This window comes from Streptomyces sp. enrichment culture (genome assembly GCF_964272855.1).
In the GTDB taxonomy this organism is placed as follows: Bacteria; Actinomycetota; Actinomycetes; order Streptomycetales; family Streptomycetaceae; genus Streptomyces.
In genome coordinates this window covers 3032531-3145461 of record NZ_OZ186847.1, presented here as the reverse complement: position 1 = coordinate 3145461, position 112931 = coordinate 3032531, and the positions used below count along the sequence as shown (strand labels likewise).

General features: G+C 71.8%; 103 protein-coding genes and 2 tRNA genes (2 of these 105 running past the window's edge). 67 read left to right on the top strand and 38 right to left on the bottom strand.

The annotated features are described in order from the left end of the window. From ACSU6L_RS13230 to ACSU6L_RS13205, 6 genes are all read left to right on the top strand, one after another. On the top strand, nt 1-1742 hold the 3' portion of the coding sequence (locus ACSU6L_RS13230; protein WP_437056600.1) for an ABC transporter substrate-binding protein. The gene continues 76 nt to the left of window position 1, outside the view; only the last 1742 of its 1818 coding nucleotides appear in the window; its start codon lies beyond the left edge, outside the window; the stop codon is at nt 1740-1742. A 95-nt stretch (nt 1743-1837) separates the two neighbouring features. Beyond that, the gene (locus tag ACSU6L_RS13225) at nt 1838-2818 is read left to right on the top strand and encodes an ABC transporter permease (RefSeq protein WP_437056598.1); all 981 of its coding nucleotides are present in this window, start codon (nt 1838-1840) and stop codon (nt 2816-2818) included. A 10-nt stretch (nt 2819-2828) separates the two neighbouring features. Further along, nucleotides 2829-3890, top strand: a complete 1062-nt coding sequence (locus ACSU6L_RS13220; protein ID WP_437056596.1) for an ABC transporter ATP-binding protein — start codon at nt 2829-2831, stop codon at nt 3888-3890. Between the two features lie 12 nt (nt 3891-3902). Beyond that, nucleotides 3903-5027, top strand: a complete 1125-nt coding sequence (locus tag ACSU6L_RS13215) for an ABC transporter ATP-binding protein (protein ID WP_437056594.1) — start codon at nt 3903-3905, stop codon at nt 5025-5027. Between the two features lie 12 nt (nt 5028-5039). Beyond that, nucleotides 5040-5444 carry a VOC family protein gene (locus ACSU6L_RS13210; protein ID WP_437056592.1) on the top strand — a complete coding sequence of 135 codons (405 nt, stop codon included), beginning with the start codon at nt 5040-5042 and terminating at the stop codon, nt 5442-5444. Nucleotides 5445-5481: 37 nt separating this feature from the next. Further along, nucleotides 5482-5985 (top strand): DinB family protein, encoded by a 504-nt coding sequence (locus tag ACSU6L_RS13205; RefSeq protein WP_437056590.1) that lies wholly within the window; start codon nt 5482-5484, stop codon nt 5983-5985. A gap of 134 nt (nt 5986-6119) precedes the next feature. On the opposite strand, the gene ACSU6L_RS13200 is transcribed toward ACSU6L_RS13205, so the two are convergent. The 5 genes from ACSU6L_RS13200 to ACSU6L_RS13180 form a co-directional block, all read right to left on the bottom strand. Beyond that, nucleotides 6120-7169: an ABC transporter ATP-binding protein gene (locus tag ACSU6L_RS13200; RefSeq protein WP_437056588.1), complete on the bottom strand. Its 1050-nt coding sequence runs from the start codon at nt 7167-7169 to the stop codon at nt 6120-6122. A 26-nt stretch (nt 7170-7195) separates the two neighbouring features. Then, entirely contained in the window at nt 7196-8230 is a 1035-nt protein-coding gene (locus ACSU6L_RS13195) for an ABC transporter ATP-binding protein (protein ID WP_437056586.1), read from the bottom strand. A gap of 49 nt (nt 8231-8279) precedes the next feature. After that, the gene (locus tag ACSU6L_RS13190; RefSeq protein ID WP_437056584.1) at nt 8280-9260 is read right to left on the bottom strand and encodes an ABC transporter permease; all 981 of its coding nucleotides are present in this window, start codon (nt 9258-9260) and stop codon (nt 8280-8282) included. Between the two features lie 101 nt (nt 9261-9361). Next, on the bottom strand, nt 9362-11122 hold the full coding sequence (locus ACSU6L_RS13185; protein ID WP_437056582.1) for an ABC transporter substrate-binding protein: 1761 nt from the start codon (nt 11120-11122) through the stop codon (nt 9362-9364). An 82-nt stretch (nt 11123-11204) separates the two neighbouring features. Further along, on the bottom strand, nt 11205-12194 hold the full coding sequence (locus tag ACSU6L_RS13180; RefSeq protein WP_437056580.1) for an ABC transporter permease: 990 nt from the start codon (nt 12192-12194) through the stop codon (nt 11205-11207). 493 nt (nt 12195-12687) lie between these two features. Here ACSU6L_RS13180 and ACSU6L_RS13175 point away from each other — a divergent pair, with 493 nt between their 5' ends. Genes ACSU6L_RS13175 through ACSU6L_RS13155 form a run of 5 tightly spaced genes read left to right on the top strand, consistent with a single transcriptional unit; the run spans nt 12688 to nt 18274 of the window. After that, nucleotides 12688-14313 (top strand): peptide ABC transporter substrate-binding protein, encoded by a 1626-nt coding sequence (locus tag ACSU6L_RS13175; protein ID WP_437056578.1) that lies wholly within the window; start codon nt 12688-12690, stop codon nt 14311-14313. Between the two features lie 9 nt (nt 14314-14322). After that, on the top strand, nt 14323-15246 hold the full coding sequence (locus ACSU6L_RS13170; RefSeq protein ID WP_437056576.1) for an ABC transporter permease: 924 nt from the start codon (nt 14323-14325) through the stop codon (nt 15244-15246). Further along, the gene (locus tag ACSU6L_RS13165; RefSeq protein ID WP_437056575.1) at nt 15239-16252 is read left to right on the top strand and encodes an ABC transporter permease; all 1014 of its coding nucleotides are present in this window, start codon (nt 15239-15241) and stop codon (nt 16250-16252) included. The genes ACSU6L_RS13170 and ACSU6L_RS13165 overlap by 8 nt, the downstream gene beginning before the upstream one ends. An 8-nt stretch (nt 16253-16260) precedes the next feature. Further along, nucleotides 16261-17244: an ABC transporter ATP-binding protein gene (locus ACSU6L_RS13160; RefSeq protein WP_073940202.1), complete on the top strand. Its 984-nt coding sequence runs from the start codon at nt 16261-16263 to the stop codon at nt 17242-17244. Next, complete coding sequence (locus ACSU6L_RS13155; RefSeq protein WP_365507394.1) at nt 17237-18274, top strand: ABC transporter ATP-binding protein; 1038 nt, start codon at nt 17237-17239, stop codon at nt 18272-18274. Before ACSU6L_RS13160 ends, ACSU6L_RS13155 begins: the two co-directional genes overlap by 8 nt. 119 nt (nt 18275-18393) lie before the next feature. Here ACSU6L_RS13155 and ACSU6L_RS13150 read toward each other — a convergent pair whose 3' ends face one another. After that, a complete protein-coding gene (locus ACSU6L_RS13150; RefSeq protein ID WP_437056572.1) occupies nt 18394-20514 on the bottom strand; it encodes a prolyl oligopeptidase family serine peptidase in 2121 nt (706 codons plus the stop codon). A 176-nt stretch (nt 20515-20690) separates the two neighbouring features. Here ACSU6L_RS13150 and ACSU6L_RS13145 point away from each other — a divergent pair, with 176 nt between their 5' ends. The 4 genes from ACSU6L_RS13145 (at nt 20691) to ACSU6L_RS13130 (ending at nt 24534) form a co-directional block, all read left to right on the top strand. Further along, entirely contained in the window at nt 20691-20885 is a 195-nt protein-coding gene (locus ACSU6L_RS13145) for a hypothetical protein (protein ID WP_073940199.1), read from the top strand. Nucleotides 20886-20915: 30 nt separating this feature from the next. Next, a complete protein-coding gene (mshB, locus tag ACSU6L_RS13140; RefSeq protein ID WP_437056569.1) occupies nt 20916-21782 on the top strand; it encodes an N-acetyl-1-D-myo-inositol-2-amino-2-deoxy-alpha-D-glucopyranoside deacetylase in 867 nt (288 codons plus the stop codon). Next, a complete protein-coding gene (locus ACSU6L_RS13135; RefSeq protein WP_437056567.1) occupies nt 21779-22189 on the top strand; it encodes a DUF6113 family protein in 411 nt (136 codons plus the stop codon). Before mshB ends, ACSU6L_RS13135 begins: the two co-directional genes overlap by 4 nt. 209 nt (nt 22190-22398) lie before the next feature. Continuing rightward, entirely contained in the window at nt 22399-24534 is a 2136-nt protein-coding gene (locus tag ACSU6L_RS13130) for a hypothetical protein (RefSeq protein WP_437056565.1), read from the top strand. A gap of 71 nt (nt 24535-24605) precedes the next feature. Here ACSU6L_RS13130 and ACSU6L_RS13125 read toward each other — a convergent pair whose 3' ends face one another. Both ACSU6L_RS13125 and ACSU6L_RS13120 read right to left on the bottom strand, forming a co-directional pair. Continuing rightward, entirely contained in the window at nt 24606-25457 is an 852-nt protein-coding gene (locus tag ACSU6L_RS13125; RefSeq protein WP_437064869.1) for a transglutaminase-like domain-containing protein, read from the bottom strand. Between the two features lie 18 nt (nt 25458-25475). Further along, complete coding sequence (locus tag ACSU6L_RS13120) at nt 25476-26549, bottom strand: GNAT family N-acetyltransferase (RefSeq protein WP_437056563.1); 1074 nt, start codon at nt 26547-26549, stop codon at nt 25476-25478. Nucleotides 26550-26689: 140 nt separating this feature from the next. Between ACSU6L_RS13120 and fdxA the strand changes: the two genes are divergently transcribed. Both fdxA and ACSU6L_RS13110 read left to right on the top strand, forming a co-directional pair. Then, nucleotides 26690-27010, top strand: a complete 321-nt coding sequence (fdxA, locus tag ACSU6L_RS13115) for a ferredoxin (RefSeq protein WP_073940193.1) — start codon at nt 26690-26692, stop codon at nt 27008-27010. A gap of 121 nt (nt 27011-27131) precedes the next feature. Continuing rightward, nucleotides 27132-28229 carry a bifunctional succinyldiaminopimelate transaminase/glutamate-prephenate aminotransferase gene (locus ACSU6L_RS13110; RefSeq protein WP_437056561.1) on the top strand — a complete coding sequence of 366 codons (1098 nt, stop codon included), beginning with the start codon at nt 27132-27134 and terminating at the stop codon, nt 28227-28229. 239 nt (nt 28230-28468) lie between these two features. Here the strand turns inward: ACSU6L_RS13110 and ACSU6L_RS13105 are convergent, their stop codons facing one another. Further along, nucleotides 28469-28891, bottom strand: a complete 423-nt coding sequence (locus ACSU6L_RS13105; RefSeq protein WP_437056559.1) for an ATP-binding protein — start codon at nt 28889-28891, stop codon at nt 28469-28471. A gap of 280 nt (nt 28892-29171) precedes the next feature. Next, nucleotides 29172-30140, bottom strand: coding sequence for a heavy metal transporter (locus tag ACSU6L_RS13100; RefSeq protein WP_437056558.1), 969 nt, complete (start codon nt 30138-30140; stop codon nt 29172-29174). Between the two features lie 98 nt (nt 30141-30238). On the opposite strand from ACSU6L_RS13100, the gene dapE reads away from it, so the two are divergent. Together dapE and ACSU6L_RS13090 are read left to right on the top strand one after the other, a co-directional pair. Further along, nucleotides 30239-31318, top strand: coding sequence for a succinyl-diaminopimelate desuccinylase (dapE, locus tag ACSU6L_RS13095; protein ID WP_437056556.1), 1080 nt, complete (start codon nt 30239-30241; stop codon nt 31316-31318). A gap of 119 nt (nt 31319-31437) precedes the next feature. Further along, nucleotides 31438-32196 (top strand): TIGR00730 family Rossman fold protein, encoded by a 759-nt coding sequence (locus ACSU6L_RS13090; RefSeq protein ID WP_437056554.1) that lies wholly within the window; start codon nt 31438-31440, stop codon nt 32194-32196. 28 nt (nt 32197-32224) lie between these two features. Here ACSU6L_RS13090 and folP read toward each other — a convergent pair whose 3' ends face one another. After that, a complete protein-coding gene (gene folP, locus ACSU6L_RS13085) occupies nt 32225-33085 on the bottom strand; it encodes a dihydropteroate synthase (RefSeq protein ID WP_437056552.1) in 861 nt (286 codons plus the stop codon). 170 nt (nt 33086-33255) lie between these two features. Here folP and ACSU6L_RS13080 point away from each other — a divergent pair, with 170 nt between their 5' ends. Further along, the gene (locus tag ACSU6L_RS13080; RefSeq protein WP_437064867.1) at nt 33256-33606 is read left to right on the top strand and encodes a DivIVA domain-containing protein; all 351 of its coding nucleotides are present in this window, start codon (nt 33256-33258) and stop codon (nt 33604-33606) included. After that, a complete protein-coding gene (locus ACSU6L_RS13075) occupies nt 33603-34190 on the top strand; it encodes a DNA-3-methyladenine glycosylase I (protein WP_437056550.1) in 588 nt (195 codons plus the stop codon). The genes ACSU6L_RS13080 and ACSU6L_RS13075 overlap by 4 nt, the downstream gene beginning before the upstream one ends. Before the next feature lie 9 nt (nt 34191-34199). On the opposite strand, the gene ACSU6L_RS13070 is transcribed toward ACSU6L_RS13075, so the two are convergent. Further along, the gene (locus tag ACSU6L_RS13070) at nt 34200-35003 is read right to left on the bottom strand and encodes an enoyl-CoA hydratase/isomerase family protein (protein ID WP_437056548.1); all 804 of its coding nucleotides are present in this window, start codon (nt 35001-35003) and stop codon (nt 34200-34202) included. Between the two features lie 344 nt (nt 35004-35347). Here ACSU6L_RS13070 and ACSU6L_RS13065 point away from each other — a divergent pair, with 344 nt between their 5' ends. Then, nucleotides 35348-35515 carry a DUF3117 domain-containing protein gene (locus ACSU6L_RS13065; RefSeq protein ID WP_003966491.1) on the top strand — a complete coding sequence of 56 codons (168 nt, stop codon included), beginning with the start codon at nt 35348-35350 and terminating at the stop codon, nt 35513-35515. A 150-nt stretch (nt 35516-35665) separates the two neighbouring features. Here the strand turns inward: ACSU6L_RS13065 and ACSU6L_RS13060 are convergent, their stop codons facing one another. Further along, nucleotides 35666-36364, bottom strand: coding sequence for an O-methyltransferase (locus tag ACSU6L_RS13060; RefSeq protein WP_437064865.1), 699 nt, complete (start codon nt 36362-36364; stop codon nt 35666-35668). 163 nt (nt 36365-36527) lie between these two features. Here ACSU6L_RS13060 and sigE point away from each other — a divergent pair, with 163 nt between their 5' ends. The 5 genes from sigE (at nt 36528) to ACSU6L_RS13035 (ending at nt 42384) form a co-directional block, all read left to right on the top strand. Further along, entirely contained in the window at nt 36528-37301 is a 774-nt protein-coding gene (gene sigE / locus ACSU6L_RS13055; protein WP_241842615.1) for an RNA polymerase sigma factor SigE, read from the top strand. A 71-nt stretch (nt 37302-37372) separates the two neighbouring features. Beyond that, on the top strand, nt 37373-38275 hold the full coding sequence (locus ACSU6L_RS13050; RefSeq protein ID WP_437064864.1) for a zf-HC2 domain-containing protein: 903 nt from the start codon (nt 37373-37375) through the stop codon (nt 38273-38275). A gap of 918 nt (nt 38276-39193) precedes the next feature. Continuing rightward, nucleotides 39194-40882, top strand: coding sequence for a trypsin-like peptidase domain-containing protein (locus tag ACSU6L_RS13045; protein WP_437064862.1), 1689 nt, complete (start codon nt 39194-39196; stop codon nt 40880-40882). 187 nt (nt 40883-41069) lie between these two features. Further along, nucleotides 41070-41522 (top strand): sec-independent translocase, encoded by a 453-nt coding sequence (locus ACSU6L_RS13040; RefSeq protein ID WP_437056546.1) that lies wholly within the window; start codon nt 41070-41072, stop codon nt 41520-41522. 202 nt (nt 41523-41724) lie between these two features. Next, a complete protein-coding gene (locus ACSU6L_RS13035; protein ID WP_437056544.1) occupies nt 41725-42384 on the top strand; it encodes a hypothetical protein in 660 nt (219 codons plus the stop codon). A 74-nt stretch (nt 42385-42458) separates the two neighbouring features. Here ACSU6L_RS13035 and ACSU6L_RS13030 read toward each other — a convergent pair whose 3' ends face one another. From ACSU6L_RS13030 to ACSU6L_RS13020, 3 genes are read right to left on the bottom strand one after another with little or no spacing between them, the layout of a single operon-like run. After that, the gene (locus ACSU6L_RS13030; protein ID WP_437056542.1) at nt 42459-43592 is read right to left on the bottom strand and encodes an Mrp/NBP35 family ATP-binding protein; all 1134 of its coding nucleotides are present in this window, start codon (nt 43590-43592) and stop codon (nt 42459-42461) included. 43 nt (nt 43593-43635) lie between these two features. Continuing rightward, on the bottom strand, nt 43636-44253 hold the full coding sequence (locus ACSU6L_RS13025) for a DUF1003 domain-containing protein (protein ID WP_437056540.1): 618 nt from the start codon (nt 44251-44253) through the stop codon (nt 43636-43638). Continuing rightward, a complete protein-coding gene (locus ACSU6L_RS13020; RefSeq protein ID WP_437056538.1) occupies nt 44243-45526 on the bottom strand; it encodes a magnesium transporter MgtE N-terminal domain-containing protein in 1284 nt (427 codons plus the stop codon). Before ACSU6L_RS13020 ends, ACSU6L_RS13025 begins: the two co-directional genes overlap by 11 nt. Nucleotides 45527-45714: 188 nt before the next feature. Between ACSU6L_RS13020 and ACSU6L_RS13015 the strand changes: the two genes are divergently transcribed. Continuing rightward, nucleotides 45715-46455, top strand: coding sequence for a hypothetical protein (locus ACSU6L_RS13015; RefSeq protein WP_437056536.1), 741 nt, complete (start codon nt 45715-45717; stop codon nt 46453-46455). Between the two features lie 14 nt (nt 46456-46469). Here the strand turns inward: ACSU6L_RS13015 and ACSU6L_RS13010 are convergent, their stop codons facing one another. Both ACSU6L_RS13010 and ACSU6L_RS13005 read right to left on the bottom strand, forming a co-directional pair. Then, nucleotides 46470-46982 (bottom strand): hypothetical protein, encoded by a 513-nt coding sequence (locus tag ACSU6L_RS13010; protein WP_437056534.1) that lies wholly within the window; start codon nt 46980-46982, stop codon nt 46470-46472. A gap of 23 nt (nt 46983-47005) precedes the next feature. Then, on the bottom strand, nt 47006-48121 hold the full coding sequence (locus tag ACSU6L_RS13005) for a magnesium and cobalt transport protein CorA (protein WP_437056532.1): 1116 nt from the start codon (nt 48119-48121) through the stop codon (nt 47006-47008). Between the two features lie 495 nt (nt 48122-48616). Here ACSU6L_RS13005 and ACSU6L_RS13000 point away from each other — a divergent pair, with 495 nt between their 5' ends. Then, nucleotides 48617-49201, top strand: coding sequence for a suppressor of fused domain protein (locus ACSU6L_RS13000; protein ID WP_437056530.1), 585 nt, complete (start codon nt 48617-48619; stop codon nt 49199-49201). 30 nt (nt 49202-49231) lie between these two features. Here ACSU6L_RS13000 and ACSU6L_RS12995 read toward each other — a convergent pair whose 3' ends face one another. Further along, nucleotides 49232-50188 carry an MFS transporter gene (locus ACSU6L_RS12995; RefSeq protein WP_437056528.1) on the bottom strand — a complete coding sequence of 319 codons (957 nt, stop codon included), beginning with the start codon at nt 50186-50188 and terminating at the stop codon, nt 49232-49234. Nucleotides 50189-50367: 179 nt separating this feature from the next. On the opposite strand from ACSU6L_RS12995, the gene ACSU6L_RS12990 reads away from it, so the two are divergent. The 3 genes from ACSU6L_RS12990 (at nt 50368) to ACSU6L_RS12980 (ending at nt 52689) form a co-directional block, all read left to right on the top strand. Then, complete coding sequence (locus ACSU6L_RS12990) at nt 50368-51009, top strand: DUF6758 family protein (protein ID WP_437056526.1); 642 nt, start codon at nt 50368-50370, stop codon at nt 51007-51009. A gap of 137 nt (nt 51010-51146) precedes the next feature. Next, nucleotides 51147-52007: a PHP domain-containing protein gene (locus tag ACSU6L_RS12985; protein WP_437056524.1), complete on the top strand. Its 861-nt coding sequence runs from the start codon at nt 51147-51149 to the stop codon at nt 52005-52007. A 76-nt stretch (nt 52008-52083) separates the two neighbouring features. Then, nucleotides 52084-52689 carry a MarC family protein gene (locus tag ACSU6L_RS12980; RefSeq protein ID WP_437056522.1) on the top strand — a complete coding sequence of 202 codons (606 nt, stop codon included), beginning with the start codon at nt 52084-52086 and terminating at the stop codon, nt 52687-52689. A 66-nt stretch (nt 52690-52755) separates the two neighbouring features. On the opposite strand, the gene ACSU6L_RS12975 is transcribed toward ACSU6L_RS12980, so the two are convergent. Then, nucleotides 52756-52908, bottom strand: a complete 153-nt coding sequence (locus tag ACSU6L_RS12975) for a hypothetical protein (protein WP_107468578.1) — start codon at nt 52906-52908, stop codon at nt 52756-52758. Nucleotides 52909-53147: 239 nt separating this feature from the next. Between ACSU6L_RS12975 and ACSU6L_RS12970 the strand changes: the two genes are divergently transcribed. After that, the gene (locus ACSU6L_RS12970; RefSeq protein WP_437056520.1) at nt 53148-54044 is read left to right on the top strand and encodes an NYN domain-containing protein; all 897 of its coding nucleotides are present in this window, start codon (nt 53148-53150) and stop codon (nt 54042-54044) included. A 3-nt stretch (nt 54045-54047) separates the two neighbouring features. Here the strand turns inward: ACSU6L_RS12970 and ACSU6L_RS12965 are convergent, their stop codons facing one another. Next, nucleotides 54048-54926, bottom strand: coding sequence for an alpha/beta fold hydrolase (locus ACSU6L_RS12965; RefSeq protein ID WP_437056518.1), 879 nt, complete (start codon nt 54924-54926; stop codon nt 54048-54050). A gap of 154 nt (nt 54927-55080) precedes the next feature. Then, entirely contained in the window at nt 55081-57849 is a 2769-nt protein-coding gene (locus ACSU6L_RS12960) for a DEAD/DEAH box helicase (protein WP_437056516.1), read from the bottom strand. A 486-nt stretch (nt 57850-58335) separates the two neighbouring features. Here ACSU6L_RS12960 and ACSU6L_RS12955 point away from each other — a divergent pair, with 486 nt between their 5' ends. Continuing rightward, the gene (locus ACSU6L_RS12955; protein WP_073940739.1) at nt 58336-59088 is read left to right on the top strand and encodes a ferritin-like fold-containing protein; all 753 of its coding nucleotides are present in this window, start codon (nt 58336-58338) and stop codon (nt 59086-59088) included. Nucleotides 59089-59240: 152 nt separating this feature from the next. Here the strand turns inward: ACSU6L_RS12955 and ACSU6L_RS12950 are convergent, their stop codons facing one another. The 4 genes from ACSU6L_RS12950 to ACSU6L_RS12935 all read right to left on the bottom strand — a co-directional run bounded on the left by ACSU6L_RS12950 (nt 59241) and on the right by ACSU6L_RS12935 (nt 61194). After that, entirely contained in the window at nt 59241-59510 is a 270-nt protein-coding gene (locus tag ACSU6L_RS12950) for a hypothetical protein (RefSeq protein ID WP_437056513.1), read from the bottom strand. 216 nt (nt 59511-59726) lie between these two features. Then, on the bottom strand, nt 59727-59954 hold the full coding sequence (locus tag ACSU6L_RS12945; protein ID WP_073940165.1) for a DUF3107 domain-containing protein: 228 nt from the start codon (nt 59952-59954) through the stop codon (nt 59727-59729). A gap of 160 nt (nt 59955-60114) precedes the next feature. Further along, nucleotides 60115-60762 (bottom strand): TetR/AcrR family transcriptional regulator, encoded by a 648-nt coding sequence (locus tag ACSU6L_RS12940; RefSeq protein WP_437056511.1) that lies wholly within the window; start codon nt 60760-60762, stop codon nt 60115-60117. Between the two features lie 207 nt (nt 60763-60969). Next, entirely contained in the window at nt 60970-61194 is a 225-nt protein-coding gene (locus ACSU6L_RS12935; RefSeq protein WP_437056509.1) for a hypothetical protein, read from the bottom strand. 234 nt (nt 61195-61428) lie between these two features. Here ACSU6L_RS12935 and ACSU6L_RS12930 point away from each other — a divergent pair, with 234 nt between their 5' ends. The 8 genes from ACSU6L_RS12930 (at nt 61429) to moeZ (ending at nt 70328) form a co-directional block, all read left to right on the top strand. Continuing rightward, the gene (locus ACSU6L_RS12930) at nt 61429-62418 is read left to right on the top strand and encodes an alpha/beta fold hydrolase (protein ID WP_437056507.1); all 990 of its coding nucleotides are present in this window, start codon (nt 61429-61431) and stop codon (nt 62416-62418) included. A gap of 8 nt (nt 62419-62426) precedes the next feature. Continuing rightward, complete coding sequence (locus ACSU6L_RS12925) at nt 62427-63854, top strand: DUF3152 domain-containing protein (RefSeq protein ID WP_437056505.1); 1428 nt, start codon at nt 62427-62429, stop codon at nt 63852-63854. A gap of 187 nt (nt 63855-64041) precedes the next feature. Further along, a complete protein-coding gene (locus tag ACSU6L_RS12920) occupies nt 64042-65769 on the top strand; it encodes a DUF3492 domain-containing protein (protein ID WP_437056503.1) in 1728 nt (575 codons plus the stop codon). Continuing rightward, on the top strand, nt 65766-66983 hold the full coding sequence (locus ACSU6L_RS12915; RefSeq protein WP_437056501.1) for a hypothetical protein: 1218 nt from the start codon (nt 65766-65768) through the stop codon (nt 66981-66983). Before ACSU6L_RS12920 ends, ACSU6L_RS12915 begins: the two co-directional genes overlap by 4 nt. Before the next feature lie 119 nt (nt 66984-67102). Then, entirely contained in the window at nt 67103-67312 is a 210-nt protein-coding gene (locus ACSU6L_RS12910; RefSeq protein ID WP_437056499.1) for a hypothetical protein, read from the top strand. Further along, entirely contained in the window at nt 67309-68349 is a 1041-nt protein-coding gene (locus ACSU6L_RS12905; RefSeq protein ID WP_437056497.1) for an NAD-dependent epimerase/dehydratase family protein, read from the top strand. The genes ACSU6L_RS12910 and ACSU6L_RS12905 overlap by 4 nt, the downstream gene beginning before the upstream one ends. Next, the gene (locus ACSU6L_RS12900; RefSeq protein WP_437056495.1) at nt 68337-69086 is read left to right on the top strand and encodes a spherulation-specific family 4 protein; all 750 of its coding nucleotides are present in this window, start codon (nt 68337-68339) and stop codon (nt 69084-69086) included. The genes ACSU6L_RS12905 and ACSU6L_RS12900 overlap by 13 nt, the downstream gene beginning before the upstream one ends. Nucleotides 69087-69149: 63 nt before the next feature. Then, the gene (gene moeZ, locus ACSU6L_RS12895) at nt 69150-70328 is read left to right on the top strand and encodes an adenylyltransferase/sulfurtransferase MoeZ (protein WP_437056493.1); all 1179 of its coding nucleotides are present in this window, start codon (nt 69150-69152) and stop codon (nt 70326-70328) included. 154 nt (nt 70329-70482) lie between these two features. Here the strand turns inward: moeZ and ACSU6L_RS12890 are convergent, their stop codons facing one another. Continuing rightward, on the bottom strand, nt 70483-70809 hold the full coding sequence (locus ACSU6L_RS12890) for a hypothetical protein (protein ID WP_437056491.1): 327 nt from the start codon (nt 70807-70809) through the stop codon (nt 70483-70485). A 248-nt stretch (nt 70810-71057) separates the two neighbouring features. Here ACSU6L_RS12890 and ACSU6L_RS12885 point away from each other — a divergent pair, with 248 nt between their 5' ends. Next, nucleotides 71058-71336, top strand: coding sequence for a hypothetical protein (locus ACSU6L_RS12885; protein ID WP_437056489.1), 279 nt, complete (start codon nt 71058-71060; stop codon nt 71334-71336). Nucleotides 71337-71495: 159 nt separating this feature from the next. Further along, the gene (locus tag ACSU6L_RS12880; RefSeq protein WP_437056487.1) at nt 71496-71810 is read left to right on the top strand and encodes a hypothetical protein; all 315 of its coding nucleotides are present in this window, start codon (nt 71496-71498) and stop codon (nt 71808-71810) included. Nucleotides 71811-72077: 267 nt separating this feature from the next. On the opposite strand, the gene ACSU6L_RS12875 is transcribed toward ACSU6L_RS12880, so the two are convergent. From ACSU6L_RS12875 to ACSU6L_RS12860, 4 genes are all read right to left on the bottom strand, one after another. Then, nucleotides 72078-72299 carry a hypothetical protein gene (locus tag ACSU6L_RS12875; RefSeq protein ID WP_365507477.1) on the bottom strand — a complete coding sequence of 74 codons (222 nt, stop codon included), beginning with the start codon at nt 72297-72299 and terminating at the stop codon, nt 72078-72080. 159 nt (nt 72300-72458) lie between these two features. Beyond that, nucleotides 72459-73976 carry an alpha/beta hydrolase gene (locus ACSU6L_RS12870; RefSeq protein WP_437056485.1) on the bottom strand — a complete coding sequence of 506 codons (1518 nt, stop codon included), beginning with the start codon at nt 73974-73976 and terminating at the stop codon, nt 72459-72461. Between the two features lie 134 nt (nt 73977-74110). After that, nucleotides 74111-75652, bottom strand: coding sequence for an alpha/beta hydrolase (locus ACSU6L_RS12865; RefSeq protein WP_437056483.1), 1542 nt, complete (start codon nt 75650-75652; stop codon nt 74111-74113). A 344-nt stretch (nt 75653-75996) separates the two neighbouring features. Next, complete coding sequence (locus ACSU6L_RS12860; RefSeq protein WP_437056481.1) at nt 75997-78726, bottom strand: lysylphosphatidylglycerol synthase transmembrane domain-containing protein; 2730 nt, start codon at nt 78724-78726, stop codon at nt 75997-75999. Between the two features lie 185 nt (nt 78727-78911). Here ACSU6L_RS12860 and ACSU6L_RS12855 point away from each other — a divergent pair, with 185 nt between their 5' ends. From ACSU6L_RS12855 to nudC, 5 genes are all read left to right on the top strand, one after another. Continuing rightward, nucleotides 78912-79298, top strand: a complete 387-nt coding sequence (locus ACSU6L_RS12855; protein ID WP_437056479.1) for an MGMT family protein — start codon at nt 78912-78914, stop codon at nt 79296-79298. Between the two features lie 257 nt (nt 79299-79555). Then, on the top strand, nt 79556-83269 hold the full coding sequence (locus ACSU6L_RS12850; RefSeq protein WP_437056477.1) for a UvrD-helicase domain-containing protein: 3714 nt from the start codon (nt 79556-79558) through the stop codon (nt 83267-83269). 103 nt (nt 83270-83372) lie between these two features. Beyond that, the gene (locus ACSU6L_RS12845) at nt 83373-86966 is read left to right on the top strand and encodes a UvrD-helicase domain-containing protein (RefSeq protein WP_437056475.1); all 3594 of its coding nucleotides are present in this window, start codon (nt 83373-83375) and stop codon (nt 86964-86966) included. 10 nt (nt 86967-86976) lie between these two features. Then, on the top strand, nt 86977-88380 hold the full coding sequence (locus ACSU6L_RS12840) for a dipeptidase (RefSeq protein WP_437056473.1): 1404 nt from the start codon (nt 86977-86979) through the stop codon (nt 88378-88380). A 157-nt stretch (nt 88381-88537) separates the two neighbouring features. Next, nucleotides 88538-89482: an NAD(+) diphosphatase gene (gene nudC, locus ACSU6L_RS12835; RefSeq protein WP_437056472.1), complete on the top strand. Its 945-nt coding sequence runs from the start codon at nt 88538-88540 to the stop codon at nt 89480-89482. Nucleotides 89483-89580: 98 nt separating this feature from the next. Here nudC and ACSU6L_RS12830 read toward each other — a convergent pair whose 3' ends face one another. After that, a complete protein-coding gene (locus tag ACSU6L_RS12830; RefSeq protein WP_073940802.1) occupies nt 89581-89823 on the bottom strand; it encodes a mycoredoxin in 243 nt (80 codons plus the stop codon). A gap of 182 nt (nt 89824-90005) precedes the next feature. On the opposite strand from ACSU6L_RS12830, the gene ACSU6L_RS12825 reads away from it, so the two are divergent. The 5 genes from ACSU6L_RS12825 to ACSU6L_RS12805 all read left to right on the top strand — a co-directional run bounded on the left by ACSU6L_RS12825 (nt 90006) and on the right by ACSU6L_RS12805 (nt 93907). Beyond that, nucleotides 90006-92201, top strand: coding sequence for an ATP-dependent DNA helicase UvrD2 (locus tag ACSU6L_RS12825; RefSeq protein ID WP_437056469.1), 2196 nt, complete (start codon nt 90006-90008; stop codon nt 92199-92201). Nucleotides 92202-92366: 165 nt separating this feature from the next. Beyond that, a complete protein-coding gene (locus tag ACSU6L_RS12820; RefSeq protein WP_073940804.1) occupies nt 92367-92696 on the top strand; it encodes a hypothetical protein in 330 nt (109 codons plus the stop codon). A gap of 177 nt (nt 92697-92873) precedes the next feature. Next, nucleotides 92874-93242 (top strand): WhiB family transcriptional regulator, encoded by a 369-nt coding sequence (locus ACSU6L_RS12815; protein WP_020119791.1) that lies wholly within the window; start codon nt 92874-92876, stop codon nt 93240-93242. Further along, nucleotides 93239-93562: a hypothetical protein gene (locus ACSU6L_RS12810; RefSeq protein WP_437056467.1), complete on the top strand. Its 324-nt coding sequence runs from the start codon at nt 93239-93241 to the stop codon at nt 93560-93562. The genes ACSU6L_RS12815 and ACSU6L_RS12810 overlap by 4 nt, the downstream gene beginning before the upstream one ends. A 135-nt stretch (nt 93563-93697) precedes the next feature. Next, nucleotides 93698-93907 (top strand): hypothetical protein, encoded by a 210-nt coding sequence (locus tag ACSU6L_RS12805; protein ID WP_143204234.1) that lies wholly within the window; start codon nt 93698-93700, stop codon nt 93905-93907. Nucleotides 93908-93935: 28 nt separating this feature from the next. Here the strand turns inward: ACSU6L_RS12805 and ACSU6L_RS12800 are convergent, their stop codons facing one another. Further along, complete coding sequence (locus tag ACSU6L_RS12800; protein WP_365507510.1) at nt 93936-95300, bottom strand: ABC1 kinase family protein; 1365 nt, start codon at nt 95298-95300, stop codon at nt 93936-93938. Next, a complete protein-coding gene (locus tag ACSU6L_RS12795) occupies nt 95293-96507 on the bottom strand; it encodes a TOMM precursor leader peptide-binding protein (RefSeq protein ID WP_437056464.1) in 1215 nt (404 codons plus the stop codon). The genes ACSU6L_RS12800 and ACSU6L_RS12795 overlap by 8 nt, the downstream gene beginning before the upstream one ends. 256 nt (nt 96508-96763) lie before the next feature. Here ACSU6L_RS12795 and ACSU6L_RS12790 point away from each other — a divergent pair, with 256 nt between their 5' ends. The 4 genes from ACSU6L_RS12790 to ACSU6L_RS12775 all read left to right on the top strand — a co-directional run bounded on the left by ACSU6L_RS12790 (nt 96764) and on the right by ACSU6L_RS12775 (nt 100721). Beyond that, a complete protein-coding gene (locus ACSU6L_RS12790) occupies nt 96764-97360 on the top strand; it encodes a M48 metallopeptidase family protein (protein ID WP_073940808.1) in 597 nt (198 codons plus the stop codon). 135 nt (nt 97361-97495) lie between these two features. After that, nucleotides 97496-99253 (top strand): TerD family protein, encoded by a 1758-nt coding sequence (locus ACSU6L_RS12785; RefSeq protein WP_437056462.1) that lies wholly within the window; start codon nt 97496-97498, stop codon nt 99251-99253. A gap of 13 nt (nt 99254-99266) precedes the next feature. Beyond that, a complete protein-coding gene (locus tag ACSU6L_RS12780) occupies nt 99267-99947 on the top strand; it encodes an AIM24 family protein (protein WP_073940810.1) in 681 nt (226 codons plus the stop codon). 18 nt (nt 99948-99965) lie between these two features. Next, nucleotides 99966-100721 (top strand): AIM24 family protein, encoded by a 756-nt coding sequence (locus tag ACSU6L_RS12775; RefSeq protein WP_437056460.1) that lies wholly within the window; start codon nt 99966-99968, stop codon nt 100719-100721. 69 nt (nt 100722-100790) lie between these two features. On the opposite strand, the gene ACSU6L_RS12770 is transcribed toward ACSU6L_RS12775, so the two are convergent. Beyond that, entirely contained in the window at nt 100791-101312 is a 522-nt protein-coding gene (locus ACSU6L_RS12770; RefSeq protein ID WP_437056458.1) for an NUDIX hydrolase, read from the bottom strand. After that, nucleotides 101309-102754 (bottom strand): zinc-dependent metalloprotease, encoded by a 1446-nt coding sequence (locus tag ACSU6L_RS12765; protein WP_437056456.1) that lies wholly within the window; start codon nt 102752-102754, stop codon nt 101309-101311. The genes ACSU6L_RS12770 and ACSU6L_RS12765 overlap by 4 nt, the downstream gene beginning before the upstream one ends. Nucleotides 102755-102949: 195 nt before the next feature. Here ACSU6L_RS12765 and ACSU6L_RS12760 point away from each other — a divergent pair, with 195 nt between their 5' ends. The 4 genes from ACSU6L_RS12760 to ACSU6L_RS12745 all read left to right on the top strand — a co-directional run bounded on the left by ACSU6L_RS12760 (nt 102950) and on the right by ACSU6L_RS12745 (nt 106084). Continuing rightward, nucleotides 102950-104062, top strand: coding sequence for an SDR family oxidoreductase (locus tag ACSU6L_RS12760; RefSeq protein ID WP_437056454.1), 1113 nt, complete (start codon nt 102950-102952; stop codon nt 104060-104062). Nucleotides 104063-104187: 125 nt separating this feature from the next. Further along, on the top strand, nt 104188-104649 hold the full coding sequence (locus ACSU6L_RS12755) for a molybdenum cofactor biosynthesis protein MoaE (protein ID WP_437056452.1): 462 nt from the start codon (nt 104188-104190) through the stop codon (nt 104647-104649). A gap of 123 nt (nt 104650-104772) precedes the next feature. Continuing rightward, nucleotides 104773-104937, top strand: a complete 165-nt coding sequence (locus ACSU6L_RS12750) for a hypothetical protein (protein ID WP_437056450.1) — start codon at nt 104773-104775, stop codon at nt 104935-104937. 49 nt (nt 104938-104986) lie between these two features. Further along, a complete protein-coding gene (locus ACSU6L_RS12745) occupies nt 104987-106084 on the top strand; it encodes a YlbL family protein (protein WP_437056448.1) in 1098 nt (365 codons plus the stop codon). 87 nt (nt 106085-106171) lie between these two features. Here the strand turns inward: ACSU6L_RS12745 and ACSU6L_RS12740 are convergent, their stop codons facing one another. Continuing rightward, the gene (locus tag ACSU6L_RS12740; RefSeq protein WP_437056446.1) at nt 106172-106717 is read right to left on the bottom strand and encodes a PPA1309 family protein; all 546 of its coding nucleotides are present in this window, start codon (nt 106715-106717) and stop codon (nt 106172-106174) included. A 163-nt stretch (nt 106718-106880) separates the two neighbouring features. Here ACSU6L_RS12740 and ACSU6L_RS12735 point away from each other — a divergent pair, with 163 nt between their 5' ends. The 4 genes from ACSU6L_RS12735 to ACSU6L_RS12720 all read left to right on the top strand — a co-directional run bounded on the left by ACSU6L_RS12735 (nt 106881) and on the right by ACSU6L_RS12720 (nt 112143). Further along, nucleotides 106881-109826 carry a UPF0182 family membrane protein gene (locus tag ACSU6L_RS12735; protein WP_437064860.1) on the top strand — a complete coding sequence of 982 codons (2946 nt, stop codon included), beginning with the start codon at nt 106881-106883 and terminating at the stop codon, nt 109824-109826. 43 nt (nt 109827-109869) lie between these two features. Next, nucleotides 109870-109943 (top strand) — tRNA-Met (locus tag ACSU6L_RS12730). Nucleotides 109944-110148: 205 nt separating this feature from the next. Next, a complete protein-coding gene (locus ACSU6L_RS12725; RefSeq protein WP_437056444.1) occupies nt 110149-112008 on the top strand; it encodes a sel1 repeat family protein in 1860 nt (619 codons plus the stop codon). Between the two features lie 61 nt (nt 112009-112069). Then, a tRNA-Met gene (locus ACSU6L_RS12720) sits at nt 112070-112143 on the top strand. A 141-nt stretch (nt 112144-112284) separates the two neighbouring features. Here the strand turns inward: ACSU6L_RS12720 and ACSU6L_RS12715 are convergent. After that, nucleotides 112285-112701, bottom strand: a complete 417-nt coding sequence (locus ACSU6L_RS12715) for a Fur family transcriptional regulator (RefSeq protein WP_437056442.1) — start codon at nt 112699-112701, stop codon at nt 112285-112287. 155 nt (nt 112702-112856) lie between these two features. Between ACSU6L_RS12715 and ACSU6L_RS12710 the strand changes: the two genes are divergently transcribed. Continuing rightward, a protein-coding gene (locus ACSU6L_RS12710) for a catalase (protein WP_437056440.1) crosses the window boundary here: on the top strand, nt 112857-112931 show its beginning. 1380 nt of this gene lie beyond the right edge of the window; 75 of the gene's 1455 nt are visible here — the first part of the coding sequence; its start codon is at nt 112857-112859; its stop codon lies beyond the right edge, outside the window.

Below are 112931 nucleotides of genomic sequence, written 5' to 3'. Positions count from 1 at the left end.
GCGAGGGCGGCAGCAAGACCGGGAACAACGACAAGAACGACAAGGAGCAGCAGGAGAACGCCGCGCGGCAGCAGAGCTCCATCCCGTTCGGCGACGCGAAGGACTCCGAGGGCCCCGCGCCCGAGGTGCCGGGCGCCAAGAGCGGCGGCACCATCTCGGTGCTGGCCCGCGACAGCTACGCCCACCTCGACCCGGGCCAGATCTACGTCCAGGACGAGATGGCGGTCTCCCAGCTGATCCACCGCGGCCTGACCGGCTACAAGGCCACCAGCGACGACGGCAAGAAGCACGAGGTCGTCGGCGACCTCGCCACCGACCCAGGGACCACCACGGACGGCGGCAAGACCTGGAAGTACACGCTGAAGGACGGCATCAAGTGGGAGGACGGCTCCCCGATCACGTCCAAGGACGTCCGGCACAGCGTCGAGCGCCTGTTCGCGCCGTTCATCAACCAGGGCCCGCCGTACCTCCAGCAGTGGCTGGCCGACACCCCGGGCGCCGACTACCGCAAGCTGCTGCCGGACGGCCCCTATGAGGGCAAGCACCTCCCGGACAGCCTCCTGGAGACCCCGGACGACAAGACGATCGTCTTCAAGTTCAAGACGGCCCGCCCCGACCTGCCGTACGCCCTCGCCATGGCCGGCTACGCCGTCGTCTCCGAGAAGGGCGACACCAAGACCAAGTACGACAAGGCCCCGGTGGCGGCCGGACCGTACAAGATCCAGGAGTTCAAGTCCGGCAAGTCGATGACCCTGGTGCGCAACGAGAACTGGGACGCGAAGACGGACCCGGTGCGCCACCAGTACGTCGACCGGTTCGACATCACCTTCAACCACCAGTACGAGCAGTCCACCAAGGCGCTGCTCGCCGACAGCGGCAAGGACCAGACCGCCGTCAGCTTCAGCAACGCGGTCGACGCGGGCAACCTCTCCAAGGTCCTCAGCGACCCGAGCCTGAAGGACCGCACGGTCTCCGGCTACCAGCCGTACGTGGGCCAGATCAACATCAACCAGGCCCACCCGGAGCTGAAGGACATCAAGATCCGGCAGGCCATCGCCTACGCCCTGCCGGTCACGCCGTTCGTGCGCGCCTACGGCGGCACCGACGCGATGGAGCCCGCCGGCGGCATCCTCAGCCCGACCGTGGCCGGCTACGACGCCGCCTTCGACCCGTGGGGCAAGAAGAAGAAGCCCGCCGGTGACCCGGAGAAGGCGAAGAAGCTGCTGGAGGAGGCCGGCAAGGTCGGCATGAAGCTGACCTTCGGCTACATCAACACGCCCGAGGGCCAGCAGTACTCCACCGCCATGGCGGCGGGCCTGGAGAAGGCCGGCTTCGACGTGCAGCGCCAGGAGATCCCGGCCGAGACCTTCTACGACCAGGTCAGCCAGCTGGACAACAACTACGACATCTTCCACACCGCGTGGGGTGCCGACTGGCCGTCCGCCTCGACCGTGATCCCGCCGCTGTACGACGGCCGCGCGATCGCCGAGGGCGCGCAGAACTACTCGCAGATCAACGACCCGAAGATCAACAGCGAGATCGACCGGATCAGCAAGATCACCGACCCGGTCAAGGCCGCGGCCGAGTGGGGCAAGCTCAACGAGTACATCGTCAAGGACGTCGTCAACGTCGTCCCGACCGCGTACTACAAGCAGACCCAGATCGCAGGCTCCAAGATCGGCGGCCTCGTCTACGACGACGTCATCAGCGGCGTCGACCCGCGCCGTCTGTACGTCAAGTAACCCACGCCCTACCGGTACCCGGTGCCCCGGCCGCGAACGAGCGGCGGGGCGCCGGGTACCGCCCGGCCCGCTGACGTCTGAGAGCTGCCCCTGCCATGCTGCGCTTCCTCGTCCGCCGCGCCCTCGGCGCCGCCGTCATCCTCTTCCTGCTCAGCATCGTGACGTTCCTGATCTTCTTCGGGATGCCACGCGACCCGGCGCTGCTGATCTGCGGCAAGTCGTGCACGCCGGCCAACCTGGAGAACATCCGGCATGTGCTCGGGCTCGACAAGTCGATCCCCGAGCAGTACTGGCTGTTCCTGCACAACCTGGTCCTGGGCAGCAACGAATACATGCAAGGCCCCTGCCCCGCGCCCTGCTTCGGCTACTCCTTCCACACCGGTGAGGCCGTCTGGGAGACCCTCGTCGACCGGCTCCCCATCACCGTCTCGCTCACCATCGGCGGAGCCGTCTGCTTCCTGGTCTTCGGCCTCGGCACCGGCCTGCTCGCCGCCTGGCGGCGCGGCACCCTCATCGACAAGACGGCGACCGCCACCGCGATGGTCGTCAGCTCGATGCAGATCTACTTCCTCGGCCCGCTGGCGCTGGCGATCCTCGTCTACCAGACACAGCTGTTCGACAAACCGACGTACAACGAGTTCACCAAGGACCCCATCGGCTGGTTCGGCGGGCTGATCATCCCCTGGGTGATCCTGTCGACGATCTTCGCCGCGCAGTACACGCGTATGGCGCGCTCGGCGATGATCGAACAGCTCCAGGAGGACCATGTGCGCACCGCCCGCGCCAAGGGCATGTCCCGGCGGTACGTCTTCTTCCGCTACGCCTGGCGCGGCTCGCTGATCCCCATCGTCACCATCTTCGGCATCGACATGGGCTCCCTGCTCGGCGGTGCCATCATCACCGAGTACACCTTCGGCCTTCCGGGGCTCGGCCGGCTCGCGGTGGAGGCGGTCTCCTTCAGCGACCTGCCGCTGCTGCTCGGCGTGATGCTCTTCGCGGCCTCGATGATCCTGCTGTTCAACATCGTCGTCGACGCCGCCTACGCCTTCATCGACCCGCGCGTACGGCTGTCCTAGGAGCACTGTCGTGACCACTCTGACCAAGGAGGCCGGCGCGCCCGCCCCGGCCGGCGAGGGTGCCTTCCTCTCCGTGCGGGACCTGCACGTCAGCTTCAAGACCGAGGACGGCGTCGTCCGTGCCGTCGACGGCCTCTCCTTCGACCTGGAGCGCGGCCGGACCCTCGGCATCGTCGGCGAGTCGGGCTCCGGCAAGTCCGTCACCAACCTGACCATCCTCGGCCTGCACAACCCGATGTTCACCACCGTCGAGGGCGAGATCCTGCTCGACGGCAAGGAGCTGACCACCGCCCGCGAGTCCGAGCTGGAGAAGCTGCGCGGCAACAAGGCCGCCATGATCTTCCAGGACCCGCTCACCGCGCTCTCCCCGTACTACACGGTGGGCCGGCAGATAGCCGAGCCGTACCGCAAGCACACCGGCGCCTCCAAGAAGGACGCCTGGGAGCGGGCGGTGGAGATGCTGGGCAAGGTCGGCATCCCCAACCCGCAGCTGCGGGCGAAGGACTACCCGCACCAGTTCTCCGGCGGTATGCGGCAGCGCGCGATGATCGCGATGGCGCTGGTCTGCGACCCCGACCTGCTGATCGCCGACGAGCCGACCACGGCCCTGGACGTGACGGTCCAGGCACAGATCCTCGACCTGCTGAAGGACCTCCAGCAGGAGTTCGGCTCGGCGATCATCTTCATCACCCACGACCTCGGCGTCATCGCCGACATGGCCGACGACATCATGGTGATGTACGCGGGCGGCGCGGTGGAGCGCGGCAGCACGGCCGAGGTGCTGCGCGCACCGCAGCACCCGTACACCTGGGGTCTGCTGAACTCCATGCCCCGGCTGGACTCGGACGTGGCCACCCCGCTCGCGCCCATCCCCGGCAGCCCGCCCAGCCTGCTCACCCCGCCCTCGGGGTGCCGCTTCCATCCCCGCTGCACCTTCCAGGACCGGGTCGGCGGCGGCCGCTGCGTCAATGAGCGCCCGCTGCTGGCGCCGGACCGGGCCTCCGCCTGCCATCTCACGGCGGAGCAGAAGCGGACCATCTTCATCGAAGAGATCAAGCCCCGACTGGGCTAGGAGGACAACGGCATGAAAGAGGACCTCGTCCTCCCCGCCCCGCGCGAGGCCGCCGAGCCCGGCCCCGACGGGGACCCGCTGCTCGTGGTCAAGGGCCTGACCAAGCACTTCCCGGTGAAGGGCGGCTTCCCGGTCCGGCGTACCGTCGGCCAGGTCCAGGCGGTGGACGGCATCGACCTGACCGTGCACGTCGGGGAGAGCTTCGGCCTGGTGGGGGAGTCGGGCTGCGGCAAGTCGACGACGGGCCGCCTGATCACCCGGCTGATGGAGCCGACGGCGGGCACGATCTCGTACCGGGGCCGGGACATCACGCACGCCGGCCGCAAGCAGCTCGCCCCGATCCGGTCCGAGATCCAGATGATCTTCCAGGACCCGTACTCCTCGCTGAACCCGCGCCAGACGGTCGGCAAGATCATCGCCGGCCCGATGGAGATCAACGGGATCCAGCCGGAGGGGGGAAGGGAGAAGCGCGTACGGGAGCTGCTGGAGATCGTCGGTCTCAACCCCGAGCACTTCAACCGCTTCCCGCACGAGTTCTCCGGCGGCCAGCGGCAACGCATCGGCGTCGCCCGGGCGCTGGCCCTGGAGCCCAAGCTGATCGTGGCCGACGAGCCGGTCTCCGCGCTGGACGTCTCCATCCAGGCGCAGGTGGTGAACCTGCTCCAGAAGGTGCAGCGGGAACTCGGCATCGCCTTCCTGTTCATCGCCCACGACCTGGCCGTCGTACGGCACTTCTCACAGCGTGTCGCGGTCATGTACCTCGGCAAGGTGATCGAGGTCGGCGACCGCGAGTCCATCTACACCCGGCCCCGGCACCCCTACACCCACGCCCTGCTCTCGGCCGTGCCCGAGGTGAACGTGGCGGGCGCGGAGGCGGGGCCGCGCGAGCGCATCCGGCTCGCCGGTGACGTGCCGTCGCCCATCTCGCCGCCGTCCGGCTGCCGGTTCCGCACGCGCTGCTGGAAGGCGCAGGAGAAGTGCGCTACCGAGGAACCGCCCCTGGTCCGCATCTCCGGCAACCACGAGGGCCATCTGACGGCCTGCCACTTCCCGGAGGACCCGACGATCGAGGCGCGGGGCGAGGACATCGTGCTGGACCCGGCACTGGCGGCACTGGAGGAGGGCCAGGACGGCTGAGAGGATCGGCCCGTGCTGCATCACGTGGAACTGTGGGTGCCCGACCTGGGCCGGGCGGCCGGCTCGCTCGGCTGGCTGCTGGAACGGCTGGGCTGGGCGCCGTACCAGGACTGGCCGGTCGGGCGGAGCTGGCGGCTGGGGGAGACGTACGTCGTCGTCGAGCGGTCGCCGGCCCTGCGCGGCGACCGGCACGACCGGCTGCGGCCGGGCCTGAACCACCTTGCCTTCCATGTGCCCGGCGACCGGGCCGCGCTCGACGCGCTGGTGGAGGAGGCCTTCGCGCACGGCTGGACCCTGCTGTTCCCGGACCGCCACCCGTACGCGGGCGGGGCGGAGCACTGCGCGGCCTACCTGGAGAACGCGGACGGGTTCGAGGTGGAGCTGGTGGTGAAGCCGGCCGGGGCGCCCGCTAATTGACTCGACAGGCGAAGGCGCGCCCGTCATGCTCCCAGCGATGACACGCACCGACACGCCTCCCGCCTGGGACGAGCGCACCCAGCTGACCACCTTCCTCGACTACGCCCGTGACACCGCGCGTGCCAAGTGCGAGGGCGTCTCCGCCGAGAACGCCCGCCGGGCCCCGCTGCCCGGATCGCCGCTGATGACCCTGTCCGGGCTGATCAGCCACCTGCGCTGGGTGGAGTACTGGTGGTTCCAGGTGGTCTTCCTCGGCGAGGAGGACGAGGGTCCGTGGACCGAGGAGGACCCGGACCGGGAGATGCGCGTCGCGGTGGACATCCCGCTGCCGGACCTGCTGCGCGAGTACGCCGACCAGTGCGCCCGCTACCGGGACCTGGTCGCCGCCAACGACCTCGACACCCGGGCCAAGCGCACCATCCGCGACGGCCGCCACGTCGACCTGCGCTGGATCCTCCTGCACCTGACCGAGGAGACCGCCCGCCACAACGGCCACCTGGACATCATCCGCGAACTGGTCGACGGCACGACCGGCGTCTAGCGACACGTACAGCGAAGGCCCGCGCCTTGGGGAGGCGCGGGCCTTCTGCCCCGGGAAGCGGACGTTCGCGGGCTCGGGTCAATGGGCCGGTGAAGGTCCGTTCCGTGGTGGCGGCTGACGGAAAAGGGGTGTTGTCAGGCCGCCGCCTGGGGGTCCTTGGAGAGACGAGGGGCCGGAACGGTTCCCTCCGTCTCCGGGTGGTGGCAGGCGGTCAGGTGGCCCGGCTTGTTGCCCTCCACCTGCACCAGCGGCGGCGCCTCCGAAGCGCACTTCTCGGTCGCCTTCCAGCAGCGCGTGCGGAAACGGCAGCCCGACGGCGGGTTGATCGGAGACGGCACGTCACCGGTGAGGCGGATGCGCTCACGAGCCGGCCCGTCCTCGTCGACCGTGGCCTCCGGCACGGCGGACAGCAGCGCCCTGGTGTAGGGGTGCCGCGGGTTGCCGTACAGGTCGTCGCGGTCGGCGATCTCCACGATCTTACCGAGGTACATGACCGCGACGCGCTGTGAGAAATGCCGTACGACGGCCAGGTCGTGGGCGATGAAGACGAACGCGATGCCCATGTCCCGCTGGAGCTGCTGGAGCAGGTTGACCACCTGCGCCTGGATGGAGACGTCGAGCGCGGAGACCGGCTCGTCGGCCACGATCAGCTTGGGCTCCAGGGCGAGGGCGCGGGCCACGCCGATGCGCTGGCGCTGGCCGCCGGAGAACTCGTGCGGGAAGCGGTTGTAGTGCTCGGGGTTGAGACCGACGATCTCCAGCAGCTCGCGGACGCGCTTCTCACGGCCGCCGGCCGGGTCGATCCCGTTGATCTCCATCGGGCCGGAGATGATCTTGCCGACCGTCTGGCGCGGGTTCAGCGACGCGTACGGGTCCTGGAAGATCATCTGGATCTCGGAGCGGACCGGCGCCAGCTGCTTGCGGCCCGCGTGCGTGATGTCCTGGCCCCGGTACGAGATCGTGCCGGCCGTCGGCTCCATCAGGCGGGTGATCAGGCGGCCCGTCGTCGACTTGCCGCAGCCGGACTCGCCCACCAGGCCCAGGCTCTCGCCCTCGTGGACCTGGAAGTCCAGGCCGTCCACGGCCTGTACCGCGCCGATCTTCCGCTTGATGGGGAAGCCACCCATCACCGGGAAGTGCTTGGTCAGGCCCTTGACGTCCAGGAGGGGGTTCGTGTTGCTCATGATCGTGAAGTCCCGTCTCAGTTACGTCAGCGCCGGGTTCCGGCGAGGTCGGCGAGGAAGTCGGCGCGCTGCTCGGCCGTCAGGTGGCAGGCCGAGCCACGGCCGTCCACCACGTCGAGGACCGGCCGCTCGGTGGAGCACAGGCCGCCCGCGACCTTCTCCGCGAACGCGCACCGCGGGTGGAAACGGCACCCGGACGGCGGGTTGAGCAGCGACGGCGGCGAACCCGGGATCGGGTTCAGCGGCACGTCGACCGGGTGGTCCAGGCTCGGCATGGAGCCCAGCAGACCCCAGGTGTAGGGGTGCTGCGGGGTGCGCAGCACCTCCTTCTTGCTGCCGCGCTCCACGCACCGGCCGCCGTACATCACCAGCACGTCGTCCGCGATGTCCGCGATCACACCCAGGTCGTGGGTGATGAAGATGATCGAGGTGCCGAACTCCTGCTGGAGGTCCTTGAGCAGGTCCATGATCTGCGCCTGCACGGTCACGTCGAGCGCGGTCGTCGGCTCGTCCGCGATCAGCAGCTCCGGGTCGCAGACCAGCGCCATCGCGATCATCGCGCGCTGCCGCATACCGCCGGAGAACTGGTGCGGGTAGTCGTCCACGCGGATGTCCGGCTGCGGGATGCCGACCCGGCGCAGCATCTCCACCGCCCGTGCCCGGGACTCCTGCTTGGAGGCGCCGGTGTGCTTGCGGTAGGTCTCGGCGATCTGCCGGCCGACGGTGTGGTACGGCGACAGCGAGGCCAGGGCGTCCTGGAAGATCATCGCCATCTTGTTGCCGCGCAGCTTCTCCAGCTCCCGCTCACTGGCGGTCAGCAGCTCCTTGCCGTCGAGCAGGATCTCGCCGTCGAGGCTGGTGCGCTTGCGGTCGTGCAGGCCGAGGATCGCCAGGTTGGTGACGGACTTGCCGGAGCCCGACTCGCCCACGATGCCGAGCGTCTGTCCCTTCGCCAGGTCGAAGGAGAGACCGTCGACGGCCTTGACGATGCCGTCTTCGGTGGAGAAGTGGACCTTCAGGTCCCTGACGGACAGGAAGGGCTGCTGGTCGGTGCTCGTCACGGGGACGCTCCTGAGGGGGGTGATGCCGGGGTAGCTGGTGGGGACCGGGTCAGGCGAGCCGGATACGCGGGTCGATGAGGGCGTAGACGAGGTCCACGATGATGTTGGCCACGACGATCGCCGAGGCGGCGACGACCGTGACGCCGAGCAGCATGGGCAGGTCGCTGTCGGTGACCGCGCGCACGGCGCGGGTGCCGAGCCCCTGCAGGCTGAACGTCGACTCCGTGATGATGGCACCGCCGATCAGGGTGCCCATGTCGATGCCGAAGATCGTCACGATCGGGCCCATGGCCCCGCGCCAGGCGAACCGGAAGAAGACGTTGCGGCTCGACAGGCCCTTGGCCCGGGCCGTGCGCACGTAGTCCTCGTTCAGCTGCTCGACCAGCTGCGAGCGGGTCATACGCGTGTAGTTGGCGGTGAAGATGATGGACAGCACGATCCACGGCAGCAGCAGACCCGAGACCCAGGCGCCGGGGTCCTCGGTGAACGGCGTGTACGACGGCGGGTCCAGCACGCCGAGCTGCTGCACCAGCAGGAACATGGCGATGTAGCCGACGAAGTAGATCTGCAGCGAGGAGCCGAGCAGCGAGACGGAGCTGGCGGTCTTGTCCAGCCAGGTGCCCTGCTTCACCGCGGCGATCATGCCCGCGCCGATACCGATGATCAGGAAGAAGACGGCCGCGCCGATGGCCAGCGAGATGGTCGTCGGGAGGTCCTTCATGATCGTCTCGAAGACCGGCTCGGTGTTCGTGAACGAGTAGCCGAGGCAGGGCGCGTTGCAGTGCCCGTAACCGACGTAGTCACGGCCCACGAAGATGCCCTGGAGCCAGTGCCAGTACTGCACCGGCATGGGGTCGGCGATCCCCAGGTTCTGCCGCACCTGCTCCAGCAGCTCCGGGTCACAGACCTTGCCGCAGGCCATCCGGGCGGGATCGCGCGGGATGGCGTAGAAGAGGAAGAAGGTGACGGCGCTGATGATCAGCAGAATGACGAGTGCGCCGATCACTCGGCGGACCAGGAAACGCAGCATGGGTGTGGACTTTCCGGACGGGGCGCCGTCGCCGGGGTGTGGGGAGCGTGGACGGGGCCGGGGCGGCGGGCCGTTGTGCGGTCCGCCGCCCCGAGGGTGCGTCAGGCCTGGGCGAAGACCTTGGCGATCGAGACGCAGGTGTCACCGGGGTTGTACTGCACGCCACCGATCTTGGAACCGTGGAAGTAGTTCCGGATCGGGTTGTAGTCCGGGACGCAGGCGGCCAGCTCCATGATCTGGCGGTCGATGTCGCCCCAGGCCTTGTTGGCCTTCTCCGGGTCGGTCTCGATGGTCGCCGCGGCGATCGCCTTGTTGACGCTGGTGTTGTCGAGCTGCGCCCAGTTCACACCGCCGTCGGCGATCTGGCTGCCGTCCCAGCAGGGGTAGATGACCGCGTAACCGGCCGGCCAGTCCGGGCCCCAGCCGGCCGCGAACAGGTCGAACTCGTTGTCCAGCTGGCTGATCTCGCTGTAGAAGGTGGTCTTGTCGACCTGCTTGGTGACCACGCTGAAGCCCGCCTTCTCCAGGGCGTTCTTGATGGTGACGGCTTCCTTCACGGCCTTGTCGGACTGCTGGAAGGCGATGACCAGCTTCTGGCCCTCCTTGCCGGCCTCCTTCAGCAGTGCCTTGGCCTTCTCCGGGTCGCCCATCGGCTTGGTCTTCTTGCCGTACAGGTCGAAGTCGGCGTGGCCCGGGGTGAGCGGGGAGATGATCGTGGTCGCCGTCTCGGTGACCGCGGAGCCACCGCGCTGCTGCTTCAGCTGCTGCGCCGGCCACGCCCAGTTGATGGCCTGGCGGACCTTCTGGTCCTTGATCCGGGTCATGTTGATCGGGAAGTAGTAGCAGGTCGTGTCGACCTGGGTCAGCACCCGCTTCTTCAGCGTGGCGTCGCCCATGACCTTCTGGACACGCTCGGAGGCGACCTCGTTCAGCAGCGACATGGCGAACGCGTCGTTGCCCTTGTCGGCGATGTACCGGTCGGTGGAGGCCAGCGACTGGTAGCCGAACTGCATGACGATCTTGTCCGGGTAGCCGTTGCGGACCGGGTCCTTGTCGGCCTCCCAGTGCTCGTTGCGCACCAGGACGAGGGACTTGTCGATGTCCCGGCTCTCGATCTTGTACGGGCCGCAGGAGTACGGGCGCTTGTCGTACTTCTTCTTGGTGTCGTGCTTCTTCGGCACGATCGCGAAGCCGCGCATGGCCAGCATGTAGTTGAAGTCCGCGTGGCCTTCCTTCAGGCGGAAGGTGACGGTGTTGCCGTCGATCTCGATGGACTTCAGGTGCTTGCCCTCGTACGGGCCCTTGTACTTGTCGCCGCCCTCGAGCCAGTTCTGCGGGTAGCGGGGGCCCTCGGTGACGAAGTCGGCGAACAGGCGCTCGAAGGTGTGGCGGACGTCCTCGATGGTGACGTCCTCGCCGTCCTCCCACTTGACGCCGTCCTTCAGCGTGAAGGACCAGGTCTTGCCGCCGTCCTTCATGGTGCCCGGGTCGGTGGCGAGGTCGCCGACCAGGGTGGTGTTGCCCTTGGAGTCCATCCGGTAGCCGGTCAGACCGCGCAGGAACAGCACCGAGCCGGCGCCGGTGTACGAGGAGTAGATCTGGGCCGGGTCCAGGTGGTCGAAGTCGATCTGGTCCAGCGTGTAGATCGTGCCGCCCTTCTTCGCGCCGGGCATCTCCGGGGCCGGGCCCTGGGAGTCGGCCTTGGTGCCGACGGTGATGGTGGCGGCCTCGGCCTTGTCCATCGACGGGGCCTTGCTGGCGCTGTCGCCGCCCGCGTTGCCGCTGCTGCACGCACTCAGCATCGTGGTGGCTCCGGCGGCCACACCGGTGGCTATCAGGAAGTTTCTGCGCGAGAAGGACATGGCTTACCTGCCTAGGAGTGAATGGATGAGAGAGGTGCTGCTCGCCGGGCGGCGGTGACCGGGCTTGGGGTGGTGCGGGTGCTCAGCGCTTGGACTTGGGGTCCAGGGCGTCACGGACGGAGTCGCCGAGCAGGTTGAACGCGAGGACGAAGATGATCATCGACACGCCCGGGAAGATCATGAAGGTGATGTCGTCCGTGTAGAACGTGGCACCGCGCTGGATCATCACGCCCCAGTCGGGAGTGGGGTCGATGATGCCGACGCCGAGGAAGGCCAGGCCCGCCTCCGCGGTGACGAACGCGGGAAGCATCAGCGTGGACTGGATCAGGATCGGGGTCCACAGGTTGGGCAGCAGTTCCTTGAAGATGATCCGGGCCGGGGAGGCACCGGTCACCTTCGCGGCCTCCACGAACTCCCGCTCGCGAAGGGCCAGCACCTGGCCGCGCAGCAGCCGGGCGATGGAGGCCCAGCCGAAGGCCGTGAGAACCAGGATCAGGCAGGTCGCCCGCAGCGAGGTCGGGATCTCCTCGTCCGGTGCCACGAAGAGGCCGTAGACGACCGGCATGAAGGCGATGAAGAACAGGGTCGACGGGAACGACAGCAGGATGTCGATGATCCGGCCGATGATGAAGTCGGTCCGGCCTCCGAGGTAGCCGGCGGTGATGCCGACGATCACGCCGATCACCGTGACCAGCAGCGTGGTGGCGGTCGCGATCAGCAGCGAGGTGCGGATGCCGTAGATCAGGAAGGTGAAGACGTCCCGGCCCATCGAGGGCTCGACGCCGAACCAGAAGTCGCCGTCGATGCCGCCGTTGGCCTTGATGGGGAAGCCCGCGTCGTTGAGCAGACCGGGGATCTGCTGGCCGTACTGGTCGTACGGGTTCTTGCCGTAGAGGGCGGAGATCAGCGGCGCGCAGATCGCGATCAGGAAGAAGAAGATCACGATGCAGGCGGATATGACGCCCGTACGGTCCCGCTTGAAGCGGTTCCAGGCCAGGCGGCCGGGGGAGCGGCTCTCGTTGCCCTTAGGGGTGGAGGGCGCGGGCGACGTGTCGACGCTCTCGTCGGTCACCTCAAGCGGGGCAGCCGCGGATGGAGTTGGGGGGGGTCATGGTGCTCCTGGCCCAAGGGAGGGTCTGAGTGACTCCGCAGGGCGCTCCCCTACGGGCTACGCGGGACTTTTTCAACGCAATTCATTCAAGGTCAACAAATTCTGGTCCGAGTTGGGTTTCTCTTTACCTTCTTTGCTTCTCCTTGACTGTTCCGTAGCTACGCGGGTAGCACTTCCGTGATCAACCCGTGTCTTACATCGGGCCAACTACGTGAAACGGACTATGTGTTCGTTATGCGGATGGCTGGGTGTCGAAATGCGTACATGCCCGGGTTGTTTTCCAACGGTTCGGCATCGGATCCCGACGATCTGTTGCGCGACTTTTGAAGATCCACTTCAGCGTGCGGGCGGCCGGGGGACAAGATCACCCCAAAGGACCGAGTACATGTGCGGCATGCCCTGATTCAGCTGATATTTGCCGATAACGAACCGGCTCGGTCTGAGGAGGCACACCATGCGCGGAGCCACGCACGCCACATGGGCCGCATGCACGGCGGCTGCAGTCCTCGCGGCGACCGCCTGCGGAGGCGGCGGCGACGGCGGCGCCGGTGGCGCGGTGCTCAGCTCCTCGTGGGGGGACCCGCAGAACCCCCTGGAACCGGCCAACACCAACGAGGTACAGGGCGGCAAGGTCCTCGACATGATCTTCCGCGGGCTCAAGCGGTACGACCCGGAGACCGGTGAGGCGAAGGACATGCTCGCCGAGAAGATCGAGACCACCGACTCGCAGAACTTCACCATCACCGTCAAGGACGGCTGGACGTTCAGCAATGGCGAGAAAGTGACGGCGAAGTCCTTCGTCGACGCCTGGAACTACGGCGCCGACTTGAGGAACAATCAGCGCAACGCGTACTTCTTCGGCTATATCGAGGGCTACGACAAGGTCCACCCGGAGAACGGCGGCGAGCCGAGCGCCGACACCCTCTCCGGACTGAAGGTCACCGGCGACCGCACCTTCACCGTCAGGCTCACCCAGAAGTTCTCGACGTTCCCCGACACCCTCGGCTACAACGCCTACGCCCCGCTGCCCCGTGCCTTCTTCGACGACCACGACGCCTGGCTGGCCAAGCCGGTCGGAAACGGGCCCTACGCCGTGCAGTCGTACACCCGCGGCTCCCAGATGTCCCTGCGCAAGTGGGAGGAGTACCCCGGCGCGGACAAGGCGCAGAACGGCGGGGTCGACCTCAAGGTCTACACCGACAACAACACCGCCTACACCGACCTCATGGCCGGCAACCTCGACCTGGCCGACGACATCCCCGCCGCCCAGCTGCGCAACGTCCGCAGCGACCTCGGCGACCGCTACATCAGCACCCCCGCCGGCATCATCCAGACCCTCGCCTTCCCGTACTACGACTCCGAGTGGGGCAAGGACGGCATGGAGAAGGTCCGCAAGGGCCTGTCCATGGCCATCGACCGCAAGCAGATCACCGACACGATCTTCCAGAAGACCCGCACTCCCGCCACCGACTGGACCTCCCCGGTGCTCGGCGAGGACGGCGGCTTCCAGGAGGGACTGTGCGGCGACGGCTGCGACTACGACCCGGCCCAGGCCAAGAAGCTCATCGAGGAGGGCGGTGGGCTGCCCGGCGGCCAGCTCAAGATCACGTACAACGCGGACACCGGCTCCCACCGGGACTGGGTCGACGCGGTCTGCAACTCCATCAACAACGCACTCGACAACGACCGCGCCTGCGTCGCCAGCCCGGTCGGCACCTTCGCCGACTTCCGCAAGCAGATCACCGACCGGAAGATGGCCGGGCCGTTCCGGGCGGGCTGGCAGATGGACTACCCGCTGATCCAGAACTTCCTCCAGCCGCTGTACTACACCAACGCCTCCTCCAACGACGGCAAGTGGTCCAACGCCGAGTTCGACAAGCTCGTCGACGACGCCAACGCCGAGAGCGACACCGCTAAGGCCATCCAGAAGTTCCAGCAGGCCGAGAAGGTCGTCCGGGACGACATGGCCGCCATCCCGCTCTGGTACCAGAACGGCAGCGCCGGCTACTCGCAGCGGCTCTCCGACGTCAAGCTCAACCCGTTCAGCGTCCCGGTGTACGACCAGATCAAGGTCGGCTGAGGAGGCGCCATGGGACGCTACGTCGTCCGGCGGCTGCTCCAGATGATCCCGGTCTTCATCGGGGCCACGCTGCTGATCTTCCTGATGGTGAACGTGATGGGCGACCCCATCGCGGGCCTGTGCGGCGAACGGCAGTGCGACCCCGCGACGGCTGCCCGGCTCAGACACGAGTTCGGCCTCGACAAGCCGGTCTGGCAGCAATACCTGACCTACATGGGCAACGTCTTCACCGGTGACTTCGGCACCGCCTTCAACGGCCAGCCGGTCACCGAGCTGATGGCCTCCGCCTTCCCCGTCACCATCCGGCTCACCGTCGTGGCGATCCTCTTCGAGATCGTCATCGGCATCACCCTCGGCGTGATCACCGGCCTGCGCCGCGGCCACCCCGTCGACACCTCGGTCCTCCTGGTCACCCTCGTCGTCATCTCCGTCCCCACCTTCGTCACCGGCCTGCTGCTCCAGCTGCTGCTCGGCGTCGAGTGGGGCTGGATCAAACCCTCGGTGTCCCCGGAGGCCGCCTTCGGCGAACTGATCGTCCCCGGCCTCGTCCTCGCCTCGGTCTCCCTCGCCTACGTCACGCGGCTGACCCGCACCTCCATCGCCGAGAACAAACGCGCCGACTACGTCCGCACGGCGATCGCCAAGGGCCTGCCCCGGCACCGGGTCGTCACCCGGCACCTGCTGCGCAACTCCCTCATCCCGGTCGTCACGTTCATCGGCACCGACATCGGCGCGCTGATGGGCGGCGCGATCGTCACCGAGCGGATCTTCAACATCCACGGCGTCGGCTACCAGCTCTACCAGGGCATCCTCCGCCAGAACACCCAGACCGTGGTCGGCTTCGTGACCGTCCTGGTCCTCGTCTTCCTGGTCGCCAACCTCCTCGTCGACCTGCTGTACGCCGTACTCGACCCGAGGATCCGCTATGCCTGAGCAGCCGCCCTACGAACCCGAGCGCGCCATCGCCGGCACCGGCATGGGCGGGCAGATGGACCTCGCGGCGAGCGAGGCGGTGACCCTGGAGCAGCAACCGCCGGCCACCCCCGGCGGACCGGCGCCGGGCGGACCGGCGGACACCGGCCCGGCGGGCGGCAAGCCCCGCTCCCTGTGGTCCGACGCCTGGCACGACCTGCGCCGCAACCCCGTCTTCATCATCTCCGGGCTGGTGATCCTCTTCCTGGTCGTCATCTCCCTGTGGCCGTCCCTGATCGCCTCCGGCAACCCCCTCGAGTGCGACCTCGCCAAGGCCCAGCAGGGCTCCCAGCCCGGCCATCCCTTCGGCTTCAACGGCCAGGGCTGCGACGTCTACACCCGCACCGTCTACGGGGCCCGCACGTCCGTCGCGGTCGGCGTCTGCGCGACGCTCGGGGTGGCGGTCCTGGGCAGCGTGCTCGGCGGACTCGCCGGATTCTCCGGCGGCGCGTGGGACTCGGTCCTGTCCCGGACCACCGACATCTTCTTCGCCATCCCGGTCGTCCTGGGCGGCCTGGTCCTGCTGTCGGTGGTCACCAGCAACACCATCTGGCCGGTGATCGGCTTCATGGTGCTGCTCGGCTGGCCGCAGATCTCCCGGATCGCCCGAGGCTCCGTCATCACCGCCCGGCAGAACGACTACGTGCAGGCCGCCCGTGCCCTCGGTGCCTCCCGCACCCGCCAGCTGCTCCGGCACATCGCACCCAACGCCGTGGCCCCGGTCATCGTCGTCGCGACCATCGCGCTCGGCACCTACATCGCCCTGGAGGCCACCCTGTCCTACCTCGGCGTGGGCCTGAAGCCGCCCAGCGTCTCCTGGGGCATCGACATCTCCGCCGCCTCCCCGTACGTCCGCAACGCCCCGCACGCCCTGCTCTGGCCGTCCGGTGCGCTGGCGGTCACCGTGCTGGCGTTCATCATGCTCGGCGACGCGGTCCGCGACGCCCTCGACCCGAAGCTGAGGTGAGCCGGCACATGCTGCTGGAGGTACGCGACCTGCGCGTGGAGTTCCGGACCCGGGACGGTGTCGCCCGGGCCGTCAACGGCGTCACCTACGGCGTGGACGCGGGCGAGACGCTGGCCGTGCTCGGCGAGTCCGGCTCCGGCAAGTCGGTCACCGCCCAGGCGGTCATGGGCATCCTCGACATGCCGCCGGGGCGGATCACCGGCGGCGAGATCCTCTTCCAGGGCCGGGACCTGCTGAAGCTGAAGGAGGACGAGCGGCGCAGGGTGCGCGGCGCCGGCATGGCGATGATCTTCCAGGACGCGCTGTCCTCGCTGAACCCGGTGCTGTCCGTGGGAGACCAGCTCGGCGAGATGTTCGTCGTGCACCGGGGCATGTCGCGGAAGGACGCCCGGGCGAAGGCGGTCGAGCTGATGGACCGGGTGCGCATCCCGGGCGCGAAGGAGCGGGTGCGGCAGTACCCGCACCAGTTCTCCGGCGGCATGCGCCAGCGCATCATGATCGCCATGGCGATGGCCCTGGAACCGGCCCTGATCATCGCCGACGAGCCGACGACGGCCCTGGACGTGACGGTGCAGGCCCAGGTCATGGACCTGCTCGCCGAGCTGCGGCGCGAGTACGACATGGGGCTCGTCCTCATCACCCACGACCTCGGGGTGGTCGCGGACGTCGCGGACCGCATCGCCGTGATGTACGCGGGCAGGATCGTCGAGTCGGCCCCGGTCCACGACCTCTACAAGGCCCCCGCCCACCCCTACACGCGCGGCCTGCTGGACTCCATCCCGCGCCTGGACCGCAAGGGCCGGGAGCTGTACGCCATCAAGGGCCTGCCGCCCAGCCTGCTGGACATCCCCCCGGGCTGCGCCTTCCACCCGCGCTGCCCGATGGCCCGGGACGTGTGCCGCACCGACGCGCCCCCGCTGTACGAGGTGGACGAAGGGGGCGGCGAGCGGGGCAGCGCCTGCCACTTCTGGAGGGAGTGCCTGCATGGCTGAGCCGATCCTGGAGGTGCGCGGGCTGGTCAAGCACTACCCGCTGACCCGGGGCGTCCTCTTCAAGAAGCGGATCGGCGCGGTCAAGGCGGTCGACGGCGTCGACTTCACCCTGTACCGCGGCGAGACCCTCGGCATCGTCGGCGAGTCCGGCTGCGGCAAGTCCACGGTCGCGAGGATGCTGGTCAGCCTGGAGCGGCCGACCGCCGGTTCGATCCGGTACAAGGGCGAGGACGTCACCAAGCTCTCCGGCCGCGCCCTGAAGGCCGTACGCCGCAACATCCAGATGGTCTTCCAGGACCCGTACACCTCCCTCAACCCCCGGATGACGGTGGGCGACATCGTCGGCGAGCCCTTCGACATCCACCCCGAGGTCGCCCCCAAGGGGGACCGCCGCCGCAGGGTGCGGGAACTCCTGGACGTGGTCGGCCTGAACCCGGAGTACATCAACCGCTACCCCCACCAGTTCTCCGGCGGCCAGCGCCAGCGCATCGGCATCGCCCGGGGCCTGGCGCTGCGCCCGGAGATCATCGTCGCCGACGAACCCGTGTCGGCGCTGGACGTCTCGGTCCAGGCGCAGGTCGTCAACCTGATGGAGCGTCTGCAGGACGAGTTCGACCTGTCGTACGTCTTCATCGCCCACGACCTGTCGATCGTCCGGCACATCTCCGACCGGGTCGGGGTGATGTACCTGGGCCGGATCGTCGAGACCGGCCGCGACGCCGAGATCTACGACCACCCCACGCACCCCTACACCCAGGCCCTGCTCTCCGCCGTGCCCGTGCCCGACCCCGAGGCGCGGGAGCACCGCGAGCGGATCATCCTGCACGGTGACGTGCCGTCCCCCACCAACGTCCCCTCCGGCTGCCGCTTCCGCACCCGCTGCTGGAAGGCCCGCGAGCGCTGCGCGCTGGAGGTGCCGGCGCTGGCGGTCCCGGAGGCCTTCGAGCACGGCACCGGTCCCGCCGTCCACCCCAGTGCCTGCCACTTCGCGGAGCGCAAGCACGTGGTCCCGACCGAGCCGGCGGAGTAACACGGTGGCAACTCGCCCGACCCTGTTCCGATATACGGACGCGGCAGACTGAACTCCGTACGGCCGTGCGGGTGCCGTGAACGGGCCGGGGTGCGCGCCACCCCGGCCCGTTGCCCGTGCTACTCCGCCAGGCCCAGGGAGCGCTTGAGGAAGTCCACCTGGAGCAGGAGCAGGTTCTCGGCGACCTGCTCCTGCGGGGTCATGTGCGTGACCCCCGACAGCGGCAGCACCTCGTGCGGGCGGCCGGCGGCCAGCAGGGCGGAGGACAGCCGCAGGGCGTGGGCGAAGACCACGTTGTCGTCGGCCGTGCCGTGGACGATCATCAGCGGGCGGTGCGGCTCCGCGGGGGACGACAGGCCCTCGTCCGTCACCAGGGAGCTGCGGGCGTACGAGTCCGGGTGGGCGGCCGGGTCGCCGAGGTACCGCTCGGTGTAGTGCGTGTCGTAGAGGCGCCAGTCCGTCACGGGGGCGCCGGCGATGCCCGCGTGGAAGACGTCCGGGCGGCGCAGGACCGCGAGCCCGGCCAGCCAGCCGCCGTAGGACCAGCCACGAATGGCCACTCGGCGCAAATCCAGCGGGTGATTCCGCGCCAAATCCTGCAGCGCCTCGATCTGGTCGTCGAGGGAGACGGTGAAGTCGTGGTGGACGGCCTTCTCCCAGGCGGGGGAGCGGCCCGGCGTGCCCCGGCCGTCCGCGACGACCACGGCGAACCCCTGGTCGGCGAACCACTGCGAGGTCAGATGGGCGTTGTGCGCGGCCACGACGCGGGGGCCGTGGGGGCCGCCGTAGGGGTCCAGGAGAACCGGCAGGGGAGTGTCACCGTGGTAGTCCCGTGGCATAAGCACGGCGCACGGAATCCTTCGTGCGCCCCCCTCGGTGAGCGTCACGCGCGGGGACATACCGGGGTCCTCCGCGTACGACGGGATGATCGCCGCCTGCTTCCCCTCCCGCAGCACCCGTACCAGCGCCCCCGGCCGCTCCAGCGTCGCCGACACCAGGACGGTCACGTCTCCGGCGCGCACGGCCGAGTGCACACCGGGCTCCTCGGAGAGGCGCTCGACGCCCAGCTCGTTGACGCGGTAGACATGCACCTCCCCGGTCTCCGGCCGTTCCGCTTCCGCGCCCGCGGACGCCGACACGAGGACGTCGTGGGAGGTCACGTCGAGTACCGCACGGACGTGCAACTGGGCTCCGGTCAGCGGCCGTTCACCCACCGCGAGCACCCGCGCCCCGCCCTCGTCGGCGATCCGGACCAGCTGCCCGGCAGGGGACCAGCAGGGCACTCCAGGGAAAAGATCCAGCCAAATCGGATCTTCATCGGCATGCACCATCCGGGTCGCCCCGGTGTCCGGGTCCACGGCCAGGTAGAGCTGGCTCCGCTGGTCGCGCGCCTGCACCAGCAGAAGCGGCGCACCCGCCTCTGACCAGTGCACTCGCGCCAGATACGGGTAGCGGGCCCGGTCCCAGACGACCTCCGTGCGCGCTCCGTCGAGGTCGACGACGAAGAGCCGGACGTCCGCGTTCGCCGTCCCAGCTGCCGGATAAGGGACGTGTTGTGGGTCACGTTTCGGCTGCGCGGGATCGGAGATCCACCAGCGCTCCACGGGCGTGTCGTCCACCCGCGCCACCAGCAGTCGGTCCGACTCCGGCGCCCACCAGAAGCCGCGCGAGCGCCCCATCTCCTCGGCCGCGATGAACTCGGCCAGGCCGTAGGAAACGCCCTCCGATTCCGGTATCACGAGCGCCCGGTCGCCCTCGCCCTCGGCGCCGACGACCCGCAGCGCGCCCCGCCCGGCGTACGCGATCAGACGTCCGTCGGGGGAGGGTCGAGGGTCGATCACCGGCCCGGCGGCGGGCAGTTCACGCGCCGTGCCGGCCCGTAGCTCGGCCGCGAAAAGCCGCCCTGACAAGGCGAAAGACGCCAACTCGACCGCCGCGTCGGTGGCGTAGCCGACGATGCCGGCACCACCCTCACGGCTGCGTTCGCGGCGCGCCCGCTCCTCGGGCGAGAGGTCTTCCGCGGCGCCGCCCAGCAGGGCACCCGGGTCGGCGGCGACCCGCTCGGTGCCGTCCGCGAGGTCGAGCACCCACAGGGCGTTCGCCCGGTCCGTACCGGAACGCGAGCGCAGGAACACGACACGCGACGCGTCGGGCGCCACGGTGAACGAGCGCGGCGCGCCGAGCGTGAACCGCTGGGTCCGCGCGTGCCGTCGGGGGAAGGAGACAGGCTCGGTCGTCATGCCCTGACCATATTGGCCATGCGCCCCCTTGTGCGGCTGTGCGCCGACCGATGCGCGCGCACGGATAGTTATGATCACTAGCGCTGCGTGGGTATGAACCTGCTGGCTGCTGTATGGATTTACACGTTCCCCTGCTCTGTGCCCCTAATGTCCCCGGGTCTTGGAGGTGAGCCGCCGTGGCACTCTCGATTTCGGCGGTGGTGCTGCTGGCGATCATCGTCTTCCTGCTCATCAAGAAGTCAGGACTGAAGGCCGGGCATGCGGTGGTCTGCATGCTCCTGGGGTTCTACCTCGCCTCCTCGACGATCGCCCCGACGATCAGCGAGCTCACGACCAACATCGCCGGGATGATCGGCAGCATCAAGTTCTGACGCCCTTCTTGCGCCTTTAGGGTGGGCCCTATGACGGACCTGCCCTCTCGGCGTCTGCTGCTGGTGCACGCGCACCCGGACGACGAGTCGATCAACAACGGCGCCACCATGGCGCGGTACTCGGCCGAGGGTGCCCATGTGACCCTGGTCACCTGCACCCTCGGCGAGCGCGGCGAGGTCATCCCGCCCGCGCTCGCGCACCTGACCGGCGCCGCCCTCGGCGCGCAGCGGCTGCGCGAGCTGACCGCCGCCATGGCCGAGCTGGGCGTCACGGACTTCCGCCGGCTCGGCGGCGACGGCCGCTACGCGGACTCCGGGATGATGGGCATCCCCGACAACGACGACCCCGCCTGCTTCTGGCAGGCCGACGTCGACGAGGCCGCCGGACACCTCCTGGAGGTCATCCGGGAGGTGCGCCCCCAGGTCCTCGTCACCTACGACCCCCACGGCGGCTACGGCCACCCCGACCACATCCAGGCCCACCGCGTCGCCACGCGCGCCGTCGAGCTGGCCGCCGAGGCCGGCTGCGCGCCCGCCAAGGTGTACTGGAACCGGGTCCCGCGCACGGTCGGCGAGGCCGCCTTCGCCCGCCTTCGGGAGGCACTGCCGGGTCTGTCCTTCGCCGAGGCCGGGGTCCTGGAGGACGTCCCGGGCGTCGTCGACGACGAGCGCGTCACCACCGAGATCGACGGCGGTGACACCCACGCCGCCGCCAAGGCCGCCGCGATGGCCGCGCACGCCACCCAGGTCGAGGTGGACGGCGACTGGTTCGCCCTCTCCAACAAGCTGGCGCAGCCGGTGTTCCGCACCGAGTACTACGAGCTGGTACGCGGGGAACGGGCGGGCGCCCGCGAGACCGACCTGTTCGCCGGGGTCGATGCCGAGGAGGCGTCATGACGGACCGCGGCTCCCCGCTGGCCCAGCCCCTGACCCGCCCCTCCCTCGGACGGATCGCCGCCCACCTGGGCCTCTTCCTGCTCGGCGTGGTGGTCGGCGGCGCCGGAGCGCTGGTGCAGGGCGGCTGGTTCCCCGCCGGGCTGCTGCTCGGCCTCGCGGGCGCGGCCGGTCTGTTCCTGGGCGGAGCGCGGGCCACCGGCGGCCGGGCCGGGGCCGTGTCGCCCGCCGCGGGCTGGCTGGTCGCCGTCGTCCTGCTCACCGCCAGCCGCCCCGAGGGCGACTTCGTCTTCGCCGCGGGGATCGGCTCGTATCTCTTCCTGCTCGGCGGCATGGCGTTGGCTGTGATCTGCGCCACCCTTGGTGCGGGGCGGCAACCTTCGGGGTCTTCCGTCCGACTTGGCAAGTGACGTACCACTTCGCTGTCAAGCCGACGTGCGAGTCCCGTGTGGGTTTCCCCGGCGGTCATGGGATAAGCGCCGGAAGTGGCCAGTATGGTGGTGCGCGCCGCCGAGCCTCCCCCAAGCACTCGACTCCGCTCGGGCAGGGGGGACCCCCATCTCGCAGTGTGAGGTAGTAGGTCGGGAACGGGCGGCGGAGCCAACCGGGAGAACCTGCCTTGAGTCGTGAAACTGACAGTCCGTCCTCCGGGCCCAACGGGCGCGGCGGAGCCGCATACCCCTCGGGCACGCCGCCGTACGGTACCCCCACGGTTTCCGACGGCGGCGCGGACGGGGGCCGCTCGGCCGCACAGCCGGAGGAACGCAAGACCGAGACCACGCTGACGACCCGGATCCGGATCAACATCCCCGGATCGCGGCCGATTCCGCCGGTCGTCGTGCGCAAGCCCGTCGCGGACGCCGAGTCCGCCGCGGCCGACGACACCGAGGCCGAGGCTCCGGCGCCGAGCGCCGCCACGACCACGGGCACCGTCGAGCCTCCTGCCGAGCCCGCCCCGCAGGCCGAGGAGAAGACCAGCGACTGGTTCGCGCCCCGCAAGTCCGCCCCGGCCAAGGGCGGGCAGGGCGGCGGTGCCGCCAACGGTGCGAGCGCACCAGGCGGTTCGGGCGCGCCCGGCGCCGCCCCGGCCGGCGCCGCCCCGGCCGGCGGCGCGCGGCCGGCGGCCGGCTCCGGCCGCCCCGGCGGTGTCGTCGGCTCCGTGAACGTGCCCGGCGGCAATCGCCCCGGCGGCACCAACGGCTCCGGGCTGCCCGGCGCCACCGGCGGCCCCGTCGCGCCCGGCCACGGCGGCGGCACCGGCTCCTTCGACGTCACCGAGGCACTGGCGGCGGGCCCGCTGGGCAGCGGCTCGCGCACCGGCGAGACGCGCCGCGACGACCTGCCGTACTTCTCGGAGAACGCGCAGAACGGTCAGGGCTCGCGCAATGGTCATCCCTCACAAGGCGCCCAGAGCGGCCAGAACGGGCAGGCCGGTTACGCCGGTCCCCGCGGCGGCGGCCCCAGTGGCCCCACCAGCGGCCCGGTCACCGGTGACGGCCCCGTCGTCCCGCCCAGCGCCTTCACCGCCCCGAACCCGCTCGCCGGCGCCCCCGCCCCCGGCGGCGGCCTCAGCGACGACACCGCGATCCTCACCCCGCAGAAGCAGGTCCCCGAGCCCCCGGCCGGCGCCTCCTTCACCGCCCCGCACGACAACGTCTCCGGGCACACCGTCACCAGCGGCATCCCGGTCGTGCCGAGCCCCGACCACGACGCCGGGTTCCCGCCGGCCCGCTTGGGCGCGGCCCCGGCCGCGCCCAAGCCGCCGGCGCCCGCCGTGCCTGCCCAGCAGAGCGCCCCGGCCGCCGCGCCCCGCAAGAAGAAGGGCCGCAACAAGCTGGTGCTGCTCGGTGGCGGCGTGGTCGCCGTCGCCGGTGTCGCCTACGGCGCCGGCCTGCTGATGAACCACTCCGACGTGCCCAAGGGCACCACCGTGCTCGGCGTGGACATCGGCGGCGGCACCCGCGACGACGCCGTGAAGAAGCTCGACGAGGCCCTGAGCGACCGGGTCGACAACCCGGTGAAGCTGACTGTCGACGGCGACACGGTCACCCTCAAGCCGGACCAGGCGGGCCTGTCGTTCGACGCCCAGGCCACCGTCCGCGAGGCCGCGACCAGCGACTACAACCCGGTCTCCGTGATCGGCTCGCTCTTCGGCGAGCAGCGGGTCGTCGAACCGGTCATGCCGGTCGACGAGGAGAAGCTGCACTCCGCCCTGGAGGACGCGGCGGGCGGCGCCGGCAGCGCCACCGACGGCACGATCAAGTTCGTCTCCGGCAAGGCCGTGCCCGTCTACGGCAAGCCGGGCAAGGGCATCGACGTCGACAACGCCACCGACGCGGTCGCGAAGGCCTACCGGACCCAGGTGGAGACCGGCACCGGCGAGGCGGTCGCGCTGCCGACCACCACCAGGCAGCCGACCGTCTCCAATGCCGAGGTCGACCGGATGATGAAGGCGTTCGCGCAGCCCGCGATGTCCGGCAGGGTCACGGTCCAGACCGACCCGGCGCACGCCATCCCGTTCAGCCCGGAGAACTCCCTCTGGAAGTTCCTCCGCGTGAAGGCCGTCGACGGCAAGCTGGTCGAGAACCCGGACCTGAACGCCCTCGAGGAGCTCTACGGCAGCACCTTCGACGGCGTCCTCATCACCCGCGGCACCGGCCAGAAGACCGAGGTGACCCCCCAGGACGTCTACCAGGCCCTGCGCACGGTCCTGACGAGCAAGACGAACAGGACGGCGGTCATCAAGACCAGCTGACGCGCGAAGACAGAGCACAAGGGGCACCCCGCGAACGCGTGGTGCCCCTTGTCGCGCCGCACGGCGAACCGCTAGTTCAGCAGCGCCCGAGCGGCCCGGGCCTCCCCCAGAAGCCGTTCCCCGGCGGCCTCGTCCACCGCGGAGACGACTTCCGCGTACGCCTCCAACTCCTCGGCGCCCGCGGCGAACTCCCCGCGCTGCACCATCAGCCGGGCCCGCTCGTACCGCAACCGCGCCGGGTGCGACGGCAGCAGCAGCGACAGTTCCACGGCCCACAGGGCCACGTCCGACCGCTCCGGCCGCGCCGCGGCCCACGCCCGGACGTTGTTCAGGATCCGCAGGACCACCTCCGACGCCGCCGCGGGCTCCAGCAGCGCCGGATCGAGCGACGCCCCCGTCGCGCCGACGACGAGCAGCTCCGCGTCCATCCCGGTCAGCACCCGCCCCCCGTCGAACGGGTCCACCAGCACCCGCTCCCCGGCCGTGCCGAACCCGACGACGAAGTGGCCCGGCAGCGCCACCCCGTACACCGGCGCACCCGCCCGCCGCGCGACCTCCATCCACACCACGGACAGCAGGATCGGCAGTCCCCGGCGCCGCCGCAGCACCTCGTGCAGCAGCGACGACTCCAGCCGCCGGTAGTCCCCGGCGGTCCCGCGGAAGCCGAGCCGGTCGCCCAGCAGTTCCCGGGTCGCCTCGGCCCAGTCGCGGGCCCCGCCGGGCCGGAACGGCAGCAGCCCCGCCAGCCGGTCCAGCTCCATCTGCGCGCCGTCGATCCCCGCCTCGTCCAGCGCGGCGTCCCCGGACGCCGCGACCAGCAGGCACAGCAGGGCCAGATCGGGCCGCTCGGCCCGGGCCTCGTCGGCGAACCGCAGCCGCAGGTCGGCGGCCCGCTCGGGCGGCGGGGGGAACGGAGGAAGCAGCACGGCCCGCACCACCCCTCAGCCCCGCCCGGCGGCGGACGCGCCGTCCGCGACCGGCTCCCGGTAGTGGTGGTAGGCGTGGTGCGCGGCGAAACCCAGCCCGCCGTACAGCGCCCGCGCCTCCGCGTTGTCCGTCTCGACCTGGAGCCACGCCGCGGAGGCGCCCTCCTCCAGGGCCCTTCCGGCGAGCGCGGCCATCACTGCGGTGGCCAGCCCTCGGCGTCGTAGCGCCGGATCGACCTCCACGGCGGCGAACCCGGCCCACCGCCCGTCGACCACACACCGCCCGATCGCGGCGGGCGGCGCGCCCGCCTCCGCGCCGGGCACGGTCGCGAACCACACGGACGGGCCTCCCCCACGCTCGGCTTCGCTCGCGCGGGGGGACCCCGACCCCAGCACCCGCAGCGCCACCTCGCCGAGCCCCTTGCGCTGATAGCGGGCCAGCCACGCCTCGTCGGCCTCCCGCGACAGCAGCACCTCGGCGGTGACCTCCCGGTCCGCGACCGGAGCCAGGGAGGCGATCCACAGCTCGGCGGTCACCTCCCGCACCCAGCCGCGCTCCGTCAGCTCCGCGCACAGCAGCTCCTGCGTGCCCTCGGCGCCGGTGGCGGTCTGGACGTACGCGGGCAGGCCCCGGTCGCCGTACCAGCGCCGTACGGCGGTCAGGGCGTCGTCCAGGGGCATCCCGGGGTCGCCCAGCGGCAGCACGCAGTTGGCGCGCCGGGTGAACCCGGCGGCGGCCCGCAGCTCCCATTCACCCAGCCGCTCGCTCTCCACCGGACGCCACGCCCGCGCGGAGATCCGCGCCAGCTCCGGGTAGGAGGCGGCGGGGCCCCTGCGGCGGGCCGGGGCGGCGGGCACCACCTTGCCCGCGACCAGCGAGGATTCCGCGATACGGACGACTTCCCCGTCCCGCCGTGTGATCACGAGCACACCGTTGTCCCACGATGTGAGAACACCGACCGTGTCGGTGAATTTCTCCTCGGTGACCGCACTGGCGCTAGGGTGGCCAACGCGCCGTACGGAGACGCGTTTGCCCACGTCAGCAGCGGTGATACGGACCTCAAGGCGCCCTGCCGCAGAGATTTCCACAGGTCGGTTCACCCCTCCTGTTCGGATCTTGCCCAAGAACGGAGATACTAGGGGCGGGCATCGACGACGCCGCGCTCCCGCGCGCCAGGCGGCGGAGCCTGAGGAGGCCCGCCAGCGCCCTATCGAGGAGGAACGACAGCGTGACCTACGTCATCGCGCAGCCTTGTGTCGACGTCAAGGACAAGGCGTGCATCGAGGAGTGCCCGGTCGACTGCATCTACGAGGGCCAGCGGTCCTTGTACATCCACCCGGACGAATGCGTCGACTGCGGTGCCTGTGAGCCGGTCTGCCCGGTCGAGGCGATCTTCTACGAGGACGACGTGCCGGAGGAGTGGAAGGACTACTACAAGGCGAACGTCGAGTTCTTCGACGAGCTGGGTTCGCCCGGCGGTGCCAGCAAGCTCGGTCTGATCGAGCGCGACCACCCGTTCGTCGCCGGTCTGCCGCCGCAGGCCGAGTAACACCCGCGTCCGCCCCGGCGGACCGCAAGCAAGCGCCGCCTCGGTCCCGTACGGTCTGATCGCCCCGATCGCCGCACGGGACCGAGGCGTTTGCCCGACCGTTGAGAGTGAGCGAGAAACCGTGTCCGCAGTCTCCGACCTCCTGCCCACCTTTCCCTGGGACAAGCTCGCGCCCTACAAGAAGACGGCCGCCGCGCACCCCGACGGCATCGTCGACCTGTCCGTCGGCACGCCGGTCGACCCGGTGCCCGAGCTGATCCAGAAGGCGCTGGTCGACGCGGCCGACTCGCCGGGCTACCCGACGGTGTGGGGCACTGTGGAGCTGCGGGACGCGATCACCGGCTGGCTGGAGCGCCGGCTCGGCGCGCGCGGCGTCACCCACCACCACGTCCTGCCGATCGTCGGCTCCAAGGAACTGGTCGCCTGGCTGCCCACCCAGCTGGGCCTCGGCCCCGGCGACCGGGTCGCCTACCCGCGCCTGGCCTACCCGACGTACGAGGTCGGCGCCCGGCTGGCGCGCGCCGAGTACGAGGTGTACGACGACCCGACCGAACTGGACCCGGCGGGCCTGAAGCTGCTGTGGCTGAACTCGCCGTCCAACCCGACCGGCAAGGTCCTCTCCAAGGAGGAGCTGACCCGGATCGTGGCCTGGGCCCGCGAGCACGGCGTGCTGCTCTTCTCCGACGAGTGCTACATCGAGCTGGGCTGGGAGGCCGACCCGGTCTCGGTGCTGCACCCGGACGTCAACGGCGGCTCCCACGAGGGCATCGTCTCGGTGCACTCGCTGTCCAAGCGGTCCAACCTGGCGGGCTACCGCGCGGCCTTCCTGGCCGGTGACCCGGCCGTGCTGGGTCCGCTGCTGGAGATCCGCAAGCACGGCGGCATGATGACCTCCGCGCCCACCCAGGCGGCCGTCGTGGCGGCCCTGGGCGACGACGAGCACGTGCGCGTGCAGCGGGAGCGCTACGCGGCCCGCCGCACCGCCCTGCGCGAGGCGCTGCTCCGCCACGGCTTCCGCATCGAGCACAGCGAGGCCAGCCTCTACCTGTGGGCGACCCGGGACGAGTCCTGCTGGGACACCGTGGCGCACCTCGCCGAGCTGGGCGTCCTCGTCGCGCCGGGCGACTTCTACGGCCCGGCGGGGGACCGGTTCGTACGGGTGGCGCTGACCGCCTCGGACGAGCGGGTCGCGGCCGCGGTGGCACGGCTGGCGCGCTAGGGGGTGTCTCGCCGATCATGCCGGGCTCGCGGCGCCTGGCACCGTGCCTCGCCGCGTTGTCGTCGGTCCCCGATGCGCCGCATCGGCTCCCTCCTCCGCCTTGCGATGCACGGCACCAGACGCCGCTCCCTGATCCGGCCTGATCGACGAGACACCCCCTAGGGGACGTCTCGCCGATACGGCGAAGGGGTCCGGGGAACGCGTCCCCGGACCCCTTCGCCGTGCGTGCCGTACCGGCGTCAGCCGATGGGCAGGCCCTGCGTCGGCAGCCCGCCGCCCTTGGTGAGCGAGTCGCTGGGCAGGCCGCCCTTGGAGGCGGTCTTGGCGGTGTCGCCGACGATGTCCCCAGCGGAACCGGCCACGTCCCCGGCGGCCTTCTGCGCGGCCGGCGTGGCCTTCTTCGCGGCCTTGCCGGTGGTCTTGCCCGACTGCTTGACCGCCTTGCCGCCGGCCTCGCCCGCGAGCTCGGTGACGTTCTGGGCGGCGCCGTCGACGGTGTTGCCGACGCTCGCGCCGTCCAGGGCGGTCAGCCCGCCGAGGTTCGGCGTGGCCGGCAGCTCGGGAGCCGCGGAGGCGGCACCGGCCGCACCGACCACGGAGGCCGCTCCCGCAGCGGTGAGCAGCGCGGCACGGGCCATCCGGCGGGTCAGGGGGAGGGACATGATGCTCCTTCGACGGAGAAGAACGTGAACAGAACGTGCGCCGTGACTACCGCTCGACCCCCCGCCGAGGTTGCGCAGACCGAACGTAAAGAGTTGGCAATGCGTCGCATTATCGGATGTGGATAAATGCGGACAAAGAGTCTGCGGTCCGAAAGTCCGCCGAATCCTTACAGCTCTTTGTTCCCAAGGGTTTCCACGGACACCGGGGGGACCGGGCGAAAACCTGCGCACACCGTCGTGCGCGCACCTCCCGTATTAGCCCGTCCGGGTGATGGCCCGCCTACTGCGCGGTGACGATCCGGACCGCGTCGGCGCCCTCGCCGCTCTTCGCGTCGGACTCCGGCCCCGTGGTGCGCCACTCGCTCCCGGTGGTCCCGGCGACCCACTCCCGGCCCGCGTACGAGACCCGCTCGATGTGCAGCGCCGAGGCGTTGGCCACCGCCCAGTGGGCCAGCTGCCAGCCCCGCTCCCGGCCGTCACCGGCCCCGCGCTCCGGGGCCACCGGCACGGTCACGGTCCGCCCGCTGGTCCGCGCGGTCACCGTCGGAGTCGGCGTCGCCGGCGCCGTGGCGCCCACCTCCGCGCCGGTCTCCTCCATCGCGTCCCGGCCGAAGTCCCGCACCAGCGCCGAACGCACCGCGTCCGGCCCGCTGACCCGGGTGGCGTCCGGGCGCCCCTCACAGGTCAGGGTGGCCTCGGCGCGGCCGGTGAGGGCGGCGGCGAGCAGCGTGGCGTCCGGCTCGTGCTTGGCGTACGCCTGCGGGAAGCCGCTGCGCTGCACCCGCTGGGCGGCGACGGTGAGCGGCAGCCGGGTGTAGCCGGGCACCTCGACCAGGTGGTCGTAGAACATGCCCGCCGAGTAGATCGGGTCCATGATCTGCTTCTCGGTGCCCCAGCCCTGCGACGGCCGCTGCTGGAACAGGCCGAGCGAGTCGCGGTCGCCATGGTGGATGTTGCGCAGCGCCGACTCCTGGAGCGCGGTCGCCAGCGCGATCGTCACCGCCCGCTCGGGCAGCCCGCGCGCGGTGCCGACGGCGGTGATCGTCGCCGCGTTCACCGCCTGCTCGGGGGAGAACTCGTACGACGCCCCATCACCCTTGCCGGACACCACCTTGCAGCCCGGACCGCCCGCACCGCCGGTGACGTACTGCACCACGAGATAGCCGGCGACGGCGAGCAGGACGACGAAGGCCGCCCCGAAACGCAGGAGTCGGCCGCGACGCTTGGGAGAAGGGGACGGCTCTGGCACGCGTACAAGGTACTGGAGCCCGTGGGACAGGAGGTGCCCGGTGCGGCAGCGAGCCGCGGGCGCGACGGCCCCCGGGGCGGGAACGCTAGGGTCGGGGCATGGCCGATACCCCGCTTGACCTCACGCTGGACGCCGCGCGGCTGACCGCGCAGCTCGTCGACTTCCCCTCGGTGAGCGGCGGTGAGAAGCCGCTCGCGGACGCCATCGAGACCGCGCTGCGCGCCCTGCCGCACCTCACGGTCGACCGCTTCGGCAACAACGTCGTGGCGCGCACGGACCTGGGCCGACCGGAGCGCGTGATCCTCGCCGGGCACATCGACACCGTCCCGATCGCCGAGAACGTGCCGTCCCGGCTGGACGAGGACGGCGTGCTGTGGGGCTGCGGCACCTGCGACATGAAGTCCGGGGTGGCGGTGCAGCTGCGCATCGCCGCGACGGTCCCCGCGCCCAACCGCGACCTGACCTTCGTCTTCTACGACAACGAGGAGGTCGCCGCCGACCTCAACGGCCTCAAGCACGTCTCCGAGGCCCACCCCGAGTGGCTGGCGGGCGACTTCGCGGTGCTGCTGGAGCCGTCCGACGGCCAGGTCGAGGGCGGCTGCCAGGGCACCCTGCGGGTACTGCTGAAGACGTCCGGCGAGCGGGCCCACTCGGCGCGCGGCTGGATGGGCTCCAACGCCATCCACTCGGCCGCCCCGATCCTGCAGCGCCTGGCCTCCTACGAGCCCCGCTGGCCCGTCATCGACGGCCTGGAGTACCGGGAAGGCCTCAACGCGGTCTTCATCTCCGGCGGCGTGGCCGGCAACGTCATCCCCGACGAGTGCGTGGTGACCGTCAACTTCCGCTACGCGCCCGACCGCACCCCCGAGGAGGCGGTGGCCCACGTCCGCGAGGTGTTCGCGGACTGCGGAGTGACCGAGTTCGTGGTCGACGACCACAGCCCCGGCGCGCTGCCCGGCCTGTCCCACCCGGCCGCCGCCGCCTTCATCGAGGCGGTGGGCGGCACCCCGATGCCCAAGTACGGCTGGACGGACGTCTCCCGTTTCTCCGCGCTCGGCGTCCCGGCCGTGAACTACGGTCCCGGCAACCCGCACTTGGCGCACAAGCGGGACGAGCGGGTGGAGACCGCGAAGATCCTCGCGGCGGAGGAGCGGCTGGCGTCCTGGCTGACCGCCTGACCGCCTGGCAGCCGTGGTTCGCCCGCGGCGCTTTGTGGCGGACACGTCCACGTCCCCCCTCCGTAACCCGCGTAGATCTACGCTGAGACGGAAAGACGTGGCAACCGGAGGGAGCGCACATGGCTACCGGCAACCCTGAGGGCAAGAAGCAGCCGCCGGAGGAGCAGCGTCTCGGGCCGGTTCTGCGACGGCGGAGCCAGGTCACGGCGAGCACCACGGACCAGCGGCTGCTGGACGCGGGCGGACCTTCCGACTGGGTGCACACCGACCCCTGGCGGGTGCTGCGCATCCAGTCGGAGTTCATCGAGGGCTTCGGCACGCTCGCCGAACTCCCGCCCGCCATCAGCGTGTTCGGCTCGGCACGGACGCCGGTGGACTCGACTGAGTACGAGGCGGGGGTGCGGCTGGGCCGCGGCCTGGTGGAGGCCGGCTTCGCCGTCATCACCGGCGGCGGGCCCGGCGCGATGGAGGCCGCCAACAAGGGCGCCTGCGAGGCGGGCGGGATCTCGGTCGGCCTCGGCATCGAGCTGCCCTTCGAACAGGGCCTCAACCCCTACGTCGACATCGGGCTGAACTTCCGGTACTTCTTCGTCCGGAAGATGATGTTCGTGAAGTACGCCCAGGGGTTCGTGGTCCTGCCCGGCGGCCTCGGCACGCTCGACGAGCTCTTCGAGGCGCTCACCCTCGTCCAGACCCAGAAGGTCACCCAGTTCCCGATCGTCCTGTTCGGCACCGAGTACTGGGGCGGGCTGGTCGACTGGCTGGAGAACACGCTGATCGCCCAGGGGAAGGCCGCCGCGAAGGACCTCAGCCTCTTCCACCTCACGGACGACGTGGACGAGGCGGTCGCCCTGGTCTCGAAGGAGGCGGGCCGGTAACCCGCCCACGGTCGGCCCGCCCCGGTGGTCACGCCAGGCCGCGGCGGGCCACCGCCGGGGCACGGTGCCCGGCGATCGACGCGACCATGTCCAGCACCTGCCGGGTCTCCGCCACCTCGTGGACGCGGTACACCTGCGCGCCGAGCCAGGCGGACACCGCCGTCGTCGCCAGGGTGCCGATCAGCCGCTCCTTCACCGGGCGGTCCAGCGTCTCCCCGACGAAGTCCTTGTTGGACAGCGACACCAGCACCGGCCAGCCCGTCCCGGTCATCTCGCCGAGCCGCCGGGTCGCCTCCAGGCTGTGCCGGGTGTTCTTGCCGAAGTCGTGCCCGGGGTCGATGAGGATCGACTCCCGCGGGACGCCCAGCGCCGCCGCCCGCTCCGCCAGCCCCACGGTCACCCGCAGGATGTCGGCCATGACGTCGTCGTACGTCACCCGGTGCGGACGGGTCCGCGGCTGCGCACCGCCCGCGTGCGTGCACACCAGCCCCACGCCGTAGCGGGCGGCGACCTCCGCCAGCCGCGGGTCCACGCCGCCCCACGCGTCGTTGAGCAGATCCGCGCCCGCCTCGCAGACGGCCTCGCCGACCTCGGCCCGCCAGGTGTCCACGCTGATCACGACGTCCGGGAAGCGCCGCCGCACCTCGGCCACGAAGCCGACCGTGCGCCGCGCCTCCTCCTCGGCCGTCACCTCCTCACCGGGACCGGCCTTGACCCCGCCGATGTCGACGATCGCGGCTCCCTCGGCCACCGCCTGCTCCACGCGCGCCAGCGCGGGCTCGTCGCGGAACGTCGCCCCCTGGTCGTAGAAGGAGTCCGGGGTCCGGTTCACGATCGCCATGATCACCGGCTCGTGCGTGCCGAATTCACGCCTGCCCAGCCTGAGCATCCCCTGTGACCTCTCCTAGTGCGTCCCGCGTACGTCGGGCCTTTCGGCCGCCTGCGACCTTAACCGCCAGACTCGCATGGCACGATCGGACCCTGACACATTCGACTCGACGCATCGGGCGGGACTCGTCCGACTCGACCGATCCGACCGTGGGGACCACAGCGATGGTTATGTTCTTGTTCCTGGTCGTCGCGCTCGCCGTGGTGGTCGCCGCGGTGACCCTCGCCGTGGTGGGCGGCGGCGAGCAGGCGCCGCTGCCGGACGCGGCACCCGAGCGGCTCTACGACTCGCTGCCCACGGACCGGCCCGTCACCCGCGCCGACGTCGACGACCTCCGCTTCCCGCTCGCCGCGCGCGGCTACCGCATGGCGGACGTCGACGACGCCCTGACCCGCCTCGCCGCCGAGCTCGCCGAGCGCGACGCGCGGATCGCCGACCTGGAATCCGCCCTGACCGGCGCCCGGGCCGCCGCCGACGGCGTCTCCATGGAGAAGCGGCCCGAGGAGGACGGCGACCGATGACCGACGGCATGTCCCTGACCGGCCCGGACGGCGCCCGCCGCTGCCCCTGGGCGCTGTCCGCGCCCGACTACCTCGCCTACCACGACGAGGAGTGGGGCCGGCCCGTCCACGGCGACGACGCGCTCTTCGAACGCCTCTGCCTGGAGGCCTTCCAGTCCGGCCTGTCCTGGATCACCATCCTGCGCCGCCGCCCCGGCTTCCGCGCCGCCTTCGCCGGCTTCCGGATCGCCGAGGTGGCCGTCTTCACCGACGAGGACCGGGAGCGCCTGCTCGCCGACACCGGCATCATCCGCAACCGGGCCAAGGTCGACGCGACCCTCGCCAACGCGCGCGTGCTGGCCGGCTGGGACCCGGGCGAGCTGGACGAGCTGATCTGGTCCCACGCCCCGGACCCGGCCGGCCGGCCCGTCCCCAAGACGCCGGCCGACGTCCCGGCGGTCACCCCGGAGTCGACGGCCCTGTCCAAGGCCCTGAAGAAGCGGGGCCTGCGCTTCGTCGGCCCCACGACGGCGTACGCCCTGATGCAGGCGTGCGGCCTGGTCGACGACCACCTCGCCGACTGCACCGCACGCCGCGCCGGCTGACCGGGCCCACTACCGGCCCAGGTACTTCGGCTGCTCCTTGTTCACGAACGCCCGCACCGCGATCGCGTGGTCCTCGGAGGCGCCTGCCCGCGCCTGCAGCTCGTCCTCCTTCTCCAGCGCCTCCTCGAAGGAGTGGGTGAGCGCGTAGGCCACGGACTCCTTCAGCGACGCGTACGCCACCGTCGGCCCCGCGGCCAGCTCGCGTGCCACCTTCTCCGCCTCGGCGCGCAGCTCGGCGGTCGGCACCACCCGGTTGGCGATGCCCAGCTCGTAGGCCTCCTGCGCCTTGACGCTGCGCGGGAACAGCAGCAGGTCGGCGGCGCGGCCGGGTCCCACGACCCGCGGCAGGGTCCAGGAGATGCCGGAGTCCGCGGTGAGCGCGACGCCGGCGAAGGAGGTGTTGAAGGCCGCCGTGTCCGCGACCACCCGGTAGTCCGCGGCGAGCGCGAACCCGAACCCGGCGCCGGCCGCGACCCCGTTCACGCCCGCGACCACGGGCTTCGCCATGCCGACGAGCGCCCGCGCGATCGGGTTGTAGTGCTCCCGCACGGTGCTCATGGTCTGGCCCTCGCCCGCCTCCCGGTCGGCGGCCAGCAGCCCGATGTGCTCCTTGAGGTCCTGCCCCACGCAGAACGCCCGGTCCCCGGCGGCGGTCAGCAGCACCGCGCGGACGGCGTCGTCGGCCGCCGCGGACTGGACCGCGTCCCGGAGGGCGACCTTGGTCGCGATGTTCAGCGCGTTCATCGCCTCCGGGCGGTTCAGCGTGATCGTCGCGAGCCCGTCGCTCACCTCGTAGAGCACGGTGTCGGCCATGGCGTATCCCCTCCGGTACGGGTCCTGTGTCCGAAGGACAGCATGGCGGAGATCACCGGTCGCGCACGTGTGACCTGCGTCAAAGAAGCCAGGCGGGTTCCCGCTCGGCGGAACGGGCCGCGGGGGGCGCAGTATCGCAGCCACATCGCCGAATTGAGTGGTTTTGCTCGGGCGCGTTGCCCAAGCGATGCCTACCGATGTTGGTCATCGGGTCGAGAGATGCGGGATAATGGCTTGGAAGCAATGTGTTCGATGCCGGTGTCGCGTGTCTCTCACGGATCGCGCGTGCCCCCCAGTGGGCCGTCGGCTTTGACGATGAGCTGGTTTCAGGAAGGGGAACGAGCATGGCGGCCATGAAGCCGCGGACGGGCGACGGCCCGCTCGAGGTGACCAAGGAGGGGCGGGGCATCGTCATGCGCGTTCCGCTCGAAGGCGGCGGTCGGCTCGTCGTCGAGCTGACCCCGGACGAGGCCGACGCGCTCGGCGATGCCCTCAAGAAGGTCGTGGGCTGACGCGCGCAAGCGACCATACCCTTTCGGCCGCCCCGGTACCGCACACGGTGCCGGGGCGGCTGCGTGTGCGGCACCAGTCCGCGGCAGTGCCTGCGGCGATGTCCGCGGCGAGGCCTGTGGCACCCGTCTCGTACGGCGGTCGTACGCCGGCTACCGCTTGACCGCGCACAGCAGTCCGTCCCCCACCGGCAGCAGGGACGACACCAGCTCCTGGCTCTCCCGCACCGCGCGCAGCAGCTCGCGCAGCCGCACCACCTCCGTGGGCTGCGGCCCGGAGTCCAGGGTCCGGCCGTGCGCGAAGACGCCCTCGAACGCCACCAGCCCGCCGGGCCGCAGAAGGCGCAACGATTCAGCGAGGTAGTCCAGCACCTCGAGCCGGTCACCGTCGCAGAAGACGAGGTCGTAACCGGCGTCCGCGAGCCGGGGCAGCACCTCCAGCGCGCGCCCCGGGATGAACCTGGCCCGGTTGCTGGCGAACCCGCAGGCGCGGAACGCCTGCCGGGCGGACTGCTGGTGCTCCGGCTCCGGGTCGACGGTGGTCAGGACGCCGTCGGGGCGCATCCCGTGCAGCAGATGGATCCCGGAGACCCCGGTGCCGGTGCCGATCTCCGCGACCGCCTTGGCGTCCACCGACGCGGCCAGCAGCCGCAGCGCGGCGCCCGTGCTGGGCGACACCGGGCGCAGCCCTGCCTCACGGGCGCGTTCGCGGGCCCAGTGCAGCGCTTCGTCCTCGGCGACATAGGCGTCGGCGAACGCCCAGCTCGTCTGCCGGTTGCCGGTAATGACCCTCTCCTGTCCCCACGGTTGCCTCGGCGTGACTGTATCCGTTGGCGCCGGGAACCCGCAGATGGGACCGGGCGTTTAGAGGGGTGGAGGACGGAGCGGGGGGACACAGTTGGATCACGATGACGAGCGGGACGCCGAGCAAGTGCTGACGCAGCCGTATGAGCCGTATCAGCCCAGATCAAATTCTCGTAAAACCGCTTATCCGGAGCTAACGGACGAGGTGGCTATGGTAGGGGCTCCACTGGACACCACCAGAGCCGACAGGGGAGGTGCGGCCGCGCCTGTGGACCGGGGAGGAGTGCTCCGGCGCTTCCTCGGCTCGGCAGGCAGGCCGAAATCCGTGAACGACACCGCTGCTGACCACAGTCACGCCGCTGACATCGCCCAGACCGCGACCTTCTCCACCGACGCGGACGGGCAGGCGTGGACTCCGCCCACCTGGGAGGAGATCGTCAGCACGCACAGCGGACGCGTCTACCGCCTGGCCTACCGCCTCACCGGCAACCAGCACGACGCCGAGGACCTCACCCAGGAGGTCTTCGTCCGCGTCTTCCGCTCGCTGTCGACCTACACCCCCGGCACGTTCGAGGGCTGGCTGCACCGCATCACCACGAACCTGTTCCTGGACATGGTCCGCCGCAAGCAGCGCATCCGCTTCGACGCCCTCGGCGAGGACGCGGCCGAGCGCCTGCCCAGCCGCGAGCCGTCCCCGCAGCAGGTCCTCAACGACGCGCACTTCGACGCCGACGTCCAGCAGGCCCTCGACACCCTCGCGCCCGAGTTCCGCGCCGCCGTCGTCCTGTGCGACATCGAAGGACTGTCGTACGAGGAGATCGCCGCGACCCTCGGCGTGAAGCTAGGCACCGTCCGCTCCCGCATCCACCGCGGCCGCTCGCAGCTGCGCAAGGCACTCGCGCACCGCTCGCCGGAGGCGCGGGCCGAGCGCCGGTCCTTCCTCGCCCGTGTCCCCGCGCTGGGAGGAGGGGGCGCGTCCGCGTGAGTGGATCACGGCCGAAACCTGCGCAGGGACACCTCGCAGAGCAGCACCTGGGAGACCGACTCGCCGCCCTGGTGGACGGCGAGCTCGGTCATGACGCGCGCGAGCGCGTGCTGGCACACGTGGCGACCTGCCCGAAGTGCAAGGCGGAGGTGGACGCCCAGCGCCGCCTGAAGAACGTCTTCGCGGAAGTGGCCCCGCCGCCGCCCTCCGAGAGCTTCCTGGCCCGGCTCCAAGGGCTGCCCGCGGGCGGTGACCTCGACGGCGGCACCCCGTTCGGCGGGGGCGGCCCGGTCGGCGGCCTCTCCGGGCGGCCCGGCGCGGGAGGCGTCTTCGGGGTGAGGCGCGGCGGTGAGCGCTTCGAGTTCGACTACGTCCCCGCCGGACCGCACTCCTCGTCCGTCCTGCCGGGGACCGGGCGCGGCTTCCGCATCCACGAAGTCGGCCGGCCCGACGCCGAGCGCGGCTCACGCGGGCGGCGGTTCGCCTTCGTCGCCGCCGGAGCGGTGTCGCTCGCCGCCATCGCGCTGGGCGGCGTCACCACCGGCGTCGCACCCGGCGACACCGAGGCGCGGAACGGCTCCGGCAGCAATGTGACACCCCTGCGCTCATCGGGCGCGGGCGCCACCTCGACGCCGGACGGCCAGCGGCGCCGAGCTCCCGGCCCGCTGCTGGCGCAGGGCCAGGGCGGACGGCTGCTGGGCGAGACCCCGGCGGCACCCACTCAGGCGTCGGCCCCGCTGCTGCCCGGCGTCACGGGCCGGCAGCAGGGCTCCGGGCACGCGCTCACCGCTCCCATGGTGGCCGGTGCCGCGGCCATGTCCCCGCTGATACGCCCGCTCGGCGCGACCCCGCCGATCAGCCTGACCGCGTGGTCCATGGCACCCGAGGCGACCGCCCCCGGCCTGCTCGCCGCGTCCCCCACGCCCGACCCGAGCACCACCTCCGCGTCCGCCTCCCCGCGCACCCCCCGCTGACCGGCCTCTGCGGTTCGGCCCGCGAACCTGGTTGAATCCCGGGGAGGACCGCGCCCCGGCACGACCGGGCGCGGAGTCGACGAACCGCGGCCACCACCGACGAGCCGAGCCGCGGCCAGCTGTGGGGAGAGCATGAACGAGGGGAAGCCCACGCAGAGCCCTTCGGGTCGCACGGAGGACACGGTCACACCGCCGGGCCCGGCGGACACGACTGACGGCGACTTCGAACTGGAACGCCCGGCGGGAGCGCCGGGCGCCACTTCGGACGACGGCGACTTCGAACTGCGACGCCCGGAGGATCCGGCGCCGGCCGGCGCGCTGGAGGACGCCGCGAACCCGGCCGCCCCCGGTGGGCCCCGCACGGCAGGTACGGAAGCGGGCACGGGCACGCGTACGGTTTCCGCGCCGGGCACGGGAAAATCGGCGACTTTCGACGCGGTTGCGGTGACGCGGGCACCCTCTGGCGAGGAGGTGGCCCCTGACGCTGTCGCGGTGGCGCGGGTTGGCTCCGGTGAGGAGGTCACCCCTGACGCCGTCGTGGCGACGCGGGCGGGCTTCGGCGAGGCAGGCGGGGAGACGACCCGCTCCGCCGCCACCAGGCCCCTGCACGACCCCGACCCCTACGACACCCCGCCCTACGGCGAACCGGGCCCCTGGGCCCCGGCCCCGCCGGTACAGCATCCGGCGACGACCCCGGCCGGGGGCACCGCGATACCCGCCCCGTTTCCGCAGGCCCCCCAGCCATCACCGCTCACGCCTCCGGCCCCGGCCGGCCAGACCACCCCCGTCCCCGGCGCGACTCCGACACACGCCCTGCCGACCGCCCCGGTGCCGGGAGCCCCCGGGGGCCTTCTCCCCGCCCCAGAAGTCGCCCCCGCGCACGAGGCGCTGACGGCCCCGTCACCGGGTGCCCCGGGCATGCCCGGCCCTGGTGATTTCCTCCCCGCTCCCGGTGGCACGCCCGCGCACGAGGTGCCGACCACCCCGTCGCATGGCGACCCCGGCACACCCGCCCCCGGCGGCCTCCACCCGGCCCCAGCAAGCGACCTCGCGTACGAGCCGGCGGTAGCCCCCGGCCCGTCCGCTCCCGGCGGCCCCCTCCCCGCCCCAGGTGCCGTCACCGCGCCCGAGGCCCCGACGGCCCCGTCACCGGGTGCCCCGGGCACACCCGCTCCCGGCGGCCTCCACCCCGTCCCAGAGAGCGCCCCTGCCCACGGGCCGGCGGGAGCCCCCGGCACGCCAGCCCCCGGCAGCTTCCTTCCCCCCGAGGGCGCCGCCCCAGCGCCCGGGGTGTCGACCGCCCCGTCGCCGGGCGCCCCTGGCGCCACCCCCGCGCACACCGTGCCCGCACAGCCAATCGCAGGCGCGGACGGGGTCTCCGCGCCCGCGCCCGGGGAGCCCGCTTCCGCGCCCCCCGCCGACCCCTGGCACCGCTACGACCCCTGGGCCGCGGCGCTGCAGCAGAACGGTGCCGCGGTCCTCACCCAGCGGCAGCGGCGCAGGCAGGCCAAGCGGCTGCTGCTCGGCGCGGCGCTGGTGCTCGCGCTGGTGTCCGGCGGCATCGGCGGCGCCGTGGGGGCCTACCTGGAGCGCAACGGCGGCGTCGGGCAGGTCGAGTTGCCGCAGGCCGGCAGCGAGCCCACGGGCCGGGCCGCCGACAGCGTCGCCGGGATCGCGGCCCGCGCCCTGCCCAGCGTGGTCACCCTGCACGTCTCGGGCAGCGACGCGTCGGGCACCGGCACCGGCTTCGTGCTCGACGACCGCGGCCACATCCTCACCAACGACCACGTGGTGGAACCCGCCGGCGCGGACGGCGAGATAACCGTCACCTTCAACAGCGGCGTCACCGCCGAGGCCGAGGTCGTCGGCCAGGACAGCGGATACGACCTCGCCGTCGTCCGGGTGCGCGGCGTCAGCGGGCTGCGGCCGCTGCCCCTCGGCAACTCCGACAACGTGCAGGTCGGCGACCCGGTCGTGGCGATCGGCGCGCCCTTCGACCTGGCCGGCACGGTCACCTCCGGCATCATCTCGGCCAAGGAACGCCCCATCACGGCGGGCGGCGAGAAGGGCGACGGCAGCGACGTGTCGTACGTCGACGCGCTGCAGACCGACGCCCCCATCAACCCCGGCAACTCCGGCGGCCCCCTGCTCGACTCCCGGGCCCGGGTCATCGGCATCAACTCCGCGATCCGCTCCGCCGACGGCGGCGGTGACCCGGAAGGCGGCCAGTCCGGTTCCATCGGCCTCGGCTTCGCCATACCCATCAACCAGGGCAAGCGGGTCGCCGAGGAACTGATCAACACCGGCAAGGCGACCCACCCGGTGATCGGCGTCACCCTCGACATGAACTACACCGGTGACGGCGCCCGCGTCGGCACCAAGGGCAGTGACGGCGGCTCCGCGGTGACGCCGGGCGGCCCCGGCGACCGGGCCGGTGTCGAACCCGGTGACGTCATCACCGAGGTGGACGGCCAGCAGGTGCACTCCGGCGAGGAACTGATCGTCAAGACCCGCGCGCACCGCCCCGGCGACCGGCTCGACCTGACCGTCGTACGGGACGGGAAGGAGCGGACGATCTCCCTGGTGCTCGGGTCGTCGGGGGACTGACCGGTAACCGGCCGGGAAGTGACAGGAACCTCACAGAACGGACGCCCGGCCCCGCCCACAAGGGCAGCAACCGGAAAACCGCTCACATACACACACTCGGGGGTCACGGGACGGTACCGGTCGGACAGGATCGGCGGGTACCGTGGATCCGGCCCGGACCACGGGAGGACATCGCAAGGAGCTTCAGGTGTTCAATGACATAGGACCGCTCGAGCTGGTGACGATCATCGTGCTCGCGGTGCTCGTGTTCGGTCCGGACAAGCTCCCGAAGGTCATCCAGGACGTGACGCGCACGATCCGGAAGATCCGTGAGTTCTCGGAGAGCGCCAAGCAGGACATCCGGCAGGAACTGGGCCCGGAGTTCAAGGACTTCGAGTTCGAGGACCTCAACCCCAAGACGTTCATCCGCAAGCAGCTGGACAACGAGGAACTGGGGCTGAAGGAGCTGCGCAACGGCTTCGACCTGAAGAAGGAGATGGCCGAGGTCACGGACGCGGTTCACGGCCGCGACTCCGAGTCCTCGTCGTCCTCGTCCGCCGCATCCGCCACGTCCTCCTCGTCCTCCGGCGGCCGTGTCGACATGACCAAGAAGCCCGACGCCCCGGACCACCGCACGCCGTTCGACGCGGACGCCACCTGATCCTCGCGCGCGGCGCGTCGCGCGCCCCGCGCACGGCTTGAACCCGGCTCCCGGGCGACCCACGCGCCGGGCGCATTCCCGGCTGCCCCGAGCGGTGTGGATATGCTGCCGAGTTGTTGTGCGGACCGTACGCGATCAAGGGACGCCGCCCGAAGGGGGGCGGGCCGCCCGGTCCGACGAGAGCTAGGAGGCGTCCGGGCACATGGAGACGACGAGTCGGTCAGTCGCGCAGACGCCGGCCGCGGAGGGCGGACAACAGTTCCCCTCCGCCCGGCGTACGGTCGACGGCTACCTGCGGGCGTCCTTCCCGTGGTACGGCCTCGACGAGGCCTTCACGGGGCCGCGTTGGCTGATGCAGGTCGGCGCGGCGGCCGACGGAGCCGTGGAGCACGGTTCGATCGGTCATGGGGACGAGCCCTCGGTGCGGGGGGAGACGGAGGGGGAGGACCGGGAGCGGTTCGCGGTCGTGGTGACGGTCGCGGCGAACCCGGTGCGGCGCAGCGCGGACGGCACGGGCGTGCTGGAGGCCACCTCGGTGTCCTCGGCGGCCTGGCTGGCCGGTGTGGGGCTGCTGTCGTTCACCTGGCCCGGGCAGATGGACCACAGCCTGCGTGACGACTGGCTGGAGCAGCAGACCGAGACGGCGTGGGCCCTCGCCGACGACCTGGACGGCCCGGAGTGGTCGATGCTGTCCCTGCCGGTCGACGGCGTCCCCACGCAGTTCCACTACCGGGAGTCCGAGTTCGGCTGGGTGCTCGCGGGCTCCACGGAGCAGGGCGTCCACGTGGGCGCGTACGGGCGGGGGATGAGCGCGTACGGGCTCGGCTTCGCCGAGATCAAGGACATCTCGGCCTACGAGTAGGCCGACGAGCAGGGCCGGGCACGACGAAGGGGCGCCGCACGCCGCGGCGCCCCTTCGTGCGTGGAGCGTGAGCTCTAGAACTTGTTCTTCGGGGTGATCCCCAGGGACAGGCCCGAAAGGCCCCGCTGGCGTCCGCCGAGCTTCCCCGCGATCGCGCGCAGGGCCGCGCCCGCCGGGGACTCCGGGTCGGTCAGGACGACCGGCTTGCCCTCGTCGCCGCCCTCACGCAGGCGGACGTCGATCGGGATGGAGCCGAGGACCGGGACGTTCGTACCCGTCGTACGGGTCAGGCCGTCGGCGACGAGCTGGCCGCCGCCCGTGCCGAAGACGTCGACCATCTCGCCGCAGTGCGGGCAGGGCAGGCCGGACATGTTCTCGACGACGCCGACGATCTTCTGGTGGGTCTGGACCGCGATGGAGCCCGCCCGCTCGGCCACCTCGGCGGCGGCCTGCTGCGGGGTCGTCACGACCAGGATCTCGGCGTTCGGGATCAGCTGGGCGATGGAGATGGCGATGTCGCCGGTGCCGGGCGGCAGGTCGAGGAGCAGGACGTCGAGGTCGCCCCAGTACACGTCCGCCAGGAACTGCTGGAGGGCGCGGTGGAGCATCGGGCCGCGCCAGACGACGGGGGCGTTGCCCGGGGTGAACATGCCGATGGAGATGACCTTCACGCCGTTCGCCGACGGCGGCATGATCATGTTCTCGACCTGGGTGGGCCGCCCGTCGGCGCCCAGCATGCGCGGCACGGAGTGGCCGTAGATGTCGGCGTCGACGACACCGACCTTCAGGCCGTCCGCCGCCATCGCCGCCGCCAGGTTCACCGTCACCGACGACTTGCCGACGCCGCCCTTGCCGGAGGCGACCGCGTAGACACGGGTGAGGTTGCCGGGCTTGGCGAAGGGCACCTCGCGCTCGGTCTGGCCGCCGCGCAGGGCCGTCGCCAGCTCCTTGCGCTGCTCGTCGCTCATCACGTCCAGCGTGACGTCGACCCGGGTGACGCCCTCGACGCGGGAGACCGCCTCGGTCACCCGCTGGGTGATCGTGTCGCGCATGGGGCAGCCCGAGACCGTCAGGTACACGGTGACGGCGACCGTTCCGTCCGCGCCGACGTCCACCGACTTGACCATCCCGAGTTCGGTGATGGGTCGGTTGATCTCGGGGTCGTTCACCGTCGCCAGTGCTTCGCGCACCGCGTCTTCCGTAGCCATAAGGATGATGGTACGGCGCCGCACAGGGCCCCCGGGATGCCCGTCAGCGGTCGTCTACGTCACGTCCCGCCGACCGATCTGCCGGGAATACGTGGTGGCCGTCCTCCCGCCCGTGGTGGCCGTCGGTCCGTTCCTCCATCTCCTTCACCAGGTCCTGGAGCTCCGAGCGGATCCAGTCGCGGGTCGCGACCTCGCCGAGGCCGATCCGCAGGGCCGCGATCTCCCGGGTCAGGTACTCGGTGTCCGCGATGGACCGCTCGTTCTGCTTGCGGTCCTGTTCGAGGTTGACCCGGTCGCGGTCGTCCTGCCGGTTCTGCGCGAGCAGGATCAGCGGGGCGGCGTAGGAGGCCTGGAGCGAGAGCATCAGGGTCAGGAAGATGAACGGGTACTCGTCGAACCGCAGGTCGCGCGGCGCGGACACGTTCCAGAGCACCCACATGATGATGACGAAGGTCATCCAGACGATGAACCGGCCGGTGCCGAGGAAGCGCGCGATGCGCTCCGAGAGCCGCCCGAAGGCCTCCGGATCCCACTCGGGCAGGATGCGCGGGCGCGGCGGGCGCGGCAGGTCCAGCCGGGCGCGCGGGCGAGTGGTGGCGGTGGCCCCGGCGGGCGCGCGCTCGCGGGCCGTCTCCCGGGACGTCTCGCGCTCAGGAGCCATGGGCGCCCGCCCCCTCGTCCAGATGGAACTCGGTCTCCCGCCAGTCCTCGGGCAGCATGTGGTCCAGTACGTCGTCCACGGTGACCGCCCCCAGCAGCGACCCGGACTCGTCGACCACGGGCGCCGCGACCATGTCGTACGTCGCGAAGAACCCGGCGACGACGGGCAGCGCGGCGTCCGGCGCGAGCGGCTGGAGATCGTCGTCGACGAGCGAGCTGACCAGGGTGAACGGCGGGTCGCGCAGCAGCCGTTGGAAGTGCACCGTGCCCAGGTACTTGCCGGTCGGGGTCTCGTCGGGCGGCCGGCACACGTAGACCTGGGCGGCGAGGGCGGGGGAGAGGTCGCGGTTGCGGACCCGGGCCAGGGCGTCCGCGACCGTGGCGTCCGGGCGCAGCACGATCGGCTCGGTCGTCATCAGACCACCGGCCGTGTGCTCCTCGTACGACATCAGGCGGCGCATGTCGGCCGCGTCGGCGGGCTGCATCAGGCTCAGCAGCCGCTCCTGCTCCTCCTTCGGCAGCTCGGCGAGCAGGTCGGCCGCGTCGTCCGGGTCCATCGCCTCCAGGACGTCGGCCGCGCGCTCGCCCTTCAGTTTGCCGAGGATCTCGATCTGGTCGTCCTCCGGCAGCTCCTCCAGGACGTCGGCGAGCCGGTCGTCGTCGAGGGCCGCGGCGACCTCGGCGCGGCGCTTGGGGGAGAGGTGGTGCAGGACGTTCGCCAGGTCGGCGGGGCGCAGCTGCTCGAAGGTGGCGAGCAGGTTCTCGGCGCCCTGCCCGTGCTCCTCCAGGGAGAACCCGGTGACCGCCGACCATTCGACGGTGAGCGTCTCGCCCTTGGCCCGGCGGAAGGCCCCGCCCTTGCGCCCCTTCCGTACGAACACCCGGTCGATCTCCCAGTCCCGGCGGGCCGGGAGCTGCTGCACCGACAGATCCAGGACGGTGACCTCCTCACCGTCCTCGACGAGCGTGACGCGCCGGTCCAGCAGCTCGCCGAAGACGAGCCGTTCCGTGGGGCGCTGCTCGAAGCGGCGGACGTTGAGCACACCGGTGGTGATGACCTGGCCGGACTCGATGCCGGTGACCCGGGTCATGGGCAGGAAGATGCGTCGGCGGGTGGCGAGTTCGACGACCAGGCCCAGCAGCCGCGGTGGCCGCCGGGCGACCCGCAGCATCACGACGAGGTCCCGCACCCGGCCCACCTGGTCACCGGTGGGGTCGAAGACGGCGATGCCGGCCAGGTGCGAGACGAAGATCCGGGGGGCGCCCGCTGCCATGTTCCGCACCTCCGCTTCCGTCACGTCCGCTGTGTCCGGGTTGCCCGTTCGGGTGGGCTTCAGGCTAGCCCGTCCGGATCGGATACGCCCTGGTGAGCGGTCCGGACGATCTGGCTCCGCTCCCTCCTCCCGGCCCCGGTACTCTGCGGTACGCCGACCGGACCCTCGTCAGAAAGGCAGCCCCACCTGTGACTGCGATTCCCCCGGGCCGTACCCGCCGGGCCACGCTGGTGAGCGCGATCTGCGCGCTGGTGGTGACGGGCGTGGGGCTGACGGGATGCAGTAGCGAGGACCCGGACGCGGGCACCAACGGGGTGGGCAAGCTGACCCCCGAGAAGATCCAGGCGAAGACGCGCGCGGCCGCGGTGTCGGCCGGGGCGGTCCGGCTGTCCGGGACCGTGGTCGCCGGCGGCAGCACGTACAAGCTCGACATGCGGCTGAAGGACGACGGCGGCACCGGGTCCGTCACCGCGGAGGGCGCGGCGTTCGAGCTGCTGCGGATCGGTGAGCAGCTGTATCTCAAGGCGGACACCGCGTTCTGGGACCCCGAGGGCGGCGAGGGCGACGCGGCCGCCGGAAAGCTCGACGGCAAGTACGTCAAGGTGCCCGAGGGCGACCCCTCCTACAAGCGGTTCAGCGGCTTCACCGACAAGGACGTCCTCCTCGACAGCCTGCTCACCCTGCACGGCACGCTGAAGAACGACGGCCGCCACGAGCAGTCCGGCGTGCGCACCGTCCGCATCACCGGCGACCAGGGCTCCGGCGGCACCCTCGACGTCTCCCTGGAGGGCAAGCCGTACCCGCTGCGGCTGGTGCGCGGCGGCGACGCGGGCACGCTGACGTTCTCGGCCTGGGGTGAGGACTTCGCCCTGAACGAGCCGAAGAAGAGCGAGACGGTGGACTACGGGCAGCAGCTGCCGACGTCGTAGCGCCGGCCGCCGCCCTACTTGCGCTTGCGCCGCTTCATCAGCAGGCGGGGCAGCGCGGCGGGGATCGGCCGGCGGGTCGTGGCCGCGCTCGGCAGCGGGGCCTCGGCGAGGGAGCCCTCCGGCAGCGGCAGGACCGTCCCGGTCGGCTCCAGGCGCAGCACCCGGCACTCACGGCGCCAGCGCTCGGTCATCGCCTCGCCGTCGGGCGCGTTGAGCCGCTTGCCCTTCAGCTCGGCGACCGCCGCCTCCCACGCCTCGGAGTCCGGCGCCAGCTCCATGACCGTCGCGGTCCAGGCGACGACACGGCCGCCCTTGTCCTTGCTGCGCACGGTCACCTCGGCGGCGGCGCCGTCGGCCAGCCCCGGCAGCGACTGCTCGCCCGGTCCGTCGCCGACCACGCAGGCGGCACCCTCGTGCCAGGCGTGCCAGAGCGCGCGGACGGGCGCGCCGGGCCCCTGTACCCAGATGAGGCCGGACTTCTTCGTGGCCTCCTCGACGAGGGCCCGGTCGAGCAGCTCGGTTGTCATGGGACCAGCCTATCCAGGCCGGGTCACAGCCATCCGTTGCGCTTCAGGGTGCGGTGGATGCCGAGACAGATCATCGCGGTGATGCCGAGCACCATCGGGTAGCCGAACCTCCACCGCAGCTCGGGCATGTAGTCGAAGTTCATCCCGTACACACCGCAGACCATCGTCGGTACGGCGATGATGGCCGCCCACGAGGTGATCTTCCGCATGTCCTCGTTCTGCGCCACTGACGCCTGGGCGAGGTTGGCCTGGAGGATCGAGTTGAGCAGCTCGTCGAAGCCCATGACCTGCTCCTGCACCCGGGCCAGGTGGTCGGCGACGTCCCGGAAGTACTTCTGGATGTCCGGGTCGATCAGCCGCATCGGCCGCTCGCTCAGCAGCTGCAACGGCCGCACCAGTGGCGACACCGCGCGCTTGAACTCCAGCACCTCGCGCTTGAGTTGGTAGATCCGGCCGGCGTCGGTGCCGCGCGGGGTGCCCTTGCGGCCGGGCGAGAACACCTCGGTCTCGACCTCGTCGATGTCGTCCTGCACCGCGTCCGCGACGGCGATGTATCCGTCGACGACGTGGTCGGCGATGGCGTGCAGCACCGCCGACGGGCCCTTCGACAGCAGATCCGGGTCGTCCTGGAGCCGGTGCCGCAGCCCTCTCAGCGAGCCCTGGCCGCCGTGCCGGACGGTGATGAAGAAGTCCTGGCCGGTGAAGCACATCACCTCGCCGGTCTCGACGATCTGGCTGTTGGCGGTCAGCTCGTCGTGCTCGACGTAGTGGATGGTCTTGAAGACGGTGAAGAGGGAGTCGTCGTAGCGCTCCAGCTTGGGCCGCTGGTGGGCCTGGACGGCGTCCTCCACGGCCAGCGGGTGCAGCCCGAACTCGCGGGCGATGCCGGAGAATTCGGCCTCGGTCGGCTCGTGCAGCCCGATCCAGACGAAGCCTCCGTCGCGGCGCACCTGGCGCATCGCCTCGTGAGGGGTGAGCGGCCGGGGCGTCTGGACGCGGGCGCCGTCGCGGTAGACGGCGCAGTCGACGACGGCGGAGGCGGTCGCCGGGTCGCGGGTGGTGTCGTAGCCGCCGGTGTCCTTGCGCAGCGCGGGGCGGGACGGGCGGACGGCGGCGCGCAGGTCGCGAATCATCGACATGGGCAGGCTCCTTCGCAACGGGCAACGAAAGACCGCCGACGACGGGTGGAACTACCCGGAATGAGGACGTTTTTTCACTGCGGATGTTTGGCACGTCCACAAAGCGGGGAGCACCGCACCGTCGCGGTGGCGAGCTTCGCTACTGAGTCAGCTGCTGATGCAGGCCAGACAGAACAGACAGATCAGACAAGGCGAAACGAAGTGCTCTTCCGGACGAAGACGCGCACGCGAAAGGTGGCAGCCAGCTAGAGCCGGAGCTACATCAGTGGCCGGAAGGGCGGGTGGTACTGCACGGTCGACTTCGATCCATGACAGCCCCACCTCCTCCGGTCGGTCCCTGGTGAGGGACGAGCCCAACCCCTATAAGGGTTCCCGTGGCGTCGGGACTTGACGCACACGTTGCCGCGTGCTGCCCGACCACCGGCCAAGAGTATCAGCCGACTGAAGTGTCAAGGCGCTGCTTTGCCCGGTCCTGACGAGTTCTATGCTCGCCGCATGGTTGATGTTCTTCCTCTGGTCGAGGCCCGGTTGCGCACCGCGCTCGGTGAGCCGGACGCCCGCGCGGCGGTCACCTTCCTCGGCACGGACCGCATCGAGGTGCTGCGCTTCACCGAGGGGGACATCGTTCGCTACGCGACCCTCGGCATGTCGGCCCAGCCCATGACCGATCCCACCGCGGTACTCGCCGACCCGGTCAAGGGCCCCCGCGTCGAACTGGTGCTGTCGGTCCGTGCCGGGCTCGCCGACACCGACAAGGTGCTCCGCCCGCTGGCCGTGCTCGCCGCGTCCCCGCAGGTCGAGGGTGTGGTCGTGGCGCCGGGCGCGTCGCTGGACGTGGGTGAGCCGCTGTGGCCGGGCGCCCCGTTCACCTCGGTGCTGGTCGCCGAGCCCGGCGGCCTGGTCGAGGATCTGGAACTGGACGCGCCGATGGACCCCGTACGGTTCCTGCCGCTGCTGCCGATGACCCCGAACGAGGCCGCCTGGAAGCGCGTGCACGGCGCGCAGGCGCTCCAGGAGCGCTGGCTGAACCAGGGGACGGACCTGCGCGATCCGCTGCGCGCGTCCGTCCCGCTCGGGTGACGGATCTCACCAACCCCCGGTCCGGCCTGGTCAGTTGGCGAACGCCGACACCCCGTCCTCCCTGGTGTGCCGGGGCTGAAGCTCCTCGGCCTCGGTGACGAGGGCCTTGCGCCGTACGGCGACGACGACCGCGCCCGCCACCGCCGTGACCGCGGCGACCACGAACGGGATGTGGAGGTCGGTCCACTCCTCGATCTTCGGCGCGAGGTAGGGCGCGGCGGCCACCGCGAACCAGCGCACGAAGTTGTAGCCGGCGCTCGCCACCGGGCGCGGGGCGTCCGAGACACCGAGCGCCAGCTCGGTGTAGACGGTGTTGTTCACGCCGATGAAGGCGCCGGACAGGGTGGTGCAGACGACGGCGGTGGTGTGGTCGCCGTAGCCGAGGACGAGTACGTCGGCGGCGAGCAGTACGAGTGAGCCGCCGAGCACCTTCAGCGAGCCGAACCGCGCCTGCATGCGCGGGGCCACGATCACCGAGAAGACGGCGAGCAGCACGCCCCAGGCGAAGAACACGGCACCCGACTTGTACGGCGTCATGTCCAGCACGAAGGGGGTGAAGGCCAGCACGGTGAAGAACGTGTAGTTGTAGAAGAACGCCGAGACCGCAGCCGTGGCCAGACCGCCGTGGCCGAGCGCCCGGATCGGGTCGAGCAGCGAGGTCTTGCGGGCCGGCCTCGGCTGTTCCTTCAGGAACGCCGTGATGCACAGGAAGCCGACCGCCATCAGGGCCGCGGTGCCGAAGAACGGGTAGCGCCAGCCGGCGTCGCCGAGCAGGGCGCCCAGCAGCGGCCCGCAGGCCATGCCGAGGCCGAGCGCGGACTCGTGCAGCAGGATCGCCGCCGCGCTGCCGCCGGCCGCCGCGCCGACGATCACCGCGAGGGCCGTCGAGACGAAGCCCATGAAGACGACGACGGATGCGCCGGCCGTGGCCCACACGGCCTTCGGCTGGCGCAGGAGGCCACCCGCTCCCGCGTCGAAGGGGTCCAACGTCGCTCCAATCCGGACGGAGTCCGACGAGGAGATGGTTGGTGTATGCACGTAGTAAGTTAGGGCAGCTAATTATTGCAACCTACATCTAATTACTCCCGAGTAGGGGCACCGGCGATTCCGGCCGGACGGGTGATCGTCCTTGACGTGGCGCAGCAGGGGTAGGACCGTGGGGCCCTATGAGGGGCGAACCCAGTTGCCCGAAGTGCGGTGGCCGGGTCAGGGCGCCCGGACTCTTCTCCGACTCCTGGCAGTGCGATGTGCACGGGGCGGTGTATCCGCTGCAACCCGTGGTCCCGCCCAGCGTCGAGGCCCTCGCCGTCGCGGTGCGTCGCGCGCAGGTGCCGGTGTGGATGCCGTGGCCGCTGCCGATCGGCTGGCTCTACACGGGCGTGCTCTGCGCGGGTGACGACCGCAGCGGCGGCCGTGCCACGGCGCTGGCCTGCTCGGGGCCCAGCCCGCTCGGGGGCGTCGGTGAGCTGATCCTGGTGGCCGAGGAACTCGGCGTCGGCCTCGGCTCGCGCTACGCGGGCGTCGACGGGCCCGACCCCGGGCCGTACGTGAACGTCGAGAAACCGCCGCAGGCCAAGGTCCTCGCCGCCGGCCGGCCCACCCCGCTCTGGCATGTCTCCGGCACTCCGGACGACCGCGCGGTGTTCGCCGGGGAGGCGCTGGGGCTGTGGCTGTGGGCCGTGATCTGGCCCGAGCGGACGGGCGTGATGATGTACGACGAGCTGGTTCTCACGGACCTGCGCGACGCCGGGGCGGAGATGGAGCTGGTGCCCTGCGGGGCGCTGTCGCCCCGCCTGCTCTCGCCGTGACGTGGCCTGTTTCCGGCGTGACCGGCATCACTCGGCTGTAAAGGGCACTTCCGGGCTGCGGGTGTGACATGGGGGCACCGCGTCCCGCTATCCTTTGGGGTGTCCTTTCCGTCCCGTCACCGCCTGGAGTACGCGTCGTGCGCATAGACCTGCACAGCCACTCCACCGCGTCCGACGGCACGGACACCCCCGCCGAGCTGGTGCGCAACGCCGCCGCCGCGGGGCTGGACGTGGTCGCGCTGACCGACCACGACACGACCCGGGGGTACGCCGAGGCGATCGCCGCGCTGCCCGACGGGCTGACCCTCGTCACCGGCGCCGAGCTGTCCTGCCGGATCGACGGCATCAGCATGCACATGCTGGCCTACCTCTTCGACCCTGAGGAGCCCGACCTGCTCGCCGAGCGGGAGCTGGTGCGCGACGACCGGGTGCCGCGGGCCAAGGGCATGATCGACAAGCTGAACCAGCTGGGTGTGCCGGTCACCTGGGAGCAGGTCGCCCGGATCGCCGGGGACGGCTCCGTGGGCCGCCCGCACGTCGCCACCGCGCTGGTCGAGCTGGGCGTCGTACCGACCGTGGGCGACGCGTTCACCCAGGACTGGCTGGCCGACGGCGGCCGGGCCTTCGTCGAGAAGCACGAGACCGACCCCTTCGAGGCCATCCGCCTGGTCAAGGCCGCGGGCGGGGTCACCGTGTTCGCGCACCCCGGCGCCGCCAAGCGCGGCCGTACGGTGCCCGAGTCCGCGATCGCCGAGATGGCCGCCGCGGGCCTCGACGGCATCGAGGTCGACCACATGGACCACGACCCGGACACCCGGGCGCGGCTGCGCGGCCTCGCCAAGGAGCTGGGCCTGCTGGTGACCGGCTCCAGCGACTACCACGGCAGCCGGAAGACCTGTGTGCTCGGTGAGTACACGACCGACCCCGAGGTGTACGGGGAGATCACCCGGCGGGCGACCGGGGCGTTCCCGGTGCCGGGCACCGGCGGAGCCGTCTGAGGGCGCATCGCGCCGCCCGCTCCTCACGCACGCCCACTTCCTCTTTTCAGCTCAGCGCAAGGCCTGTAGTTCCCGCATGTTCGACATCGCCGTCTTCGGCTCCCTGTTCCTGACCCTTTTTGTCATCATGGATCCCCCTGGGATCACCCCGATCTTCCTCGCCCTGACCGCCGGCCGGCCCGCCAAGGTGCAGAAGCGGATGGCCTTCCAGGCCGTCTGCGTGGCCGGCGGAGTCATCGCCGTCTTCGGTCTCCTCGGCCACCAGATCCTCGACTACCTGCACGTGTCCGTGCCGGCGCTGATGATCGCCGGCGGTCTGCTGCTCCTGCTGATCGCGCTCGACCTGCTCACCGGCAAGACCGACGAGCCCAAGCAGACCAAGGACGTCAACGTCGCCCTCGTGCCCCTGGGCATGCCGCTGCTCGCCGGTCCCGGCGCGATCGTCTCCGTGATCCTCGCCGTGCAGAAGGCCGACAGCGTCGGCACGCAGGTGTCGGTGTGGTCGGCGATCCTCGCCATCCACGTGGTGCTGTGGCTGGTGATGCGGTACTCGCTGCTGATCATCCGCGTCATCAAGGACGGCGGTGTCGTCCTGGTGACCCGGCTCGCGGGCATGATGCTGTCCGCGATCGCCGTGCAGCAGATCATCAACGGCGTGACCCAGGTGATCCAGGGCGGCTGAGCGGCGCGCGCACGCAACAGAGCCCCGTACGGCAGTGGTGCCGTACGGGGCTCTCAAGCATGTGTGTTACGAGGCCGGGGTCTCGGCCGGGCGGATCCACAGGCGCTGGCCGATCGCGGCAGCCTGCTGAACGATCCGGTTGACGGAGGCGGCGTCCACGACGGTGGTGTCCACGGGCGTGCCGTCGATGTCGTCGAGTCGCAGAATCTCGAAGCGCATGGTGGCTTCTCCCTTCGTCTGGTCATCCTCCCTGAGGAGAACTACTGGTGGATGGCCCATGAGGCGACAGTGCCCCCTGTTCCATACGTATGCAACGCGGTGTCTGTTACAAACATTCCCTACGCTAAAGAAATTTTTCGAACAACTAATTACTGACGCGTAAGCAGTTGCTCGCGGATCATCCAGGACCGATCGGGACCGGTTGTGTTCGCAGCGTGACGAGAAGGACAATGGGCGTGATGAACGACGACCTCGCGGCCCTGTCCGCCCGCCTCGACCGCACGAACGAGCTGCTCCAGCGCATGCTCGCCGAGGTGGCGAAGACGCCCTCCACCCATGCGATCTTCGTCGACGCCGGGTACCTCTACGCCGCCGCGGGCCGACTCGTCGCCGGAACCGAGGACCGGCGCGCCTTCGACCTGGACGCCGAAGGACTCATCGACGCCCTGATCGACAGGGCCCGCACGATCTTCGCCGACAGCCGGCTGCTCCGCGTCTACTGGTACGACGGCGCCCGCCGCCGCATCCACACCGCCGAGCAGCAGACCATCGCCGAACTGCCCGACGTGAAGGTCCGGCTCGGCAACCTCAACGCCAACAACCAGCAGAAGGGCGTTGATTCCCTGATCCGGACCGACCTCGAATCCCTCGCCCGGCACCGCGCGATCAGCGACGCGGCCCTGCTCGGCGGCGACGAGGACCTGGTGTCGGCCGTCGAGGCGGCACAGGGGTACGGAGCCCGGGTGCACCTGTGGGGCATCGAGGCACCCGAGGGCCGCAACCAGGCCGAGCCGCTGCTCTGGGAGGTCGACAGCCAGCGCACCCTCGACCTGGAGTTCTTCAAGCCGTACGTCTCCCGCCGCACCGCCCCCGCCTACGACGCCACCGCCGCCACCCGCCCCACCAGGGAGGACGTCCGGTTCGTCGGCGCCCAGATCGCCGCGAAGTGGCTGGCCGCGCGAGGCCGCGAAGCCCTGGTCGAGCTGCTGCCCGGCCACCCCTACCTGCCCGGCTCGGTCGACCAGGACCTGCTAGTGGAGGCCGAGGGCATCCTCCAGTACTCCCTGCGCGGCCAGGCCGACCTGCGGCGGGCCCTGCGGGACGGGTTCTGGGAGCACGTGCAGACGCAGTACTGACCGCTAAGCCGGGCGGTGCCGGTCCCAGAAATCGGCCACCGCGCGGGCCGTCGGCAGCGGACGGTCCAGGTTGGGGGAGTGCTCGGCGCCCGTCACGACCGTGCGGTGCGCGTTCAGACGCCGGGCCATGTCGTCCAGCAGCGGCACCGGCCAGGTCCCGTCCCGGGTACCGGACAGCACATGGCACGGCAGCCGTACGGCGGCCAGCTCGCCGACCCGGTCCGGCTCGGTGCACAACTGGTGTCCCGTCGCCATGAGCTGCGCGGGCGAATGCCCCAGCCAGCGGCGGCGCAACTGCTCCGGGCCGCCCAGACCGCGAGCCGGCCCGCCCACGTCCTCCGGCGCGCCCATCGCCAGGATCGCCTCCCACACCTCGGCCATCGACATCACGGCCAGCGCGTCCCGCAGCAGCCGCACACGCTGCCGCTGGGCCACCGAGATCTCGGCCGGGCCCGAGGCGACGAGGGTGAGCGAGGCGAAGGCGGACCGATCGAGCAGAACGGCCGCGCGGGCGATCTGCCCGCCGAGGGAATGACCGAGGAGATGCACGGGAGCGCCCGCCGCGAGAGCGGCCGCCTGCGCCAGCACGTCCCGCGCCAACTCGCCCTGCGCGTAAGCCGATTCCTCGTCCACCGGCCCCTTCGACTCGAACTGGCCGCGCCCGTCCACGGCGATCGTCCGGTACCCGCGCACGGCCAGCGGCTCGTGCATCAGATGGAAGTCCTCCTTGCTCCCGGTGAACCCCGGCAGCAGCAGAGCGACCCCCCGCTGCTCGACACCGGAAGCCACGGGCACGTCCACGACGGCGAAGTCACCGCGGGCGGTACGGAGGGGGTAGGCGCGGGCGCCCGGGGGAGGGGCGAGGGCGGTGGGGGTGGTCACGGGGGGAGGGTAGCGGGGCGGGGTGTACGGGCGGGGGCGTCCGCGGGACGTTCCAGCCGTTCCGGCTGCACTGGCTGGCTGTACCGGCTGTTTCGCCCCGGGAACGCCGACGGCCCGGCCCACACGGGGTGGGCCGGGCCGTCGCACGGCGTGATCAGCTCTCCGCGGGCTCCGCGGCAACCGTGGCCTTGCGGGCACGGCGGACCTTCGGCGCCGCCTCGGTGCCCTCGGCCGTGGCCGCCGCCTTGCGGGTGCGGCGCGGCTTGGGCTCCGGCTCCTGCGCGGCCTGCGCCGGGATCTCGGCGACCTCCGTGGCCGTGCGTGCCGCGCTCGCCGCGGTCTTACGGGGGCGGCGGGTCTTCGGCTTGGCCTCGGCTTCCGGAGCGTCCGGGGTCTCCGTGGTGGCGGGGGCCTCGGACGGCTCGGCGGCCTTGCGGGTGCGACGGACCTTCGGCTTGGCCTCGGCGCCCTCGGCCGTGTCGACCGCGGTGGCTGCCGTGGTCTTGCGGGTGCGCTTGGGCTTGGCCTCGGCTTCCGGGGCCTCCATTGCGGGGGCCTCGGCGGGCTCGGCGGCCTTCCGCGTGCGGCGGGTCTTCGGCTTGGCCTCGGCGCCCTCCGCCGTGTCGACCGCTGCCTCGGCCGTGGCCGCCGCCTTGCGGGTGCGGCGCGGCTTGGGCTCCGGCTCCTGCGCGGCCTGGGCCGGGATCTCGGCGGCGGGCGCCTCGACCGGCTCGGCGGCCTTGCGGGTACGGCGGACCTTCGGCTTGGCCTCGGCTTCCGGGGTCTCCGTGGTCGCGGGGGCCTCGGCGGGCTCGGCGGCCTTCCGCGTGCGGCGGGTCTTCGGCTTGGCCTTGGTGCCTTCCGCCGTGTCGACTACGGCGGCTGCCGTGGTCTTGCGGGTGCGCTTGGGCTTCGCCTCGGCTTCCGGGGCTTCCGCCGTGGTGGGGGCCTCGGCGGGCTCGGCGGCCTTGCGGGTGCGGCGGGTCTTCGGCTTGGCCTCGGTGCCTTCCGCCGTGTCGACTACGGCGGCTGCCGTGGTCTTGCGGGTGCGCTTGGGCTTCGCCTCGGCTTCCGGGGCTTCCGGGGTCTCCGCAGCGGCAGGAGCTTCGACCGGCTCGGCCGTCTTCCGCGTGCGGCGGGTCTTCGGCTTCGCCTCGGCGCCTTCCGCCGTGTCGACCGCTGCCTCGGCCGTGGCCGCCGCCTTGCGGGTGCGGCGCGGCTTGGGCTCCTCCGTGGCCTCGGCGACGGGGGCCGCCTGCGGCTCCGGTGCCGACTCGGTGGCCGTCGGTTCCACGGTCGTAACGGCGTCGGCGGACCGGCGGGTGCGGCGGCGGCGCGGCTTCGCCGGGGCCTCGGGGGCCTCCGGAGCGTCGAGCTGGACCGTGGCCGGGCCCTCCGCCGTGGCCACAGGGGACTCCGCGGTCGTCGTCGCCTCGACCGGCGCGGCCGCGACAGCCTGCTCCGCCACGGCGCCACCGCGAGTGCGGCGACGGCGGCGCGGGGTGCGCGGTGCGGTGAGCGACTCGGCCGAGTCGGAACCGGCCGCCGGGGCCTCCGGCGCGGTCGTCGCGGACGGCGCCTGGGCGGCGGCCGGGTCGACGGGGGACCCACCGCGCGTACGACGGCGGCGGCGCGGCGTATGGGCCGTACGCTCGCGGTCGGCCGTACGGGACTCCTCGCGGCCGTCCTGGCGGCCGCCCCGGCCACCGCGGCCGCGGCCCGCACGGCCGCCCGGCTCGCCCAGGTCCTCCAGCTCCTCCGCGTCCAGTCCGGCGCGGGTGCGCTCCGAGCGCGGCAGGACACCCTTGGTGCCGGCCGGGATGCCGAGGTCCTCGAAGAGGTGCGGGGAGGTGGAGTAGGTCTCCACCGGGTCGTTGAAGTCCAGCTCCAGCGCCTTGTTGATCAGCTGCCAGCGCGGGATGTCGTCCCAGTCGACGAACGTGATCGCCGTACCCTTGGCGCCCGCGCGGCCGGTGCGGCCGACGCGGTGCAGGTACGTCTTCTCGTCCTCGGGCGACTGGTAGTTGATGACGTGGGTGACGCCCTCGACGTCGATGCCGCGCGCGGCGACGTCGGTGCAGACCAGCACGTCCACCTTGCCGTTGCGGAAGGCGCGCAGCGCCTGCTCGCGGGCGCCCTGGCCGAGGTCGCCGTGGACCGCGCCGGCCGCGAAGCCGCGGCGCTGGAGCTGCTCGGCGATGTCGGCGGCGGTGCGCTTGGTCCGGCAGAAGATCATCGCCAGGCCGCGGCCGTCGGCCTGCAGGATGCGGGCGATCATCTCCGGCTTGTCGAGGGAGTGCCCGCGGTAGACGAACTGCTTGATGTTCGCGACCGTGGCGCCCTCGTCGTCCGGCGTCGTGGCACGGATGTGCGTGGGCCGGTTCATGTACCGGCGGGCCAGGCCGATGACCGCGCCCGGCATGGTCGCCGAGAACAGCATGGTCTGCCGCTTGGCCGGGAGCATGTCGATGATCTTCTCGACGTCGGGCAGGAAGCCCAGGTCGAGCATCTCGTCGGCCTCGTCGAGGACGAGGGCCTTGACGTGGCTCAGGTCCAGCTTCTTCTGGCCCGCCAGGTCGAGCAGCCGGCCGGGGGTGCCGACGACCACGTCGACGCCCCTCTTCAGGGCCTCGACCTGGGGCTCGTAGGCCCGGCCGCCGTAGATCGCGGTGACGCGCACGTTGCGCACCTTGCCCGCGGTCAGCAGGTCGTTGGTGACCTGCGTGCACAGCTCGCGGGTGGGGACGACCACGAGCGCCTGCGGGGCGTCGGTGAGGGCCTCGGGCTTCGCGCGGCCCGCCTCCACGTCGGCGGGGACGGTGACGCGCTCCAGGAGCGGGAGGCCGAAGCCCAGCGTCTTGCCGGTGCCGGTCTTGGCCTGGCCGATGACATCCGTGCCAGCGAGGGCGACGGGGAGGGTCATCTCCTGGATGGGGAACGGGGTGACGATGCCGACGGCTTCCAGGGCCTCGGCGGTCTCGGGAAGGATCCCGAGCTCTCGGAACGTCGTAGTCAGGGTGCTGCCTCTTCTGTGTGGGCGGCGCGAGGCGAGCGCGGGGGTCGTGACAGACCGTGCCGGGGACGTCGGCTGCCTACGGGCGGGCCGTGGGGCACGGGACCGCGCCGACGCTCTAGCGCTCGAACCGCTGAGGGGTCCCTCCGATCGTCGTACGCACAGTGCCGTACGGTCAGGGAGGGCTGTCGGGTCGGAGCCGATCGGGCCACCGACCGGGCATCCTCATACGCGCGGCCTGTCGAGACACGTCGATATCAGCCGACGTATCAGCAGGCGCATTACCACCATACCCCGGATTCGCGCACATGCGATGGCCGATTCGGTCACGTAGTCGTCGTCACACTGGATGAGCAGGGACTTCCTCGGAGCGGCGAGCGGGCTATTGTGCGCTTCATGACCAGCTCTGACAAGCCTGCCAACGCCGCCGACACCTCCGAGAGCGCCGCCCCCACCGGCGTCGCCGCCCAGGACTGGGCGACGGCCTCCGCCGATCCGCAGTACCGGGCCGCGGTCGTGGACCTGCTGGGCGCCCTCGCGTACGGGGAGCTCGCGGCGTTCGAACGGCTCGCGGAGGACGCGAAGCTGGCGCCGACCCTGGAGGACAAGGCGGAGCTGGCGAAGATGGCGTCGGCCGAGTTCCACCACTTCGAGCGGCTGCGCGACCGGCTCACCGGGATCGGCGAGGAGCCCACCGCGGCCATGGAGCCCTTCGTCGCCGCGCTGGACGGCTTCCACAAGCAGACCGCGCCCTCGGACTGGCTGGAGGGCCTGGTCAAGGCCTATGTCGGCGACTCGATCGCCAGCGACTTCTACCGCGAGGTCGCGGCCCGGCTGGACTCGGACACCCGCGAGCTGGTGCTGGCCGTGCTCGACGACACCGGGCACGCCGGGTTCGCGGTGGAGAAGGTGCGCGCGGCGATCGACGCGGACCCGCGCGTGGGCGGGCGGCTCGCGCTGTGGGCGCGGCGGCTGATGGGTGAGGCGCTGTCGCAGTCGCAGCGGGTGGTCGCGGAGCGCGACGCGCTGTCGACGATGCTCGTCGGCGGCGTCGCGGACGGGTTCGACCTGGCCGAGGTCGGCCGGATGTTCTCGCGGATCACCGAGGCGCACACCAAGCGGATGGCGGCGCTGGGGCTGGCCGCCTGAACCGGCCGGGCGCCGTCCGAACCGGCGGGGCGTTGTCCGAACCGGCGGGGGCCGCCTGAGCAGCAGCGGCGGCGGGGTCTATTGGGGGTCGTCCCGGTCCTGCCGCCGTCGGCGGCGGGGAGTTGGGCGTCGTGGCCGGACCCGGCGGCGGCTCAGGCCGTCGCCGAGTGCCGGCGGAGTCTTCCCGCCGGGCGGAGCAGCAGCGAGAGCGAGGCGACCGAGACGACGACCGCGCCGAGCAGCACCAGCAGGAAGCCGGCGGCGTCCACCGCGGTGCGGATGAGGAAGGCGCCGAACAGCCCTCCGGCGACACCGGTCGACAGCACCAGGGGGCGGGCAGGCAGACGGTGCGGCAGCCGGACCGCGTACGTCCACGCCAGGACGAGGCCGAGGAGCGCGGAGCTGAAGGCTTCCAAGAACATGTAGGGGTCCTCCCACGTCGCCGTCCTGCCCTAACGGTCACAGCCCGTCATACCCCTGACCTGCGGAATGCAATCCTCCCCTGTGAAGGACTTGTGCGGTTTCCGTGCTTCGGGCGGCTGGTGCCGCGAGCGGCCCGTGCCCGCTGCCGCCGGGCATGCGTGAGGGCCCGCCGGGTGCGACACCCGACGGGCCCTCAGTTCTCGCTCGTGCGCCGCCTACAGCGCGCCGAAGCCCACCTTGCGCGGCGCCGGCTCGCCCAGCTCCACATAGGCGAGGCGGTCGGCCGGGACCAGGACCTTGCGGCCGTGCTCGTCCACGAGGCTCAGCAGCTGCGACTTGCCGGCCAGTGCCTCGGCCACCACGCGCTCGACCTCCTCGGCACTCTGACCGCTCTCCAGAACGATCTCGCGGGGCGCGTGCTGCACGCCGATCTTGACCTCCACGGCTATGTCCCTCCGAACGGTCAGTGTTGCGCGGGCGTCCGCGCCGTACCCAGCACACATTAGCCCGGTGAGGGGACGCGCACGCTCCGCGCGAGAACGCCGGTAGCGAACAGCGGACGGGAACAAAAACGCGCCCCCGCCCGCGCACCGGTCCGCCGCGTCAGTGCTGCGGCTGCTCCGTGCCGTGCAGCGGGAAGCCCGCGATGCCCCGCCAGGCCAGTGAGGCCAGCAGCTGCACCGCCTGGTCGCGCGGGACGCTGCGGTCGCTGTGCAGCCAGGAGCGGGCCACCACCTGGGCGAGGCCGCCGAGGCCGGAGGCGAGCAGCATCGACTCCGCGCGGGACAGACCGGTGTCCTCCGCGATGACGTCGCAGATCGCCTCCGCGCAGTCGTTGGTGACCTTGTCGACGCGCTCGCGCACGGCGGGCTCGTTCGTCAGGTCCGACTCGAAGACCAGGCGGAAGGCACCGCCGTCGTCCTCGACGTACGCGAAGTACGCGTCCATCGTCGCCCGTACGCGCTGCTTGTTGTCGGTGGTCGACGCCAGAGCGCTGCGCACGGACTGGATCAGGGACTCGCAGTGCTGGTCCAGCAGTGCGAGATAGAGGTCGAGCTTGCCCGGGAAGTGCTGGTAGAGCACCGGCTTGCTGACGCCGGCGCGCTCGGCGATGTCGTCCATCGCGGCCGCGTGGTAGCCCTGTGCCACGAAGACTTCCTGAGCGGCGCCCAGCAGCTGGTTCCGTCGGGCACGGCGCGGCAGGCGCGTACCCCGCGGGCGTGCCGCCTCTGTCTGCTCGATGGCTGTCACGCCGCCTCCCAAAATCGTCCACATGCGGTGTGCGCCGCGCCGCCATCGTACTTTTCGGTAACCGTGTCGTGCGCGGTGCGAGCGCAGAATTTCACGTACCGGACGGTGGCGATAGCCGCGCAAAAGGTTTCGATGAGATGCAGACCGGGCAAAAAATGTCCCCGTTCCTGGTCAGCGGTGCTCGCGTGGCTCCGGCGCGGAGCCGGATCACCGGTAGTCGTCCTCGTCGAGCCGGACCACGCGGGTCTGCTCGACGAGATCCGCCTCGTTGGCGCGGTCGGGGTCGAGGCCGGTCAGCGGGTCGTCGCGGTCCGGCTTGACGTCCGCGTGCTGCTCCGCCGCGTCGCCCTCGGGGGCCTCGACGTCGAACTCCCGGGCTTCCTCGCCTTCACCGTTCTCGAACGTCTCGGGGTCTGTGGGATCTACGGCCATGGTGGGCTCCCTTCCTACGAACGTCCCTGAGATAAGCAGGGGCCACACGCGGGTGCCCTCTGTACGAGCCTAGGAGACACCCGATCCGGACGCTATGCGATCCGCGTCCGGATCGTCACTCGGTGCGCATCGGCCGTCCCACTGCCGGAACGGCGCCGCTCTCTCGGAGTATTATCTGACCGCTGTGACGGCGAACACAGGAACTGCTACGTGATCACCTCGTAACATTGCCGCATGTCTTCGACCGAGCCAGCCTTCGTGCCGACTGCCAACGTGCTCCCGAAGGTCGCGCCCGTGCGGGTCGCGGAGGGCGAACGGCTCAGGTCGGTCCAGCTGCCGGGCATCACCCTCAAGGTGCGCTCCCGGCCGCCCGCGCGTGACGGACTCCCGCCCGCGCTCTACGTCCACGGCCTCGGCGGCTCCTCGCAGAACTGGTCCGCGCTGATGCCGCTGCTGGACGACGTCGTCGACAGCGAGGCCGTCGATCTGCCGGGCTTCGGCGACTCCCCGCCGCCGGACGACGGCGACTACTCCGTCACCGGGCACGCCCGCGCGGTCATCCGCTACCTCGACGCCGCCGGCCGCGGCCCCGTGCACCTCTTCGGCAACTCCCTCGGCGGTGCCATCACCACCCGGGTCGCCGCGGTGCGGCCCGACCTCGTCCGGTCGCTCACGCTCGTCTCCCCCGCGCTGCCGGAACTCCGGGTCCAGCGCACCGCCGTCCCCACGGCGCTGCTTGCGCTCCCCGGGGTGGCCGCACTGTTCACCCGCATCACCAGGGAATGGTCGGCCGAGCAGCGGGTCCGCGGCGTGATGGCGCTCTGCTACGGAGACCCCGGACGGGTCACGCCGGAAGGCTTCCGCAACGCGGTCGAGGAGATGGAGCGGCGGCTGAGACTGCCGTACTTCTGGGACGCGATGGCGCGCTCCGCGCGGGGCATCGTCAACGCCTACACCCTGGGCGGGCAGCACGGGCTGTGGCGCCAGGCCGAGCGGGTGCTCGCGCCGACCCTCCTCATCTACGGCGGCCGCGACCAGCTCGTCGGCTTCCGCATGGCCCAGCGGTCCGCCCGCGCCTTCCGCGACGCCCGGCTGATCACGCTGCCGGACGCCGGGCACGTGGCGATGATGGAGTACCCGGAGACGGTGGCGGCCGCCTTCCGCGACCTGCTGGCCGAGGAGGCCGCCGGCGACTCCGCCGCGTCCGTGAGCGCGGGGAGCTGAGACGCGACGTGGGACGCCACAGCCGCCGCGGTCCGGCACCGAAAGGTGAGAACACGGGCGCAAGCGGTACGGGAAGGCGACGGGCCGGGGGGTCCGCAGATACGGAGGGCTCACGGCGGGGGATTCCCGAGGGGGCGTCCGGGCGTGGGGGGCAGGGCTTCCCCGAGGGGACGCCTCCGCCCGGCACGCCCCGGTTCCCTGACGGCACCCCCGCGCATGGCATGCCCCGGTTGCCCGACGGCACTCCGGCGCCCGGCATGCCTCAGTTCCCCGACGGCACCCCCGCGCACGGCACGCCCCACGTTCGTGGCGGGCATCCCCAGCAGCGGGAACCCGGTGGTGGCTGGGGGGAGTTGCGGGGTCCCGCAGATGCGGCCGGGGCCGGGACGGGTACGGCGTCACGGCGTCCGGGGTCGCGGCGAGCGCGGCAGGCCGGCCCCCGGCAGGACTACCTGGACGCCTTCGACGCGGACGACGACGTCTTCACGCCCCTCACCCCGGCCGCCGACCCGTACGCCTCCGTCACCCGCTGGGACGCCGGCGCCCCCGAGCCCGAGCCCGAGGCCGGCGACGCCCCGCCGCCCGGTGAGCAGGGGCGCGGCGACGGCAAGCGCGACGGTGGCGGTGGCAAGGGACGGGCGTTCACCGGCATCGCGGCCGCCGCCGTGACCACCGTGCTGGCCGTGGTGGTCGCGGGCCAGGTCGCCGACGGGAGCGACAGCGGCGCCGTACGGCCGGAGGCGGCCGCCGACCAGGCGCGGGAGTCCCGCGACCCCGCCTCGCGCGGGGAGGGGCGGCCGACGCCGAGCGGTGCGCCGGCGCCGCCGGTGCAGCTGACGTACGCCCAGAAGATGGCGAAGACGTACCCGATGAACCCGTCGCTCGACGGTTCCGGGAAGTTCGAGGCGGTCGCCGGGATCGACAAGGCGCCGGGGACCGGGCAGAAGTACACCTACCGGGTGGACGTGGAGAAGGGGCTCGGGCTGGACGCCGAGCTGTTCGCGCGGGCCGTGCATCTGACCCTCAACGACGACCGCAGCTGGGCGCACAACGGCGCCCGTACCTTCGAGCGCATCCACTCCGGCGAGCCCGACTTCGTGATCACCCTGGCGAGCCCCGGGACGACCGCCGACTGGTGTGCCAAGTCCGGCCTGGACACCACGGTCGACAACGTCTCGTGCGACTCCGCGTCCACCGAGCGCGTGATGATCAACGCCTACCGCTGGGCGCAGGGCTCGACGACGTACGGCCAGGACGAGATACACGCCTACCGGCAGATGCTGATCAACCACGAGGTCGGCCACCGGCTCGGCTACTCGCACGTGACCTGCGACAAGAACGGCGACCTCGCTCCGGTGATGCAGCAGCAGACCAAGTTCCTGGAGTACGGCGGCATCCGCTGCAAGCCCAACCCCTGGGCGTATCCGCACAGCTGAGCACCGCGTGCCGGTCATCTCCTAGCGCGGCCGAACGCGGCCCGCACGGGAAAGTTACGACCGTTCACCCCTTTTGGTGGCGCGATGGACAACCGTCCGTCGCGCCACCGGCTTGTCCGCATACGTTCGTCCCGCTGCGAGCCGCCGGGTGACGGCGGCTCCCCACAGGGAGATCGGGGGTGCACTCGTGCGCATCGGACTGCTTACGGAGGGCGGCTACCCGTATGTGAGCGGTGACGCCAGGCTCTGGTGCGACCGGCTCGTGCGCGGGCTCGGGCAGCACGAGTTCGACGTCTACGCGCTCAGCCGCAGCGAGCGGCAGGAGGACGAGGGCTGGATCCCGCTTCCGCCGCAGGTCGGCAGGGTCCGTACGGCGCCGCTCTGGACCGCCGAGGACCACGGCGTCGGATACGGGAGGCGCGCGCGTCGGCGCTTCCAGGAGGTGTACGGCGACCTGGCCGCCTCGCTGTGCGCCGGTCCCGCGGACGTCGCGGGGCGCCCGGAGGAGGCTTCCGCCACTGAGGCGGACCGTTTCGCCAACGCGCTGTACGGGCTCGCCGAGCTGGCCCGCGAGGAGGGCGGGCTGGTCGGAGCACTCCGCTCCGAGAGCGCCGTGCGCGCACTGGAGCGCGCCTGTCGCGCGCCCGGCGCGTCACGGGCGGCGCGCGAGGCGGGCGTGCCGGATCTGCTCGGCGTCGCCGCACACCTCGAACGCGCCCTGCGCCCCCTCTCGCTCGACTGGTACGAGGACGACGGCCTCGGCTCGGTCGACCTCTGCCACGCGGCGTCCGGCGGCGCGGCCGCCCTGCCCGGGCTGCTCGCCCGGCACTTCCACGGCGTACCGCTGCTGGTCACCGAGTACGGCGTGCGGCTGCGGACGCACTACCTGGCCGCGCCGGAGTCCACCGGGTCCGCGCCCGCCGTCCGCGCGCTGGTCGCCGCCTTCCACGGCCGGCTCACCGCCGAGATCTACCGCCGCGCCGAACGCGTCACCTCCGGCAACGCGCACGCCCGGCGCTGGCAGGAACGCTGCGGCGCGGACCGGGCCAAGCTGCGCACCGTCCACCCCGGCATGGACGCCGCCCCCTTCGCGGAGGTGGGGGAGGCGCCGGAGAACGCCGACCCCGACACGCTGGTCTGGGTCGGCCGGATCGAACCGGCCAAGGACCTGGTCTCCCTGCTGCACGCCTTCGCCGAGGTCCGCAAGGAGGAGCCGACGACCCGTCTGCGGATCATCGGCGCGCCCGTCGGGCCGGAGGGCGCGGCCTACCTCGCCCACTGCGGGGCGCTCGCCGCCCAGCTCTTCCCCGACGAGGCGGAGGGACCGCACGCCGTCGGCGACAACCCGGTCTCCTTCGAGGAAATAGGCGGCCCCGAGACGCCGACGCCCGCCGAGGCGTACGCGTCCGGTGCCGTGACCGTGCTGTCCAGCGTCGTCGAGGGCTTCCCGATCAGCCTCGTCGAGGCCATGCTCTGCGCCCGGGCGACCGTGTCCACCGACGTCGGCGCGGTCGTCGAGGTCATCGGCGGCACCGGGCTCGTGGTGCCGCCGCGCAACCCGCGGGCGCTCGCGAAGGCGTGCGTGGCATTGCTGCGCGACCCCGAGCGCCGTGCGCGCCTGGGGGCCGCGGCGCGCGCCCGCGCACTCGAACTGTTCACCGCCGAGCAGAACGTCGCGGCGTTCCACGGCCTCTACCTCGAGATCGTCGCGCGGTGCCCGGTCCGGCGCGTCGTCCTCGACGGCGCCGGCGAACCGCTGCCGTTCGCCGTGCCCGCCGAGGCCCGCGTGGCGGGCCGCTGGACGACTCCCACGGGCGTGCCCGGCCTGTCCCCGGCGTCCGCTGTCTCTCCGGCGTCCGCTGTCTCCTCGGTGTCCGCGGTCTCCCCGGTGTCCGCTGTGAAGGGGATGCGATGAGCGATCTCGACCTGGAGCGCGCGCACTCCGTGGACGGGCCGTACCCCGTCGACGGTTGGTACCAGGCGGCGGACGGGCAGCCTTCGGACAAGCCGGCAGCCGCCGCTTCCCGCCGAGGCACGGCCGACCCCGTCAAGGCCCTGATGCACCGGCACCGCGAGCTGTGCGAGCGGGCCGTGGACCCGCTGGAGATCGCGGCCGGCCTGGAGGCGCACGGCATCACCGACCGGACCGCCGCCCGCTTCCGCCACCGGGATGTCTTCTCCCTCGCCGAGGAGATGTACGCCCGCGTCCCACGGATCGCCGACACGCCCGCGCCCCCGGCGCCGCCCGCGGCCTCCGGGGTGCGCGGGGACTGGGTCGTCCGCACCCTGCTGCCCGGCGTCGCCTGCGCGGCCACCCTCGCCGGACTGCGCCTCACCCACGGCCAGGCCCGCCTCGCCGTGGCCGCGCTGGGCCTCCTCGCCTCGGCCCTCGCCGTGCGCGTGGCCCTGACCCGCGGCCCGCTCGGCGCGCACCGCCCCGGACCGGCGTCCACGCCCCGCGCCGCCGCCGTACGCACCTGGACCTGGTGGCTCCTCGCCTACGCCGTCCTCGGGGACGGTCTGCTCACCGCCGCCGCCACCGGAGGCCCCGACGCCCTGCCGAGCGGCGCCCCCGACACCTCCTGGCCGGTCGACACCGCCGCCCTCGCGGCCCTCACCCTGTCCTGCGCCCCCGCCGCCTGGAGCGCCCACCTGTTCACCGCCGGCGCCCGCCGCAGACTGACGGCCAGCCGCGGCCTGGAGGAGTTCACCACCGCCGTACGACCGCTGCTGTTCGGCGCGTTCGTGCTGTACCTGGCCGCCCTCGCGGGCCTGCACACCCTCGCGGCCACGGTCCTGGACGAGCCCGCCGCCCATGCGCAGACCCTGACCCTGGGTGCCCTGCTGCTGCTCGCCCGCCTGCTCGCCGCACACGGTTTCACCCACGCCCCGGCGCTGGTCCTCGGCGCCGCCGCGGCGGCCGAGGCCACTGCGGCGGCCTGCCTGTTCGCCGCCCGCCTCCCGGGCTGCGGCCTCCTCTCCACGCCCGTGCAGACCCTCATGGACGCCTGGGGGCCCGGCAGCGTCCCGGCGCTGGTCTGCGGAGCCGGCGCGCTGACGCTGCTGATCCACGCGAACCGCACCCTCGTCCGCGCCTCGGCCCACGCCCGGAGGGACGCCCGATGCTGACCGCCGCCCCGCACCCGGCGCGGTCCGGCCGCGCCGCCACCCCGAACCATCCATCCGCCGCGGGCGGCCGGCCAGGCCGCCGCAGGCACCCGCACCACGCCCTCGAAGGAGAACACCAGATGACCACCTCCCGACCCGGAATCCCCGGAGCGCCCGGAGCCACCGGCGCGTTCGGTGTTCCGTCCGGAGCGAACGGAACCACCGGCGTGACGGGCGCCACCGGCGTGACGGGCGTCACCGGCGTGACCGCAGCGACCGGAGCCGCCAGCGCCAGTGCGTCCCGTGCCGTCCAGGTGATCGACGCGCGCACCCCGGGAGTCGCCCGATGAGGGTTCTGCTGATCGGAGCCAACGGATACCTCGGCCGCTTCGTCGCCGACCGGCTGCTCGCCGACCCGGCCGTCCAGCTCACCGCGCTCGGCCGCGGCGACGACGCCGACGTCCGCTTCGACCTCGCGTCCGGCAGCCCCGGCGCGCTCACCCGATTCCTCGACGCGGTCCACCCCGGCGTCGTCATCAACTGCGCCGGCGCCACCCGGGGCGGCGCCCGCGAACTCACCCGCCACAACACGGTCGCCGTCGCCACGGTCTGCGAGGCCCTGCGGCGCAGCGGCTGCGGCGCCCGGCTGGTGCAGATCGGCTGCTCCGCCGAGTACGGCCCCAGCCAGCCCGGCTCCTCCACCGCCGAGGACGCCGTCCCGCGCCCCGGCGGCCCGTACGGCGTCAGCAAGCTCGCCGCCACCGAACTCGTCCTCGGCTCCGGCCTGGACGCGGTCGTCCTGCGCGTCTTCTCCCCGGCCGGACCCGGCACCCCCGCCGGATCACCGCTCGGCCGCCTCGCCGAGGCGATGCGCCGGGCCATGCAGACCGGCGACGGCGAACTCAAGCTCGGCGGCCTCGGCGTCCAGCGGGACTTCGTCGACGTCCGTGACGTGGCCCGCGCGGTGCACGCCGCCTCGCTCTCCGCCGCCCAGGGCGTCATCAACATCGGCTCCGGCCGTGCCGTACGGCTGCGGGACGCCGCCGCGACGCTCGCCCGCGTGGCCGGTTACGGCGGCGCGCTGCACGAACTCGACGGCCCTCCCGGCCCGCTCCGCCCCGCCATCGGGCATCCGCGCCCCGAAGCCCTCGCCCACCACCGCGGCGAACCGCTCGCACACCACCGCGGCGAATCCCTCGGGCACCACCGCGGCGACTCCGACCACCCGCCGCACGCCGCCCCGGTCGCCTACCCGTACCCCGACGGCTGCGGCAGCTGGCAGCAGGCCGACGTCCGCACCGCCCGCGACCGGCTCGGCTGGCGGCCCCGGATCAACCTCGAGGAGTCCCTGGCCGACATCTGGATGGAGGCGGCATGCCGCATCTGACCAGCGCCGCGGCGACCACGTCGGGGACCGGCGTCCGCACCGGCCTGGGCGTCCCCGGCTACGCCCACCCGCTGCTGGCGCCGGCCGAGTGGGGCGAGTTGACCCGCCCCGGCACGCCCCTGGACTGGGTCGTCCTCGACGTCGCCGCCGGCCCCGGCACCCGCCCCGACCCGCACTGCCTCCAGGCGGCCACGCGGCTGCGCAACGCGGGCGTCCGCGTCCTCGGCCGCCTGGACGCCGTCCACGGCGCCCGCGACTTCGGCGAGACGATCTCCGACGCCCACCGCTACCTGGACTGGTACCAGGCCGACGGCTTCCTGCTGGACCGCTGCCCGACCGACCGCGTCTCGCTCCCCGAGATGCGCCGGACGGTCACCACGCTCCGGGCACTGCGTGACGATGCCCATGTCGTCCTCGGCCACGGCACCCACCCGCATCCCGACTACGCCGAGAACGCCGACCAGCTCGTGACCTTCTCCGGGCCCTGGAGCGACTACCGCTGGTCGCAGGCGGCGGCCTGGACCGCCGACTATCCGCCCGAGCGCTTCTGCCACTTCGTCCACGGCATCCCGGGCGGTCACCTGGACGAGGCGCTGCGCATCGCCCGCTGGCAGGGCGCGGCCACGATCTGGTTCACCGACCGCGCGGATCGCGGCGGACGAACCGACCCGTGGGAGACCATGCCCGGCTACTGGGACGAAATCGTCTCGCGGATCGGAACAGGTGTCTCGGAATGAAAAAGGCCATGGCAGTGTTACGGCAAGAACAACCGTACTGATTGACCGACCAACGGAGTCCCCGTGTCGCTGCCACCCCTGGTCGAGCCAGCATCTGAGCTCACCGTAGACGAGGTCCGCAGGTACTCCCGCCACCTGATCATCCCCGATGTCGGGATGGACGGGCAGAAGCGGCTGAAGAACGCGAAGGTGCTCTGTGTGGGCGCCGGCGGCCTGGGCTCGCCGGCCCTGATGTACCTGGCCGCGGCGGGCGTGGGCACGCTCGGCATCGTGGAGTTCGACGAGGTCGACGAGTCGAACCTGCAGCGCCAGATCATCCACAGCCAGTCCGACATCGGCCGCTCCAAGGCCGAGTCCGCGCGCGACTCCGTCCTCGGCATCAACCCGTACGTGAACGTGATCCTTCACGAGGAGCGGCTCGAGGCCGACAACGTGATGGACATCTTCAGCCAGTACGACCTGATCGTCGACGGCACGGACAACTTCGCCACGCGTTACCTGGTGAACGACGCCTGCGTGCTGCTGAACAAGCCGTACGTGTGGGGCTCGATCTACCGCTTCGACGGCCAGGCCTCGGTGTTCTGGTCCGAGCACGGCCCCTGCTACCGCTGCCTCTACCCGGAGCCCCCGCCCCCCGGCATGGTCCCCTCCTGCGCCGAGGGCGGCGTCCTGGGCGTGCTCTGCGCGTCCATCGGCTCCATCCAGGTCAACGAGGCCATCAAGCTCCTCGCCGGCATCGGCGAGCCGCTGGTCGGCCGACTGATGATCTACGACGCCCTGGAGATGCAGTACCGCCAGGTCAAGGTCCGCAAGGACCCCGACTGCGCGGTCTGCGGCGAGAACCCGACCGTCACCGAGCTCATCGACTACGAGGCCTTCTGCGGCGTCGTCTCCGAGGAGGCCCAGGCGGCGGCCGCCGACTCGACGATCACTCCCAAGCAGCTCAAGGAGTGGATCGACGACGGCGAGAACATTGACATCATCGATGTCCGCGAGATCAACGAGTACGAGATCGTCTCGATCCCCGGCGCCCGCCTGATCCCGAAGAACGAGTTCCTCATGGGCACCGCCCTGGAGAACCTGCCGCAGGACAAGAAGATCGTCCTGCACTGCAAGACGGGCGTCCGCAGTGCGGAAGTCCTCGCGGTCCTGAAGTCCGCCGGCTTCGCCGACGCCGTCCACGTCGGCGGCGGCGTCATCGGCTGGGTCAACCAGATCGAACCGCACAAGCCGGTCTACTGATCACCGGTCTCGCCGACCAGCGGGACTGACGAAGCCCACGGCTCTGACAAGCTCAGATGCCGTGGGCTTCTGTCGTTGTTGGTCGGCATCGGGTGACCTCGGACGGCCCAGGCTTTGCCGGACCGTGGACCGTATTCGTAGCTGTCTCGCGGGCTTATAGGTCAAGGCGGGACGCACTGTCGCCGCGCCTGACGACGACGTGTGCCGGCCGGAACGGCAGACCGCGCAGCGTCGGCTCCATGACCTTGAAGAGAGCGTCTCCATCCGGTCCGTAGGCGTAGAGGACGGCCTCGCCCGCGCCGAACTCGTTGCCGTCGAATTCCCCGACCCCGGCCTCATCGATCGCTGCTGCCATCACCTCCCCGGCGTCGTAGACCTGCTCTCGCTGGTCGGCGTCGCCGAAACCGTCAGTGGCAAGCCGGAAGTGCGCGATCACGGCGTGCTCGTCGTCCCCGCTGTCCGGGGCACTGGGTGTCTCCATGGCGGAGACATTCTCATGGGGCTCTGACACCGCCTGCCTCGGCCGGGGGCACCGGGAGCTGGTGGCACGACCTCTTCGCTCCCGAAGCAACTTGGGCGGGCGCCCGGCCTTGAACCGGTGCGCTTCTCACCCGCGGCGACAGTCCATGGGCGTTCGTGGTTGTCCGCCGTTGTGCGCGGGCGTTGTCACGCAGTTAGACACTCACGTTCCCCCACGGCGGTGTCGTAGGGCTCGGTTAAGTTGCCTGCATGATTAACAGGGATCCGCTTGTACCGGCACTCACCGGCCTGGTCGTCGACGTCATGTGGTGGTTGGACAGTTGCGGGGACGAGGAAGTGGATCCAGACTCCGCGGTGAAGATGATGGAGAACGTGGGCTGGGTGCTCCTGCAACTGCCCTCGGACCAACGCCAACGGCTCTTGCAGGTGCTCGCGGACCTGGCCGTGAGGGAGCAGGACCCTGCACGGCGCGAGTTACTGGAGTCGTTCCCCTTCGCGATCGGCATGGTCGAGGAGCACGAGGACTGAGGTGAGCTGGCTGCGACCTCAGTTCAGCCACTACTGATCACCGGTCCCGCCGACCAGCGGGACTGACGAAGCCCACGGCTCTGACAAGCTCAGATGCCGTGGGCTTCTGTCGTTGCCGGACGACGACGGGCCGGAATCCCAACAATGAGGGGGGAAGTCATGGCACTGGGCCGCAAGGGATCGCGGCGCATAGTCGTCGACGGCACGGTCTACCGCTGGCGGCTGCGCCGCAGGCCCACGTACAGCCAGGCTCTCTGCTGGTCGCCGTGCACTTACGCCGTGGAGCACGCGGATCGTCCCGGAACGACTCTCGTCGTCACCACCGACCAGCCTCACCCCGGCAATTGGCTCGGAGGCCCGGGCAGCCCGGTATTGCCCTCCGACGTGGCCGACGCCATCGCGTCCGCCCTGCGGCAGGGCTGGGTGCCCACGCGTACGGGCTCACCGTTTCAGCTCGACCGGTCCGCCGGCTGAGCAGCCCCTAGGCGGCCTTGGACCGCGCCGCGCGGGTGCCCGGAGCGGGTACCTGGGGCGCGTCTGCGTCCTCGGTGGAGAAGATCTCGTCTTCTCCGAAGTCCGGGGCGTGGAACGGGTTCGTCGCCGGAGGGGGCGACACTGCGGTGGAACGGCGGGGTTGCCCTTCCAGCGCGGAGAACAGCGACGTCGGGTCGATGAGAGGTCTGCCTTTCGTTGCAGGTCCCTGAGGGGACCTGGCGTGCCATGACCGGGCACGACGGTTTCCTACAGCTTGGTCATCTTGGCGTAGGGGCTCAAGATCCGCTTCTGCGCCGAGCCGAAATCCACGAGGGCCGCGATTCCGTCCTCGATGCCGACCACCCGGCCCAGGCCGTACACGTCATGCGTGACCTGGTCGCCCATGGCGAAGTGCTTGGGAGCCGGCGCGACCGGGGCCTTGAAGGGGCTGGTGGGCAGATGACGCTTTGGTGCCGGAGGCTTTGTCATAGCTCAGTATGAGCCCACGTGTGTCCCGCTTGCTGTGGCCATTGGCACAGATCCGGACGGCAGCGACCACGGCACGCCGCTGACCTGGTGTTTCGTGAGCCAGGGTGAGGCGAAACTCGCCATTGCCGGCCCGCCCGTGCGAGCCGGCAGCCGGCGGGGTCAGGAGCAGACCGTGCCGTCCTTCGGCGGCGTGCCGTCCAGCAGGTAGGTGTCCACCGCCGAGTCCACGCAGTCGCTGCCGCTGCCGTAGGCGCCGTGGCCCTCGCCGTTCCAGGTCAGGACGACGCCGACGTCCTTGCCCAGCTCGTCCGCCATCCTGCGGGCGCCTTCGACCGGGGTCGCCGGGTCGCCGGTGTTGCCGACGGTGAGGATCGGGGGCGCGCCGGGAGCGCTCACCTCCGGGGTGTCGTGCTGCCCGGCCACCGGCCAGTCGTGGCACCAGCCCGCCGTGTCCCAGCCGAGGAAGGCGCCGAAGACGGGCGAGATCTCCTCGAACTCGGGCAGGAGCGCCTTCGTCTGTGCGGGCGTCGGACGCTGCCGGTCGTCGAGGCACGATATGACGCGCTGGGAGTGGGTCGTCGTGCCGTAGTTCCCCGACGCGTCGCGCTCGTTGTACCCGTCGGCCAGTGCCAGCAGCTCGGAGCCGTCGCCTTCCTCGGCCGCCTCCAGGGCGCTGGTCAGGGCGGGCCAGCCGTCCTTGCTGTAGAGCGGCAGCACGATGCCGGTCACCGCGAGGGTCTGGGTGAGCTTGCGGTCGGGGGAGGAGGTGGGCAGCGGCTCGGCGTCGATCCGGTCCAGCAGGTCCGCTATCTTCCGGGTGCCCTCCGCGGGGTCCTGGCCCGTCGACTCCAGGTAGTCGTTCAGCGCGCGCTGGAAGCCCAGGGCCTGGTTCTTGGCGTGGCCCACGGTGTCGGCGCTCGGGTCGACGACCGCGTCCAGGATCATCCGCCCGACCTTCTCCGGGAAGAGGTGGGCGTAGACGCCGCCGAGTTCGGTGCCGTAGGAGATGCCGAAGTAGTGCATCTTCTCGTCGCCGAGGACCTGGCGCATCAGGTCCATGTCGCGGGCGGTGTCGGTGGTCGAGACGTGCGGCAGCAGCTTCCCGGCGGCCTCCTGGCAGCCCTTGCCGAAGTCGGCGGCGTCCTGGAAGTACGCCTTCTCCTCGGCCGCGGTGTCGGGGGTGGCGTCCACCTTCGCCTCGGCGGCCTGGATCTCCTCGTCGTCGCGGCAGCGCACGCCCTCGCTGGCGGCGACGCCCCGCGGGTCGAAGCTCACCAGGTCGTACCGCTCGTGCAGCGTGGAGACGGTGGATGCGTACGACGGCATCATCGAGACGCCGGAGCCGCCGGGCCCGCCGAAGTTGAACAGCAGCGAGCCGATGCGGTCGTCGCCGGTGGCCTCGGCCCGTATCAGCGCGACACCGATCGTCTCGCCCTCGGGCTTGTCCCAGTCCAGTGGCACCTTCAGCGTGGCGCACTGCCACTCGCCGCCAGGGGCCGACGCCTCGTCGGTGGCCTCACAGCGCCCCCAGTCGAGCTTCTGCGACGCCAGCGAGGAGTTCGAGGACGGAGAGCTGTCCCCGTTCTTCCCGGACTGCGCGTCGCCGGACGAGTCGCACCCCGACACCAGCAGCGCGGCGGTGGCGCCGAGCGCCGCCCACCGTACGAAACGAGCCATGGACGCATCCCCCCTCGTAGGCCTCCGCCGCTCGCCGGCGAATGGCTGTCAGGCCATGGTAGGCATAACCCGCCCAGCCCGCCGCAGGCTGTGGATAACGTCCTGACCTGCGGGTTCGGCGCGATCCTTCGGTGCTAGGAGCAGACCGTGCCGGCCGCCGGCACCTTCCCCTCCAGCAGATAGCCGTGCACCGCGTCCTGCACGCACCTGTTCTTGCTGTCGTACGCCCCGTGCCCCTGCCCCTTGTACGTCAGCTCCACACCGACGCCGGGGCCCAGCGCCCGCACCATCTTCCGGGTGCCCTCGTACGGCGTGGCCGGGTCGCCGGTGTTGCCCACGACGAGGATCGGCGCGGCGCCCGGCGCGCTCACGTCGGGGTGGTCGGCGGCGCCCGGCACCGCCCAGTCGGTGCAGCTGAGCATGCCCCAGGCGAGGTAGTCCCCGAAGACCGGCGAGGCCGCCCGGAACGCGGGCAGCTTCTCCTCCACGTAGGCGGGGCTGTACCGCGGCTTGTCGTCGGCGCAGTTGATGGAGACGTTGGCCGCGGCGAGATTGCTGTACTCGCCGTTGGGGCTGCGTCCGTTCATCGAGTCGGACAGCATCATCAGGATCTCCCCGTTCCCGTCGTACGCCTGCTCCAGGCCCTCGGTCAGGTACTCCCAGAAGTCCTGCGAGTACAGCGCCTGCGCGATGCCGCCGGTCGCGGCGGTCTGGGTCAGCCGGCGCGGGAAGATGCCCTCGATGGGCTTGCTGTCGAGGTCCTTGAGGAACGTGGCGATCCGCTTCTCGACGTCCTCGGCGGTGTCCCCGATCGGACAGGCCTCCTCCTTCGACACGCAGTCCTCCGCGAAGTTGCCGAGCGCGCGCTGGAAGCCCCGGGCCTGGCCGAGCGAGCCCTGCTCGGGGGTCTGCGTCGGGTCGACGACGGCGTCGAAGACGGCGCGGCCCACCTTCTTCGGGAACAGGTGGGCGTAGACGCCGCCGAGTTCGGTGCCGTAGGAGATGCCGAAGTAGTGCAGCTTCTCGTCGCCGAGCACCTGGCGCATCAGGTCCATGTCGCGGGCCGCGTCGGTGGTGAGCACGTGCGGCAGCATCGTCTTGGAGTTCTTCTCGCAGGCCGAGTTGAAGCCGCGGACGTTGTCCACCAGGTCGGTGCGCTCGGCGGCGTCGTCGGGGGTCGCGTCCTGCTGGAAGTAGGCGTCGAGCTGCTGGTCGTCCTCGCACAGCACGGGGTCGCTGCGGCCCACCCCGCGCGGGTCGAAGCTGACCAGGTCGTAGCGGGTGCGCAGGGTCGCGTAGTCGTTGCCGAAGGCGGGCAGCGTGGTGACGCCCGAGCCGCCGGGGCCGCCGAAGTTGAAGATCAGCGAGCCGATGCGGTCGTCGCCGGTGGCCCTGACCCGGATCAGCGCGAGCCCGATGGTGTCACCGTCCGGGTCGTCCCAGTCGCGGGGCGCCTTCATGGTGGCGCACTGCCACTCCCCGTTGCCCGGCAGCGGCGACGGGGCGTCACCGCCGCCCTCCGCCTGCGACGGCGCCGGGCACTCCTCCCAGGTCAGCTCCTGCCGCGTCAGGTCCTCGTCCTCGGCCTCGTCGTCGCCGCACCCCGCGAGCAGGGAGGTCAGCAGCAGGGCGGAGGCGGTCACGGCGGCGGCGCGCAGCAGGGCGGGGTTCGGCATGTCCCCATCCTGCGGCGGCACCCGGCGGGGCGCTCGGGCGCGGGCCCGTACGAGGTACGCGCGCGTGGGGACGCGGGGCGCGGCCGTACGCGTGCCGGCCGGGACCGGCCGGGGAAGCCTCGCCTGCCCGGTGGCGCCAGGGCCTAGGGGGTGTCTCGCCGATCATGCCGGGCTCGCGGCGCCTGGCACCGCGCCTCGCCGCGTTGTCGTCACTCGCCGATTCCCCCAAGCTCTCGGCTCCGCTCGAGCAGGGGGGACCCCCATCGCATCGACTCCCTCCTCCGCCTTGCGGTGCACGGCACCAGACGCCGCTCCCTGATCCGGCCCGATCGACGAGACACCCCCTAGAGGGCGCCCTTGCGGGTGAGGTGGTTGAAGGCCAGCCAGCCCGGCAGCACCGGCAGCCACAGCGTCAGCAGCCGGAACAGCAGGACGGCGGGGGCGGCGACCTCGCTGGGCAGCCCGACGGCGATCAGACCGACCGTGAGGGTCGCCTCGACCGCGCCCACACCGCCGGGCGTGGGCGCCGCGGAGCCGAGCGCGTTGCCCGCGAGGAACACGACGGCGACGCTGGCGATGCTGATCGAGGTGGTCTCGTCGCCGAACGCGCGGATCGACGCGTCCAGGCACATCACGAAGCAGGCGGTGAGCAGCAGCATGCCGCCGATGCCGGTGAGCAGCTTCTGCGGCCGCTGGAGCACGTCCAGCATGCGCGGCACGACTCCCGCGAAAAGCGACCTCACGCGCGTGACGACGAATTTCCGCAGGAACGGCACCGAGGTCACCACGAGCACCAGCACCGCCACCGTCAGCAGACCCGCGATGACGGTCCGGGACGGCGACAGCGACGGCGTCTTCTCGGTGCCGGTCAGATAGCCGAAGGACAGCAGCATCAGGATGTGGCAGCCGAGCCCGAACAACTGCGAGGCGCCGACACTGGCCACCGCGAGCCCGGGACGCACCCCGGAACGCTGCAGGAACCGCGTGTTGAGGGCGACACCGCCCACCGCGGCCGGCGCCACGATCTTCACGAACGACCCGGCGACCTGCGCCGCCACGGTCCGCGGGAAGGGCACCCGCTCCGGCACGAAGCCCAGCAGGCTCATCGCCGCGGCGACATAGCTCAGCGCCGAGAACAGCACCGCCGCCGCCACCCAGCCCCACTCGGCGTTGGCCACCAGCGGGCCGAACTCGATGTGGGTGAGCTGCGTGAGCAGGAAGTACGCGCCGATGGCACCGGCGATGAAACTGATCAGCGTGCGGGGCCGCACCCGCTCCAGGCGGACCGGCTCCACGGGCGCCTGCGGCCGGATCCGGAGCACCTCGTGCCGGATCTGGGTGAGCGGGTCCTCCTCGCGTGCCTCGTCCAGCGCCTCGTCCATGGCCCGCTTCTCGGCCCGCGCCTGCGCGCGTACGGCCTTCTTGCCGGGCTTCTCCAGGGCTACGACGGCCTCCTCGCCGCCGGCGGCCTCCGCGCGGGCCAGCTTGGCCTGCCGGGAAGCCTCCAGGACCGCCTCGCGCTCGCGCTCGGCCCGCTCCCGGGCCAGTCGGCGCAGGGTCGCGCGGGTGGTCCGGGTCAGGGCGATCGGCTGGAGCATCGGCAGACAGTCGGCGACCGCGTCGGGCCCCAGTACGTCCACAGCCGAGGCGACCGCGCGTTCGGCGCCCACGCGCAGGGCCAGCGTCGTCATCAGCTGGGCGATGTCCATGCGCAGCAGCACATCGCCGGCCGCGATCTCGCCGCCGCGCAGATCGGTGAGGATCACCGTGCCGGAACGATCCACCAGAATCGCGTCGCCCGCGAGCCTGCGGTGCGCGATCCGGCGCGACTGCAGCGCCCGCACCTGCTGCCAGGTGTGCTGCAGCAGTTCGTCGGTGATCTCCTCGTCCGCCAGCGAGTCCAGGGTGCGACCGCCGGTGTGCTCGTAGACGAGTATCACCGCGTCGGGGCCCAGCTCGGAGGTGGCGATCAGCTTGGGCGCGTTGGCGCCGGCCGCGATGGCGGCGTAGGCGAGCAGGGCCTCCTGCTCCAGGGCCTGGCGCAGTGACTGGAGGCTGCGGCGGGTGGCGATGCCGCGCAGGGTCAGATTGCGCCACACGCGGTAGAAGAAGCCCTGTGCCTGCTGTTCGCGGTCGACGACCGTGACATCGAGGGGCGGGCCGTCCTCCAGGGTGACGAAGTAGCGCCGACCGCGGTCGCCGCCGTCCGTCGTGTCCGCGGTCTCCTCGCGGGCCGCGCTCACCGGGCGGAACCCGACGGTCCGCAGGCCCGCCATCAGCGTGCGCCCGGTGGGGCGGACGTTGGGGGAGCCGACGGCGTACAGGGTGCCGTAGGCCACGGTCCAGCCGATCAGCACGGTCAGGATGATCGAGAACGGTGTGGTGTAACCGGTGACCAGCATCGAGAACGCGTCGAGGAGCAGCACGATCCACAGCACCGCACGCCAGCGCGGTCTGCGGGACATGCCGACGGCCGTCATGTACGCGATGACGGGCGCGAGATAGCCGTGGACCGGGTCGGTCAGGGCGTGGATGTCGCCGGGGGAGGGCTGGGTCAGGGCCTCCTGGATGGAGTCCGGGGCGGCCTTGGCGACCCACAGGTCGGTGGCGAGAGTCACACCGTGCGCGAGGACCGCCGCGAGCACGCCGTCGGCGATGCGCAGCCCGTCCCGTTTGATCAGCCGTTCGATCGCGAACGCGACCGGCACCAGCAGGATCGCGATGCTGGACGCCAGTCCCGCGATCTTGATGAGCAGGTCGGGGGCCTGGCCGGTGCCCTTGGTGATGTCCTGTTCGAGGCCCGAGGTGGTGCCGTGCGCGAACGCCGCGATGGCGAGCAGTACGGCGACGGCGAGCACGCCCACCAGGAGGCGCATCAGGTCGGACGGGCGGTGCACGCGAGCGGGGAGGAGCGGTTCGTCGCCCTCCACCTCGTCGGTGTGCGCCTCGGGGTCCGTGCGGCCGGGATCCGGCGGGGTGTTCGCCTGCGAATCCTCGCCCGGGCGCTCGTCCGGGCGCGACGAGGCATCAGAGGTGCTGTCCGCGTCCTCCGGGTGCACACCCTGCTGCTTCATCGTCTCTTCTTGATCTCGTATCACCAGTCACCGCCCGCACGATGGTGGCATGCTCCACCGACACACGGGGGCATCAGGGTGCAAACGCGGGTCGCACAGTCTGCCCGAAGCACCGCTCCAGGGCGAGGGTCACGCACTGTTGCGACTGCGTCACTTTGTCGGCGGCATGCGGCAGGATGGGGCGAATGAGCGAGGAGAGCCTTCCCGAGGACGCCCGCGCGGAGTACTCCGATGCCCTGCCGGAGTACGCCGAGCGGGTGCTCGACGTCACGGAGATGATCCCGCCCGGGCGCGTCATGACCTACGGCGATGTCGCCGAGTGGCTGGAGGAGGGCGGACCTCGCCAGGTCGGCCGCGTGATGGCGCTCTACGGGGGAGCGGTCCCCTGGTGGCGGGTCGTCCGCGCGGACGGACACCTGCTCCCGGGCCACGAGCTGGAGGCTCTGGCCCACTACCGCGCGGAGGGCACGCCCCTGAAGGGGGCGAGCCGGGCCGCGGAGGGCCACCTGCCGCGCGTCGACATGCGGCGCGCGCGGTGGGACGGCGGCGAACGCGCGAAGGGTCACACCTGACAGCTTCCGCCATCGGCGGCCCGCGCGGGGGACGCCTGATCCGTAGGGGGGAAACAGGGCACTTCCGTGACATGACGTACGTTCGAGGGGAAAGGGACGCACGGGTCCGCTGAGCCCCGAGGGAACAACCGGAGGCCCTGCTTCCGCCCCGGCCGTCGGCGTAGCGTCGGCTCCACGCGTCCCCCTCACCCCGCGGCCACCGCCGTCCCCGTACGGCGATCGGCATCCAAGCACACCCACCAGGACCGGCGAACCACGTGAGCTCCTCTTCCTCCACCAGGCGCCTGTCGCACCCCGCGGTGCGACAGGGGAACCGTGGCGCTTACCGGCTCGTCCGTACCCTTCCCGTCCGACCGGATCCCCCTCTCCTGGACGCCGGGCAGCGCGCCGTGGTTGACCACCGGTCCGGCCCGTTGCTGGTCCTTGCCGGTCCGGGCACCGGCAAGACCACCACGCTGGTGGAGTCCGTGGCCGCGCGGATCGCCCGCGGAGCGGACCCCGAACGCCTCCTGGTGCTCACCTTCAGCCGCAAGGCCGCCGTCGAACTGCGCGACCGCATGGCCCTGCGCATCGGCGCGGCCCGCGCACCCCGGGCGACCACCTTCCACTCGTTCAGCTACGCCCTGGTCCGCGCCCACCAGGACAGCGACCTGTTCGTCGAGCCGCTGCGGCTGCTGTCCGGCCCCGAGCAGGACGTCGCCGTCCGCGAGCTGCTCGCCGGCCAGCCGGACCTGGAGCGGCGCGGTCTCGCCCACGTGCGGTGGCCGGACGAACTGCGCGCCTGCCTGACCACCCGCGGCTTCGCCGACGAGGTCCGCGCGGTCCTCGCCCGCAGCCGGGAGCTGGGCCTCGACCCGGCCGCCCTGGACGCCTTCGCCCGGCGTATCGGCCGCCCCGACTGGCGGGCGGCCGCCGCCTTCCTCGCCGAGTACCTCGACGTCCTCGACCTGCAAGGAGTCATCGACTACGCCGAACTCGTCCACCGCGCGGTGCTGCTCGCCCGCCGCCCCGAGGTGGCCGGGCGGCTCGCCGCGCAGTACGACGCGGTGTTCGTGGACGAGTACCAGGACACCGACCCCGCGCAAGTACGGCTGCTCCACGCGCTCGCCGGCGGTGGCCGCACCCTCGTCGCCTTCGGCGACCCGGACCAGTCGATCTACACCTTCCGCGGCGCGGACGTGAACGGCATCCTCGACTTCCCGCACGCCTTCCCCCGCGCGGACGGCCGCCCGGCGCCGGTCGAGGTCCTGCGCACCTCCCGCCGCTCCGGGGCCGGCCTGCTGGCCGCCACCCGGCTGCTGACCCAGCGCATGCCGCTGACCCGCCTCCCCGCCGACAAGGTGCGCGCCCACCGCGAGCTCACCCCGGTGCGGGACGGCGGCCGCGTGGAGGTGTACACCTACCCGACGCCCGGCACCGAGCTGGACAACATCGCCGACATCCTGCGCCGGGCCCATCTGGAGGACGGCGTCCCCTGGAGCGACATGGCCGTCCTCGTACGCGCCGGCTCCCGCACCATCCCGGCGGTCCGCCGCGCCCTCACCTCGGCGGGCGTCCCGCTCGACGTCGACGGCGACGACCTCCCGCTCCGGCACGAGCCGGCGGTGGCGCCGCTGCTGACGGCACTGCGGGCGGTGGCCAGGGCGGAGGCCGGGGCCGCAGGGTGTGTTCCCGGGGAGGCCGGTCCGGGGGGCGGCGGTTCCGCAGCGGGTGTGGCCGAGCAGGCTGACGCGGGGGCCGGCGGTTCTGCTGTCGACGGGTCCGGGACGGCCGACCCGGGGGCCGGCGGTTCTGCTGCGGATGACCCCGAGCCCGTCGCCCCGGAGGCCGACGGTTCGGCAGCGGGCGTGCCCGAGGCGGCCGACGCGGAGGCTGGGGCCGTGGAGGGCCTTCCGGAGGAGAACGCCGGTCCGCGGGCCGATGGCTCCGCTGCCGGCGGCTCCGAGAAGGCCGCACCGACGGCCGAGTCCGCTGCCGACCAGTCCGAGACGCCCGCCCCGGAGGCCGAGTCCGCAGCTGGCCTGCCAGAGGAAGCCGATCCGGAAACCGGCTCCCGACGGACCGGGCCGGATGACGCGGAGGCCACGGAGGAGCCCTGCTGGCTGGACACCGAGACCGCCCTCACCCTCCTCGCCTCGCCCCTCGCCGGCATGGACGCCGCCGACCTGCGTCGCCTGGGCCGCGCGCTGCGCGACGAGGAGCGCGCCGCCGGCAACCCCGTACCGCCGCCCTCGGACCAACTGCTGACGCGGGCGCTCGCCGAACCCGAGCGCCTGGTGGCGCACGACCCGGCGTACGCGCGCGGAGCCCAGCGTCTCGGCGCGCTGCTGCGCACGGCGCGCGAGCGCCTCGCGGGCGGCGGCACGGCCGAGGAGGCCCTGTGGGACCTCTGGGTCGGCACGCCCTGGCCCGGCCGCCTGGAGCGGGCCGCCCGGCGCGGCGGCGCCGCCGGCCGCAACGCCGACCGCGACCTGGACGCCGTCTGCGCGCTGTTCGCGACAGCGGCCCGCGCGGAGGAGCGCACCGGCGGACGGGGCGCCCTGAACTTCCTGGAGCAGATCGAGGCGGAGGACATCGCCGCCGACACCCTCACGCGGCGCGCCCTGCGCCCCGACGCCGTGCGCCTGATGACCGCGCACCGCGCCAAGGGCCTGGAATGGCGGCTGGTCGTCGTGGCCGGTGTCCAGGAGGGCCTGTGGCCGGACCTGCGCCGCCGCGGTTCCCTGCTGGAGGCCGACCGCATCGGCCGCGACGGGCTCGCCGAACCGCTCACCCCGGGCGCGCTGCTCGCCGAGGAACGTCGCCTGTTCTACGTCGCCGCCACGCGCGCGCGGGAACGGCTCGTCGTCACCGCGGTGAAGGCCCCGGCGGACGACGGCGACCAGCCGTCCCGGTTCCTGACCGAACTCGGCGTCGAGCCCCGGGACGTCACCGGCCGACCGCGCCGCCCGCTCTCGGTCGCCGCGCTGGTCGCGGAGCTGCGTGCCACGACCGTCGACCCGCGCGTGTCGGACACCCTGCGGGAGGCCGCCGCCCGCCGGCTGGCCCGGCTCGCGGCGCTCACCGACGAGGACGGCCGCCCCTTGGTGCCGTCCGCGCACCCGTACCGCTGGTGGGGCATGTTCGACCCGACCGAGAGCAAGGTGCCGCTGCGCCACCGGGACCAGCCCGTCGTGCTGTCCGGCAGCGCCCTCGACCAGCTCGCCAACACCTGCGCCCTGCAGTGGTTCCTCGGCCGCGAGGTGAAGGCGGACGCCCCGGCCACCGCCGCCCAGGGCTTCGGCAACGTGGTGCACGTCCTCGCCGACGAGGTCGCCTCCGGGCGCACCCCGGCCGACCTCGACGTCCTCATGGAACGCCTCGACTCCGTGTGGGACGCGCTCGCGTTCGACGCGCCGTGGAAGTCGGCACAGGAGAAGCAGCACGCGCGCGTGGCGCTCGAACGCTTCCTTGAGTGGCACGTCATGGACCGCACCGGGCGCACTCCGGTGGCCAGCGAGCACGACTTCGACGTCACCCTGGAGGCGGGCGACTACGAGGTCCGCATCCGCGGCCAGATGGACCGCGTGGAGGCGGATGGCGAGGGCCGCGCCTACGTCGTCGACTTCAAGACGGGCAAGCAGGCGCCCAGCTCCGCCGAGGTGGCCCGTCACCCCCAGCTCGCCGTCTACCAGCTCGCCGTCACCGAGGGCGCCGTCGACGACGTCTTCGACGGGGTGCGTCCCGAGCCGGGCGGCGCCGAACTCGTCCAGCTGCGGCAGGGCGCCGCCAAACGGGACGGCGGGGAGAGCCTGCCGAAGGTGCAGGCCCAGGAGCCCCTGGAGGGGGAGTGGGTCGGCGAGCTGCTCGCCACGGCCGCCGGCAAGGTGCTCGACGAGCGGTTCGCCCCGACCACCGGCCAGCACTGCACGCACTGCGCGTTCCGGGCGTCGTGCAGCGCCCGGCCCGAAGGCCGCCACGTGGTCGAGTGAACCAGGTGTGACGAGCCGCACCACCTGGGCTGACCTGCGTTTCTTCCGGCCCGCTGGGGTGATCCGGCCTCGACTGTCAGTGCCCGCCGCTAGCCTCTCTGAGGTGCCCGCACGTATCACCGACCCCGAGCAGCTCAAGGAGCTTATCGGCATCCCGTTCACCCCGGAGCAGACGGCCTGCATCATCGCGCCGCCCGCCCCGCAGGTGATCGTGGCCGGAGCCGGCTCCGGCAAGACCACGGTGATGGCGGCCCGCGTGGTGTGGCTGGTCGGCACCGGCCGGGTCGCGCCCGAACAGGTGCTCGGCCTCACCTTCACCAACAAGGCCGCCGGCGAACTCGCCGAGCGCGTGCGCACGGCGCTGGTCAAGGCCGGTGTCACCGACCCCGACACCATCGACCCGGACAACCCGCCCGGCGAACCGGTGATCTCCACGTACCACGCCTTCGCGGGCCGCCTGCTGACCGACCACGGCCTGCGCATCGGCCTCGAACCGACCTCCCGCCTCCTCGCCGACGCCACCCGCTACCAGCTGGCCGCGCGGGTGCTGGGCGAAGCCCCGGGGCCCTACCCGGCGCTGACCCGCTCCTTCGCCGACCTGGTCAGCGACCTCCTCACCCTCGACTCGGAACTCGCCGAGCACCTGGTGCGGCCCGAGGACCTGCGCTCGTGGGACGCCGGGCTGCTGCACACCCTCGAGGGCGTCAAACTCACCAACGCCGACCTGCGCAAGGTCCCCGAGACCGCCGCCGCCCGCCGCGAACTCGCCGAGCTGGTGCTGCGCTACCGGGCGGTGAAACGCGAGCGGGACCTGCTCGACTTCGGCGACCAGATCGCCCTCGCCGCCCGCCTCGGCCGGCTGCCCGAAGTGGGCCGCCTCCTGCGCGACGAGTTCCGCGTGGTGCTCCTCGACGAGTACCAGGACACCTCGGTCGCCCAGCGCGTCCTCCTCGCCGGCCTGTTCGGCGGCGGCACCGGCCACCCGGTGACCGCCGTCGGCGACCCCTGCCAGGCGATCTACGGCTGGCGCGGCGCCTCCGTCGCCAACCTCGACGACTTCCCCGAGCACTTCGCGCACGCCGACGGCCGCCCCGCCACCCGCCAGGCGCTCAGCGAGAACCGCCGCAGCGGCGGCCGCCTCCTCGACCTCGCCAACGGCCTCGCCGAGCCCCTGCGCGCCATGCACGCGGGCGTGGAGGCACTGCGCCCGGCCCCCGGCGCCGAACGCGACGGCATCGTCCGCTGCGCCCTGCTGCGCACCCACGCCGAGGAGATCGACTGGATCGCCGACTCCATCGCCCACCTGGTGAACACCGGGAAGGCACCCGGCGAGATCGCGATCCTGTGCCGTACGGCGACCGACTTCGCCGAGATCCAGGGCGCGCTCGTCGCCCGGGACGTGCCCGTGGAGGTGGTCGGTCTCTCCGGGCTGCTGCACCTCCCCGAGGTCGCCGACCTGGTCGCCGTCTGCGAGGTCCTCCAGGACCCGGGCGCCAACGCCTCCCTGGTCCGGCTGCTCACCGGCCCCCGCTGGCGCATCGGCCCGCGCGACCTCGCCCTGCTCGGGCGGCGCGCCCGGCTGCTCGTCGCCCACGCGCGCGTGGACGCCGACGACGACCCCGACCGGCGGCTCGCCGAGGCCGTGGAGGGCGTCGACCCCGCCGAGGTGATCTCGCTCGCGGATGCCCTCGACACCTTCCTGGAGACGCCGCTGCAGGGCGGCGGGGACGACGACGGGCTGCCGTTCTCGCCGGACGCGCGCGTGCGCTTCGCCCGCCTCGCCGCCGAGCTGCGTGACCTGCGGCGCTCCCTGGCCGACCCGCTCATGGACGTACTGCACCGGGTGCTCGCCGTCACCGGCCTGGAGGTGGAGCTGTCGGCGTCCCCGCACGCCCTGGCCGCCCGCCGCCGCGAGACCCTGTCCAACTTCCTGGACGTCGCCGCGTCCTTCGCCGCCAACGAGAACGAGGCCACGCTCCTCGCCTTCCTCGGCTTCCTGCGCACCGCCGCCCAGTACGAGAAGGGCCTCGACAACGCCCTGCCCGGCGGCGAGAACACCGTCAAGGTCCTCACCGCGCACAAGTCCAAGGGCCTGGAGTGGGACGTCGTCGCCGTCCCCGGCCTGGTCACCGGCACCTTCCCCAGCGCCCAGGGCCGCGAGAAGTGGACCGCCCAGGCCAAGGTGCTGCCGCACGAGCTGCGCGGCGACGCCGACACCCTGCCCGACGTCGAGGCCTGGGACTCACGCGGCATGAAGGCCTTCCACGAGGCCATGAAGGAACACCAGCACACCGAGGAGCTGCGCCTCGGCTACGTCACCTTCACCCGCCCCCGCTCCCTGCTCCTCGGCTCCGGCCACTGGTGGGGCCCCACCCAGAAGAAGCCCCGCGGCCCCTCCGACTTCCTCCTAGCCCTCCACGACCACTGCGCCGCCGGCCACGGCGAGATCGAGGTCTGGTCGGACGAACCCGCCGAGGACGAGGAGAACCCCGCCCTGCACCAGGCCACCGCCCACCAGGCCTGGCCGCTGCCGCTGGACGAGGCCGCCCTGGCCCGCCGCCGCGCGGCCGCCGAGACGGTCCTCGCCCACCTCGACGCCCTCGCCGCGGACGCGCACGACCCCGACACCTTCGAGGACCCGGACTGGCCTTCGCCGCCCGAGGGGGACGAGCCGCCGTACGACGAGCCGCCGTACGACGAGCCCCCCTACGACGAGCTGTACGAGGACGACGAGCCGCCGTACGACGAGCCTCCGTACGAGGACGACGAGGTTCCCTACGGGGACCAGCCGCACCCTCACGAGGACGAAGGGCACCTCTACGAGGACGAACCGCACCTCGGTGAAACCCCGCCCGCCCCCGAAGCCCGCGCCGACCGGGACGCCTGGACCCCCCAGCGTCCGACCGTCCCCCACCAGGCGACGCCCTCGGACCGCGACAGGGCGCGGGACACCCGCCTCACGCCCGAAGAGGCCCGGATCGTCGCCTCCTGGGACCGCGACCTGGACGCCCTCACCGGAGAGCTGCTGCGCGCCCGCGAGAGCGTCACGGAGGTCCCGCTGCCCACGTCGCTGACGGCGACCCAGCTGCTGCGGCTGGCCGCCGACCCGGACGGCTTCGCCCAGGAGCTGGCCCGCCCCATGCCCCGCCCGCCGCAGCCCGCCGCCCGCCGCGGCACCCGCTTCCACGCCTGGGTCGAGTCCCGCTTCGAGGCGCTGACCCTGCCCATGCTGGAGCCGGACGAGCTGCCCGGCGGCGACGCCGAGATCGCCGACGAACGCGACCTCGAAGCCCTCAAGGAGGCCTTCGAACGCACCGAGTACGCCCGTCGCACACCGCACCGCGTGGAGGCCCCTTTCCAGATCACCGTCGCCGGCCGGGTGATCCGCGGCCGCATCGACGCCGTCTACCGGGACGGCGAGGGCGCGGAGGCGACGTACGAGATCGTCGACTGGAAGACCGGCCGGGAGCACTCCGCCGACCCCCTCCAGCTCGCCGTGTACCGGCTCGCCTGGGCCGAGCAGCAGAGGATCCCCCTGGAGTCGGTCACGGCCGCGTTCGTGTACGTCCGCACCGGCGAGGTCGTACGGCCCGCCGCTCTCCCGGGCCGCGACGCCCTGGAGCGGCTGCTGCGGGAGGAGCCCCCCGAGCCGCCCGGTGACGAATCGCACGACCGGGCTGTCACCGCGGGCCGATAGGCTCGTGGCCATGAGCCTGACCCCGGACAGCGCCGTCCGTACGTACATCGACCAGCACCGCACCGCCTTCCTCGACGACCTCGCCGAGTGGCTGCGCATCCCGTCGGTGTCCGCTCAGCCCGCCCACGCGCACGACGTACGGCGCAGCGCCGACTGGCTCGCCGGCAGGCTCAAGGAGACCGGTTTCCCCACCGCCGAGGTCTGGGAGACCCCGGGCGCCCCGGCCGTCTACGCCGAGTGGCCCTCCGACGACCCGGAGGCGCCGACCGTCCTCGTCTACGGCCACCACGACGTGCAGCCCGCCGCCCGCGAGGACGGCTGGGACAGCGAACCCTTCGAGCCCGTCATCCGCGAGAACCGGCTCTACGCGCGCGGGGCCGCCGACGACAAGGGCCAGGTGTTCTTCCACACACTCGGTGTGCGCGCCCACCTCGCCGCCACCGGCCGCAGCGTCCCGGCCGTCCATCTGAAGCTGCTGGTCGAGGGCGAGGAGGAGTCCGGCTCCCCGCACTTCCGCGCGCTCGTCGAGGAGCACGCCGCGCGGCTCGCCGCCGACGCCGTGATCGTCTCCGACACCGGCATGTGGTCCGAGGACACCCCCACCGTGTGCACCGGCATGCGCGGCCTCGCCGAGTGCGAGATCCGGCTGTACGGCCCGGACCAGGACATCCACTCCGGCTCCTTCGGCGGCGCCGTCCCCAACCCGGCGACCGTCGTCGCCCGCCTCGTCGCCGCCCTGCACGAAGAGCGGGGGCGCGTGGCGATACCCGGCTTCTACGACGGCGTCGTGGAGCTCACCGACCGCGAGCGGGAGCTCTTCGCCGAGCTGCCCTTCGACGAGGCGCAGTGGCTGCGCACCGCGAAGTCCCACGCCGCCCAGGGCGAGGCCGGCTACACCACCCTGGAGCGCGTCTGGGCCCGCCCGACCGCCGAGGTCAACGGCATCGGCGGCGGCTACCAGGGCCCCGGCAGCAAGACGATCATCCCGTCCACGGCCATGGTGAAGCTGTCGTTCCGGCTGGTCGCGGGCCAGGACCTCGACCGCGTCGAGCAGGCCGTCCGCGCATGGGCCGCCGACCGGCTGCCCGACGGCATCCGGCACGAGATCACGTTCTCCCCGGGCACGCGCCCGTGCCTGACCCCGCTGGACCACCCGGCCCTGCAGTCCGTCGCCCGCGCCATGGGCCGCGCCTTCGGCACGGCGGTCCGCTTCACCCGCGAGGGCGGCTCCGGGCCCGCCGCCGACCTCCAGGAAGTGCTCGGCGCACCCGTCCTCTTCCTGGGCATCTCCGTCCCGTCCGACGGCTGGCATGCCCCGAACGAGAAGGTCGAGCTCGATCTGCTCCTCAAGGGCGCCGAGGCCGGCGCGTACCTGTGGGGCGACCTGGCGGCGAACTGGCGCCGTGCTCCCTGACCGCGCCCTGACGTCCGGAGCCCCGTCCCGCGCGGGGCACACTGGAGGGGCCCTCCCGCACCACCGAGCCCTTCCGGACCCGGTCGCCTCCCGTCCGTACGACCCGTTGAACCGCCGCCGAAACAAACCGCTGCACCCGGGGGAGTTGGAAGCACTCGTGACCACCTGGACCGACCTCACCGCCGACCGACCCATCTCGCTCACCGCCCCGAGCGGCGTCGACCGGGCCGCCCACCACCGGCTCGACGAGGCCTGGCTCGCCGCGGCGTGGAGCCACCCCACCACCCGCTGCTTCGTGGTCTCCGGCGGCCAGGTCCTCATCGACGAGACACCGGACGGCCGTACCGAACTCGTCATGACCCCGTCCTTCGAGGCCCCGCTCACCGAGGCGCACCGCTACTTCCTCGGCATCGACGAGGACGGCGTCAGCTACTTCGCCCTGCAGAAGGACGCCCTGCCCGGCCGCATCGACCAGTCCGCCCGCCCGGCCGGACTGCGCGAGGCGGGCCTGCTGCTGTCTCCGCGCGACGCCGGACTGATGGTGCACGCCGTCGGCCTGGAGAACTGGCAGCGCACCCACCGCTTCTGCTCCCGCTGCGGCGAGCGCACCGTGATCGCCGCGGCCGGCCACATCCGCCGCTGCCCCGCCTGCGGCGCCGAGCACTACCCGCGCACCGACCCGGCCGTGATCATGGCCGTCACCGACGAGGACGACCGCATCCTCCTCGGCCGGCAGGTCCACTGGCCCGAGGGCCGCTTCTCCACGCTCGCCGGATTCGTCGAGCCCGGCGAGTCCATCGAGCAGGCGGTGCGCCGCGAGGTCTTCGAGGAGGCCGGCGTCACCGTCGGCGAGGTCGAGTACGTGGCCAGCCAGCCGTGGCCGTTCCCGTCCAGCCTCATGCTCGGCTTCATGGCGCGCGCCACCTCCACCGACATCGACGTCGACGGCGACGAGATCCGCGAGGCCCGCTGGTTCTCCCGCGACGAGCTGGGCGCCGCCTTCGAGTCCGGCGAGGTGCTGCCGCCCTACGGCATCTCCATCGCGGCCCGCCTGATCGAGCTGTGGTACGGCAAGCCGCTGCCGACGCGCAGCGTCGTCTGACGCGTGAAACGAGAAGGCGGCCCCCGGGATATCCCGGGGGCCGCCTTCACAAAGCCGTACGGCCGTCGCCGTCACGCGCTGATCAGCACGCGCCGCCGTCACACGCCGATCTTCTGCTTGACCTGCGCCAGCGACGGGTTCGTCAGCGTGGACCCGTCGGCGAACAGCACGGTCGGCACCGTCTGGTTCCCGCCGTTCGCCTTCTCCACGAACGCGGCGGATTCCGGGTCCTGCTCGATGTTGATCTCGTTGTACGCGATGCCCTCGCGGTCCAGCTGGCTCTTCAGCCGACGGCAGTAGCCACACCACGTGGTGCTGTACATCGTCACAGTGCCCGACATCTCTTCGCGCTCCTTCGGCGGCTCGGGGGACGGGTGGTCGCTGAGGAGGGAACGTACTTGAAAGCGCCATCATTCCCTCACCCGCCCACCCGGCAGGAACCTGCGGGTGATTAATACGACTGCGAGGTCCCGCCTGTGGACAACCGGCTCGGTGGTCTCGGGCGACCTGGCAGCATGGCTGTGTGACAGCAGCAACGCACTCCCCCCTCTTCCCGCAGGCACCGGACTCTGCCGACGCGGTGCTCGAAGGGCTCGACCCCGAGCAGCGCGAGGTCGCCACCGCGCTGCACGGACCCGTGTGCGTGCTGGCCGGTGCGGGCACGGGCAAGACCCGGGCGATCACCCACCGCATCGCCTACGGGGTGCGCGCCGGAATCCTCCACCCCTCCACCGTGCTCGCCGTCACCTTCACCAACCGCGCTGCCGGAGAGATGCGCGGCCGGCTCCGCCAGCTCGGAGCCACCGGCGTCCAGGCCCGCACCTTCCACTCCGCGGCGCTCCGGCAGCTCCAGTACTTCTGGCCGAAAGCGATCGGTGGCTCGATGCCCCGGCTCGTCGACCGCAAGATCCAGCTGATCGCCGACGCGGCCGCCGCCTGCCGCATCCGCCTCGACCGCAACGAGCTGCGTGACGTCACCGCCGAGATCGAATGGTCCAAGGTCACCCAGACCGTCCCCGCCGACTACGCGCTCGCAGCCGCGAAGGCCGGCCGGGAGGCCCCCCGCGACCCGGCCGAGATCGCCCAGCTCTACTCGGCCTACGAAGACCTCAAGCGGAACCGCGCGGTCATCGACTTCGAGGACGTCCTGCTGCTGACCGTCGCCATCCTCCAGGACCGGCAGGACATCGCCGAACAGGTACGCGCCCAGTACCAGCACTTCGTCGTCGACGAGTACCAGGACGTCAGCCCCCTCCAGCAGCGCCTGCTGGAACTCTGGCTCGGCGACCGGGACGACCTGTGCGTGGTCGGCGACGCCAGCCAGACGATCTATTCGTTCACGGGAGCAACCCCCGACCATCTGCTCGACTTCCGCATCAGGCACCCCCGCGCCACCGTCGTCAAGCTGGTCCGCGACTACCGCTCCACGCCCCAGGTCGTCCACCTCGCCAACGGTCTGCTCGCCCAGGCCCGCGGCCGAGCCGCCGACCACCGGCTGGAACTCGTCTCCCAGCGTCCCGCCGGTCCCGAACCCGCCTACACCGAGTACACCGACGAACCCGCCGAGGCCGAAGGCGCCGCCCGCCGCATCCGCGACCTCCTCGACTCCGGGACCCCGGCCGCCGAGATCGCCGTCCTCTTCCGTACCAACGCCCAGTCCGAGATCTACGAACAGGCCCTCGCCGACGCCGGCATCCCCTACCAGCTGCGGGGCGCCGAGCGGTTCTTCGACCGTCCCGAGGTCCGCAAGGCCGGCGTCTCCCTGCGCGGCGCGGCCCGCTTCGGCGGCAACGACTCGGCCCTCGACGAGGCCGTCGACCTGCCCTCCCAGGTGCGCGCGGTGCTCTCGTCCGACGGCTGGACCCCCCAGCCGCCGGCCGGCTCCGGCGCCGTCAGAGAGCGCTGGGAGTCCCTGGCCGCCCTGGTGAACCTGGCGCAGGACTTCGCCGCCGCGCAGCCCGCCGCCACCCTCGCCGACTTCGTCGCCGAACTCGACGAACGGGCGAACGCCCAGCACGCCCCCACCGTGCAGGGCGTCACCCTCGCCTCCCTGCACTCGGCCAAGGGCCTGGAATGGGACGTCGTCTTCCTGGTCGGCGTCGCCGAGGGCATGATGCCGATCACCTACGCCAGAACCGACGAGCAGATCGAGGAGGAGCGCCGTCTCCTCTACGTCGGCGTCACCCGCGCCCGCTCCCGCCTGTTCGTCTCCTGGGCGCTCGCCCGCTCGCCCGGCGGCCGTCCCAACCGCCGCCCCAGCCGGTTCCTCGACGGCCTGCGCCCCGGCTCCGGCACCGCGGCCGGCCGCAGCGGGCCGGGCGGCTCCGGAGGTGTCGAGCGCGGCCTCTCCGGCCGGCCGGAGACCGCACCGCGACGCACCCAGCGCACCCCCGCCCGCTGCCGGGTCTGCGGACGCACCCTCACCGACGCCGGCGAGCTGAAGCTGCTGCGCTGCGAGGACTGCCCCTCCGACATGGACGAGGGGCTGTACGAGCGGCTCCGCGAGTGGCGCGCGGACCAGGCACGGCTCAGCGGCCAGCCCGCGTTCTGCGTCTTCACCGACAAGACGCTGATGGCGATCGCCGAGACCGTCCCCGACGACGACCGCGAACTGGCGCGCATCCCCGGCGTCGGAGTGCGTAAGCTCAACCGCTACGGAGCCGACGTACTGGCGATCTGCGCAGGCCAGGACGTCGGTTCGGGAGAAGACGACGACTGATACGAACTCGTCGAAAAAATAGTTTGCGCATGCCCCAGCAATCCCCATAGGTTCTTAGGCGTGGGAACGGCGGCCTTCTCGAAGGCCCCGATTCCGTGTTGTACTTGCATATCCGTCGGACTGGCTCACCCCAGTCCCCCGAGACGCCGAGAGGAGGCGAGTCCAGTGATCAGCATCAACAGCAGCTCCATCAGCAGCGTGAAAATGACCGATCGCTCGGTCGTCGCCTCCCTGTGCATGCTCGGCGCCTCGGACCAGGGCACCGGTCTGTCCGGCATTCGTGCCGTCCGTCCGGCGTCCTCCCTGTCTCTCGCGGGCCTTCCCGTCCGCGAGCGCAATGAGCGACCGACCAAGGCACTGGAAGCGGCAGTAGAGGCACGGGCACACGCCTATGCCTTTACGGCGACCGGTGCCGGATTCCGGACGCAGCAGACGACGCAGCACCACCTGATGTGGGCCTTCCGTGGGCCAGAACCCTGGAGTGATCCAGCCTGATCGGCGATCAGGCCGGCGCCTTCAGGGCCGCGGAACCCCATCCGGGATCCGCGGCCCTTCTGTTTGTCCACGAACGTGGATGACAGAGCGAAGGGGCCTCGGGACAGGAAAAAAGAGCCCGGTACCAGCCGCCAACCGGTCCACCCGACCGGAACGACCAGACGAGGAAGACGAACCGTGCAACTCGAAGCGCACGCCCCGTCCGTACCGCCTTCCGAAACGATCCCCCCGCCCGGCCTCACGGAGGACTCCACCTTGATCCCCCTCACCGCGCTCACCGCGCTCGACGACGCCATCGAGAACCTCGGCGTACCCGTCCCGTGCCGCTCGTACGACCCGGAGGTCTTCTTCGCCGAGTCGCCGGCCGACGTCGAGTACGCCAAGTCGCTGTGCCGCACCTGCCCGCTGATGGAGGCCTGCCTCGCCGGCGCCAAGGAGCGGCGTGAGCCCTGGGGCGTCTGGGGTGGCGAGCTGTTCGTCCAGGGTGTCGTCGTCGCCCGGAAGCGGCCGCGTGGCCGCCCGCGCAAGAACCCGGTCACGGCATGAACACCGCAGGAACGATCGACCGTCCCCTCACGCACGACCCCCAGAAGCAGGCCCCGATGAAGCCGTCCACCAGCGAGCCCACCAGCTCCGCAACCACAGACTTCACCACCACCGGCGCGATCGGCTCGCGTCAGAACAGGAACCGAGAGATGCAACTCATCCCAGAAGCCCTGGCTCGTGCGCATATGCACGACCGCCTGCATGAGGCGCAGCGGGAGCGCCGGGCCGTGAGCCTGGCCGCCGCTCGCCGGATGCAGCGCCGGGCCGAGCGCGCCTCGCTGCGCGCCCGCCGGGCGCTCGCCCTCGCCGTCATGCAGTAACCCGTCACGCCGAAGCGGCGGCCTCCCGGATCCGGGAGGCGAAAGCTCCCCGCGGGGGCCGGTCCGTCCGAACGGACCGGCCCCCGCGGTGCGTTGCGACCGCGGATCGGCCGACCACGGCGTTATCGTCGCCAGGTGACGAGTCTTTCCGGAGGCAGTGACGACGGGGGCTCCGCCAAGGAGCCCGGGCCCCTCGTGTGCGCCCGCTGCGGCACCCCGGCGAACGGCCCACAGCCGACGTGGACCTGCTCTGTGGAGAACGGCGTCCGCCAGTACTTCTGCGACACCTGCTCCCGGCGGAACCTCAGAGCGATCGAGGGCCGGCTGGACTCGGCCTGGTGGTAGCGGCCATCGGGACTCATGCCCCCGAGGCTCACGCCTCCGCGGCCGTCTCCTCGGACGGATCGCCCTCCACGAACCCCGGCAGCCACTCCTCCAGCTCGTCGCGCAGCCGGACGGTCGCACCCAGCTGGCACAGGACACCGATGGTGCTCAGCGTGACGCGGTGTATCAGCAGGTACGCCGGAGGCAGGTTCAGCTGCTTGCCGAGCTGGTAGGCGGGGGAGCGGATGTCGGCGATCCGGGCGGCCTGGCTGCGGATCCAGCCGCGCGTGAAGGTGAACTCCTCGGCCTCCGCCGGTTCGATGATCGGCAGGAGGTAGTCGAGCACCGCGTCCGGGTCCAGTTCGATGGACTCCTTGACGAAGCCCTCCGCGCGCAGCATGTCGTAGACGGCCTGTGCCTCGCCGTCGAGGGTCATGCGCAGGGACTCGCCTATCGGGGTCGGCAGACCGCCCGGGAGGCGGTCGACGGTGCCGAAGTCCAGCACACCCAGCCGCCAGTCGCCCTCCCCGTCGGGACCGCCGGGCAGCAGCCGGAAGTTCCCGGGGTGCGGGTCGGCGTGCAGCAGGCCGGTGCGGGCGGGACCGGAGAACAGGAAGCGGGCGAGGAGCTGGCCGGCGCGGTCACGCTGCTCCGGCGTGCCGTCGGAGATGACCTCCGACAGCGGGACGCCGTCGATCCACTCAGTGATCAGGACCTGGTCGCACTGGTGGACCACGGCGGGCACCACCACGTCCGGGTCGTCGGCGAACTCCTCGGCGTGCACCCGCTGGGCCTGTGCCTCCAGGCCGTAGTCCAGTTCCTCCGAGACGCGGTCCTTCAGCTCGGTGATCAAGGGCTTGATGTCCATGCCCGGGATCAGCGGACCCAGCAGCCGGGCGAAGCGGCTGAGCTGGTTGAGGTCGGAGAGCAGTGCCTCGCCGGCGCCCGGGTACTGCACCTTGACCGCGACCTCACGGCCGTCGTGCCACACCCCTCGGTGCACCTGGCCGATCGAGGCCGCCGCCGACGGCTTGTCCTCGAACTCCAGGAACAGCTCCCGCCAGTCCTCCCCGAGCCCCTGCGCGAGCACCGAGTGCACGGTGCGCGTCGGCATCGGCGGGGCGGCCTCCTGGAGCTTGGTCAGGGCCGCCCGGTAGGGGCCGGCGACCTCTTCGGGCAGCGCCGACTCGAAGACGGACAGGGCCTGCCCGAACTTCATCGCGCCGCCCTTGAGCTCCCCGAGCACCTTGAACAGCTGCTCGGCCGTGCGCTGTTGCAGCTCGCGGCCGACGATCTCCGCGGACTCGCCGACGATCCGCTTGCCCAGGCCCCAGGTCGCCCGGCCGGCGAAGCCGAGCGGGAGCGCGGCGAGCTTGGCGGTCCGGGTGACCGCCTTCCGGGGAAGATCAGACATGCGCCCTCCAAGTCCCAGCCGGCCGCGCCGCGCCTGCCGGACGGCCTACCCGCGTTGACGACCCTTGCTCCGCCATTGTCTCGTGTGCCGCCGATTTCAATGAGGCCTGTTCCCCCTTGGCTTTCTCTGCCGCCCCGCACGGGCATGCGGAGTGTGCCCAAACCGGCCTCGCATGCCACTGGAGGCCGGGGAGTGAGACCTCCCAACGGGCTCCCGTGCTCGAGGGGGCGTGGCCGTCGAGGAAGGCGAGCGCGTGCGCGGCCGCCAGCCCGGCCACCGTGGTGGCGAGTGTCACATCGCAGGGCCGCGCCTGGCGCTGTCCGCCCGACCGCCACTGGGCGACCAGCCGGGGCCAGGTGGGGTCCCGGTCGGCGCGTGCCTCGTGCAGACAGCCGGCGCAGCCGGTCTCGCCGGGCAGGACGAGCGGGCCGACCACGCCGGTTCCCTCCACCACCCCGGCGTACAGATGCGGGGTGCCCGAGGAGATCAGCGGCGCGGCGGTGTCCGGGCCGGGGGCGTGGACCGCGACGTCGTCGCGCGGGGTGAGGACCACCAGGGAGAAGCCGGGGTCCGCGTCCCCGGTGGGGGAGCGGGGGCCGTGGCGGGGCGGGCGGTCCGGGGCGGCGGCGCGCACGGCACGTCGCGCCGCCTCGTCCCGGCGCTCGCCGACGGTCTCGGCGGGCAGCCCGCCCGGCGTCACGTCCCACGGCTCCACGCGGCCGCCGTCCCGCACGTCGACGGCACTGATGCCCGCGGCAGACAGCAGTGCCGCGAGCAGCGCGCCGACCCGGCCCGCGCCCCGTACCTGCCCCCGCTGGGCCCGGCGCGCGGCCAGCCGCTCGATCGCCTCGCCGGGTTCCGACGTGGTCAGCGAGAGGGTGGCCAGCTCGGGACGCAGCCGGTCGTAGACCTCCTGCTTGCCGCGCAGCTCCGCCGCGGCCGGCCCGCCGCCCTGCGTGTCGTCGAGGAGTCCGGCGCCGGCCAGCCGCCGTACCAGTGCGTCGACATGGCCGTCGGGCAGGTCCATCCGCCGGCCCTCCGCGCGCAGCAGGTCGAGTCCGCGGGTGCCGTTGAGCAGATCGAGGAAGCTGCCCGTGGCGGTGTCGATCGGACCCAGCGTCAGCGCGTGCGCCGGAGTCATCCCGAACTGCACGGTGTTGAGGTCACGCCAGCCGCGCCGGAGCGCGGGTTTCACCATCGGATGCATGACAGGCCCCCGTTGCCCAAGAAGTTGTGGAACATCCCGTTTGCCGATGGAAGCGCCGTTCGCGCGTATTTCCTCCCGTCCGTTCGGGTCCGGGCTTCCTCGACGTATGCCAGCATGCCCGGACCTGGCGGCGGGCGCCGGGAGTTGTCCACAGGTGGTGGATGATCGTCGTATTAATCGAGCGCACGGAGGTCGATCGGAACCGAACCTTCCCGGGGTCGGGACTTCCGCCGTGCGCAGCGGGTAACGTCGGGGCGTGCCCGCCGACCCACTGCACCGCGCCGCGACACCACAGCGCAGTACGACGAGCCAGCCGCCCGGCGGCTCGGGGGCGAGCGCGATCGAGGTGCGCAGGAGCACCCGCCGGCGAAGGACGGTGTCCGCGTACCGCGAGGGCGATCGCACCGTCGTGCTCATCCCCGCCCGGATGTCCGAGGCGGAGGAGCAGCGCTGGGTGAACGTGATGCTCGACAAGCTGGCCGCGCAGGAGAGCAAGCGGGTCCTCGGCGACGCGGAGCTGGCCGAGCGCGCGGAGCGTCTGTCGGCACAGTACCTCGGCGGCCGGGCCCGGCCCACCTCGGTCCGCTGGGTCACCAACCAGAACACCCGCTGGGGCTCCTGCACACCGGCCGAGGGCAGCATCCGCCTCTCCCACCGGTTGCAGGGCATGCCCGAGTACGTGGTCGACTACGTGCTCGTGCACGAGCTGGCCCATCTGCTGGTGCCCGGACACGGGCCCCGCTTCTGGCGGCTGCTGGAGGCCTACCCGCGGACCGAGCGGGCCCGCGGCTACCTCGAAGGAGTGGTCGCGGCCGAGCGGCTGCCCCACCTGCCCTCCGCGCGCGGCGAGTGAGCCCGGCCGCGCGGGGCTTCACCACTGGTCGGCGGAGGTTCTGTACCGGGTCTGTACCGGCTGCGTCCGTCGTCGGAGTTTGCGGTTAGCCTGGCGCGACGCACTCATATTCGGGATGGGGGACGGTCGTAACGCATGGCCAGGGAATTCCAACGCGGCCACAAGGCCAGGATCAGTGACCTCACCGCGGGCACGGATCTGTACGTAGGCGTGCAGATCTCCGCCCCCGGACTGACCTTCGACATCAGCTGCTTCGGTCTCGACGCCGACGAACGCCTCTCGGACGACCGGTACTTCGTCTTCTTCAACCAGCCGAAGTCCCCCGAGGAGTCCATCCAGCTGCTGGGCGCGCAGGCGGGCGACACGGAGTCCTTCCGGGTCACGCTCGACCGCGTCCCGCCGCAGATCCAGAAGCTGTCGTTCACGGCGACGATCGACGGCGCCGGGCAGATGTCGCAGATCGGCCCCGGATACATCCGGATCGTCGCGGGCGGCGAGGAGGTGGCCCGGTACTCGTTCAACGGCTCGGAGTTCTCCACCGAGCGGGCCGTGATGCTGGGCGACTTCTACCTCAAGGACGTGTGGCGGTTCGCCGCCGTCGGGCAGGGCTTCGACGGCGGTCTGGAGGCGCTGCTGCGTAACTTCGGCGGCGAGGTCGCGGAAGAGGAGGCCCCCGCCCCGCAGCAGCCGCAGGCCGCCGCGCCCGGATTCGCCCCGCCCGCCCAGGCCGCCGCCCCGCCCGCGTTCGGCGCCCCCGCCGCTCCGGCCCCCGCTCCCGCCCCGGCCCCGGCACCCGCCCCGGCTCCCGCCCCCCAGCCCGCCGCCGCGCAGGGCTTCGCGCCCCCGCAGGGCGCCACGCCGCCCCCGGCGCCCGCGCCGCAGATGCACGTCGCGCCGACCATCGCCGCGCCCCTCACGCCGCCCGGCGGCACCGTCCCGCCGCCCGCCCCGGCACCGACGCCCCCCTACGGGCAGCCGGCCCCGCAGCAGCCGTACGGCCAGCCGCCGCAGGCCCCCTACGGGCAGCCGCCGCACCAGCCGCAGCAGCCGTACGGCCACGCCGCCCCCGCCGCCCCGAGCGCCCCCATGCCGCCCGGTTACGCGCAGCCGCAGGCGCCCCAGGCCCCGACCCCGCCGCCCGGCTACGGCCAGCAGCCTCCCTTCGGCCAGGCCCCGGGCCAGCCGGCCCCCTACGGGGCCCCGCAGGGCATGCCTCAGGGCGCCCCGCAGATGCCCGGTGTCGCGGGTGCGCTCCAGCAGTTCAAGGAGTCGCCCACCGGGCAGCGCTGGACCCAGCAGAACAAGAAGATGGTCCGCGTCGACCTCGGCATCGGCGGCCAGCCCGTACTGGCCCGCCAGGGCAGCATGGTGCTCTACCAGGGCAAGGTCGACTTCAGCTACAAGGGTGCCGGTTTCGCCGGCCGCATCGCCGGCAACGCCACCGGCCAGGAGATGCAGCTGATGCGCTGCACCGGCCAGGGTCAGGTGTTCCTCGCCGAGAACTCCACGATGCTGCACCCGATCGAGCTTCAGGGCGACGGCATCTGCGTCTCCGCCGAGAACGTCCTCGCCTTCGACGAGAGCCTCCAGTACGAGGTCCGCCGGATCGAGGGGCACGGCATCCCCGGTGGCGCGCTGTTCACCATGCAGTTCACGGGCACCGGCACGATCGTCGTCAAGACGCACGGCACGCCCGTCGTCCTGCCGGTCACGCCGACCACGTTCGCCGACTGCAACGCCGTGGTCGCCTGGTCGGCCGCCTCCCAGGTGGTCGTCTCCAGCCAGGTCCGGATGCGCCGCAACGCCTACCCCGGCGACACCGGGGAGAGCGTCAACCTCCAGTTCCGGGGCGCGCCCGGCAACTTCATCGTCGTCCAGCCGTACGAGATCTGAGGGAGAGCCCGTCATGAACCAGCCGCTCGCGGGCTACGCCCCCGCACCCGTGGCCGCGCGCATGGAGAACCACGGCAACCACATGCTGAAGGTCGCCATGCAGACCGGAAACGACCTCCTCGCGCGCGTGGGGTCGATGGTCGCCTACGAGGGGTTCATCCAGTACGAGCCCAACCCGCCGGCCGTGCGTCAGATCGCCAAGGACTGGATGACCGGCGAGGGCGCGCCCCTGATGAAGTGCTCCGGTGACGGACTGCTCTACCTCGCCGACTACGGCGCCAACGTCGTCGTGATCAATCTCAACGGCGACGGCATCTCCGTCAACGCCACCAACCTGCTCGCCTTCGACGCGCACCTCTCCTGGGGCGTGGAGCGGGTCAAGGGCCTGGCGAAGTTCGCCGGTCAGGGCCTTTGGAACACCAGGATCTCCGGGCAGGGCTGGGTCGCGCTGACCTCCCGGGGCAAGCCGATCGTCGTCGACTGCGGCGGCGGTGAGGACGAGACGTACGTCGACCCGGACGCCCTCGTCGCCTGGTCCCCGAACCTCAAGGTGAAGGGCAAGCGCAGCTTCAAGGCGCAGTCGCTGATCGGCCGGGGCAGCGGGGAGGCCTACCAGATGGCCTTCTCCGGGCAGGGCATCGTCGTCGTCCAGCCCAGCGAGGACAGCACCGACCGCCTCCGGATCCGGGGCTGAGGGGGAGCCAGAAACACCATGCAGAGTCCGCTTTTCGCCTACAACGAGCAGCAGACCCAGGACCGCTGGAGCCTGCAGAACAAGCAGATGCTGCGCGTCGCCCTGGAGGGCCACGACGACATCCTGGCCCGCAAGGGCACCATGGTCGCCTACCAGGGCCTCGTGGAGTTCGACGCGGAGTTCCAGAGCAACGGCGAGTCACGCGCGCGTGCCCGCACCGGCGAGGGCCTGGACCTGATGCGCTGCCACGGGCAGGGCACGGTCTACCTCGCCAACCTCAAGCAGCACGTCCACGTGATGGACGTGGACCAGGACGGCCTGACCGTCGACAGCAGCTACGTCCTCGCGATGGACTCGTCGCTGCACCACGAGGTCATCGCCGTGGACAGCCTGTACGGCATCTCCGGCTCCGGGAAGTACCAGCTCAACATCACCGGTCGCGGCAAGGTCGCGCTGATGACCTCGGGCATGCCGCTGATGATGCAGGTGACGCCCGACAAGTACGTCAACTGCGACGCCGACGCCATCGTCGCCTGGTCCACCTCGCTGCGGGTGCAGATGCAGGCCCAGACGCACTCCTCGGGGATCTGGCGGCGCCGCGGCAACACCGGCGAGGGCTGGGAGCTCAGCTTCATGGGCACCGGCTACGCGCTGGTCCAGCCCAGCGAGCTGCTGCCGCCGCAGAACGCCCAGATCGGCTCGGGCATCGCCGCGCAGTACGGCATGGGCCAGCAGGGCGCCCGGGGACAGAACCAGGGCAACGTCTGGAACTGAGCCCGCGGCCCAGGTGAGGCCAGCAGCATCGGTGAGGGGTGACCGCAACGGCGGTCACCCCTTAGACGTTCAGAGCCTGGCGCGCGTGGCTTCCAGGAGCCGTACGACCGACTCGTCGGCCACGTCCGCCACCTCGTCGTAGGCGAACCAGCGCAGGTCCAGGGACTCGTCGCTGATCGCCTGGACCGCGCCGGGCGGCGCCAGGACCGCGTACTGCACGTCGAAGTGGACGTGGCACGGCGGGGGGATCGGATGGCGGTCCAGCCGCACCGGGCCGCCCGGCAGCAGGGTCAGTCCCGCGACGCCGGACTCCTCGGCGGCCTCGCGCAGGGCCGCAGCGGCCAGCGAGGTGTCTCCCGGCTCGCAGTGGCCGCCCATCTGCAGCCACATCCGCAGCTTGCGGTGCAGCGTGAGCAGCACCCGGCCGTGCTCCGGGTCGACGACCAGGGCGCTCGCCGTGATGTGGCCCGCGTGGCAGGCCTTCCACATGCCGTCCGGGTGCGCCGCGAGGTGGTCGAGGTAGGCCTGGCGCAGCTCGGGCTGGTCCTCGTACCGCTTCAGGACGAGGACCGCGTCGTCGTACAGGCTCACTCGGTCTCGTCGCCCTTGCCGTCGCCCTCGGCCTCGCCCTGGTCCTTCTTGCGCAGGTCCGGCTTGTGCGCCACCTCGCCGAGCATCTTGTCCAGCTCCGAGAAGTCCAGCTGCTCGCGGTGGACGAAGCCGTCCGGGTCGTCCAGGTCGGTGGCCGTCGGCAGCATGTCCGGGTGGTGCCACAGGGCGTCCCGGCCGTCGACGCCGCGCGCGTCGGTGAGCGAGGCCCACAGCCGGGACGCGTCACGCAGCCGGCGCGGGCGCAGCTCCAGGCCGATCAGCGTGGCGAACGTCTGCTCGGCGGGCCCGCCCGAGGCGCGGCGGCGGCGCAGGGTCTCGCGCAGGGCGTCCGCGGACGCGAGGCGGGGCTTCGCGGCCGCGTGCACCACCGCGTCCACCCAGCCCTCCACGAGCGCCAGAGCGGTCTCCAGACGGGCCAGGGCGGCCTTCTGCTCCGGGGTGTCCTCCGGCTGGAACATGCCCTGCTGAAGGGCGTCCTGCAGCTGCTCGGGGTTCTGCGGGTCGAACTGGCCGACCACGTCCTCCAGCTTGGCGGTGTCGACCTTGATGCCGCGCGCGTAGCCGTCGACCGCGCCGAACAGGTGCGAGCGCAGCCACGGCACGTGGGCGAACAGGCGCTGGTGGGCGGCCTCGCGCAGGGCGAGATACAGCCGCACCTCCTCCTTGGGCACGCCCAGGTCCTTGCCGAACGCCTCGATGTTCACCGGCAGCAGCGCGGCCTTGCCGGCCGGGCCGAGCGGCAGGCCGATGTCGGTGGACCCGACGACCTCGCCCGCGAGCACGCCGACGGCCTGCCCGATCTGTGTGCCGAACATCGCGCCGCCCATCGAGCGCATCATGCCGATCAGCGGGCCGGCCATGGCCTGCATCTCCTCCGGCAGGACATCACCCATGGCGTTGCCGACGCGCTCGGCGACCGGGTCGACCAGCTCCCGCCACGCGGGCAGGGTCGCCTCGACCCACTCCGCGCGGCTCCACGCCACGGCGGAGCCGGCACCGGACGGCAGCGAGGTGGCGTCGTCCAGCCACAGATCGGCCAGACGGACGGCCTCCTGGACCGCGCTGCGCTCGGCGGGGCCGACGCTCGCGTCCTTGGTGCCGTCCTGCGTGCCCTGGGCGACCGTCTGGCGGGCGATCTGCTTGGCCATGTCCCAGTTCACCGGGCCGCCCTCGTAGGAGAGCATCTGGCCCAGCTGCTGGAACGCGGCGCCCAGGTCGGTGGGGTTCAGGGAACCGAACATGGCAGCGAGCGGATTGTCCGCACCGGGGCCACCAAAGCCTCCGGCGCCGGGCAGCGACCCGAAACCGAACGGGTTGGCCGGTCCCTGCCCACCGCCGCTCTGCTGGTCCTTCTTCTTGCCCTCGTCGCCGTTCTCCGGCTCCTCCGGCGGAAGGCCGAATCCGAATGGGGTGTCACTCACGGGATTCCTCGGCTGGTAAGGCCGCCGGTTCTTTCCCCGACGGCACGACTGCCCGACAACACCACCCAGCGTAGACACCTGGGACGGATCGGGCCTCGGTGCTTCGCCGACAGGAGGCCTGCGGCAGGATGGATGCCACCTGGTACGTACGCGTCACTCGCGCTCGTATGTGAAGACAACCGCTGGAGACACCCGGTGAGTTCCCCAGATCCGCAGGTTCGCGCAGCGCGAAACCACTCAACCTCCACCGCCGCGCGCGGCCCCGTCGTCGCGGTCACCGGCGCCGCGTCCGGCGTCGGCGCGCTGCTCACCGCGCGGCTGGCCGCGTCGGAGGAGATCAAGCAGGTCATCGCGATCGACGAGCGACGAGGCGAGTGCGCGGACGCGCAGTGGCACATCCTCGACGTCCGTGATCCGGCGATCGCCGAGAAGCTGCGCGGCGCGGACGTCGTCGTCCACCTCGCGCTCGACCTCGACCTGGAGAGCGACGCGGCCGCCCGGACGGCGTACAACGTCCGGGGGACGCAGACCGTGCTCACGGCGGCCGCCGCGGCCGGGGTGCACCGCGTGGTGCTGTGTACCTCGGCGATGGTCTACGGGGCGCTGCCGGACAACGAGCTGCCCCTGTCGGAGGACGCCGAGCTGCGCGCCACGGCCGAGGCGACCGGCGTCGGGGACCTGCTGGAGATCGAGCGGCTGGCCCGGCGGGCGCCCCGCGCCCACCCCGGGCTCAACGTCACCGTGGTGCGGCCCGCGGTCCTGGTCGGCGGCACCGACACCGCGCTGACCAGGTACTTCGAGTCGCCTCGGCTCCTTGTGGTGGCCGGGTCGCGGCCGGCCTGGCAGTTCTGCCACGTCGAGGACCTGTGCGGGGCGCTGGAGTACGCCGTCCTGGAGAAGGTGGACGGCGAACTGGCCGTCGGGTGTGACGGCTGGCTTGAGCAGGAGGAGGTCGAGGAGCTGAGCGGCATCCGGCGGATGGAGCTGCCCTCGGCGGTCGCGCTCGGCGCGGCGGCCCGGCTGCACCGGATCGGCCTCACGCCCTCCCCGGCCGGGGACCTCGCGTACACGATGTACCCCTGGGTGGTGAGCGGCAGCCGGCTGCACGACGCCGGGTGGCGGCCGCAGTGGACCAACGAGGAGGTGCTGGCGGAGCTGCTGGAGGAGGTCTCCGGGCGGCACACCGTGGCCGGGCGGCGGCTCGGGCGCAAGGACGCGACGGCGGCGGGCGCGGCCGGTGCGACGGTGGCGCTGCTGGGCGCGGCGGCGGTGGTGCGGCGGGCCCGGAAGGCCCGCCGGCGGATCTGAGGTCCGCCGGGGTCGCGTGCCCCGCCGGCCCCCGCCCCGCCCTGTAGGAGGCTCCAAAACGGGCTCGCCGGTGACAGGGGAAACGGCTATTCCGCCTTGTCGGCGGGGTGAGGCAGGATGGAGGCATGGCAGCCACGAACGATCACCCCGGTGAACTGGGCGCGCAGGAGCCCGTCAAGCTGATCGGCATCAGGGAAACGCCGCTGTCCGTGGACGAGGTCTTCCGGGCGGTCGGGGACGACGCCGCCGGGGGGACCGCGCTGTTCGTGGGGACCGTGCGCGATCACGACGGCGGGGCCGACGTCGCCGAGCTCGGCTACTCGTGCCATCCGAGCGCCGAGGCGGAGATGCGGCGGATCGCGGAGAAGGTCGCCGCCGACTTCCCGGTGCGCGCGCTGGCCGCGGTGCACCGCGTGGGGGACCTGCGGGTCGGAGACCTCGCCGTGGTGGTCGCCGTCTCGTGCCCGCATCGCGGGGAGGCCTTCGAGGCGTGCCGCAAGCTGATCGACGACCTCAAGCACGAGGTGCCGATCTGGAAGCACCAGAAGTTCTCCGACGGCACGGAGGAGTGGGTCGGCGCCTGCTGAGCGCCACCGCCGACCGAATCCGGCCTCCGGTTGCGTAACCGTACCCCTGGCGTGAGCGTTGTCAGTGCGGATGGTTAATCTGCTGATCAGTCAGTTGCGGACGCGCGGGGTTGGGAGGTCGGCATGGCGGCGCTCGCCTGGTTGCTGATTCCGCTTGTGGCTGCGATCGGCGCTGGTCTCTGGGGCGTGTGGGCCAATCGGACCCGCAAGGTGCGCAGTGACGGCCCTGAGCTCGACGGATACGCCCGTTTCTGCGCCGCCATGGAGAAGTCCCACAGTGGTGGCTGATCACCGGACCTGACGGTGCGCTGACAGACGCGTCCCGTACTGTCGAGGCATGCCACGCCGCACCGCGACGATGCTCGCCTCCACCCTGATGCTGATCGCGCTCCTGTGCGCGGGGGTGCTCATCCCCGTGCCGTACTCGGAGATGTCCCCGGGGCCGACGGTGAACACGCTGGGTGAGCACGGCGGCGAGCCGGTGCTGCAGATCTCGGGCCACAAGACCTACGAGACGTCCGGCCACCTCAACATGACCACGGTTCGCGTGACCAGCGCCGACTACCGGATGAACCTGGTCGAGGCGGTCTACGGCTGGCTCGCGCACGACAACAAGGTCGTGCCGCACGACACGCTCTACCCGGACGGCAAGACCGAGGAGGAGTCCACCCAGGAGAACGCCGAGGAGTTCAGCCAGTCCCAGGAGAGCGCCAAGGTCGCCGCCCTGAAGGAGCTGGACATCCCGGTGGAGTCCTGGGTGATCGTCTCGACCGTGGTGAAGGGCTCGCCGGCCGAGGGCAGGCTGCACGCGGGCGATGTGATCAAGGCGGTCGACGGTACGGCGGTGAAGGAGCCCGCCGACGTCGCGGAGCTGGTCACCAAGCACAAGCCGGGCGAGGACGTGCGCTTCACGATCGTGCCGGCCAAGGAGCAGGCCGCGGCCGAGAAGGAGAAGCGGGCGGCGGCCAGGACCGAGAAGATCACCATCACCACCGCGACCTCCGACGACGCCGGCGAGAAGCGCGCCGTCGTGGGGATCTCCGCCGGGACGGACCACACGTTCCCGTTCACGGTGGACATCAAGCTCGCCGACGTCGGCGGACCCAGCGCGGGCCTGATGTTCGCTCTCGGCATCTACGACAAGCTCACCCCGGGCAGCCTCACCGGCGGCCGGTTCGTCGCCGGCACCGGCACCATCGACGACGCGGGCGAGGTCGGCCCGATCGGCGGTGTCGAGATGAAGACGGTCGGCGCGAGGGACAAGGGCGCGGAGTTCTTCCTGACGCCCGCCGACAACTGCGCGGCCGCCGCGAAGGACACCCCCGAGGGCCTGACCCTGGTCAAGGTGGACACCATCGACGACGCGCTGGACGCGCTGAAGGACATCCGCAGCGGCGACACCGCCGACCTGCCGAAGTGCACGGCCAAGGGCTGAACGACCCGTCGCCGTACGCGGCTGGGGGCGCCCCGCGCAGGCACGGGCGCCCCCATCGCCGTGATCGGGCCTACGACCCCGGGCCGCTCAGTCCTCGAACGTCGCCGCCAGCGCCTCCGCCAGCCCCGGCACCAGGTCGGAGCCGGTGAGCACCTCGGTCGCCGAGTCCTTCTCGCGCAGCCGCAGGGCGGACTCGCGGACCCCGTCCCGCAGCACGGCGACCGTCATCCGGACCTCCTGGCGCTCGGGGTGCTTCGCCACCCACTTCGCCAGCGCGGCCTCGTCCAGGTCCTGCGGAACCTGGGCCTCCGCGGACGGCGGCAGCATCAGGCGCTCCACGGTGAGCGCGCAGCCGGCCACCGCGTCGGGCCAGGCGATGGTGGCCAGGAACTCGTCGAGCGCCTTGTCCGTTGGAATCTCGTCCTGCTCGATCGGGGTCAGGGCGGCGGTGTTCTCCTGCTCGTCCGCCAGGCCGAGCTGCGCCGCGAGGGCGGGCTCCTGGGCCCGCAGCCGCGCGGTGTCTACGAGGGCGAAAAGGCGGGCGGGCTGGTCCCAGCCGAGGCCGGAGGCGTACTCGTCGATCTCGAGTACGGCCCGGGTGAGCGGGCTCGCCGCCATGGGAGTGTTGGACATGGTCACAATCCTGCCTGGTTCCGGCCCGGAATCGGGAACCGAGTAAAGCGTGAGTAAGTTGCATAGGTGAGGGCCTACGATCACGGGGCCCCTCCCACGGCCCGCGAAATCGGGGGCCTGACCTACCAACAGCGACTTTCGAGGTGCCACCTTGGCTTTCCAGATGCCGGACCGCGGCGGAGGCCCGACGGGGCCACGGATCAGAGTGGGCCGCCCGTCCCGGCGTGTCCGGACCCTGCTCATGACACTGGGCGTCCTTGCCGTGCTCGGCATGGCGTTCACCATGTTCGCGGGCTTCTGGACGGACTGGCTCTGGTACCGCTCGGTGAACTACTCCTCGGTCTTCACCACCACCCTGTGGACCAAGATCGGGCTCTTCTTCGTCTTCGGCCTGCTCATGGCCCTGGCGGTCGGCTTCAACATCTGGCTGGCGCACCGGCTGCGGCCGCCGCTGAGCGCGATGTCGATGGAGCAGCAGAGTCTCGACCGCTACCGGATGGGCATCGCGCCCTACAAGAAGTGGCTGCTGTTCGGCATCACTGCCCTGGTGGGCCTGATCGCCGGCGCGTCCGCGTCCGGCCAGTGGCGGACCTGGCTGATGTGGGTCAACGGCGTGCCGTTCGGCACGAAGGACCCGCAGTTCCACCTGGACGTCGCCTTCTACGCCTTCGACCTGCCCTGGTACCGGTTCCTGCTCGGCTTCGGCTTCGCCGCCGCGATCCTCTCCGTGATCGCCGCCGCGCTCACCCACTACCTGTACGGCGGGCTGCGCGTCACCAGCCCCGGCGCCCGCGCCACGGCCGCCGCCACCGGCCATCTGTCGGTGCTCATCGGCATCTTCGTCGCCCTGAAGGCGGTCGCCTACTGGCTCGACCGGTACGGTCTCGCGGTGAAGTCCAGCGACTTCAAGGCGACGGACAACTGGACGGGCCTGAGGTACGTCGACGCGAACGCCTATCTGCCGGCCAAGACGATCCTGTTCTGCATCGCCGTCATCTGCGCCCTGTTGTTCTTCGCCACCCTGTGGCGGCGCACCTGGCAGCTGCCGGTCATCGGCTTCGGCCTGATGGTCCTCTCGGCGATCCTCATCGGCGGTCTGTACCCGGCGATCGTCCAGAAGTTCCAGGTCCAGCCGAACGAGCAGGCCAAGGAAGCGCCGTACGTCGAGAAGAACCTCAAGGCCACGCGTGAGGCCTACGGCATCGACGGGACCAAGGTCAGCGACTACCCCGGTACGAGCAAGACCGAGGACAAGACCGAGCTGCGCGACGACGCGGACAGCGCGGCGAGCATCCGGATCATGGACCCGAACATCGTCTCGCCGACGTTCCAGCAGCTCCAGCAGATGCGGAACTACTACGCGTTCCCGACCAACCTGGACGTCGACCGCTACAACAAGGACGGCAATGACCAGGACACGGTCATCGGTCTGCGCGAGCTGAACCTGGCCGGCATCCCGAAGAAGAACTGGATCAACAACCACTTCCGTTACACCCACGGCTACGGCGTGGTCGCCGCCAAGGGCACCACCGCCGACTCCGAGGGCCGTCCGGTCTTCACCGAGTCCGACCTGCCGTCCAAGGGCGACCTCGGGACGTACCAGCAGCGGGTCTACTACGGCGAGAAGACCACCACGTACTCGATCGTCGGCGGTCCCCAGAAGGAGATCGACTACTCCGACGACAGCGGCGAGAAGACCTACAGCTACGAGGCCAAGAGCGGGGTCAACCTCTCCAACCCGGTCAACCGGGCCGCTTACGCGGTGGCGCTCAACGAGCCGCAGATCCTCTACTCCGGTGCCATCGGCGAGGGTTCGCGGATCCTGTACAACCGCACGCCCAAGGAGCGCGTCGAGGCGGTCGCCCCGTGGCTGACCATCGACGGTGACGCCTACCCGGCGGTCGTCGACGGGAAGATCCAGTGGATCGTCGACGCGTACACGACGACGAACGGCTACCCGTACGCCTCCCGTACGACGCTCGGTGACACCACCGCCGACTCGCTGACCGCGACCAACGACTCCCGCGCGGTGGTCGCCCAGCAGAACCAGGTCAACTACATCCGCAACTCGGTGAAGGCGACCGTCGACGCGTACACCGGCGAGGTCAAGCTCTACCAGTGGGACACCCAGGACCCGGTTCTCAAGACCTGGATGAAGGCGTTCCCGGACACGGTCGAGCCGAAGAGCGCGATCTCCGAGCAGCTGATGTCCCATCTGCGCTACCCGCAGGACCTGTTCAAGGTGCAGCGCGAGCTGCTCACCCGCTACCACGTGAAGGACGCCGAGACGTTCCTCAGCGGCAGCGAGGTGTGGCAGGTGCCGGACGACCCGACCAACAAGACGGGCGACGCGGTGCCGCCGTACTACCTGAGCATGAAGATGCCCGACCAGAAGGAACAGGCGTTCTCGCTGACGACCACCTTCACGCCCAACGGCCGGGACAACCTCAGCGCGTTCATGGCGGTCGACGCGGAGGCCGGCACCAGCGGCTACGGCCAGATCAGAGTCCTGAAACTGCCGACGAGCACCACGGTCTCCGGACCGAAGCAGGTGCAGAGCCAGTTCAACTCCGAACAGGACATCGCCGAGTCGATCAGGCTGCTGAGAGGCGGTGACTCGGAGGTCGAGTACGGCAACCTGCTGACGGTGCCGCTGGACGGCGGACTGCTGTACGTGGAGCCGGTCTACGTCCGCGGCGGCGGGCTGAAGTACCCGCTGCTGCGCAAGGTCCTGGTGACCTACGGCGGCAACACCGCGTTCGAGGACACCCTCGAGGAAGCCCTCAACAAGGTCTTCGGAGCGGAGGGTTCGGCCCCCGAGCCACCCGAGGAAGAGGGCGGTGGCACCACGCCCCCGCCGCCGGCCACCGAGAACCCGACGGTCGAGGACGCGCTCTCCGACGCCCAGAAGGCGTTCGAGGCCGGCCAGGAAGCCCTGCAGAAGGGCGACTGGGAGGCCTACGGCCGGGCGCAGGAGGACCTCGAGGACGCGCTGAAGCGTGCCGAGGAGGCCCAGTCGCAGACCGACAAGACCGGTGGCGGCAGTGGCGGCGGCGGTGAAGGCGGCGGTGACGCCAGTCCCAGTCCGAAGCCCAGCCCCAGTAGCTGATCAAGTGCTCCCTCCGCGCCGTGGTACGGTTGATGAACAACGGCGCGGGGTGGAGCAGCTCGGTAGCTCGCTGGGCTCATAACCCAGAGGTCGCAGGTTCAAATCCTGTCCCCGCTACTGAAAACCGAAGGCCCGGATCCTCAAGGATCCGGGCCTTCGTGATGTGCGAACTCATGTGCCGGTGTTCTCGACCGCCGCGCCGCCGTGGGGAGTTGGGAGAAGTGTGTTTGACTTGTCTCTCTGTGGGCATGTCGACAAAACGCTGAAGTGACCTCACTGGCTGCGGTATACCAGGTGTACCCGGGTTGCGGGTGGTGCGACGATGGACGTTATGGGGGACATGGCAACTCTGTTCGAGACAGGGCGATTTGTGCAGCCGAGTGGCCAGGAGGAAACCCGTGACGAGGCCGCCGAGGCCGCCGAGGAGGCGCGGCAGCGGCTCGCCGCGGAGGCCGGCGACGTCGAGGCGATGAGCGTTCTCGGGGCCATGCTGCTGCGCCGCGGTGATCTCGACGGAGCGGAACCCCAGCTGCGTGCCGCCACCGCGGCCGGGGACCGTGCCGCCGCGAACAACCTCGGGGTCCTGCTCCATCAGCGGGGCTACCCCGAGGAGGCCGCCGGGTGGTGGCGGATCGCCGCCGTCGCCGGGTCCGCCGCCGCCGCGCACGCGCTCGGGCGGCACCACCGGGAGCGCGGGGACGAGCCCGCCGCCGAGTACTGGCTGCGCCAGTCCGCCGAGCAGGGGCACGCGCTGGGCGCGTACGCGCTCGCCGACCTGCTGGAGCACCGCGGCGACACCGAGGCCGAGAAGTGGATGCGGGCCGCCGCCGAGCGGGGGCACCGCGAGGGGGCGTACCGGCTGGCGCGGGCGCTCGACCGGCGCGCCTCCGCCTCGGGGGACACCGAGGGTGACAACGGTGTCGGGTCCGGCGCCGGCGGGCCCGGCGGTGCCGGGGTCGAAGTCGCGGCCGGGGCGGCGGAGGAGGCCGAGCAGTGGTACCGGCAGGCCGCCGCGCGCGGACACCGGCGGGCCGCGCTGCACCTCGGGGCGATCCTGGAGCGGCGCGGCGACCTGAAGGAGGCCGGGCGCTGGTACCTGACGTCCGCCAAGGACGGCGAAGCGCGGGCTGCGTGTGCGCTCGGGTTCCTGCTGCGTGACGCCGGCGACGAGGAGAGCGCCGCCGTGTGGTGGCTGCGGGCCGCCCAGGAGGGCGACGGTAACGCGGCCAACGCGCTGGGCGCGCTGCACGCCGAGCGCGGGCAGACGCAGACCGCCGAGCGCTGGTACCGGGCGGCGATGGACGCGGGCGACGTGAACGGCGCGTACAACCTGGGGCTGCTCTGCGCCGAGCAGGGCCGGACCACGCAGGCCGAGCAGTGGTACCGGCGGGCGGCGTACGCCGGGCACCGGGAGGCCGCGAACGCGCTGGCGATCCTGCTGCTCCAGGGCGGGGACGAGACCGGGGCGGAGCCGTGGTTCTCCAAGGCCGCCGAGGCCGGCAGCGTGGACGCGGCGTTCAACCTGGGCATCCTCTACGCCGGGCGGGGCGAGGACGCCGCCGCCCTGCGGTGGTACGAGCGGGCAGCCGCCGCCGGGCACACCGAGGCGGCGCTCCAGGTCGGGATGGCGCGGCTGCGGGACGGGGACGAGCAGGAGGCCGAGCGGCATCTGCGGTGCGCGGCCGGCGGCGGCAGCGCGGAGGCCGCGTACCGGCTGGCGACCGTGCTCGACGCACGGCAGCCCGCCGGGGCGGGCCCCGAGCTGGGGGAGCCGGTGCACCGCCGGACCGAGTGCGAGGAGTGGTACGAGCGGGCCGCGTCCCAGGGGCACCGGCGGGCGCAGGTCCGGGTCGGGATGCTGGCCGCGGCGCGGGGCGATGTCGTCGAGGCGGCCCGCTGGTACCGGGAGGCGGCCGAGGCGGGGTCGCGGAACGGGGCGTTCAACCTGGGGCTGCTGCTCGCCCGCGAGGGCAGTGAGCCGGAAGCGGTCGTGTGGTGGAAGCGGGCCGCCGACGACGGGCATGGACGGGCGGCGCTGCGGCTCGCCCTCGTCTACGCGCGTCGCGGTGAGCTGCTGGAGGGGCAGCGGTGGGCCGACCTCGCCGTGACGCTGGGGCCCGGGGAGGTGGCCGAGCGGGCGGCCCGGCTGCGGGACGCGCTGCTGGAGGAACTGTCGGCCTGAGGGGGCACCGGGAAGAGATTTGCTTCTGGTGGCAGGGTTGACGTAATGTTGAGTTCACCGACGCGGGGTGGAGCAGCTCGGTAGCTCGCTGGGCTCATAACCCAGAGGTCGCAGGTTCAAATCCTGTCCCCGCTACTGAAGGCCGAGGGCCGGAATCCGAAAGGGTTCCGGCCCTCGGTGCGTTGAGCGACCCCATGGGGCGATCGCGGAAAAAACGAGGAAGGCCCTGGCGTACGCATACGCCAGGGCCTTCGGTCGTTCTGTGTGCGCCGTGTGCTACGCCGCCGCGCAGCTCGGGCAGACGCCGCGGTACGTCACCTCGACGTCCGACACCGTGAAGCCGAAGCGCTCCGAGTCGGGGAGGTCGGCCAGCGGGTTGCCGGTGGGGTGGACGTCGCGGATCGAGCCGCACTGGGCGCAGACCAGGTGATGGTGCGGCCGGTGCGCGTTGGGGTCGTACCGCTTGGCGCGCTTGTCGGTGGAGACCTCGATGACCTCGCCGAGGGACACCAGCTCGCCGAGGGTGTTGTAGACGGTCGCCCGGGAGATCTCGGGCAGCTTGGCGACGGCTCGGGCATGGACCTCGTCGGCCGTGAGGTGTACGTGCTCGCCGTCGAGGACCTCGGCCACAACACGGCGCTGCGCGGTCATCCGCCATCCGCGTCCGCGCAGTCGATCAAGAAGGTCGCTCATGGAGACCAGCCTAACAGCAAGGGACCTAGGTCCCGAATGGGTGTGAAGTTGGAGCCCCACCGAAGTTGGAGGCTTACTTGACTTAGACATTGTCTATTGTAGGATCGAGATCGGCGTTAGCCAAGGGACAGATAAGACTGATGAAGGGCGCGGACGTGACTCAGGGACCGCTCACCACGGAGGCCGGTGCACCGGTCGCCGACAACCAGAACAGCGAGACCGCGGGCGTC

Excerpts from the sequence above, each read along its gene's own strand:
- ACSU6L_RS12860 (WP_437056481.1), bottom strand. The coding sequence starts at position 78,726 with ATGAAGCAGCAGGGTGTGCACCCGGAGGACGCGGACAGCACCTCTGAT.
- ACSU6L_RS13010 (WP_437056534.1), bottom strand. The coding sequence starts at position 46,982 with ATGACAACCGAGCTGCTCGACCGGGCCCTCGTCGAGGAGGCCACGAAG.
- ACSU6L_RS13000 (WP_437056530.1), top strand. The coding sequence starts at position 48,617 with ATGGTTGATGTTCTTCCTCTGGTCGAGGCCCGGTTGCGCACCGCGCTC.
- ACSU6L_RS12955 (WP_073940739.1), top strand. The coding sequence starts at position 58,336 with ATGACCAGCTCTGACAAGCCTGCCAACGCCGCCGACACCTCCGAGAGC.
- ACSU6L_RS12745 (WP_437056448.1), top strand. The coding sequence starts at position 104,987 with ATGCCACGCCGCACCGCGACGATGCTCGCCTCCACCCTGATGCTGATC.
- ACSU6L_RS12990 (WP_437056526.1), top strand. The coding sequence starts at position 50,368 with ATGAGGGGCGAACCCAGTTGCCCGAAGTGCGGTGGCCGGGTCAGGGCG.
- ACSU6L_RS12800 (WP_365507510.1), bottom strand. The coding sequence starts at position 95,300 with ATGTCTGATCTTCCCCGGAAGGCGGTCACCCGGACCGCCAAGCTCGCC.
- ACSU6L_RS12870 (WP_437056485.1), bottom strand. The coding sequence starts at position 73,976 with ATGGCTCGTTTCGTACGGTGGGCGGCGCTCGGCGCCACCGCCGCGCTG.
- ACSU6L_RS13185 (WP_437056582.1), bottom strand. The coding sequence starts at position 11,122 with ATGTCCTTCTCGCGCAGAAACTTCCTGATAGCCACCGGTGTGGCCGCC.
- ACSU6L_RS12930 (WP_437056507.1), top strand. The coding sequence starts at position 61,429 with ATGTCTTCGACCGAGCCAGCCTTCGTGCCGACTGCCAACGTGCTCCCG.
- ACSU6L_RS12715 (WP_437056442.1), bottom strand. The coding sequence starts at position 112,701 with ATGAGCGACCTTCTTGATCGACTGCGCGGACGCGGATGGCGGATGACC.
- ACSU6L_RS12890 (WP_437056491.1), bottom strand. The coding sequence starts at position 70,809 with ATGGAGACACCCAGTGCCCCGGACAGCGGGGACGACGAGCACGCCGTG.
- ACSU6L_RS13215 (WP_437056594.1), top strand. The coding sequence starts at position 3,903 with ATGAAAGAGGACCTCGTCCTCCCCGCCCCGCGCGAGGCCGCCGAGCCC.
- ACSU6L_RS12900 (WP_437056495.1), top strand. The coding sequence starts at position 68,337 with ATGCCGCATCTGACCAGCGCCGCGGCGACCACGTCGGGGACCGGCGTC.
- ACSU6L_RS12775 (WP_437056460.1), top strand. The coding sequence starts at position 99,966 with ATGCAGAGTCCGCTTTTCGCCTACAACGAGCAGCAGACCCAGGACCGC.
- ACSU6L_RS12780 (WP_073940810.1), top strand. The coding sequence starts at position 99,267 with ATGAACCAGCCGCTCGCGGGCTACGCCCCCGCACCCGTGGCCGCGCGC.
- ACSU6L_RS13025 (WP_437056540.1), bottom strand. The coding sequence starts at position 44,253 with ATGGCTCCTGAGCGCGAGACGTCCCGGGAGACGGCCCGCGAGCGCGCG.
- ACSU6L_RS12880 (WP_437056487.1), top strand. The coding sequence starts at position 71,496 with ATGGCACTGGGCCGCAAGGGATCGCGGCGCATAGTCGTCGACGGCACG.
- ACSU6L_RS13035 (WP_437056544.1), top strand. The coding sequence starts at position 41,725 with ATGGAGACGACGAGTCGGTCAGTCGCGCAGACGCCGGCCGCGGAGGGC.
- ACSU6L_RS12865 (WP_437056483.1), bottom strand. The coding sequence starts at position 75,652 with ATGCCGAACCCCGCCCTGCTGCGCGCCGCCGCCGTGACCGCCTCCGCC.
- ACSU6L_RS13175 (WP_437056578.1), top strand. The coding sequence starts at position 12,688 with ATGCGCGGAGCCACGCACGCCACATGGGCCGCATGCACGGCGGCTGCA.
- ACSU6L_RS13135 (WP_437056567.1), top strand. The coding sequence starts at position 21,779 with ATGACGGACCGCGGCTCCCCGCTGGCCCAGCCCCTGACCCGCCCCTCC.
- ACSU6L_RS12830 (WP_073940802.1), bottom strand. The coding sequence starts at position 89,823 with ATGTCGGGCACTGTGACGATGTACAGCACCACGTGGTGTGGCTACTGC.
- ACSU6L_RS13205 (WP_437056590.1), top strand. The coding sequence starts at position 5,482 with ATGACACGCACCGACACGCCTCCCGCCTGGGACGAGCGCACCCAGCTG.
- ACSU6L_RS12855 (WP_437056479.1), top strand. The coding sequence starts at position 78,912 with ATGAGCGAGGAGAGCCTTCCCGAGGACGCCCGCGCGGAGTACTCCGAT.
- ACSU6L_RS13075 (WP_437056550.1), top strand. The coding sequence starts at position 33,603 with ATGACCGACGGCATGTCCCTGACCGGCCCGGACGGCGCCCGCCGCTGC.
- ACSU6L_RS13080 (WP_437064867.1), top strand. The coding sequence starts at position 33,256 with ATGTTCTTGTTCCTGGTCGTCGCGCTCGCCGTGGTGGTCGCCGCGGTG.
- ACSU6L_RS12750 (WP_437056450.1), top strand. The coding sequence starts at position 104,773 with ATGGCGGCGCTCGCCTGGTTGCTGATTCCGCTTGTGGCTGCGATCGGC.
- ACSU6L_RS12960 (WP_437056516.1), bottom strand. The coding sequence starts at position 57,849 with ATGACCCTCCCCGTCGCCCTCGCTGGCACGGATGTCATCGGCCAGGCC.
- ACSU6L_RS13065 (WP_003966491.1), top strand. The coding sequence starts at position 35,348 with ATGGCGGCCATGAAGCCGCGGACGGGCGACGGCCCGCTCGAGGTGACC.
- ACSU6L_RS12885 (WP_437056489.1), top strand. The coding sequence starts at position 71,058 with ATGATTAACAGGGATCCGCTTGTACCGGCACTCACCGGCCTGGTCGTC.
- ACSU6L_RS12905 (WP_437056497.1), top strand. The coding sequence starts at position 67,309 with ATGAGGGTTCTGCTGATCGGAGCCAACGGATACCTCGGCCGCTTCGTC.
- ACSU6L_RS12975 (WP_107468578.1), bottom strand. The coding sequence starts at position 52,908 with ATGCGCTTCGAGATTCTGCGACTCGACGACATCGACGGCACGCCCGTG.
- ACSU6L_RS12910 (WP_437056499.1), top strand. The coding sequence starts at position 67,103 with ATGACCACCTCCCGACCCGGAATCCCCGGAGCGCCCGGAGCCACCGGC.
- sigE (WP_241842615.1), top strand. The coding sequence starts at position 36,528 with ATGGTAGGGGCTCCACTGGACACCACCAGAGCCGACAGGGGAGGTGCG.
- ACSU6L_RS12950 (WP_437056513.1), bottom strand. The coding sequence starts at position 59,510 with ATGTTCTTGGAAGCCTTCAGCTCCGCGCTCCTCGGCCTCGTCCTGGCG.
- ACSU6L_RS13045 (WP_437064862.1), top strand. The coding sequence starts at position 39,194 with ATGCCCGGCCCTGGTGATTTCCTCCCCGCTCCCGGTGGCACGCCCGCG.
- ACSU6L_RS12840 (WP_437056473.1), top strand. The coding sequence starts at position 86,977 with ATGAGCCTGACCCCGGACAGCGCCGTCCGTACGTACATCGACCAGCAC.
- folP (WP_437056552.1), bottom strand. The coding sequence starts at position 33,085 with ATGCTCAGGCTGGGCAGGCGTGAATTCGGCACGCACGAGCCGGTGATC.
- ACSU6L_RS12785 (WP_437056462.1), top strand. The coding sequence starts at position 97,496 with ATGGCCAGGGAATTCCAACGCGGCCACAAGGCCAGGATCAGTGACCTC.
- ACSU6L_RS12935 (WP_437056509.1), bottom strand. The coding sequence starts at position 61,194 with ATGGCCGTAGATCCCACAGACCCCGAGACGTTCGAGAACGGTGAAGGC.
- ACSU6L_RS12970 (WP_437056520.1), top strand. The coding sequence starts at position 53,148 with ATGAACGACGACCTCGCGGCCCTGTCCGCCCGCCTCGACCGCACGAAC.
- ACSU6L_RS13160 (WP_073940202.1), top strand. The coding sequence starts at position 16,261 with ATGCTGCTGGAGGTACGCGACCTGCGCGTGGAGTTCCGGACCCGGGAC.
- ACSU6L_RS12915 (WP_437056501.1), top strand. The coding sequence starts at position 65,766 with ATGAGCGATCTCGACCTGGAGCGCGCGCACTCCGTGGACGGGCCGTAC.
- dapE (WP_437056556.1), top strand. The coding sequence starts at position 30,239 with ATGGCCGATACCCCGCTTGACCTCACGCTGGACGCCGCGCGGCTGACC.
- ACSU6L_RS12875 (WP_365507477.1), bottom strand. The coding sequence starts at position 72,299 with ATGACAAAGCCTCCGGCACCAAAGCGTCATCTGCCCACCAGCCCCTTC.
- ACSU6L_RS13105 (WP_437056559.1), bottom strand. The coding sequence starts at position 28,891 with ATGTCCCTCCCCCTGACCCGCCGGATGGCCCGTGCCGCGCTGCTCACC.
- ACSU6L_RS12725 (WP_437056444.1), top strand. The coding sequence starts at position 110,149 with ATGGACGTTATGGGGGACATGGCAACTCTGTTCGAGACAGGGCGATTT.
- ACSU6L_RS12755 (WP_437056452.1), top strand. The coding sequence starts at position 104,188 with ATGGCAGCCACGAACGATCACCCCGGTGAACTGGGCGCGCAGGAGCCC.
- ACSU6L_RS13225 (WP_437056598.1), top strand. The coding sequence starts at position 1,838 with ATGCTGCGCTTCCTCGTCCGCCGCGCCCTCGGCGCCGCCGTCATCCTC.
- ACSU6L_RS13200 (WP_437056588.1), bottom strand. The coding sequence starts at position 7,169 with ATGAGCAACACGAACCCCCTCCTGGACGTCAAGGGCCTGACCAAGCAC.
- ACSU6L_RS13165 (WP_437056575.1), top strand. The coding sequence starts at position 15,239 with ATGCCTGAGCAGCCGCCCTACGAACCCGAGCGCGCCATCGCCGGCACC.
- ACSU6L_RS13170 (WP_437056576.1), top strand. The coding sequence starts at position 14,323 with ATGGGACGCTACGTCGTCCGGCGGCTGCTCCAGATGATCCCGGTCTTC.
- ACSU6L_RS13070 (WP_437056548.1), bottom strand. The coding sequence starts at position 35,003 with ATGGCCGACACCGTGCTCTACGAGGTGAGCGACGGGCTCGCGACGATC.
- ACSU6L_RS13155 (WP_365507394.1), top strand. The coding sequence starts at position 17,237 with ATGGCTGAGCCGATCCTGGAGGTGCGCGGGCTGGTCAAGCACTACCCG.
- ACSU6L_RS12740 (WP_437056446.1), bottom strand. The coding sequence starts at position 106,717 with ATGTCCAACACTCCCATGGCGGCGAGCCCGCTCACCCGGGCCGTACTC.
- ACSU6L_RS13020 (WP_437056538.1), bottom strand. The coding sequence starts at position 45,526 with ATGGCAGCGGGCGCCCCCCGGATCTTCGTCTCGCACCTGGCCGGCATC.
- ACSU6L_RS13030 (WP_437056542.1), bottom strand. The coding sequence starts at position 43,592 with ATGGCTACGGAAGACGCGGTGCGCGAAGCACTGGCGACGGTGAACGAC.
- ACSU6L_RS12980 (WP_437056522.1), top strand. The coding sequence starts at position 52,084 with ATGTTCGACATCGCCGTCTTCGGCTCCCTGTTCCTGACCCTTTTTGTC.
- ACSU6L_RS13090 (WP_437056554.1), top strand. The coding sequence starts at position 31,438 with ATGGCTACCGGCAACCCTGAGGGCAAGAAGCAGCCGCCGGAGGAGCAG.
- ACSU6L_RS12735 (WP_437064860.1), top strand. The coding sequence starts at position 106,881 with ATGCCGGACCGCGGCGGAGGCCCGACGGGGCCACGGATCAGAGTGGGC.
- ACSU6L_RS12795 (WP_437056464.1), bottom strand. The coding sequence starts at position 96,507 with ATGCATCCGATGGTGAAACCCGCGCTCCGGCGCGGCTGGCGTGACCTC.
- ACSU6L_RS13190 (WP_437056584.1), bottom strand. The coding sequence starts at position 9,260 with ATGCTGCGTTTCCTGGTCCGCCGAGTGATCGGCGCACTCGTCATTCTG.
- mshB (WP_437056569.1), top strand. The coding sequence starts at position 20,916 with ATGACGGACCTGCCCTCTCGGCGTCTGCTGCTGGTGCACGCGCACCCG.
- ACSU6L_RS12810 (WP_437056467.1), top strand. The coding sequence starts at position 93,239 with ATGAACACCGCAGGAACGATCGACCGTCCCCTCACGCACGACCCCCAG.
- ACSU6L_RS13005 (WP_437056532.1), bottom strand. The coding sequence starts at position 48,121 with ATGTCGATGATTCGCGACCTGCGCGCCGCCGTCCGCCCGTCCCGCCCC.
- ACSU6L_RS13150 (WP_437056572.1), bottom strand. The coding sequence starts at position 20,514 with ATGACGACCGAGCCTGTCTCCTTCCCCCGACGGCACGCGCGGACCCAG.